Here is a 115343-nt window from a genome sequence, read left to right on the forward strand (position 1 = left end):
GCGATCAGCGAAGCCCTCTATCTTAGCACAGTTTTTAAGTAACTGGCAAAACTTTTTTTCTTTTCTACCTCAGCAGCATCACCATCTGGCAACCACCGCTTTCAGCAGAGCCTCGAATTATACACCGCTTTTTACAGCAACAAACTCAAAACCAGAAAACTTCTCAAACCACTCTCAACACCCACTCAACCAAGCACCCAGAGCCATCAGACCCCAGCCACCTCGCTAAGCACTGTTCTGTGCAGTCGAGCCCGCTAGTATACACAAAAAATCAGGCCCGAAACAAGAGCGGCTTCCCGAATGGGTCAATGCACTTTCTTGGGATGGTTCTCAATCCATTGCAAGACAGCATCCGCATAGAGTGAAGCCACGTCGCAACCTGTTTGATCTGCAATTTCCTGGAAGCAAGTTGGGCTTGTCACATTGATTTCGGTAACACAAGAGCCGATCACATCCACGCCGACCAACAGCAGGCCACGAGCCAAGAGAATCGGGCCGAGGAATTCAGCAATTTCCCGATCACGTGCCGACAGTGGGCGCGCGACCCCCTTGCCACCGGCGGCAAGATTACCCCGCACTTCACCGCCTTGGGGTATGCGCGCAAGGCAATAGGGGACAGGCTGCCCCCCAATGATGAGCACGCGTTTGTCGCCGTCCGCAATCTCGGGCAGATACCGCTGGACCATCACAGAAACAGCGCCATCTTGATTCAATGTCTCAATGATGCTGCCAAGGTTCAGCCCATCATGTCCAACTCTAAAGATCCCCATGCCGCCCATGCCATCCAAGGGCTTGAGGATCACATCGCCATGTTCGGCATGAAAGCGCCGAATCTCAGTGGCATCACGCGTGACAAGCGTTGGGCCGATCAACTGAGGAAACTCCATGATGGCCAGCTTCTCTGGGTGATCTCTCAACGCCGCCGGCTTGTTGAGAACACAGGCGCCCTCGCGCTCCGCCTGCTCCAACAAGTGAGTTGCATAGAAATACTCGGAATCAAACGGAGGATCCTTGCGCATCAACACAGCATCAAAGTCTCGCAGCGCATGATTTTCCGGTGGCTGGGCATTGAACCAGGCCTCGGACTGCCCGGTCAGCACGATCTGCCGGACCTTGGCAGTGACCACCCCACCACTGCGCCAGCTGATGTCGCCAGGCTCGCAAGCGGAGATCACATGCCCACGGCGCTGCAACTCCCGCATCATCACGAAAGTTGTGTCCTTGTAGATCTTGAAGCTCTCCAAGGGGTCTGCAACGAAAAGAATGTTCACTTTGGGTTCCTGAAATGCCGAGCGCAAGAAAGCCAGGGCTCGCGACGACGTCCATGACGACATGCCGGGAAAGAACATCCGTTTGATTCAATCCCGGCCACTTTGTCGGCGGCCCCCGTCGTCAAATCCAGAGAAGAACCTGCGCTGTGCGGCACGCCACCATTGCGTGGATTGTGGCAGTGCCGCAAAAATTCTGCAGGGTGCGCTGATGCGCGCGTCAGATTTCGATCTTGCTGCCCAACTCAACGACCGAGTTGTTGGGCAAATTGAGGAAGTCGGCCGCAGCGCTGGCGTTTCGGTGCATCTGTGCAAACAATTTCTCACGCCATGCCGCCATGCCACTGCCGATGGTTGGAATGACGGTGTCCCGCGACAGGAAATAGCTGGTCGCCATGGCTTCGAAAACACAGCCACGCGACCGGATCTGCGCCAACGCCTTGGGTACATCCGGGTCGTTCTTGAACCCGTAATTGATCACCACCTGCCAACAATCGTGTCCCAAGGGTTCGATCTCGACCCGCTTGTCCAGCCCGATCCATGGCACCTCGTGGTTGCGAACCGTGACAAAGAGGTTGTGTTGGTGCAAGACCTTGTTGTGCTTCAGGTTGTGCAGCAAGGCATTCGGCACAGTCCCGACATCCGACGTCAAAAACACGGCCGTACCTTCCACCCGCACGGGTGGGCTGACAAAGACAGACTCCAGAAAAGAACGCAGATCCAGAGAATCCGCCCGCAACGCAGCACTCATCAGTCGGCGGCCTTCCTTCCAAGTGGTCATCACGAGGTATAGAACCAACGCAAATGCCAGAGGGAACCAGCCACCTTGCAAAATCTTGAGTGAGTTTGAGGCCACGAAGCCGATGTCGACCGTGAAGAAGAAGCCCGTGGACGCGATGCAAAGCGGCAGCGGATAACCCCAGCCATAACGGATCACGTAGAAGGTCAGGATGGTCGTGATGCACATCACCAGACTGACAGAGATGCCATAGGCAGCCGCCAGAGCTGACGAGGATCCGAAGAGTGTCACGGCCAGAATCACCCCAGCCAGCAACATCCAGTTGATCGCAGGGATGTAAATCTGTCCGGTGTCCTTGATCGAGGTGTGAAGCACGGAGAGGCGAGGCAGAAAGCCCAGCTGAATGGTCTGCTTGGTGGCAGAAAACGCCCCCGAGATCAGGGCCTGAGACGCGATCACCGTGGCCATCGTGGCCAGGGCAACAATGGGCAGCAGGGCCCATTCAGGTGCCAGAAGGAAGAACGGATTCTCCGCGGCCGATGGATCCCGCAGGACCAGAGCACCCTGGCCAAAGTAGTTGAGCATCAACGACGGCATGACCAGACCAAACCAAGCAATCTGGATCGGCTTCTTGCCGAAGTGACCCATGTCGGCATACAAAGCCTCGGCACCAGTCGTACAAAGGAAAACCGCCCCCAGGGTGATGAACGCCAGCCCGTAATGCTCGATCGCAAAATGAATCGCGTAGCCGGGCCAGATGGCCTTGAGCACGGAGGGGTTTTGAACAATGGCTGGCACCCCCATGGCGGCAATCGAAAAGAACCAGACCACGGTGATCGGTCCGAAGAACTTGCCGATATCGCCCGTGCCACGCCGCTGGACCAGAAACAACAGCACCAAAACAGCGAGAGAAATGGGCACCACATAGGGCTTGGCAGCCGGCGTGAGAATCTCCAAGCCCTCGACAGCAGACAACACCGAGATGGCCGGCGTGATGATCCCGTCGCCAAAGAACAGGGCCACACCGAAGACGCCGGCCATCACCAAAAGATGCCTGGCTTTCGGACGATCCTTCACCGACAAAGAGGCCAGGGCCAGCAAGGCCATCAAGCCCCCCTCGCCGTGGTTGTCTGCCCGCATGATCAGCGCCACATACTTGATGGACACCACCACCGTCAGGGTCCAGAAAAACAGCGACAGCACGCCCAACACGTTATCTGGTGTGATGGGCACATGCCCACTGATAAACACCTCCTTGAACGCGTAAAGACAGCTGGTTCCGATATCGCCGTAAACGACACCAATAGCGCCAAGCGTGAGCGCCGCGAGAGAGGATTTAGAAGCTGACACAAAAAACGCCCCACCCACAAGGGGCGAGGCCTGTTGCCTGAGGGACCGCTATTGTGCTCTGCAGGCTCAATCGCGCAAGCGGGCAAGCCCCCCTAATCCGCAGGGCAGCAGCAGCTCTGTTGCAGCGCAACAACTTCCGACCAGCGCCAGTTGCGGCGGCACTGGAAATCAGGCATAGACCTCGGCATTCGGATCTGTGGCCTCCAGCTCATAGCTGCTGGCCAGCATGGCCAAACGGGCAACAACGCCATACATATAGAAGCGATTTGGGGCACTCGCACCCGGCTTCATACCGGGTTGCGGCAGGTGGGTACTGTGCTCGAATGCCAGGGGAACAAAACTGGCCCCGGGCGCATTGAGGTTCTCATCCACACCCCGGTCGGCATGAATGCGGTAGAAACCACCGACCACATAGCGATCCATCATGTAGACCACGGGTTCGGCTACGCTGTCGTTCACGCGTTCGTTGGTCAGCACACCTTCCTGAATGATCACTTCATTGACGGTCTGGCCGTCTTTGATCATGTTCATCTTGTTCTTGGTCTTGCGGTTCAGCGCATCCAGGTCTTTCACGTCACGCACGGTCATGATGCCCATGCCATAGGTACCGTTGTCCGCCTTGACCACCACAAAAGGCTTCTCGTTGATGCCGTATTCCTTGTACTTGCGCTTGACCTTGGACAGCAAGGCATCCACGTTGCTGCGCAGGCATTCGATGCCCTGATCAGCCGAGAAATCGACGTCGCCACACTTGGCAAACATCGGGTTGATCAACCAGGGGTCGATGCCCAGCATCTTTCCAAAGCGCTTGCTGATGTCTTCGTAACTCTGGAAATGATTGCTCTTGCGACGTACCGACCAGCCCGCGTGCAAAGGCGGCAACAGGTACTGCTCGTGCAGGTCCTCCAGGATGCCCGGAGCACCGGCCGACAAGTCGTTGTTCAGCAAAATGGTGCAGGGGTCGAAGTCCTTCAGGCCCAGACGATGCTGACTTCGGATCACCGGCTCCAAGGTGACCTGCTCCCCACCGGGCAAGTCGATCACCGTGGTGTCCTTGATCTCCGAACTGATCGAGCCGACACGGACGTTCAGCCCGGCCATGTGGAAGATGCGCTGAAGCTGCACCACATTGCTCAGGTAGAACGTGTTGCGGGTGTGGTTCTCCGGGATCACCAACAGGTTCTTGGCCTCGGGGCAGATCTTCTCGATCGCCGCCATGGCCGCCTGCACCGCCAGCGGCAACATCTCAGGAGTCAGGTTGTTCCAGCCCCCCGGGTACAGATTGGTATCCACCGGCGCCAGCTTGAAACCTGCGTTGCGGATGTCCACCGAGGTGTAGAACGGTGGCGTGTGCTCCATCCACTCCAGACGAAACCAGCGCTCAATGGCTGGCGTCGAGTCGAGGATGCGCTGCTCGAGTTCATTGATCGGGCCTGTCAGCGCCGTGATGAGATGCGGAACCATGCGGGCCCTTGTGCGGAGGTGTAGAAACTGAAGAAAGGCAGAACTGGAACGATATGGGGCTGTGTCAGGGCTTTGCAAGCCCCCATCCAGCCAAACAACAGCCGGACAAGCGAATCAGGTGCGGATCTCGCCTTCACCCAACACAATCCATTTCAGCGAGGTCAGGCCCTCGATGCCCACCGGGCCACGGGCATGGAACTTGTCCGTGCTGATGCCGATTTCGGCGCCGAGACCATATTCAAAGCCATCGGCAAAACGGGTGCTGGTATTGACCATCACACTGGCCGAATCCACCTCACGCAAAAACTGCTGGGCATGCACATGGTCACGCGTCAGGATGGCTTCGGTGTGGTGCGAGGAGTAACGATTGATGTGAGCAATGGCTTCATCCACGCCGGCCACCACCTTCACGCTGATGATGGGTGCCAGGTACTCCTCCGACCAATCCTGCTCAGAGGCCTCGACCAGGTGAGCGCCGGGCACAGCGGCCAGCATCGCCAGGGCTTCTGCATCGCAACGCATCTCGACCCCCTTCTGTGCAAACACGGCCCCGATGCGCGGCAGAAAAGCCGGCGCGATACTGCGGGCCACCAGCAGGCTTTCGCTCGCATTGCAAGGGCTGTACTTCTGGGTCTTGGCGTTGTCGGTCACCTTGATGGCCAGGTCAAGATCGCAAGGATCGTCCACATACGTGTGGCAATTGCCGTCCAGGTGCTTGATGACGGGCACCTTGGCCTCGCGGCTGATGCGCTCGATCAAGCCCTTGCCGCCACGTGGAATGATCACGTCCACGTACTCGGGCATGGCAATCAATTGCCCCACCGCCTCGCGGTCGGTGGTTTGCACCAGTTGCACGGCATGCGTGGGCAAGCCGGCCTCCGCCAGTGCCTGCTCTACCAGGCGCGCCAGCGCCTTGTTGGATTCGATGGCCTCAGAGCCTCCGCGCAAGATGCAGGCATTGCCACTCTTGATGGACAGGCTGGCAGCTTCGATGGTCACGTTGGGCCGGCTCTCGAAGATCATGCCAAACACACCGATCGGCACCCGCATTTGCCCCACACGGATGCCACTGGGCTGCTGCTTCATGCCCAGGACCTCACCAATGATGTCGGGCATGGCTGCCAACTGCTCGCAACCTTCGGCACAGGTGTCCAGCACCTTGGGGGTCAACTTCAGGCGGTCCACCATCGGAGCCGACAGGCCTGCGGCGGTGGCCCGCTCCAAGTCGCGTGCATTGTCGAGCGCCAGCGCGGCGGTGTTTTCACGCAGCAGTCGAGCCAGGGCCTTCAAGGCCTTGTTCTTGGTGGCAGACGAGGCACGCGCCATGCTGGCAGAGGCCACCTTGGCCTGCAAACCGAGGGTCTGGGTGTATTCGGCAACATTCAGGGCATTCATGACCCCATTTTGCCGCAAAGCACTGCGGCAGGCCGCGCCCGTCAAGGGCGGGTGTCAAGGACGACAGAGCGAGCAGACCATCATGGCCAGGCGCTGCAAGGCCTGCCAGTTGTCGGTAGGCCAGTCCGGGCGTTTCAAGCCTTTGACAATGCCATCCACCCGATGTGCGGCCTGCAACAGTTCGGCCAGCTCATGCGAGGCCAGACGCGGGATCACCCGTTCAAAGAGACGCTCGCGCGGGCCCCACACCCGTTGCTCCCGCAAGGCCATGGGCAACGGACGCCCGGCCACCACCGCGTCTTTGACCCGTTTGAGCGCCCGGATGTCCTCGGCCAGCGTGTAATGCACCAGCACCTCGGCCTCGCCTTCGGCACGCAGGCCGTCCAGCATCCGCTGCACCCGGCCGGCACGGCCAGACAGCACCGATTCGGACAACTTGAACACGTCATACCGCGCCACGTTCAACACGGCGCTCTCCACCTGACCTGCCGTCAACTCGCCTGCGGGATACAGCAAGGCCAACTTCTGGATCTCCTGGTGGGCCGCCAACAGATTGCCCTCCACCCTGTCGGCAAAGAACTGCAAGGTACGCTGACCTTCCTCGCCGGCGGCTACGCGCTGCCCCTGCTGCTGCAGGCGCTGGGCAATCCACGCCGGCAAGGCCTGGCGCTCGACGGGCTCCAGTGCGATGGTGACGCCTTGCTGCTCGAGCGCCGTGAACCATGCCCCCGTCCGTGTCGCCTTGTCCAGGCGCGGCAGGATGAAAATCGTGAGCGTGCTGTCGTTGCCTGCAGCCGCCTGCGCGAGTTGTTGGATCGCAGGGCTGCCCTCTTTGCCCGGCTTGCCGGAAGGGATGCGCACCTCCACGATCTGCCGCTCGGCAAACAGACTCAGCGAGCCGCCTGCCGCCAGGACCTCACTCCAGTCGAAGTGGGCCCCTGCCACGGTGTAGCTGCTGCGCTCGGTATAGCCCTGCGCACGTGCCGCAGCCCGGATCGCATCAGCCGCTTCCTGCTGCTGCAAGGGCTCGTCACCATGCAGGATGTAGAGCGAGCGAAGACCTTTGGCCAGGTGGTTCTGCAGTTGCGCGAAAGCCAGTTGCATGAAACCCTGCCTTCAAAGCTCGCGCACCGCCGCCAGGCGTCGCATGAGCTGCTGCACCACGTCGGTCTGCATGCTCTTGTAAAGCAAGGCTTCTTCGGTTTCCTTGGCCAGGGCCAGGGTTTCGCTGTAGTTGATGTCGCGTTGTTGCAGGATTTCGGTCGGGGCAATCAGCTCCTTGCCCTGCAAGGTGCGCAGCTTGAACCGCACTCGCACCCGCAGCTGAAACTGCCGCACCTGACCCGAGGCGTTCAAGGCCACCACCACTTTCTCGCGCTGGTCCGACAACAGGTCAATGATCACCTGCGCCGTCTCCATCTGCCGGGCATCCCGGATCACCTGAAGTTTGTCCAGCGACTCCAGGTTTCGGCGCAGCTCTTCAGACAGTGGTGAGTTGGGCTGGCCATTGATGAACACGCGCTCGAAGACGAAGTCGGGCGCCCGGCGCAGCTGAAAGCCGCAACCAGTCAGCAACAGGCCCACAGGCCAGATCAGGGCGGTGCGGCGCAGCACGTCAGACCACCAGGTTGACGAGACGACCTGGCACCACCACCACCTTCTTGGGGGCCGCGCCGTTGGCCAACTTGACAAACACCTCACTGGCCAAGGCGATGCCTTCGATGGCCGCCTTGTCTGCTGTGGCCGGCACGAGGATGGAGCCGCGCAGTTTGCCGTTGATCTGCAGCATCAGTTCGATTTCGTCTTGCTGCAGAGCCGCCTCATCCACCTGGGGCCAGGCAGCGTCGAGCAAATCACCCAGCGAGCCGGCATAACCCAGCTCGGTCCAGAGGCTGTGCGCCACATGGGGAGTGGCGGGGTAGATGCAACGCAGCAGGATGCCGAAGCCTTCGATCAGGGCCACCTGGGCACCCGGGCAGTCCATGGCCTTGAAATCTTCCAAGGCATTGAGCATCTTCATGGCGCCCGACACCACGGTGTTGTACTGCATGCGCTGGTAGTCGTAATCCACCTGCTTGAGCACGGTGTGCACCTCCAGGCGCAGCGCCTTGGCCTCTTTGCCGAACACCACCTCACCCAGCGAGCTGGCCTGGGCGGTGCTGGCATTGGCGGCCTCGACATTGATCGCCAGCAGCTTGCTGCCAAAATTCCAGACGCGGCGCAGGAAGCGGTAACTGCCCTCCACGGCAGCATCGTTCCACTCCAGGGTGGCTTCGGGCGGCGCCGTGAACATGGTGTACAGCCGTGCGGTGTCGGCGCCGTAGCGCTCAATCAGGTCCTGCGGATCCACACCGTTGTTCTTGCTCTTGCTCATGGTGCCCACCCCCTCGTAGTCGATGGAGGTGCCCACGGGCAGGTCGCCCACGGCATTCTTGAGTTTGGCGCCGACGATCTTGCCGCCTTCGTCGAGCACATGCTCGACATCGTGGGGCCAGAAATACTCCTTGCCGCCCTTTTCGGTGCGACGAGAGTAGATGTGGTTGAGCACCATGCCCTGCGTCAGCAGCTTGGTGAAGGGCTCGTCCACCTTCACCAGGCCCAGGTCGCGCATCACCTTGGTCCAGAAACGGGCGTACAGCAAGTGCAGGATGGCGTGCTCGATGCCGCCGATGTACTGGTCCATCGGCATCCAGTAATTGGCGCCTTCGGCCACCATGGCCTCGCTGTTCTTCGGATCGCAGTAGCGCATGAAGTACCACGACGAGTCCACAAAGGTGTCCATGGTGTCGGTTTCACGGCGCGCCGGCTGGCCGCAAACCGGGCAAGTCACACCGGCATGGAAGCCTTCATGCTTGTGCAGCGGATTGCCCGACCCATCGGGGATGCAGTCCTGCGGCAGCACCACGGGCAGGTCTTTTTCGGGCACCGGCACCGGGCCATGTGCGGGGCAGTGGATGATCGGGATCGGCGTGCCCCAGTAGCGTTGGCGGCTCACACCCCAATCGCGCAGGCGCCAGGTGGTCTTCTTCTCGCCCAGGCTCTTGTCGGCCAGGGCCGACGCCACGGCATTCACGCAATCGGCAAACTTCAGGCCGTCATACGGGCCCGAATTGATCATCATGCCGCGCTGCTTGTCACCATACCAGTCGTGCCATTGGGTGCTGTCGTACACCTCACCCTCAACCTGCACCACCTGACGGATCGGCAACTGGTACTTGAGAGCAAACGCAAAATCGCGCTCATCGTGGGCAGGCACCCCCATCACCGCGCCGTCGCCGTAGCTCATGAGCACATAGTTGCCGACCCAAACGGCCACCGATTCGCCGGTCAAGGGATGGATCACGCTCAGGCCCGTGGGCAAGCCCTTCTTTTCCTGTGTCGCCAACTCGGCTTCGGTGGTGCCACCCGACTTGCATTCTTCAATGAAGGCCTGCAGCGCCGCATCGCCACGCGCAGCATGCTGCGCCAAGGGGTGCTCGGGGGCCACGGCGCAAAAGGTCACGCCCATGATGGTGTCGGCCCGGGTGGTGAAGACATACAGCTTGCCGTCACCGATCAACTGGCCGTCATCACCGCGGATGTCATGCGGGAAGGCAAAACGAACCCCCTCGCTCTTGCCGATCCAGTTTTCCTGCATCAGACGCACACGTTCGGGCCAGCCCGGCAGGTGGTTCTGCACCTGGTCGAGCAACTCGGCAGCGTAGTCGGTGATCTTCAGGTAGTAGCCAGGGATTTCACGCTTTTCCACCAGGGCGCCGGTGCGCCAGCCACGGCCATCGATCACCTGCTCGTTGGCCAGCACGGTCTGGTCCACCGGGTCCCAGTTCACCGTCTGGGTCTTGCGATAGGCAATGCCCTTTTCGAGCATCTTCAGGAACAGCCACTGGTTCCACTTGTAGTAGCTCGGATCGCAGGTGGCCACCTCTCGGCTCCAGTCGATGGCCAAGCCCATCGCCTGCATCTGCTTCTTCATGTAGGCGATGTTGTCGTAGGTCCACTGCGCCGGCGGAACGCCGTTCTTCAAGGCGGCATTCTCGGCTGGCAGGCCGAAGGCATCCCAGCCCATGGGCATCAGCACGTTGTAGCCGTTCATGCGCAGGTAGCGCGTCAACATGTCGTTGATGGTGTAGTTGCGCACATGGCCCATGTGCAGTTTGCCGCTGGGGTAAGGCAGCATGGAGCAGGCATAGAACTTTTTCTTGCCGGCCTGTTCGGTCACGCGGTAGGCGTCGCGGGCAGTCCAATGGCCATGCGCAGCGCGCTCGACCTCAATGTGGTTGTACTTTTCTTGCATGGAATACTCTGTGGCGACCACGGTTGCCGCCGGTTGGAGGAGCAAGCCCAGCGGCTTGCGATGGGTGGATTTTAGGCGCTAGCGGGCCAGGCCCGGGCCGCCGGGCAACGCAGGCCCGCTCGGGGATGGTGGCCGCGGATCCGCCACAAAGCCAATGCGACTCAAGCCGGCGTTTTGGGCCAGGCCCAGCAGCTCGACCACCCGACCATACGGCACGCGGGCATCGGCCCGCAACTGCACCTCGATCTGCGGGTCTTCCTGGGCCAGCTCATGAAGCCGTTGTGCAGCAGCCAAATCGGTCAAGGGGGCCTCGTTGAGGTAGATCTGCCCGCCGGTATCCAAGGCCAGCGACACCGAGCGGTGGCTCTGCACCGGCTGGGCCGCCTCGGAGTGGGGCAGATCGAGGCGCAGGCTGCTGGCCAACAAGGGCGCTGTCAGGATCAGAATCACCACCAACACCAGCATCACATCCACCAGGGGGGTGACGTTGATGTCACTCAGGGGGCGAGAGGTCTCCACCCGCTCAAGGCGACCGAAGCTCACGGCAGCGCCTTCTCAAGCAACAATTCACGCAGATCGCGGGCAAAGCCTTCCAGATCGGCTTCGATGGCCGCAATCAGGCGGCCCATCACGTTGTAGGCCAGCAGCGCTGGTATCGCCACCCCCAGCCCGGCAGCCGTCATCACCAGGGCCTCGCCCACCGGGCCGGCGACCTGATCAAGGGTCAGGGTGCGAACGCCGGCCAACGCAGTCAAGGCATGGAAAATGCCCCACACGGTGCCCAGCAAACCCACAAAAGGCGCGGTGGACGCCACTGTGGCCAGCAGCACCTGCCCCCACTGCAAGCGACGCAGAACCCCATGCAAGGCATCACGAAGGTGGCGGGTGAGTTGCTGCTCACGCGAGCCTGCGCCCGCCAGCGAGCCCGCGGGGCTCAGGGAGGTCGCCGCCTCCACCAAGGGCAGCAAGGCGCGATCACGGTCCAGCGCCGCCAGATGGGCCAAGGCCTGGTCCATGCCTTGAGCCTGCCAGAACACAGCAGTGGCTCGGAGCACATCGCCCCGGGCGCGCCACAAGACCCAGGCCTTGCGGAGAATCACCACCCAGCTGGCCACCGACATCAGCAACAGCAGGACCGCCACGCCGCGCGTGAGCAGGTCGCCATCACCAAGCAATTGCAGGCTGCCCATGGGCGGGGCCGATCAGTTCAGGCCCAGCACATCGAACATGTCGAACAGGCCGGCCTGCTGGGACGCCAGGAAGCGCACCGCCCGCAAGCTGCCCTGGGCATAGGTCGAACGGCTGGACGACTTGTGCGTCACCTCGATGCGCTCTCCGATGCCGGCAAACAGCACCGTGTGGTCGCCGACGATGTCGCCACCACGCACGGTCGCAAACCCGATCGAGGACGGATCGCGCTCACCGGTCACGCCTTCACGGGCATAGACCGCGCAATCCTTGAGATCTCGGCCCAGGGCATCGGCGATCACTTCGCCCATCTTGAGGGCGGTGCCCGACGGGGCATCCACCTTGTGGCGATGGTGAGCCTCGATGATCTCGATGTCGTAGCCCGTCGACAGGGCCTTGGCGGCCATTTGCAGCAGCTTGAGCGTGACGTTCACGCCCACGCTCATGTTGGGGGCCATCATGATGGCGATGTCGCGGGAGATCTCTGCGATCTCGGCCTTCTGGGAATCAGAGAAGCCCGTGGTCCCGATGACGGCCTTGACCCCGAGTTCACGACAGACCTTCAGATGGGCCAGCGTGCCTTCAGGACGGGTGAAGTCGATCAGCACCTGCGCACCCTGCAAGCCCGCGCGCAAATCCGAGGTGATGTGGATGCCACTGCCCTGCCCCAGGTAAGCCGTCGCATCAGTGCCCAGAGCCGGGCTCGTCGGCACGTCCAGCGCGCCCGCCAGAACACAGTCATCGGCAGCCTGAACCGCCTCCAGCAACATGCGGCCCATGCGGCCCGAAGCGCCAGCAATGGCGATCTTGTGCAAAGCAGCACTCATCTTCTCAATATCCTGTCTGTCGAAAAAAAGAACCCCGGGCAGTGCCCGCGACCGCATCAGCGACGGGTAGGCTCGAGTGGCGGATAGCTGGCCGGCAAAGGTGAATCGTCCACCTGGGTGCTGGCGCTGACACTGCGTTTGGGCACGGGAAACTTGCTCAGTTGCTCGTCAGTGGCTTCCAGAGATGGAATCTTCTTGGATTTGGTACGCGAGTCCAGAGTGGCCACAAACTCGGCTTCGCTGGGCATTTCATCGCCTTCGAAGCGATCAAGCGCATCACCCTTGAAATAGACGCTGAGACGACGCGATTGCGGCTCCACCCCCTGGCGACGCAAGGTGAACACATAGTCCCAGCGATCAGAATGGAACACGCTGACGACCAGTGGGGTGCCCAGCACCTCCTTGACCTGCTGCCGGGTCATGCCCGGCTGCAAGGCGGCAACCTGCTCCTTGGACACGAAATTGCCCTGGACAATCTCGATCCGATAAGGCGTGACGGCCGTGGCGATGCGGCTGCCAGCGCCGTCGAACGAACCACAGGCCACGACACCGGCACACAGTGCCAGCGACAAACTCAGCCGGGCGCTTCGAGGGGAATAAGCAGACATGGGTCGGGAGGTAGCGATATGATCGGCCCATTGTAGCGGCTGGGCCTGTCAGAGCGGGTTGGTACGCTGGCGGAAGGACCCTTGCATGGCCAATATCGAAGAACTGAAAAATACCGGGCTCAAAGCCACGCTGCCCCGCCTCAAGATCCTGGAGCTGTTCCAGAAAGGGCGCCAACGTCACATGACGGCCGAGGACGTGTTTCGCGTTTTGTTGCAAGAGCAATCGGACATCGGGCTGGCCACCGTCTACCGGGTGCTCACCCAGTTTGAGCAGGCCGGCATTCTGAGCCGAAGTCATTTTGAAAGTGGCAAGGCGGTCTACGAACTCAACGAAGGTCAGCACCACGATCACCTGGTCTGCACCAGCTGTGGCAAGGTCGAGGAGTTCTATGACGCCGAGATCGAACGACGTCAGCAAATGGTGGCCAAAGCCAAACACTGGCTGTTGCAGGACCACGCCATGTCGCTGTACGGCCTTTGCGCCAGCTGCGCCAGCGACAAACGCTGAACGCCAGACCCGAATCCGGCCGAGACCCTAGCGGGCCTGAATTGGATCAGCCCTCTTGCTCCATGGCTCGGCGGTGCCGCTCGACAAACTCCTGATAGGTGTCGATGCCGCGCAACTGGAGAATCGTGTTGCGCACGGCGGCTTCCACCAAGACCGCGATGTTGCGACCGGCCACCACCTGGATCACCACTTTGCGCACCGGTACGCCCAGCACGTCCTGGGTCAGGGGCTCGTAGGGCAGGCGCTCGTAGTCGCGCTCCAGGGTTTCCTTGCGGACCAGGTGCACGATGAGCTTGAGCCGCATCTTGCGCCGCACTGCGGTCTCGCCAAAGATTCCGCGGATGTCGAGCAGGCCGATGCCCCGCACCTCCAGCAGGTTCTGCAGCAGTTCCGGACAACGCCCTTCGATGGTGGTCTGATTGATGCGATAGAGATCCACAGCATCATCGGCCACCAGACCGTTGCCCCGCGAGATCAGCTCCAAACCCAGCTCGCTCTTGCCCAGGCCGGACTCACCCGTGATCATCACCCCGAGCCCCAGGATGTCCATGAACACCCCGTGCATGGAGGTGCGATCTGCAAAATGCTTGGACAAATAGGCCCGCAGCACGTCGATCACAAATGCCGATGACTCCTGGGTGGCAAACATCGGGATCTGTGCACGCTCGCACATCGACAGCAAGGCATCGGGTGCAGACTGACCGTCGGCCAGCACCAGCACCGGCGGCTCCAGGGTCACGATACGGGAAATGCGGCGAGCACAATCCTCCGGGGTGGCATTGGTCAGGTAAGCGATCTCCCGCTCACCCAGAATCTGCACCCGGTAAGGATGGATGTAATTGAGGTAGCCCACGAGATCGGCACCCGATCGGGCGGCCCGGACCACCACCTCATCAAAGCGGCGCTCCGAAGCCCCCAGGCCGGCCACCCATTCCCATTTGAGAATGGAGCGGAATTCCTCGAAGAGGACATCCGCGCTGACGACATTGGGTTTCACGACAGAGACTGCCTCAAAGCCATCAGGCCGGCTGGGTGGATTGCCAAGTGGCAATCATCTGGTGCAGCTCGGTCGCATCGGTGCAGGCCTTGATCCGTTCACGCAAAGGGGCATCGCTGAGCAGCTCGGCAATCTCGGACAGGATTTCCAGGTGCTTCTGAGTCGCTGCCTCGGGCACCAGCAGGAAGATCAACAGGCCCACGGGCTGCTCATCGGGGGCATCAAAACCGATTGGGTTGGCCAACTGGAACACCGCGGCCATCGGGAACTTGAGCCCCTTGATGCGCCCATGCGGAATGGCCACGCCGTGCCCCAGCCCAGTGGAGCCCAGGCGTTCGCGTGCAAACAGGCTGTCGGTGATCAATGCACGGCTGAGGCCGTGAAGGCTCTCGAACAACAGGCCGGCTTCTTCAAATGCACGCTTCTTGCTGGTGGCGTCGACGCACACAAGCACTTGAGCAGCGGGGAGGATGGACGCGAGACGGTTCATGGTGAGTTAGGGCGGATTATGCACCGGTCGTCCAGCTTCGGCGAAAAACCGCGATCAGCCTGCAACTGACAAGAAAAAAGCCGCTGATTTGCAACAGCGGCTTCGGGGATCTTGTCAGCACTCAAAATGTCTGGCAAGCAGCCTCACATCAGGCGTTTGGCTGGGTCATGATGGTGGTCCTGCATCCGGTCCTTGTGACGAACAACCTGACGATCCAGCTTGTCCATCAACTCGTCTACCGCTGCGTACAGATCCTCATGGGAACTCTCGGCAAACATGTCGTTGCCCTTGACGTGGACATTGCACTCGGCGCGTTGGCGGCGCTGCTTTTCCTTTTGCTTTTCAACAGTGAGTAAAACCTTCACATCAACCACCTGATCAAAATGTCGGGTGATCCGGTCCAGCTTGGTCGTCACATAACTACGCAAGGCGGGTGTAACTTCGAGGTGATGACCGCTGATCGTCAAGTTCATGAGTAGCCTCCTGTGCACTCTGGGTTGAAAACGCCACCTTTCAGGGTGGATGGCGAACCTCAAATTCGGTGAACCTGAATTCACTATGCGCCCGCAAAACCCGAATTGCAATGGCTTTTCATCAAGCCGTCACGGGTTTTTGAGCCAACTCGGGAAAGCCCTCAGAAGCCCCTCCATGGCACACGGATGAGGCCTTGACGCGACCTCAGAAGGGCGGCAAATTCAGTCAGTTGACCCGCTCGAAAAACGGCTTTTCCGGGCGGGCGGGCGGGCCAGAATTCGGCCCACTGGCGTCAGAGACCCCGGGCCGGGGCCATGACTTCAGCTCAGAACGAACTGCGCCTTGCCAGCGGCCTTGGCCTGGTACATGGCGGCATCCGCCCGCGACAGCAACAGCTCGGCCGACAAAGCGACACCGCCCGAGTCCCCCCCGGTGACGGCGACGCCGATGCTCGCGGCCAGGGTCAGCTCTCGCCCACCCAGCACAACAGGCACGGCCAACTCGGCAAGCAGCTTGCGGGCGACCAAGGCAGCATGGGCTGCCGGATGCGCCAGCCCCTCGAGGATGACGGTGAACTCATCGCCGGCCAAACGCGCCACCGAATCGGTCTCGCGCACAGCCGACTGAACCGTGCGGGCGAAATGACGCAGCACGGCATCGCCGAAGTCGTGCCCGTAGGTGTCGTTGTAGAGCTTGAACCCATCAAGGTCGAGAAACATCAGCGCCAGGCCCGTGCCCTGACGCCGCACCCGGGCCAAGGCCTCCACCAGACGCTGCAGAAACGCGCGCCGGTTGGGCAAGCCTGTCAGGGCATCGTGGCTGGCTTCATGCTGCAGACGTTGTTGCAACTGATACTGGTCGGTCACATCCTGGGCCAGGATGTAGAAGCCGTAGGGCGGACGCGACATGGCGGTGTCCGGGATGAAGTTGGTGTGTACCCGGATCTCACCCCGCCGGGTGTTCAGTCTGGAATCAAAACTGACCATCTCACCCGCCTGCACTCGCTGCAAGGGTTCGAGCTGCGCCGCCAACACCGCACCATCCATGAACCCATCCAGAGACTGCCCCACGATCTGAGCCACCGGCACACCAAACCAATCTTGATACGCCTGGTTGTTGAACTGGTAAATGCGGTTGCCGTCCACATAGGCGATCAGCGCAGGCATGTTGTCGGCCAACAGGCGCAAACGGGTGCGACTTTCCAGCAACTCGCGCTCGACCGCCTTGCGAGCCGAGATATCGTGCAAAAACGCATGCATGCGCACCTGCCCGTGAAAGCGATTCACCCCCAACGAGACTTCAGAAGGGAACAAGCGACCGTCGCGATGCTGGGTCTGTACCTCAAGCCGCCCACCCCCCATGCGGTCAAGCCCCTCCGCCCGAAGGCGCTCAAAAGCCACCTGGTAGCGCGGCACCACCCCCTGCGGTACCAGCAGATCAAAGACGCTGCGCCCAATGGCCTCATCACGTCGCCAACCGAAGGTATCGGTGGCTGCCTCGTTCCAGGCAGTCACCCGGCCACATGGATCCACCTCGATGAAGGCATCGGTGGCATGGGCCAGGGTGGCCCTGAACAGCTCTTTTTCATGCTCCAGCGCCACCTGGGCCGCCTGGCGGCGGTCCACCTCGGTGCTGAGGCGCGCATTGGCCTCGCTGAGCTCCTGGGTCCGGAGCTCAACCCGATGTTCCAGCTCCAGCTGCAACACCGCCAACGCCTGTTCTGAGGCCTTGCGAGCAGTGATGTCGGTGGCCACCAGCACAAAACCGGCCTCGACATCCCGCTCTGCCGCCAGACGCGAAACACCCACCAGAGACCAGGCCAACGACCCATCGGGGCGCAGAAAGAGCAACTCCTGAGGCGACGCGCTCGCATCGGGGCGCAGCAGATCATGCAAATGGCGCAGCACCCGATCCTTGTCAGGCGGAAACAACACCGATTCCAGCGGCTCGCCAGCCAGGCTGTCGGCACTGCAGCCCAGCAGTTGAGCCATTTGCCCGTTCACACGCAACCAACGCCATTGCGGCGAAACCAAGGCCATGCCAACCGAGGCCTGGGCAAAGGTACGCTCAAACTGAGCTGCCGAGAGGTTGGCACGCCGATCCGCTTCCACCCCTCGGAAATACTGCTCCACCAGGGCGGCAAAATCCTGCAGATCCTGGGCCTCTGACGCACCGAAGGGCCGCGGCTGGCGATCGATCAGGCACAAGGCGCCCAAGGGGTGTCCAGCCAAGGACCGGATGGGGCAGCCCGCATAAAAGACCAGCCCAGGCGACCCTGCGACCAGGGGATTGGCCATGAACCGGGCATCCTCACGGGCATCGCTGATCACAAAAGGTTCGTCATGCAGGATGGTGTGGCCGCAGAAGGAATGCTCCCGGGGCAAAGTGCGAGGCGTCTCCCCATGGGCGGACTTGGTCCACTGCAGCTCTGCCGCTACCAGGTTGACCATGGCGATCGGCACCTGGAAATGCCGGGCCGCCAGGCGGGTGATGCGATCCAACTCGGGGACCGACGCCAGATCACAGACCGCCAGCGACTCCAGCACCTGCAGGCGCTGAACTTCATCGGCCGGTACGCCGTACACCCTCATTGCGCGAACCTCCGATGGGACTGCCATAAGCCGCTTCAATGTAACAAATCAGCTTTCACCCGACCAGCACCTGAACCCTGAATGGCGCGGTGGAAAGGGCACCCCGGTCCGCGCCCTGAACAAGGGCTCGAAATGAGCCGACCAGCGTTGTTGCGGTGCGATAATCCGCCCAATTCAATTTTGGAGAGACCGCCTTGGAAACCTACCCCAGTTGGTAGCTTTCAATTCCCGTGGCCGCATCGGGGGTTGAAAGCACCCCATTCCCGACCGATTGCAACCCTGACCCACGGAGCGCGCGATGCTCAATATCTTTACGCTGGCCAATGGCCGGCTGTTCCAGGAAGAAATCGAATCCCTGGAGGAACTGTCCAAGTTTCAGCCCATCTGGGTGGACCTGGAATCCCCCTCGGTTGAAGAAAAACGCTGGATCAAGCAGTACTACGGCCTCTCCATCCCGGAAGACGCGATGGACGAGGACATCGAGGAATCCGCCCGCTTCTACGAAGAAGACAACGGCGAACTCCACATCCGCAGTGACTTTCTGATCGCCGATGACGATGCGCCCCGCACCGTGCGTGTGGCCTTCATCCTGAACCAGCACAACACCGACCTGAAAAGCCGAGGGGTGCTGTTCTCGATCCACGACGAAGACGTGCCGGTGTTCCGCCTGCTGCGCATGCGCGCCCGCCGCGCCCCCGGCCTGATCGAAGACGCCAAGGAAGTGCTGCTCAAGCTGTTCGATGCCGATGCCGAATACTCGGCCGACACCCTGGAAGGCATTTACGACGAGCTGGAAAAGGCCGGCAAGCAGGTGCTTTCCGGCGATGTGACCGACGCCCTGGCTGGCGAAGTGCTGGGCGCCATTGCCCGCCACGAAGACTTGAACGGCCGCATCCGCCGCAACGTGATGGACACGCGGCGCGCCGTCAGCTTCATGATGCGCAGCCGCATGCTGAATGCCGAACAGTTTGAAGAAGCCCGACAGATCCTGCGCGACATCGAGTCGCTGGACAACCACACGGCCTTCCTGTTCGACAAAATCAACTTCCTGATGGACGCTACGGTCGGTTTCATCAACATCAACCAGAACAAGATCATCAAGATCTTCTCGGTGGCCAGCGTGGCCTTGCTGCCCCCCACCCTGATCGCCAGCATTTACGGGATGAACTTCAAGGCCATCCCGGAGCTGGACTGGTCGCTGGGCTACCCCTATGCGCTGGCGCTGATGGCCGCGTCTGCCGTGGTGCCCATGCTGTACTTCCGCCGGCGCGGCTGGCTGCAGTGAACCTGGCCACCGCGCGTCAGGACGGCTGCTGACTCAGGTGATCCAACAGGCCGCCCACGATCAAGGTGGTGCAACGGCCCGCCACCGCCTCCAAGAAAGCCGGAAAATCGACATGCGCCTGGTCATCGGCCCGGTCTGAGATGGTGCGCAGTGCCGCAAAGCGCACCCCGTAGTCGTGACAGACCTGGGCCACCGCGGCAGCCTCCATCTCCACCGCCAAAGCCTCGGGCAGGCGGGCCCGCAGGCCCAGTGCCTCGTCAGCGGCCGAGACAAACCGGTCCCCGCTGATCAACAACCCCTGGTGCACCTGCATGGCATCCAGCCCATACAAGCGCCGCACGGACGCGTCAAAATGGCTCCCGACCCGGGCCTGCAGCGCCTGGGCGGCCACCCTCAGGCCTTCTGCCAACAGGGGATCGCAGGCGAAATGCGACTGCCCATAAAGGGGCACTTCATAGCGCGGAAACAGCGGCGAGGCATCCATGTCGTGCTGCAGGCAATGGGTGGCGACCACCACGTCGCCCACCGTCACGCCCTCCCCCAGACCGCCAGCCACCCCGCTGAACACGATGTCCGTCACACCAAAGCGCTCGATCAAGGCGGTGGCGGTGGTGGCTGCGGCCACCTTGCCGACACGGGACAGCGCCAGCACCACAGGCCGGCCGCGCCACAGGCCCAGGCAGTACTCACGGCCGGCATGCTGCTCCACACGCGGTTGATCCAGCAGGGCGCGCAGACCCGTCTGCTCCTGCGACAGGGCACTGAGAATAGCGAGCGTCATCCATCCAACTCCTGAACAATCGAACAGCACCCCTTGGCACTGAGCATGAAAAAGCGGCCCGAAGGCCGCCCGCATTGTGCCGCGTCCCGACCCGCGCCCGGGTTCAGGCCTTGTCGCGCAACTCCCGGCGCAGGATCTTGCCCACCGGGGTCTTGGGCAGATCGGTGCGGAACTCGATGATGCGCGGCTGTTTGTAGCCCGTCAGGTTGGCGCGGCAGAACTCCTTCACCTGCACATCGGTCAGCTCAGGGTGCTTTTTCACGATCACCAGCTTCACCGCCTCGCCGGTCTTTTCATCAGGCACGCCGACGGCGGCACACTCCAGCACGCCCTCCAGGTCGGCCACCACCTCTTCCACCTCATTGGGATAGACGTTGAAGCCGCTGACCAGAATCATGTCTTTCTTGCGATCGACGATCTTGAAGAACCCCTTGGCATCCACCACACCAATGTCACCGGTCTTGAAGAACCCATCGGGTGTCATGACCTTGGCGGTTTCATCGGGGCGCTGCCAGTAGCCGGCCATGACCTGCGGACCCTTGATGGCGATCTCGCCCGGCTGGCCCAGAGGCACGTCCAGGCCATCGTCATCGAGCAGCTTGAGGAAAGTGCTGGGCAGGGGCACGCCGATGGTGCCGGTGTATTCGGTGGCCGTCACTGGATTGCAGCTGACGGTGGGCGACGTTTCCGACAGACCATAGCCCTCGCAGATCGGACAGCCCGTCTTCTCCAGCCAGAGCTTGGCCACCGCGCCCTGCACCGCCATGCCTCCACCCACCGACACCTTGAGGTTCTTCCAGTTCACGGTGCCGAAATCCGGATGGTTCGCCAGCCCGTTGAAGAGCGTGTTGACCGCGGGAAAACTGTGGAAGGTGTGCCGGCGCAGTTCCTTGAACACCGAGGGCAGATCGCGCGGATTGGGGATCAGGATCAGCTTGCCCCCGGTGCGCATGGACAGCATCATGCCCACAGTGAAGGCAAAGATGTGGTACAGAGGCAAGGCACACACGCTCGTGGGCTGCTCATGGGCCGGCACCTGGCCCATCACCGGCGAATTCCAGGCCTCGGACTGCAACACGTTGGCGATCACGTTGCGGTGCAGCAGCACCGCGCCCTTGGACACCCCGGTGGTGCCCCCGGTGTACTGCAGCAAGGCCACATCGTCGGCCTTGATGTCGGGGCGCTTGAACGAACGACGGGTGCCCTGACGCACCGCATCCTTGAACCGCACGGCGCCGGGCAGGTGGTACTCGGGCACCATCTTCTTGACATTGCGCACCACGTAGTTGACCAGGGCGCCCTTGAGCAGGCCCAGCTCATCACCCATCGCGCACAGCACCACATGCTTGACCGGCGTGTGGGCCAGGCACTGCTGCAAGGTGGTGGCAAAGTTTTCAATCAGGATGATGGCCTTGGCGCCCGAATCCTTGAGCTGGTGCTCCAGTTCGCGCGGCGTGTACAGCGGGTTCACATTGACCACCACCAGGCCCGCGCGCAACACCGCCGCCACGCACACCGGGTACTGGGGAATGTTGGGCATCATCAGGGCGACGCGGTCACCCTTGCTCAGGCCCAGCCCCTGCAGGTAGGCGGCCAGTGCCAAGCTTTGGCGGTGGGCCTGCGCATAGGTCACATCCCGACCCATGAAACTGTAGGCCACCCGGCTGGCATGCTTCTCGAAACTCTCCTCCATCAAGGCCACCAAGGAGGCGTAATGCGAAGGATCGATGTCGGCGGGCACCCCTTGGGGGTAACTGCCGAGCCATGGGCGGTCGGTCATTTCTTGTCTCTCCAGACTCTTGCTTGGGAATATGCGCAGTCCTTCGAGTCAAGTCAGGCCTGCGTCAGCACAACCTCCTATTTTGATTCGTTTTTTTACAAAACGACACTCAATCAAGAGCTCACACCGAGCGCAGCCCGACGCAAAAGTATGCAATCACACAATTGCGTGCGTCTGGAGCGGGATCACTCCACCGCCTTCACCATGTCTTCAACCACCTTCTTGGCGTCCCCGAAGACCATCATGGTCTTGTCCATGTAGAAGAGTTCGTTGTCCAGGCCCGCGTAGCCTGCGGCCATCGAGCGCTTGTTCACGATCACCGTCTTGGCCTTGTAGGCCTCCAGGATGGGCATGCCGTAGATCGGGCTGCCCTTCACGTGGGCGGCCGGGTTCACCACGTCATTGGCCCCCAGGATGATGGCCACATCGGCCTGACCGAACTCGCCATTGATGTCTTCCATCTCGAACACCTGGTCGTAAGGCACTTCGGCCTCGGCCAACAGCACGTTCATGTGGCCCGGCATGCGGCCCGCCACCGGGTGGATGGCGTACTTCACGATCACGCCGTGCTCGGTCAGCTTGGCGGCCAGTTCCTTCACGGCGTGCTGCGCCCGCGCCACGGCCAGACCATAACCCGGCACGATGACCACGGTCTCGGCGTTCGACAGCACAAAGGCCGCGTCGTCCGCGCTGCCGCTCTTGACGTTGCGCTGCACCTGATCACCGGCCGTTGCCGTGGCCGCTTCACCGCCAAAGCCGCCCAGAATCACGTTGAAGAACGAGCGGTTCATGGCCTTGCACATGATGTAGCTCAGGATGGCCCCCGAGCTGCCCACCAGAGAGCCAGCAATGATCAGCATGGCGTTGTTCAGGCTGAAGCCGATGCCGGCCGCGGCCCAGCCCGAGTAGCTGTTCAGCATCGACACCACCACCGGCATGTCGGCGCCACCGATCGGGATGATGATCAACACGCCCATCACAAAGGCCAGCGCCAGCATGGCAAAAAAGGCCGTCCAGTTCTCGGTGACCATGAAGGCCAGCCCCAGGCCCACGGTGGCCAGGCCCAGCACCAGGTTCAGCATGTGCTGACCCGCGAACTGCACCGGAGCGCCCTGGAACAAGCGGAACTTGTACTTGCCCGACAGCTTGCCGAAGGCAATCACCGAGCCACTGAAGGTGATGGCACCGATGGCCGCGCCCAGGAACAGCTCCAGCCGGTTGCCCGTCGGGATCAGGTCGCCCTTGGCGTGCACGATCTGGAAGGCATACGGCTCAGCGACCGCGGCCACGGCAATGAACACCGCCGCCAGACCGATCATGCTGTGCATGAAGGCCACCAGCTCCGGCATCTTGGTCATCTCGACGCGCTGCGCCATCACGGCGCCGGCGCCGCCGCCCACCACCAGGGCGGCCAGCACATAGCCCAGTCCACCCACGGTGGACAGGCCGGCCGTTTCAGACAGTTTGACGATCAGGGCCGCCGTGGTCAGCACGGCGATCGTCATGCCGATCATGCCGAACAGATTGCCCCGGATCGAGGTGGTGGGATGGGACAAGCCCTTGAGCGCCTGGATGAAACAGACGCTGGCCACCAGGTACAGCAGGGTGACGAGGTTCATGCTCATGCTTTGTCTCCGTGAGCCGCCGGGGCCTTCTTTTCTTTCTTGCGGAACATCTCCAGCATGCGCCGGGTGACGAGAAAACCACCGAACACGTTGACTGCGGCCAGCGCCACGGCCAACACGCCCATGGTCTTGCCCAGGGGCGTTTCGGTCAGGGCAGCCGCGAGCATGGCGCCCACGATCACGATGGCCGACACCGCATTGGTCACCGCCATCAGGGGCGTGTGCAAGGCGGGCGTCACGGTCCACACCACGTGGTAGCCCACGTAGATGGCCAGCACGAAGATGATCAGGTTGATCAGGGTTGGGGATACAACATCCACGACTGTCTCCTTTGTATTGAGGCCGCTAGCGACCTATTGCGGCAAAGCCATCGGGAAATCCGGCAGATTCAAGGCCCCATCGAGGGACGCCGCGCTCAGACGCGCCGCCTGGGCAACCTTGCGGGCCCATTCCTCAGCAGGCCGGCCGGCCATCAGAAAATCACCGTTGCTGCGCGTCACCGGCTCAGTCAGCCGGCGGTTGGCCAGCACCTGCACCAGCACGTAGCCTCCGCCCTCGGTGTTGTAGCGGAAGTCCAGCGCACCAAAGGGTTTGGTCGGCAGGCTCTGGTGGCTGCCCAGGTAGGCGTTGAGCTTGGGATAGCGCGACGCCAGCCAGTCATGACCATCGGCCCAGCGCTTGTAGCGCAGGCAGTCGGTCCGCGTGGGGCTGCCGGCGGTGACATCCTCGACGTAAACGCCGCGCTCCTGCGGGCACGCATTGGGCACGGCCTGGCGATCTGGCCACAAGCCGCTGCGGTTGGACTGCACCACCATCACGGCCAGCAGAGACTGATCAGCGCCGCGCAAACCCACCACCCGGGTGGGCAACGTTGGGGCCGGCCGGGTCGCGTCCAGGCTGTCCAGCGACTCTTCACCACCGCCCAGATCCACCCATTGCCCGCCCGCTTTTGCCGCCGGCAGGCTCACCTTGGCCCGACCGGCCGAGGGACTGCCTTCGGGGATGACGGAGCACGCCGTCAGGCCCAGCACGGCAGCCGCCATGGCCCACGCCCCCAGGCGCAGGTTCAAGGGCTCACTCTTCATCCTCATGCGCGCTTCACCGTTCCTTCGTGCGTCATCAGGCAGGCGGCCACGATGTCGTCTTCCAAATCCACATGCAACTGCCCCTCCTTGTTCAGCACCAGCTTCAGGAAGTCGAGCACGTTGCGGGCATACAGTGCCGAGGCGTCTGCGGCCACCAAGGCGGGCAGATTGGTTTCACCCACCAGCGTCACGCCGTGGCGCTGCACCGTCTTGTCGGCCTCGGTCAGCGGGCAGTTGCCCCCCGGGCCACCGTGCGGGCCTTGCGGACCCTTGCCCGCCGCCAGATCCACCAGCACCGAGCCGGGCTTCATGGCCTTGACCATGTCTTCGGTCACCAGCACCGGTGCGGCGCGGCCAGGAATCAGCGCGGTGGAGATCACCACGTCGGCCTGCGCCACGCGCTTGGCCACTTCAACCTTCTGCCGCTCCAGCCAGCTCGGCGGCATGGGACGCGCATAGCCGCCCACGCCCTGGGCCGCTTCTTTTTCCTCGGCGGTTTCATAGGGCACGTCGATGAACTTGCCCCCCAGGGATTCGACCTGTTCCTTCACCGACGGGCGCACATCCGACGCCTCGATCACCGCCCCCAGGCGCTTGGCCGTGGCGATCGCCTGCAGGCCCGCCACACCCACCCCGAGAATCACCACGCGGGCCGCCTTCACCGTGCCTGCGGCGGTCATCAGCATCGGAAAGAAGCGCTGGTACTTGTCGGCAGCGATCATCACGGCCTTGTAGCCGGCAATGTTGGCCTGCGAGGACAGCACGTCCATGCTCTGGGCCCGTGTGGTGCGCGGCGCCGCCTCCAGGGCGTAGGCCGTGAGTCCGGCCGCAGCCAGGCGCTGCAAGCCTTCGGCGTCAAAGGGGTTGAGCATGCCCACCACCGTGGCCCCAGGCTTGAACAGGGGCAACTCCGCGGCAGACGGCGCCCGCACCTTGAGCACCAGACCGGCGCCAAAGGCCCCGGCGACATCGGTGATGGTGGCGCCGGCAACCACATAGGCCTCGTCGGTCACGCTGGCCGCCACACCGGCACCCGACTGCACGGCAATCTCGTGCCCCTGGGCTTTCAGTTTCTTCACGGTTTCCGGGGTGACCGCCACCCGGGTCTCCCCCGCCGCTGTTTCAGCAGGAACGCCAATGAACATGAGACTCTCCTCGTGGATGAATGACCGGTATTTTTCGAATGACCGCGAGCTTACATGATGCCCGACGCGCGGTCGTGTCCAGGAGGAGACCGACGTTTGCGCGCCTCCGCGTCAGAGCGACGTCACATCGCCCGGGAATAATGGCGGGATGAAAATCCGTTGGAAACCCAGTGTCACGGTGGCCGCCCTGATGGAGCGCGACGGCAAATTCCTGCTGGTCGAAGAACACACCGACTCCGGCCTCAAGCTGAACAACCCGGCTGGCCACCTCGATCCCGGCGAATCGCCCGCCGATGGCTGCGCCCGCGAAGCCCTGGAAGAGACCGCTCACCACTTCAAACCGACCGCTCTGGTGGGCATCTACCTGTCACGCTTCCGCAAGAAATCCACGGGTGAAGACATCACTTACATGCGCTTTGCATTTTGTGGCACCGTCGGAGACGAAGTCCCCGGCATGGCGCTTGACGAGGGCATCGTGCGCGCCCTGTGGATGACGCCCGAAGAGATCCGCGCCAACCAGCACCGGCACCGCAGTCCGCTGCTTTTGCGCTGCCTGGACGACTACCTGGCCGGCAAGCGCTACCCGCTGGACATGGTCTACACCGACGAGACGGTGCTGCAGACGCCCCCGCCTTGACCCTGACGCGGACAGCCCATGGCCCCGGCGGGGATAATCCCGGGGCTATGAACAAACAACGCATCGTGGTGGGCCTGAGTGGCGGGGTGGACTCCGCCGTCACGGCGCACCTGCTCAAACAGCAAGGCCACGAGGTCATCGGCATCTTCATGAAGAACTGGGAAGATGACGACGACAGCGAGTTCTGCTCCAGCCGGCAGGATTTTCTCGACGCGGCCAGCGTGGCCGATGTGCTGGGCATCGAGATCGAACACGTCAACTTCGCCGCCGAATACAAGGACCGCGTCTTTGCCGAGTTCCTGACCGAGTACCAGGCCGGCCGCACCCCCAACCCCGACGTGCTGTGCAACGCCGAGATCAAATTCAAGGCCTTTCTCGACCACGCCATGCGTCTGGGGGCCGACCGCATCGCCACGGGCCATTACGCCCGCGCCCGCTTCAACCCGGCCACGAAAAAGCATGCGCTGCTCAAGGGCCTCGATCCGGCCAAGGACCAAAGCTACTTTCTGCACCGCCTGAACCAGGCCCAGATCAGCAAAACGCTGTTTCCGGTCGGCGAGCTGCGCAAGACCGAGGTGCGGCGCATCGCCGAAGAAATCGGTTTGCCCAATGCCAAGAAGAAGGACTCGACCGGCATCTGCTTCATCGGCGAGCGACCGTTCCGCGAGTTTCTGAACCGCTACATCTCCCGCGAGCCCGGCCCCATCAAGGACGAGCGTGGCCGCAAACTGGGCACCCATGTGGGCCTGTCGTTTTACACCCTGGGCCAGCGCCAGGGCCTGGGCATCGGCGGCGTGAAGGAAAAGGGTGCCCAGCGCGGCAGCGGCGACCATTCCCCCTGGTTCGTGGCCCGCAAGGACATCCCCAACAACACGCTGTGGGTGGTGCAAGGCCACGATCACCCCTGGCTGCAATACCGCAGCCTGCAGGCCGACAACGCCAGTTGGGTGGCCGGCGAGCCCCCGGCTCAAGCAGGGCTGGGCGCCAAGACGCGCTATCGGCAGGCCGATGCCGCCTGCACCTTCGAACCCGGCACGACGGCCGAGACCTTCGGCCTGAACTTCACCGAGCTGCAATGGGCCGTGACCCCTGGCCAGAGCGCCGTGCTGTACGACGGCGAAGTCTGTCTGGGCGGCGGGATCATCTCCGCAGCCCAGGCTTGACCGCCCGGCGAGTGCGCCTCGCCGGCACCACACCCACCACCTGAGCTGCCGAGCCGTTGAAACACGGAGCGGTCGCGACCACGCGCACCGCCGCGGTGCCGAGCGCCCCAACTTCAAACACCTGCGCCGCCTCGCGCTGAGGCTGCGGGTCTCGTGTCGCGCCGACATGGTGCAAACCCGCATCACAAACCTGGCACACCTGTTGCATCATGAAAAAAGCTGACCATTTGATCAGCTTTTGACGATCAAAACAGGAGTTGCCCCCGTGACCCAGACACCGACCACCGGCCCCGACATCCAGGCAGGGCGGCTCGCCCCAGCCGACTATGCCCAGCGCTTTGCGGACGCGGGCGATCCCTTCACGGCACAGCAGGCCGTGCTGGAGGCCGAGCGCTGCCTCTACTGCTACGACGCCCCCTGCGCCACCGCCTGCCCCACCAGCATCGATGTGCCCAGCTTCATTCACCGCATCAGCCAGGGCAATGTGCGGGGCGCCGCCCAGGCCATCCTGAGCGCCAACCCGCTGGGCGGCATGTGTGCCCGCGTCTGCCCCACCGAAGAGCTGTGCGAGGCCGTGTGCGTGCGCAACACCCAGCAGGGCGTGCCGGTGGCCATCGGCAAACTGCAGCGCCACGCGGTGGACGCCGTGATGCACCTGCCGCAGAGCGCCCTGTTCCAGCGCGCCCCGGCCACCGGCAAGAAGGTGGCCGTGGTGGGTGCCGGCCCGGCCGGCCTGGCCTGCGCCCACGGCCTGGCCCTGAAGGGCCACGACGTGACCGTGTTCGACGCCCACGCCAAGCCCGGCGGCCTCAATGAATACGGCCTGGCCACCTACAAGACCGCCGACAACTTTGCCCAACGCGAGATCGACTGGCTGCTGGGCATCGGCGGCATCACGATCCAGACCGCTTGGAAGCTCGAATCGGCAGCCCAGCTGGACACCCTGCGCGCCGACTTCGACGCGGTTTTCCTGGGCATCGGCCTGGGCGCCGTCAACCAGCCCGCGCTGCCCGGCAGCACGCTCGCCGGCATCCGTGATGCGGTCGACTTCATTGCCGAGCTGCGCCAGTGCACCGACCTCTCCACCCTGCCCGTGGGCCGCCGCGTGGTGGTGATCGGGGGCGGCATGACCGCGGTCGACGCCTCGGTGCAGTCGCGCCTGCTGGGCGCCAGCGAGGTGCACATGGTGTACCGCCGCGGCCCCGAGGCCATGGGTGCCTCGGAGGACGAACAGACCTGGGCCAAAACGAATGGCGTGGTGATCGAGCACTGGCTGGCCCCGGTGGCCTTCGAAGGCGAGCAAGGCGCCGTGCGGGCCGTGCGCTTCGAGCGCCAGCAACTGGTCGATGGCCGCCTGCAAGGCACGGGCGTCTTTGAAATCCGGGCTGCCGACACTGTGCTGCAGGCCGTCGGCCAGAAGCTGGCGACGGCTCCCTGGCTGCAAAACCTGCAGCTCGAAGCCGGCCGCATCGCCGTGAATGCCCAGGGCCGTACCAGCCTGGCCGGCGTCTGGGCCGGCGGCGACTGCGTGGGCGGCGGCCGCGACCTCACGGTCGAGGCGGTCGAAGACGGCAAACAGGCCGCCCTCGCCATCCACAGCACCCTTTCTTCTTCCAACGCCTGAGCCCCAAGGAAACCGACATGGCTGACCTGAGCATTGACTTCGCGGGCATCAAGAGCCCCAACCCCTTCTGGCTGGCTTCTGCGCCGCCCACCGACAAAGCCGTCAACGTGCTGCGCGCCTTCGAGGCCGGCTGGGGCGGCGTGGTCTGGAAAACCCTGGGCGAAGACCCACCGGTGGTGAACGTGCACGGCCCGCGCTACAGCGCCCTGCTGTCGCCCGACCGCAAGGTGCTGGGCTTCAACAACATCGAGCTGATCTCCGACCGCCCGCTGGCCACCAACCTGCGCGAGATCCGCGAGGTCAAACGCGCCTTCCCCGACCGGGCCATGGTGGTGTCGCTGATGGTGCCCTGCCAAGAGTCATCGTGGAAGGCGATCCTGCCCCAGGTGGAAGACACCGGGGCGGATGGCATTGAGCTGAACTTCGGCTGCCCGCACGGCATGAGCGAGCGCGGCATGGGCGCGGCCGTGGGTCAGGTGCCCGAGTACATCCAGATGGTGACCGAGTGGTGCAAGCACTATTCGAAGATGCCCGTGATCGTGAAGCTCACCCCCAACATCACCGACGTGCGCTACCCGGCGCGGGCCGCCAAGGCCGGCGGGGCCGATGCGGTGTCGCTGATCAACACCATCAACTCCATCATGGGCGTGGACCCGCGTACCCTGACCATGGTGCCCAGCACGGCGGGCAAGGGCTCGCACGGCGGCTACTGCGGCCCGGCGGTGCGCCCCATCGCCCTGAACATGGTGGCCGAGATCGCCCGCGACGCCGAGACCGCCGGCATCCCCATCTCGGGCATCGGCGGCATCGGCACCTGGCGCGACGCGCTTGACTTCCTGGCCCTGGGTGCCGGCAGCGTGCAGGTGTGCACCGCCGCCATGGTGTACGGCTTCAAGATCGTGCAGGACATGGCCAGCGGCCTGTCCAACTACATGGACGACATGGGGATCACCTCGGTGGCCGAGATCACCGGCCGCGCCGTGCCCACGGTCAGCGACTGGCGCTTCCTCAACCTCAACCACATCAGCAAAGCCGTCATCGACACCGACAAGTGCATTGAATGCGGGCGCTGCCATGTGGTCTGCGAAGACACCTCCCATCAGGCCATCACCGCCACCAAGGACGGCAAGCGCCACTTCGAGGTCAAGGAAGAGGAATGCGTGGGCTGCAACCTGTGCGTGTCGGTGTGCCCCGTGGACGACTGCATCACGCTCAAGGACCTGGCCCCCGGCGAAATCGACCTGCGCACGGGCAAGCCCGTGAGTGCCGAGCCCCTGAACTGGACCGCGCATCCGAACAACCCGATGCGCGTCACCGCCTGAGACCTATTCCAAAGACGCCCCCAAGCAGGTGGGGCAGGCTGGCCCGGGGTGGTGAGCGGCGCGCATGCTCACTGGCTCCAGCGGCTGGCCGCACCCACCTCATCCACCCCCACGAGGAGACAAGCGCATGACCCCGAGACAAGCCGACGCCCACCCGGGCGACCTGTGGAACGAAGACCTGGCCCCCACCCAGGCGCACCAGCGCACCTGGCGCTGGATGCACTTTGCCGCCCTGTGGGTGGGCATGGTGATGTGCATCCCGGCCTACACCCTGGCCGCCAGCCTGATCGAGGCCGGCATGTCCTGGTCCCAGGCGGTGGGCACGGTGTTCCTGGGCAACCTGATCGTGCTGCTGCCCATGCTGCTGATCGGCCATGCGGGCGCCAAGCATGGCATTCCGTACGCCGTGCTGGCACGGGCCTCCTTTGGCACGCGTGGCGCCAAGCTGCCGGCCCTGCTGCGCGCCCTGGTGGCCTGCGGCTGGTACGGCATCCAGACCTGGTTCGGCGGCATGATGATCTACACCCTGGCGGGCGTGCTGATCGGCCACCCGCTGGAGGGCGACAAGCTGCCCGGCCTGGGCATCAACCTGGGCCAACTGGTGTGCTTCCTGCTGTTCTGGGCCATCCAGTTCTATTTCGTGGTGCACGGCATCGAATCGATCCGCAAGCTGGAGACCTGGACGGCCCCAATCAAGATCGTGATCTGCGGCGTGCTGCTGGTCTGGGCCTACCAGAAGGCGGGCGGCTTCGGCCCCATCCTGGACCAACCCTCTCAATTTGAAGCGGGCGGCAAGAAGGCCGGTCAGTTTCAGGCCGTGTTCTGGCCCTCGCTGACCGCCATGGTGGGCTTCTGGGCCACGCTGGCGCTGAACATCCCCGACTTCACCCGCTTCGCGCGCACCCAGCGCGATCAGGTCATCGGCCAGGCCCTGGGCCTGCCCCTGCCCATGGGCCTGCTGGCCGCCATGGCGGTGTTCGTCACCTCGGCCACCGTGGTCATCTATGGCAAGGCGCTGTGGGACCCGGTCGACCTGGCCAGCCGCATGACCGGCGCGGCCGTGCTGATCGCCCTGCTGGTGCTGCTGATCGACACCGTCAGCGTGAACCTGGCGGCCAACCTGGTGGGCCCGGCCTACGACTTCTCGGCCCTGCACCCGGCCCGCATCAGCTACCGCACCGGCGGCTATATCACCGTGGGCATCGCCATCGTGATGATGCCCTGGAAGATCCTGGAGTCCACCCAGGGCTACATCTTCACCTGGCTGATCGGCTACTCGGCCCTGCTCGGGCCGGTGGCCGGCATCCTGATGGTCGACTACTACCTGCTGCGCCGCACCGAGCTGGCGGTGAGCGAGCTGTACGACGACAACGGCCGCTACCGCTACAGCGGCGGCTGGAACTGGATCGCCGTGCTGGCCTTTGCCGCCGGCGTGGCGCCCAATGTGCCCGGCTTTCTGAATGCGGCCTTCCCCAGCACCTTCCCCGATGTGGCCGAGGGCTTCAAACAACTGTATGCCTATGCCTGGTTTGCAGGCCTGGGAATTGCATCCGTGGTCTACCGACTTGGCATGGCAGGCAGAACCCAGTCCGTGGGTCTGGTGCGCCGCCGGGTCTGAGGCCCCTCTTGCCGGGGCCTGGTGCGGCCCCGGCCTGGCACGCCGCCAGCCCGTGCGGCATTTTTGATGGAGAGACTTGCTCATGAACACAGCCCAGACCTCAGCCTTGTTGATCCGAGGCGGTACCGTCGTCAACGCCGACCGCAGCTTTCGTGCCGATGTGTTGTGCCAGGACGGCCAGATCGTGGCTGTGGGTGAGGGCCTGCAGGCCCCCGCCGGCGCCACCGTGGTCGATGCCGGCGGCCAGTACGTGATGCCGGGCGGCATCGACCCGCACACCCACATGCAACTGCCCTTCATGGGCACGGTCACGCGCGACGACTTCTTCAGCGGCACCGCGGCCGCGCTGGCGGGCGGCACCACCAGCATCATCGACTTCGTGATCCCCGACCCGCAGCAGCCGCTGCTCGACGCCTACAAGACCTGGCGCGGCTGGGCCGAGAAATCCTGCGCCGACTATGGCTTTCACGTGGCCATCACCTGGTGGGGCGACAGCGTGCACGCCGACATGGGCACCCTGGTGCGCGACGAGGGCGTGAACAGCTTCAAGCACTTCATGGCCTACAAGAACGCCATCATGTGCGACGACGAAACCCTGGTGAACAGCTTCCGCCGCGCACTGGAGCTGGGCGCCATGCCCACCGTGCACGCCGAAAACGGCGAGCTGGTCTTCCTGCTGCAGCAGGAGATGAAGAACCAGGGCATCACCGGCCCCGAAGGCCACCCACTGTCACGCCCACCCGCCGTCGAGGCCGAGGCGGCCCAGCGCGCCATCGCCATCGCCGACGTGCTCAACGTGCCGATCTATGTGGTGCACGTGTCCTGCGCCGAATCGGCCGAGGCCATCGCCCGTGCCCGCGCCAAGGGCCAACGCGTGTACGGCGAGGTGCTGGCCGGCCACCTGGTGGTGGACGACAGCGTGTACCGCCACCCCAGCTACGACGTGGCCGCTGCCCATGTGATGAGCCCGCCCTTCCGTGAAAAAAGCCACCAACAGGCGCTGTGGCGCGGCCTGCAGGCCGGCCACCTGCACACCACCGCCACCGACCACTGCACCTTCTGCGCCGAGCAAAAAGCCATGGGCAAGGCCGATTTCAGCAAGATCCCGAACGGCACCGGGGGTGTCGAGGAACGCCTGGCCGTGCTGTGGGATGAGGGCGTGAACAGCGGCCGCCTGACCCCCAGCGAGTTTGTCGCCGTGACCTCGGCCAACGCGGCCAAGCTGTTCAACCTGTACCCCCGCAAAGGCTGCGTGGCCGCCGGCGCCGATGCCGACCTGGTGGTCTGGGACCCCGCCGCCACCAAGACCCTGTCGGTCAAGACCCAGCACTCACTGGGCGACTACAACATCTTCGAAGGCAAGACCGTGACCGGCGTGCCCAGCCACACCATCAGCCAGGGCCGCCTGGTCTATGTGCAAGGCGACTTGCGCGTGGAGCGCGGCAGCGGCCGCTACCTGAAGCGCCCGCCCTTCGGCCCCACTTTTGACGCCCTGGGCCGCAAGGCCGCCCTGGCCAAGCCCACCGCCGTGACCCGCTGAAAGGAGTACCCCCCATGAACCCGAAAGACCTTCTGCCCCCCACCGAGGCCCTGCGCATCAACGGCGAACGCCTGTGGGACAGCCTGATGACCCTGGCCCGCATCGGCGGCACCGACAAGGGCGGCGTGTGCCGCCTGGCCCTGACCGAGCTCGACCGCCAGGGCCGTGACCTGGTCGTGGGCTGGGCCCGCGAGGCCGGCCTGAGCATCACTGTCGACCAGATCGGCAACGTGTTCATGCGCCGCCCCGGCCGCAACAACAACCTGCCCCCCGTCATGACCGGCAGCCACATCGACACCCAGCCCACCGGCGGCAAGTTCGACGGCAATTACGGCGTGCTGGCCGGCCTGGAGGTGGTGCGCACCCTCAATGACCACGGCATCCAGACCGAGGCCCCGATCGAGGTCGCCTTCTGGACCAACGAAGAGGGCTCGCGCTTCGTGCCCGTGATGATGGGCTCGGGCGTGTTCGCCGGCGCCTTCACCCTGGAGCACGCCTACGCCGCCACCGACACCGAGGGCAAGAGCGTCAAGGACGAGTTGGCCCGCATCGGCTACATCGGGGACCAGGTGCCGGGCCAGCACCCCATCGGCGCCTACTTCGAGACCCACATCGAGCAGGGCCCGGTGCTGGAGGACCACGACAAGACCATCGGCGTGGTCAGCGCGGTGCTGGGCATCCGCTGGTACGACTGCACCGTGACCGGCATGGAAGCCCACGCCGGCCCCACCCCCATGGGCCTGCGCAAGGACGCGCTGCAGGTCGCTACCCGCGTGATGCAAGAGGTGGTGGCCATCGGCAACCGCTACGCCCCGCACGGGCGTGGCACCGTGGGCATGGTCAACGTGCACCCCAACAGCCGCAACGTGATCCCGGGCCGGGTCAAGTTCTCGATGGACCTGCGCAACAGCACCGACGCCCTGGTCGACCAGATGGACGCCGACATCCGCGCCTACGCGGCCCAGGTGGTCGCCGAGACCGGGCTGAAGATCGAGGTCGAACTGGTGTCGCACTACCCGGCCCAGCCCTTCCACGCCGACTGCGTGAATGCGGTGCAGCGCGCCGCCGAGCGCCTGGGCTACAGCCACATGCCCGCCGTGTCAGGCGCGGGCCACGATGCCGTCTACATGGCCAAGCTGGCGCCCACGGGCATGATCTTCATCCCCTGCAAAGATGGCATCAGCCACAACGAGATCGAGGACGCCAAGCCCGAGCACATCACCGCGGGCTGCAACGTGCTGCTGCAGGCCATGCTGGAGCGGGCGGGCTGAAGCGTCGCCCCCTCAGGGGGGCGTCAATCCACACCCTCGCAGCACCAGCCCCACCACATGTTCGGTGGCCTCGGCATAGTCCTTGGGCGTGAGGGCGCTGCGCCCCAGCACGGCAGCGATCTGCACATCAAAGTCGGCATAGGTCTGGGTGGCAGACCAGATGGTGAAGAACAGGTGCACGGTGCTGACCGGCGCCATGCGGCCCTGGGCCACCCAACCGTCGAGCACGGCGGCCTTTTCGAGCACCAGGTCGCGCAGTTCGGTCTCCAGCAGGGTCTGCAACACAGGCGCCCCATGCAGCAACTCGTTGGCGAACACCTTGGAGGCATGCGGGCGCTGCTGCGACAGGCGCATCTTGTCGCGGATGTAATCCCCCAGGGCCGTGGCGGGGTCGGCCTCGGGCGTGATGCCGTGCGTGGGCGCCAGCCAGTCGCTGAGGGTGCGCGCCAGCACGGCCCGGTACAGGTCTTGTTTGTTACCGAAGTAGTAATGCAGGTTGGCCTTGGGCAGGTCGGCCGCTTCGGCAATGGCGGCCATGGTGGCGCCGCTGAAGCCGGCACCGGCAAACACGCGCTCGGCAGCCTCCAGGATCAGGCTCTCGTTGGCCTGTCGGATCTGGCCTTTGGCGGCATCAGCAGCGGCCGCGGAGGCCGCCGGGGCAGACGGGAGCTTGGGGACGGAAGGCATGGGATCTCTTCAGAGGAAAAAAGCGGGCAGCGCCCCATCGGGCGCCTGTGCAAACACACAGGGGCGAAGGATACGCTGCCCGCGGGGCAGGCCTGCCGCTCATGCGCAGGCCGAGGAGGGGACCGAACCAGCCCGTCAATGCTGGGCGGCTTCCCACACCACATGGCTGTAGGCGGCCTTGCCCGGGTCTTTCTTGATGACCGGCGAGCTACCGCCGTTGAGCAGGACCTTGACCGTGCGCTCGTAGGCAGCCGGGTCCAGGTAGCCGATCTTGTCGGTGCCCGCCTTGCTGATCAGCTTGGCCACGTTCTCCATCTGGCGCTTCTGCACCGCCACGGTGGCGCTGCCCGAACTGTCTTGCGCCACCACGATCTTGGCGGCCTCCTCGGGGTTCTTGACGGCCTCGTTCCAACCCTTGAAGGTAGCCTTCAGGAACTTGCCCATCTTGGCCACAAAGGCCTTGTCCTTGAGGCTGGATTCGAGCACATACAAGCCGTCTTCCAGCGAGGCCACGCCCTGGTCCTCATAGAAAAAGGTCACCAGGTCGCTTTCCTTGACGCCGGCATCCACCACCTGCCAGTACTCGTTGTAGATCATGGTCGAGATGCAGGCGGCCTGGTTCTGCAGCAGCGGGTCGACGTTGAAGCCTTGCTTGAGGATCTTGATGTCGCTGTCGGTCTTGTAGCCCAGCTTGGCCATCCAATTCAGGAAGGGGTACTCATTGCCGCCGTACCAGACGCCCAGGGTCTTGCCCTTGAGGTCTTTCGGGCTGCTCACGCCGCTGGACTTCTTGCAGGTCAGCATCAGGCCCGAGCGGTCAAACACCTGGGCGATGTTGACCAGAGGCACGCCGGCCTCGCGCGCCGCCAGGGCGTCGGGCATCCAGTTGACGATGGCATCGGCCGACTTGCCCGCGATCACCTGCACCGGCGAGATGTCGGGGCCGCCGGGTTTGATGGTCACGTCCAGCCCGGCCTCTTTGTAGAAGCCCTTGGCCTGGGCCACGTAGTAGCCCGCAAACTGGGCCTGAGGCACCCACTTCAGCTGCACCGTGACCTTGTCGGCCGCGTGCGCGGCGGCACCGCCCAAGGCCAGCAGGGCTGCCAGCACGCCAGCGGACAAGCGAAAAGAACTCTTCATGGGACGCTCCTTGTGATGAAAAAAGACAGACAGGGGTGAAAGAACACAGAACAAGCGATGCACAGCAGGCCTTGCCGCCTCAGCCCCGCACCGAGGGATGCCAGAACGCCACCCGGCGTTCCAGACGCACGAGCAAGGCGTAGGCCAGCGAGCCGGTGACCGCCGCCACCGCGATCGCGCCCCACACCAGGGCCATGTTCATGCGCGCGGCCTCGGTGGAGATGCGAAAGCCCAACCCGGCCGTGGGCGAGCCGAAGAACTCGGCCACGATGGCGCCGATCAGGGCCAGCGTGGCATTCACCTTCAGCGCCCCCACCACAAAGGGCGATGCGGCGGGCAGGCGCAGGCTCCACAGCGTGCGGCCATAGCTGGCGGCGTAGCTGTGCATCAGTTCGCGCTCCAGGCGCCCCGCCGACTGCAGGCCTGCCAGCGTGGACACCAGCATCGGAAAGAAGGTCATCAGCACCACCACCGCCGCCTTGGACGGCCAGTCAAAGCCAAACCACATCACGGCAATCGGCGCCACCCCCACCAGAGGCACCGTGCTGGTCAACGAAGCGATCGGCAGCAGGCCACGCTGCAAAAAAGGCTGGCGGTCGATGGCCACTGCCACCGCAAAGCCCAGGCCCGAGCCCAGCAGCCAACCGACCACCACCGCCTTGAGCACGGTCTGCACAAAGTCGCCGCCCAAGGTGGCCGCGTGGGTCCACAAGGCCTCCAGCACCAAGGCTGGCGGGGGCAACAGCACCCTGGGCACCTCCAGCGCCACGGTCAGCAACTGCCAGGCATACAGCACCCACAGGCCGAACAGCAGCGGCGCCAGCGCCGCATCGAAACGCTGCCCTTCGAGTGCTGCACAGCGCTGGATGGTCAGCACCGCCAGCGCGCCCAGGCCCAAGGCCCCCAACCAAAACCCGGCCGCGGCCGAAGCGGCTGCCTGTGCCGGCGGCAGTTGCAACCAACCGATGGCGGCCAGACCGGCCATCGCGGTCAGGCCCAATGAGGCCGCACGGCCGCTGGGGCGCAGCCCCAGAACAGCAGCCAGCACGCCCAGCAGTGCCGCCAGCCAGGCCGCCGGCTGGGCCAGCAACGATGACATGGCGGGCGCGGCACCCTCGGCTTCCAACACCATCAGCGGCTGCAGCGCGCACAGCAGCCAAAAGGCCAGCGCGGCCACCGCGGTGAACTGCCCGGCCTGGCGCATGTTTGCGGTGCTTGTCATGAGCGCCTCCTGTTGCGCAAAACCCATTGCTCCAGGCCCGCCATCGCTCCTGACAAGGCCAGACCCAGCAGGGCCGACATCAGCAGGGCAGACCAGATCTGCACCGTGTTGCCGTAGTACGAGCCGGTCAGCAGCCGCGCGCCCAGGCCGGCCTGGGCTCCGGTGGGCAGCTCGGCCACCATGGCGCCCACCAGACCGGCGGCAATGGCCACCTTGAGCGACGGGAACACAAACGGCAAGGCGGCGGGCAGGCGCAGCAACCAAAGGGCCTGCCATCGGCTGGCCGCATAGGTGTGCATCAGTTCGGTCTCGATGCGCTGCGGCGAGCGAAGGCCCTGCACGGCCGCCACCGTGACCGGGAAAAAGCACAGGTACATGGCGATCACGGCCTTGGGCAACACGCCGCTGAAGCCCAGGCTGCCCAGGATCACCAGCACAATCGGCGCAATCGCCAGCACGGGAATGGTCTGCGAGGCCACCACCCAGGGCAGCAGGGCCCGGTCCAGCGTGCGTGAATGCACGATCAGCACCGCCAGCACGCCCCCGAGCACCGTGCCCATGACAAAGCCCAGCAGGGTGGATTGGCCGGTCACCCACACATGGAACATCAGGTTGCGCGGCGAATCCAGCGGCCAGTCCACCAGGCTGGACCAGAAATCCAGTGCGATCTGGTGCGGCGCGGGCAGCACCGGGCGCTGCAGGGCCCAGGTGGTCTGCACCAGATCGATCCAATCCCAGGCACCGCGCGGGTTCAACACCCGCTCGATGGCCCCGGGGGCATTCAGCCAGATGGCCAAGGCATACCAGAGCAGCACGATGGCCGCCACGATCACCGCCACCGGGCCAACCGAGCCGCCCCAACGGGTGTCAGTGGTGCCCATCGGCCAGCGCCTCCCGCACTTCGTGCGCCATCTGCATGAACTCGGGCGTGTCGCGCAGCCCCAGATGCCGCTCATCGGGCAGGCGCGACTCGATCACCTTCACGATGCGCCCGGGGCGCGGCGACATCACCACGATGCGGGTGGACAGGTACACCGCCTCGGAGATGGAGTGGGTGACAAACACCACCGTGCGCCGCTCGCGACACCACAGCTGCTGCAATTGTTCGTTGAGGCCGTCGCGGGTGATCTCGTCCAGGGCCCCGAAGGGCTCGTCCATCATCAGGATGCGTGGCTCGAACGCCATGGCGCGTGCAATCGACACCCGCTGCTGCATGCCACCCGACAGTTGCCAGGGGTATTTGTTCTCGAACTGGGCCAGGCCCACCCGCCCCAGTTGCTCACGCGCCACCGCCAAGGCTTCGTCCTTGGCCCGGCCCTGGATCTGCAAGGGCAGCATCACGTTGGCCAGCACGGTGCGCCATGGGAACAGGGCCGGCGCCTGGAACACATAACCGTAGGCCCTGGCCTGACGCGCCTCGCGCGGGCTCACGCCATTGACCAATACTTCGCCCCCCGAAATCGGCTCCAGGTCGGCGATCACACGCAGCAAGGTGGTCTTGCCGCAGCCCGAGGGGCCAATCAGAGAGACGAACTCCCCCTGGGCGATGGTGAGATCCACCTCTTGCAGGGCACGCACGGGCGCGTCGGCAGCCGGATAGATCACGCTGGCGGCGCGCACCTCCACAGCGCGGCGCGCCGTGGGCACCGCCATCGGGTGGGCGGGGGGTGTTTCATTCAGAAGAGACGACATGGGGCAATCCAAAACCTAACCAAATGGTCAATTTCAGAAAACCCAAAGCTAAATCCGTGCCAGAAAAAATGCACCAGAGCAGGCACAAAGCACTGCCGGCCCAGCCCCGACCGCACCAAAACCTGTCGCGGTGGTCTGACACCAGCCACCGACGGCACTGACTTGAGTCAGAGCGTCTCGCACCGAAGTGGCCGCGGGTCAAGCTGCCGCGGGTGAACTCTGGCCGTCACGCAACCCGATACAGACCGGCACAGGAACAGCCTCGACAAGACCCCATAAAAAGAGAAAATCAGCACCAATCAGTATCGAAAAATCATATATCACCCCAGTGAGCGCAAAAGCCCCGTGGACTGATGGCCAGAACGTGGCCAATTTCACACCGTGGCAACAGGATGTTTTGTTAACATTTAGCAACCATTTGAGGTAGGGGATCGACAAAGGCCCCGGTGCCGGATACACCTAATAACATTTGAGAACAGGGTTTTGCCATGAGCGATGTCAATTCGGGTCAACCGACAGACGTGTCCGAGCACTTGGCACGTCAGCAGTGCGCTCGCCAATGGCGGCATTTCCTGCACGCGCTGGCGGCTGAATTCACCGCCGCGCTCCCCCCCGCCGATCTGCGCGCACTGAGCCGACGCATCGGCCTGCGCTTTGCCACCGAACTGCCCCTGCCCCCGCAACCCACGCTGGCGGGAGTGCAAGCGGCCATGTCGCGCCAATGGCAAGACCTAGACTGGGGCTGGGTGAACCTGGTGCAACAAGCCGACCATGTGGAGATCGCCCACTTCTGCTCGCCATTGGCCTCTGCCTTTGGTGCCTCGGCCACGGACTGGGCCAGCGGTTTCCTCGAAGGGGTCTACCAGCAATGGTTTGAGCAGCAGGGCGCACCGGGCCTTGTCGTCAGCCAGACCCAGGCCACCGACGGCTGGGGCAGCGTCAGTTTCCGGCTTGGCCGCTGAGCCAGCCCTAGGCCCTGAAGCCTGTCAAAGAGTGCCCCAATGACCAAATCTGAAGACATCGTCAACCTGTTCCAACAGTTCGGCGGACAAGTTGACGACTACCAGGAATTGAGTCGACAACAATCAGCCGCGCAGGCCAAGAAGCGCTGGCCCCTGCTGTCCGCGCTGGAGTTGGGCCAGGCCACGGCCGCCACAGCGCCGGGCGTGGCCGCAGCCGAAGCCCCCGTGACCGCTGGCCCGATCGAGTTCCGTCCGGCCCCCATCGCCCCCCCTGTTCAAGTGCTGGCGCCGAGCGGCCAGCACCTGAGCTCAGCCGAACTGGCATTGGGCACGCCAACACCCGCACCCGCACCCGTGCCAGCACCCGCACCCGCACCCGCACCGGTCGCTGCCGCAGTACCTGCTCAGCCCCCAACACCTGCGCTGGCGACCTTCGCCCCCGCACCTGCGGCTGTGGTGGCAGCTGTGCCCACGCCAGCGCCGGCCGCGCCTCCTTCCGTTCAGGCCCCCACGTCGATGCATTGGCCCGCCCCCACGGCCACAGAGGCTGCAGCCAGCCCTGCGGTGTCCGCGGCTTGGGCGCCGGCGGTGCCTGCCGCACCGGTTCGCGCACCAGAGCTCCCCCTGCAGGCAGGGCCGGCCCCGGTGTTCTCGCAGCCAACGGTCCCTGCTGCAGTACAGGCGCCACTGCCAGCCCCCCGCGCGCTCACCAGCACGTCGCCGCTGGCCAGTCTGGCTCAAACGATCCAAGCGGCACCGACGCCTGCGGCCCCCGTCCCACCAAGCACAGAATTGCAAGGCATTTTTGACCGCCTGGCCGGTCGTGCCGAAGTGGCACCGCCACCACCGCCACCGTCAGGTCTGGCGGCCTTGTGGCAGAACCTGCGAGGTGGCGCATGAAGGTGCTGGCCGTTGTCTCCTCCAAGGGCGGGGTTGGAAAGACCACCGTCACGGCCAATCTGGCCTGTGCGCTGGCACGCCAGGGTCGCACCGTGGTGGTGCTGGATCTGGACCCTCAAAACGCCCTGGGGCTTCACTTCGGTGTCAGCCCGAGTGAGTTCCGAGGCATCTCGCGCGCCTCCTTGGCCCAGCAGAGCTGGAAAAGCGTGGTGTTCGAAAGCCGGACCGGCGTGTATGTGCTGCCCTACGGGGTCGTCAACGAAGACGATCGTGACCGTTTTGAGCACCTGATCGAGACTCGCCTGTTCTGGCTGCGCGATCAACTTCAGGCCTTGAATCTGCCGCCCGATGCCGTGGTGCTGCTGGACACCCCGCCGGGCCCATCGGTCTACCTCAAGCAAGCCTTGGCCGAAGCCCACCTGGCCCTGGTGGTAGTGCTGGCCGACGCGGCGTCCTACGCCGCCTTGCCGCTGATGCAGCGGCTGGTGCAGACCTACTGCACAGGCCAGCCGAACTTCTCTGAAGCGCTTTACGTGGTCAACCAGGCCAACAACAGCCGTCAACTCTCCAAGGACGTGTCCAACGTGATCCGTTCCAGCTTCGGCGATCGCGTGGTGGGCACCATCCATCAGGATCAGTCGGTCGGTGACGCCCTGGCCAATGATCTGTGCGTGCTCGACTACGAATCGGGCAGCCAGGCCGCCAACGACTTCCGGGCCTGCGCCGAGAAAATCGCCCAGCGCCTGTCCACCAGGACCGCCACCGCATGAGCACCTCCTCGCCCTCGAGACCGGCTGTGCCCGGCTCCAACGAAGACACCCAGGCCGACCCCAGCAAACGCTGGGGTCGTTTTCTGAACAGCGTCACGGAGTCGCCGATCTGGAACCACCCGGTGGCCCAGTACGCCACCGGGATCCTGGCCTTTTTGCTGTTCCTGCTGGTGATCAGCGTCCCGCTGGACCTGACCGAGCAGGTCATCTTTGCGAGCACCACGTTTGCGGTGGCCCTGCTGCTGCGCAAGACCAAGGGCCGGGTGACGACCCTGACCATGATGACGCTGTCGATCTCGGCCTCCACCCGCTACATCTGGTGGCGCCTGACCGACACCGTGGGGTTTGAAAACCCGCTGGATGCCTTCTTCGGCTTCGGCCTGGTGGCCGCTGAGCTGTATGCCTTCACCGTGCTGCTGATCGGCTATTTCCAGACCATCTGGCCTCTGGGTCGCAAGCCGGTGCCCCTGCCCGCCGATGCGTCAAGCTGGCCCAGCGTGGATGTTTTCATCCCCACCTACAACGAACCGCTGGACGTGGTGAAGCAGACCGTGTTCTCGGCCATGAGCCTGGATTGGCCAGCCGACCGCCTCAAGGTCTACGTGCTTGACGATGGCCGACGCAGCGACTTCCGCAAGTTCTGCGAGGACGTGGGGGTGGGCTACAAGATCCGTGGCAACAACCGCCACGCCAAGGCCGGCAACATCAATGCAGCCCTGGCGACCACCGACGGCGAGTATGTGGCCATCTTCGACTGTGACCACATCCCGACCCGCTCCTTCCTGCAGGTCTGCATGGGCTGGTTCCTCAAGGACGACAAGATGGCGATGCTGCAGACGCCACACGTGTTCTTCTCGCCCGACCCCTTCGAGAAAAACCTTGAGACCTTCCACCGCACCCCCAATGAGGGCGAGTTGTTCTACGGCGTGGTGCAGGACGGCAACGACCTCTGGAATGCCTCGTTCTTCTGTGGCTCCTGTGCCGTCATCAAGCGCGCACCGCTGATGGAAATCGGTGGCGTGGCCATCGAGACCGTGACCGAAGACGCCCACACCGCCCTGAAGCTGCACCGCAAGGGCTACAACACGGCGTACCTTGAAATCCCGCAGGCTGCTGGCCTGGCCACCGAAAGCCTGTCAGGCCATATCGGACAACGCATCCGCTGGGCACGGGGCATGGCGCAGATCGGGCGGGTCGACAACCCCCTGTTCGGCCCCGGCCTCAAGATCGGCCAGCGGCTGTGCTACCTGAATGCGCTGCTGCACTTCTTCTACGGCCTGCCACGCCTGATCTTTCTGACGGCACCGCTGGCCTACCTGCTGTTCGGGGCCCACGTGTTCCAGGCCACGGCCCTGATGATCTCGGCCTACGCCCTGCCTCACCTGGCCCACGCCAGCATCACCAACTCGCGCATCCAGGGCCGTTACCGCTACTCGTTCTGGAACGAGGTGTACGAATCCGTGCTGGCCTGGTACATCATGCGCCCGGTGCTGATGGCTTTCATCAACCCCAAATTGGGCAAGTTCAACGTGACGGCCAAAGGGGGCGTGATCGAAGAGGCCTACTTTGACTGGGGCATCGCCCGCCCCTACCTGGTGCTGCTGATCGCCAACCTGTTCGGCTTCGCCGTCGGTGTGTGGCAGATGGTGTTCCAGGACAACCCCGAGATCACCACCCTGTTCATCAACATGCTGTGGACGGCCTACAACATCGTGTTGTCCAGTGCCAGCCTGGCCGTGGCCAGTGAAAGCCGCCAGGTCCGCGTCACGCCACGGGTGGCGGCCGCACTGCCCGCAGCCATCCGCCTGGACAACGGCAAGGTGCTGACTTGCCAGACCGACGACTTCTCGCAGCAGGGCCTGGGGCTGACCGTGCCGGACGGGGTGCAGATCCCCACCGGCACCAAGCTGCAGGTGTCGCTGTTCCGCTCGGACGAAGAAGGGGTTTTCCCGGCGGTTGTCACCTTCGGCGGCAAAGGACGGCTGGGTGTGCGTTTCGACAACCTGAGCCTGGCCCAGCAGGCCGAATTGGCAGCCCTGACCTTCTCCCGCGCCGATGCCTGGGTCACCACCTGGGGCCAGCGCCAACAGGACAAACCCCTCAGCTCTCTCGGCGGCGTGCTCGCCATCGGCGTGCGCGGCATCAACGAATTGACAAGCAACATCGTCAAATCACTGCGCCTGCGCCGGACCTCCAACGCCAAGTGACCCTAGGCCCACAGACCATGAAGAACTCCACCTCTCAAGCCCTCTCTCAGCGCGCCGCCCACCGCGTGCCCCTGCAGCCGGTCATCCTGGCGATTGCGCTGCTGCTGGCGGCGCCCGGTCTGCAGCCCGCCGAGGCGGCCACCAAGGCCCGCGCCGCTGCAGCTGCCCGCGAAGCAGGCGGTTCGGGCCGCATGATCACCGAGACCGCGGCCGAAGCAGGCGAGACCCCGGGCGCACGGGTGGCCAATGCGCGCACGGCGACCTTCTCGCTCAAGCAGCTTGGGGCCCTGTTCCCGCTGCAACTGCGCGGCATCCGCGGCAACAGCGGCGTGACCTTCAGCATCCGGGCCGACCAGGTGGTGACTGGCGCCAAGCTCAAGATCAATTACGCCTATTCGCCCTCCCTGATCCCGCAGCTCTCGCACATCAATGTGATGGTCAACGAGCAGGTGGCCGCCACGATTCCGGTGCCCACCGAGCAGGCAGGGCAGAACCTGCAACGCGAAGTCATCATCCCGCCGCGCCTGATCACCGAGTTCAACCGACTCAACCTCGAACTGATCGGCCACTACACCCGCGATTGCGAAGACCCGACCCATTCGAGCCTGTGGGCCAATGTGGGCAACGACAGCGTGCTGGAGCTGACGCTCACGCCGATCGCCCAGGCCAACGACCTGGCCTTGCTGCCCCAGCCTTTCTTTGACCGCCGCGACGCGCTACCCCTGGCACTGCCCATGGTGTTTGCCGGCACGCCCGCAGCGTCCACCCTGGAGGCCGCCGGCGCGCTGTCGTCCTGGTTTGGCGCCCTGGCCGGTTACCGGGGGGCCCGCTTCCCGGCCATGCAGGACCAGATTCCGGCCCAGGGGAACGCCATTGTGTTCGCGGTCGGCAACCAGCAGATTCCGGGCGGCCTGAGCCTGCCGGCCCTGCAAGGTCCCACCGTGGCCATGGTGCCCAACCCCAACGACGCCACCGCCAAGCTGCTGCTGGTGATGGGGCGCGACGGCAAAGAGCTGAAGATCGCGGCCAACGCCGTGGCCGTGGGCTCGCCCGCCTTGTCGGGCCAGGTGGCCACCATCACCAGCCTGACCGAACTCAAGCCACGCAAGCCTTATGACGCGCCCAACTGGCTGGCCAGCGACCGCCCCGTCAAATTCGGCGAACTGGTCCAGGAGGAAAACCTCAACGTCTCGGGCTATTCACCTGACCTGATCCGCGTCAACTTCCATCTGCCCCCCGACCTGTTCAGCTGGCGCACCAAGGGCATTCCGGTCGACCTGAAGTACCGCTACACCCCTCGCCCGAACCTGGACAAGTCGACGCTGAACATCAACGTCAACCAGCAGTTCCTGCGTTCTTTGCCCTTGCTGGCCATCAGCCACGAAACCCCGGGCGCCGTGGAGCGCGTGGTGGACAGCGTGCTGCCGGCGGGCGAGTTGATCCCGGCCCGCGAGCAGTTTCACATCCCGCTGTTCAAGCTGCCGGCCCAGACGCAGCTGCAGTTCCACTACTTCCACGACATGGTCAAACAAGGTTCGTGCAAGGATGTGGTGCTGGACAACGTGCGGGGCACGGTCGAGCCCGACTCGACGGTGGACATCTCGGGTTTCTCTCACTTCCTGGCCATGCCCGATCTGGCCGCCTTCAGCAACAGCGGCTTTCCGTTCACCCGCCTGGCCGACCTGTCCGAAACCGCCGTGGTGCTGCCTGAAAAGCCCACCACCAGCGACTACAGCAGCTACCTGAGCCTGCTCGGCGTGTTTGGCCGATCCACCGGCTACCCAGCCACCGCCGTCAGCGTGGTCGCGCCCAAGCAGATCGAGGCCCTGGCCGGCAAGGATGTGGTCGTGATCGGCTCGGCCTCCAACCAGCCCCTGCTCACCCAGTGGGCGGATGCCAGCCCGGTCAACATCCAGACCGGCGCGCGCCGCTTCAAGATCTCAGATTTTGCCTACCGGGTCTTCAGCTGGTGGGATCCGAGCCAGCGCGACGGCGCCAAGCCCGGACGCAACCAGGTGGCCTTCAACAGCAACAGCAATGACGGCGTGATCGCCGGCTTCGAGTCGCCTGTCAGCGCTGGCCGCAGTGTGGTGCAGTTGTCCAGCAACAACCCCGAAGGCATGACCCAGATCGTCGACGCCCTGCTCGACGCCGATCTGGTCAAAGAGATCCAGGGCAGCACCTCAGTGATCCGTGGCAAGCAGGTGGACAGCCTGGTGGCCGAGCAAAGCTACTACGTCGGCCACCTGGACCCCTTGACCTGGATACAGTGGTTCCTCGCCGGCAACCCCTTGCTGCTGCTGGGCCTGGGCATTCTGGCCGCCCTGCTGATTGCGGTGCTGCTGTTCCTGTCGCTGCGGGCCCGTGCACGTGCCCGCCTCAAGAATCAGGGATGATCCTCAGGTCCATGCAGAACCTGCCCCGCGCCACGCCATCGAGCCCCACCCGAAAGCGCCCCACGCCTTCGGGTGCGGGGCTCCGACGAATGTTCCTGACCCAAGTCCTGGCGCCACTGACCGTGGCGCCTTTGGTCTTGCTGGGGGGCCATGCCATGGCCGCCCAGGCCAAGCCAGGGCAAAACCAGGCCCCCGCGGCCAGCTGCCGGGCCAGCACCGAGTGGCCGCTGTGGGACAGCTTCAATGAACGCTTCGCCCAGGAGGACGGACGCATCGTCGACTTCAATGTCGTCCAGATGCACTCCACCTCGGAAGGCCAGTCCTATGCCATGTTCTTCGCGCTGGTGGCCAACCAGCCCGAACGTTTCGAGCGCCTGTGGCGCTGGACCGTGGCCAATCTGGCCGGCGGCAACATCGCCGCCCGCCTGCCGGCCTGGCAGTGGGGCCAGCGCAAGGACGGCACCTGGGGCATCATCGACAACAACCCGGCATCGGACGCCGACCTCTGGCTGGCCTACGCCCTGCTTGAGGCGGCTCGCGTGTGGAAGAAACCTGGCTACGAAGCCGACGCCCGCACACTGCTGGCACGGGTGATCCAGGACGAACTCATCGACCTGCCCGGCTTCGGCAAGATGGTGCTGCCTGGCCCGGTCGGCTTCAGTTTCCCCGACCAGAAGCTGTGGCGCTTCAACCCCAGCTACCTGCCGCTGCCGCTGCTGCGGCGCTTTGCCCAATTCGACCCCAAGGGCCCCTGGAGCACGCTGGCCGGCAACACCGTGCGCCTGATCAGCGACACCGCCCCGCGGGGCTATTCGCCCGACTGGGTGGCCTGGCGGCTGGCCGACAACGGCCGCGGCGGCTTTGTGGCCGACCCGCAATCGGGTGACGTGGGCAGCTATGACGCCATCCGCACCTACCTGTGGGCGGGCATGACGGCGCCCGCCGACCCGGCCGCCACCCCGCTGCGCCGGGCCTTGGGCGGCATGGCCCAGGCCATCGAGCAGGCCGAGTTTCCACCCGAAAAGGTGCAGACCAGCACCGGTGCCGTGCAGGGCATGGGCCCCATCGGCTTTGCGGCGGCCCTGCTGCCCTACCTGCAGACAGACGGCCGCAACACCGCCTTGCTGCTGCAACAGAAGCGGGTACAGGCCCGTCTGTTTGACCCGGCCGCCCGCCTGCCCTATTACGATCACGTGCTCGGTTTGTTCGGCACAGGCTGGATCGAGAAACGCTATCAATTCCTGCCCACGGGCAGACTGCAATTACGCTGGGAGAAGGCATGTTCAACCGCCACCAAACGCTAGCCATGAGCCTGCTGGCCGCACTGAGTGTGCCGGCCGTATTCGCCCAGGAACCCGCTGTCAAGGCCCTGCTGGAGCAGGGCAAGTACTGGCAAGCGCGCGAGAACACCGAGCGCGCGGCCGAAGCCTGGCAGAAACTGCTCAAGATCAACCCCAGCCAGCCTGAAGCCCTGGGCGGCATGGCCGTGGTCGAAGCCAGCAACAAGCGCTTTGATGAGGCGGCCAAATACATCGCCCAACTCAAGAAAGCGGCCCCCAACTACCCTGGCCTGGCCAACATTGAGCAGTCGATCAACGTGATGCGCAACGGGCCGCAACTGCAGACGGCGCGCGACCTGGCCAAGGCCGGCAAGCCCGCCGAAGCGGTCAATACCTACCAAAACGCCCTGGGTGGCCAAGCCCCTCGCGGCCCGCTGGCCCTGGAGTACTACCAGACCCTGGGCGGCACCGCCCAAGGTTGGGAGTCGGCGCGCAAGGGCCTGGAGCAACTGGCCCAGGAACAGCCCGACGATGCCCGCATCGCGCTGGCACTGGCCCAGCACCTGACCTACCGCGACGCCACCCGACGCGAAGGCATTGTCCATCTGGCACGGCTGGCCAGCCACCCCGATGTCGGCAGCGCCGCCATCGAAAGCTGGCGCAAGGCCCTGGCCTGGACCGGCAGCCGCAGCGCCGACATTCCGCTTTACCAGCAGTTCCTGCGCGCCTTCCCGGGCGACGCCGCCGTGCAAGCCCGACTGAACGAGATCGAGCGCCAGCAAAAGCAGGCACGCAGCCCCGAAGGCCCGGGCGCCGACCCGCTGCGCAAGCGCACCCAGGAGGCCTTCCGCGCGCTGGACGATGGCGACCTGGAAGCCGCCGAGGCAGGTTTCCGCAGCGTGCTGGAAGCCCGTCCCACCGACGGCGACGCCCTGGGCGGCTTCGGTGTGCTGCGTCTGCGCCAGGAAAACTTCTCGCAGGCGCGCGACTACCTGGAACGCGCCACCCGCCAGGGCCAGGCCGGCCGCTGGAAGAGCGCGCTCGACAGCGCCACCTACTGGACGCTGGTCGCGCAATCCACCACAGCCCGTGAAAACGGCAACCTCGACGCTGCTCGTCAATACCTGCAGCAAGCCGTGCGTCTGGACCCCAAGGAGACCACCGCCGAAAACGACCTGGCCGATGTGCTGGTCGAGCAAGGCCAGTACGACGCCGCCGAGGCCACCTACCGTCGCGTGCTGGCCCGCCAGGCCGACAATCCCGACGCCGTTCGCGGCTTGGTCGGCGTGCTGGCCCAGAACAACAAGGCCGACGAAGCCCTGCGCATTGTCGAGCGCATGAGCCCCACCCAGCAAGAAAAGGTCGGCGCCCTGGGCCGGCTGCGTGCCACCCAGGCTTTGGGTCAGGCCAAGGCGGCGGCCGCGCGTGGCGACGACACCGGTGCCCGCGTGGCCCTGGAAAACGCCTTGCTGAATGACCCGGCCAACGCCTGGGTTCGCCTGGACCTGGCCCGGCTGTACATCAAGCTGGGTGCCAAGGCCGAAGCCCGCGGGATCATGGACGGTCTGCTGATCTCCAACCCCAACATGCCCGAGGCGCTGTACGCCCATGCCCTGCTGTCGGCCGAGACCCAGGACTGGGCCGGTTCCCTGGCCACACTGGAGCGCGTGCCTGAAGCCAACCGCACCCGTGACATCGCCGCCCTGTACAAGCGCGTGTGGGTGCATGTGCAGGCCGACGGCGCCTCGGCCCTGGCCCTGCAAGGGCGTCAGGCCGAAGCCCTGGCCAAGCTGGCTCAGGTCGAGCCTTTCACAGGTCAAGACCCTGAATTGCTGGGCGCTGTAGCACTGGCCTACACCGACGCCGGCGACGCCAACCGCGCCATGGCCACCATCCGCCAGTTGCTGGCGCGCTCGGCCCGTCCCGAACCCGGGCTGCGCCTGCAGTACGCGGCCATCCTGCTCAAGACCAAGCAAGACGTGGAGCTGGCCGGCATCCTGCGCCAGCTGCAAGGCACCCCCATGACGCTGCAGCAGCGCGCCGCCTTCGACGAATTGCGTGTGGGCTACACCTTGCGCCAGGCCGAGGCCCTGCGCGAGGCGGGTGATCTGGCCGCGGCCTATGACACCCTGGCCCCGGTGCTGGCCGAACGGCCGAACGACCCGCTGGTGATGGGCGCGCTGGCCCGCATGTACGCCGCCAACAACGACTACGTGCAGGCCATCACCCTGTACAACCGCCTGCTCGAAAAAGACCCCAACAACCTGCAGCTGTTGCTGCCTGCGGCCTCGCTGGCCATCTCCGCCAAGGAATACGCCTACGCCGACTCGGCGATCCAGATCGCCTTGGTACGAGCCCCCAACAACCCCGAGGTGCTGACCGCCGCGGCCCGTCTGTACCGGGCCCAGGGCAAGACCAGCAAGGCCACCGAATACTTCACCGCCGCCGTGGCGGCCGAGAACCAGCAGCGCAATGCCCAACTGGCCGCCAGCGGTGCGCTGGTGCAGGCCCGCTCGACCAACCCGTTTGCCAACCGCAACAACCAACCCCAACGCCAGCCCTTTGCGCCACTGACTCCGGGGGCCATGCCCACGGCCGTGCCGGTGGGCACCTCGTATGGCCCCAGTTCGATGGCCCCGGTGGCGGAACCCCTGCGCTTTGCCCCCGTGGCCGCGCTGGGGACGCCCCCGGCTGTTGTGGCCTCACCGCGCTCGGCCACCCTGATCCCCGAACCCGCAGGCGCTGCACGCAACGCGATCGGCACAGGCTCGGCCTACAGCCTGTCGACCTACCCGGCCACTGGCGCGGGCATGCCCCCCCTGCAGGTCGCCCAGGCTGCCGAGGTGCCCAACCCCAACAACTACCAGACCCAGACCTACCGGCCGGCCCCGCTCGGCACCGTGGTGCCCTCCGGCACCAGTGTGAACGAACGTGCGCAGCCCGCCAGCGCGGCCGTCACCCCGCGCAGCACGGCCAATAACGCAGACGCAACCCCGGCTGCCGCCAGCCGAAGCCGCAGCACGGGCAGTACCGGCAATGCCAACAGCCGCCAGGTCGCCGACCGGGTTGCCCCCCCGCAAGGCAGTTCGGCCTTGATCAGCCCGGCCGAGGCCGCCGCGGCCAGCACCCTACGCAGCCAGCCTGTGCCCGCCAGCGCACCCGTGGCGCCGATCTACGCCGCCCAACCCATTCCGGATCCTGCGGCAATTTACAGCGGCAGCGTGCCGCCAGCGCCCAGCAATGCCACGGCCTGGGCCCCAGCCTCGACCAGCAACACCTTCGCAGCACCCGGCCAGCAGATCGCCCAGACCAGCCGCCTGAGTGCCGCCAACAACGGCCGACCGCGCAGTGCTGCGCTGGACGAACTCAATGACATCCGGCAAGACCGCATCCCCGTGGTGTCGCTGGGCTTGGTCGCCCGAGTGCGCCAGGGTGAATCCGGCCTGAGCCAACTGACCGACATTGAAGCCCCGCTGCAACTCAAGTTCGATGCAGGTGACGGCAAGATGACCCTGGGCATCACCCCCACCTCGCTGAATGCGGGCACCCCCGATCTCGACTACGGCACCCTGAGCCGCTTCGGCGGTGGTCCGGTCAGTTCGCTGGCCCTGCCCGATCGATCCGCCGGTGGTCAAAGCGCCTCCGGGGTGGGTCTGAGCGTGGGTTACGAGTCGACCAACCTCAAGATGGACGTGGGCACCACACCGCTGGGCTTCAACAAATCGGATGTGACCGGGGGCGTCAAGTACCGCATCCCGCTCAATGACGAGTTGACCCTGGTGGTGGACGGCTCGCGCCGCCCGGTGACCGACAGCCTGCTGTCCTTCGCCGGCACCAAAGACCCACGCAGCGGCGACAACTGGGGGGGCGTGTCGTCCACCGGCGGTCGCCTCGACCTGAACTGGGAAAGCGGTGACTTCGGCCTGTACACCTATGGCTCGCTGTATGGCTTGACCGGCACCAACGTGGCGACCAACACCCGGGTGGAAGGTGGCGGTGGCCTTTACTGGCGACTGGACCGCAGCGCCAATTCGTCGCTGACCACCGGCCTGAATGTGACCGCGCTGAGCTACGACAAGAACCTGCGTTACTTCACGTACGGTCATGGTGGCTACTTCAGCCCACAACGCTTTCTGTCGCTCAGCGTGCCGCTGGAATGGGCACAGCGCAGCAACCGCTTCTCCTACCAGCTCAAGGGGTCCCTGGGCGTTCAGACCTTCCGCGAGGAAGCCGCCGCCTACTATCCGACCAGCTCGTCACGCCAGTCCGCGGCAGTGCAGGCGGCCAACGATGCCTTTGCCTTCGGCACAGCAGGCTCCACGGCCAATGGCGCCGTGTACCCGGGCCAGACCAAGACCGGCCTGGGCTACAACCTGGGCGCGGCCATGGAGTTCCAGATGCACCCGCAGTTGTTTGTGGGCGGCCAGTTGGCGTTGGACAACGCCCGCGACTACCGGCAATTCATCGGGGGCATTTACCTTCGCTACGCGCTGCAACCGTATTCCGGCCTGCAGGCCCTCCCCGTGAACACGGTGAAATCCCCTTACGGCAACTGAGCGGCAACTGAGCGCACAAGTCACGCGAAGCCGATTCAATCCAGCCCGCACCCCATCCAGGGTGCGGGCTTTTTTCATGCTGTCTTTGACGGCGCCATGCCCGGGCCTTGCCGCCCCTTGGCGGCACATGACCCCACGCCCTACCCACTTAGCCAACGGGCACCGCCCTGGTCACCGCATGGCTCACCCGGCGCAACACGCGCCGGGCAAGAAAAAAGGCCCCGAAGGGCCTTTTCAGGGGGGGTCGATCCGATCAGGACTTCGAACCGATGAACACCAGATTGGCCCGGGTGGCCGCACCGCTGTAGCCCGCTGCGCCGATGCGCAGGCCCACCACGTTGTTGGCGCCATCGAACACAGCAGAGGCCGCGCCCGACTGCACCGGCAGACCCGCCAGGGCACAGGTGCCGGCAAAGGTCAGGGTATCGACCCGGTACAGGTTCAGCGTGGTGTTGGTGCTGCTGTAGGCCGAGATGTTGCCGGTCAGCGTGCAGCCCGTGGTGGTGGTGCCGGTGATGACGCTCTTGGTGCCATCCGTGGTGTCGGCAGCGATCTTGAGGGTCAGGCCAGTGCCACCAAAACCGATGGTCGAGCTGGTGTAAGTGCCATACAGCGCCGACACCGTGGGCAGGATCGGCGAGGTGTACAGATTGGTGGTGTCGGGCACCATGCTGAAGGCCGTCTGGGCACTCGAAGCCGTCGGGTCGGTGTACGTGCCCGTGAGGCTGCTCTGGGTACGCACATCACCGCTGATGAGAATGCCGGCCGTGTACTGGGTCGAGGCCAGGTTCTGGTTGGCAAAGTACACCCCATCGGTCGAACTCAGGATGCTGGTGCCGGTGGCCACAACCAGATTGCCGTACAGCGCGTCGTACCCGCCCCCCACTCGCTTGTAGAAGAAGTAGGAGTTGTCCGGCAAGACCATGGCATACACATCGCCAGAACTGGTGCTGGTGGAGCTCTTCCAGAAGCCCGCTGCCACCTGCTGGGTGGTCGCCGGGGTGGAGGTGCTGCCCGCCACCAGCACACCATCGAGCACATACGTGTTCAAGGTGGTGGTACTGCTGCGCGTGAACATCCAGATGCCGGTCTTGTTGCCCAGCGTGTCGTACTTCAGGAAGGCGACACCGGATTGGGTGGTGCCCGTGGCTGCGCAGGTGGTGATGCCGCCCGACAGATTGAGCACCACGTTGTAGATCGCGGGCGATGTGGTGCTGTTGGCCGCCACCGTCTGGGGCGTGGCAGTGCCGGCCACGGTACAACCCGACACCGTGCCGGCAAGGTTGCCCACCGCGTCCGCCGTCAGCACCCAGCTGCCGCCAAACAGAGCACCACCGGTGTACTTGCCCTGCAGCTTGGCATAGGTGGCGCCATAGTTGTTCAGGGTGCTGTACGTCATCTTCAGCGAAGTGACCGCCCCGGTGGCCGCTGCCGTGTTCGCCGGATTGCTGTAATTGCCGCTGAAGGTGTCGGTGCGCGCCGCGCCCGTGCTGGTGCTGGCCGTGCCGGCCAGGCTCAGCCCGGTGGCGAACTTGCCATCCTGCACCGAGAAATACGTGACATTGGTGGCCGCCACCGAGGCCACATCGACCCGCAGCAGGCCATAGATGCTGTCGTAGCCGGAAGTACCGGCAGCGCCCTTGGCCAGGTAGAAATCGCCGCCCTTGCCATCACTGCCGCCACTGACGTAGCCCACCACATTGCGCTGGGCTGATCCGGTGCCCGTGGTGCCGGTCCAGATGCCATCCATGTATTGCTGCGTGCCCGTGACTGCCCCCACGTTGGAAGTATCCCCGGTGCTGCCGCCGCCGCAACCCGCCAGGGCCAGCAGGCCAAGGGCAGGAACCCAATGTTTTAGCTTCAGTAACTTCAATTGCGTGATCCTCGTGACAGCCGCAGCCCCCGACCTTGGCGCAGACACAGGCCGCCCCAAAGCAAACTTACGCGATGTTACAGGCTTTGGCCTTGTGCACCCGCGCGCGGTGGCCGGCTGAGACAACATTGTCACGAAAGCCCCCTCATAAAGAGCACCGTGCAGCGGTCGAACCACCGTCGCAACGGCGGCTGTCGCACCCGGGCTCATGCGAACAGCGCCAGCCATGCACCGAAGCGACGAGGACGGCTCTTGAATCTGGGTTGCCCGACATCCGCACGAAGGCGTCCATGGAACAGAGGTTGCGCATCCCCAGCCACGCGAGCCCCAAGACACGTTTCCAGCCTTGCTCGGACAAGCGTACGCCAAGACGCCGATTGCAAGCCTACGCCAAGGGATTTCGCCCAAAGTCAAATTCGATGGCCCCCTCGGCCCGAGGGCATCTTCAAGGCATCGATGGAATGAGAGTGGCACGAACTATCAGACAGGCAATATCGGCATTCAGGGCGCAGCCAATTCCACCAGGGCAAATGAGCAAGCTCACACGCCTGTGTCAGCTGACTCGATGAGACGGCCCCGCCCCACGAAAGGCCATCGGAGAGCGGTGCCGTGACACCTCGCCGGAAATGGCCTCATGCCATCCCATTCCCCTGTGTCATGCAGCCTTTGGGGAGCGACGCTCCATCCGGCTTGGAAAACGCGTTCATTTACTGCAGCCTGCTTTTCAAAGATCATTTGACAAGCCTTATTTTTACTTATAAATTATATAAACAAGCATGGTCTAAAGTCGTAAATATGCAATTTAAATCATTTAATAATGCTTATTTAATACATTTGATAGAAATATCGACGTGCTTGAGGGTTGTAAACAATAAATACCATGAGTTGGAGTTCCTATGCACGTCTTTGCCAAGACACCAACGCGCCATCATCCATTCACCCGGAAGGAGACCGAGGCCAGTAGCTGGAAGGGCGGCCGCGCCAAGGACCATTCCAAGCCATTTTTTGCCGATTCGGATTTCCACTGGCCCTCGTTCGAAGCCCCCTTGAAGCCGGGGTTCCGAAGTGCCATCCAATCCATCAACACCGCGTGGCGTTGGTTCAGAGCCCACCTGCGGATCCAGCCGCCCCCCAACGCCACAGCTTTCGTGGCCCCAGGGACCTCGTGGCTCAAACAACCGGGGCGGGTGCACGCACCTGAAGAGGTCGTCATCACGGCCCCACAGCCCAGTCAGGTACGACAGAGCAGCAAGACTCAAACCCCTGTTGCCGCCTGTGAACCGGCCCTGGATGCCTGGGTTTTGCTGGATACCAACGGCGAATGCACCCGCATCAACGACAGTTTCAGCACTCTTTTCGACTTGCACATCCAGGACCTGATGCACCTGCCTCCGGCAGAAATCCTCGCGGCCATCCAATTGAATTGCCAGCCGCTCAAGCCGTTTCCACAGTTCGGGTACCTGTTCGAGAAGATGCTGAATTCGTCTTTGAATACGCCCAACTACCATTGCATCATCGAGATCGACTGGCCCCGCAAGACGCTGGTTCAACTGTCACGCATGAACATCCGTTCGGAGTCCATCTCCGGGATCTTGTTTTTCCGCGACGTCACACAGGCCGTCATGGCGTCGGAAAAGCAAAAGAGAAGCCACATCAAGACCGACCAGGATTTGCGCCAGTATTTCAATGAGGTCTACGGTCTGGACGCCGCCGAGACCTGAGCACAACAGCATGCACCCCTGAAGTTCCGGCAGAGCTTCACGGAGGATTCAGAGCAAAGGAGAGGAAAATGAAAAATACAAACTCGACACCATCGGGCCATTCAAGGCTCAACCGCCCTCCACACAGGAGCAGGCGGTCGACAGCAGAACACCGCCAGCCCGATCCACGGCACCTGACACGGTCACCGACGGCCGGGCGATGACGCGCCACCTCGAATGGGCAAGAGAACACGGAGCCCAGTTCTGGCGTGCCGGGCTTGAACACCTCTGCATCTGTGCCGTCATCTTCATGCTGGCCTGCTTGCTTGACTACACCGTGGCCCACCTGTCATCAGGGCACGGCGACGCCGAACGGATGCTGAGCACGCTGAATCGGGGCATCGGCTTCATCCTCGTGATCGTTTTCTCGAAAAGTGGTGCACTGGCCATCGGCCTTGCGCAGGTCTATATGGAACCCGGCACGCACGAGGCCCTTCCCCTCATGAGTCAGCAACTGGCCCAGGCCCTGCTTGCGGTGACGCCGTTGCTGTGCCGGCTTGTGTCATTCAAACTACTCGAAATCGACCCGAACCTGATCCGCCTGAGCATCGGAAAATTCTCCAGTCTGGTCTTTTTTTATTCTTTGTTTCAATCGCTTCTATTGAGTATCACAAATAACATTGTCGGCGGGCCATTGTCCTACGGCGATTACTTTCGCAATGACCTGACAATCAACCTGATCGGAATAGGGCTGGCCGTCATTCAGCTTCGATTTCTGATATCCGCGCTCCGAATCGCACCTTTAAGATCAATTATTGAAGTAATAACCCAGCCTCTCAAAATAGGTCATCGACTTTTCAGACGGGACAATCAATTTCGAGCGGGTGTCACCTTCGATGGATTGGGCAACGACCAGATCGTTTTCCCGAAGCTTGGCCAGGCGCTTGTGCAGCGTGGCAGGCGAACCCAGTTCGCTCAGGCCGATGACTTGGCTGATCGTCAGGGGCTTGCCCTCGAACCAGCACAAAGTGATTGTCTCCAGAAGGGCCAATGAATTGACGTCCAGATGATTCGACAGTGTTTCAGACTGGATCACCCGTGCCACTTGAAGAAAACGGAAATACGCGGCAGACAGCGGTTTTTTGGGATTCTCATCCATACCAGTTGATGATTTGGTCGATGTGAACTCCGAGGACTGCCCGGTTTGGCTTATTAATACAGGCATCAGTGGATCATCACAGTTCGAGGGGTATATGGATTCCATGATTGGAGGGCTTTATGTATGACGCAGAACTGTCAAGAGCCAGCTTTTTCACGGTGTGCAGCGAATGCGGAACACAGCTGAACAAACAAGCGCAGCGGCGCTGGATGGCTTGCATTCCGACGGCATGCCATTTCGGGTGTTCGTACTGTTCGTCCGCCTATCTCGAAGTTCTTGGCGTCCTCATCCGACTGCCTACTTAGGGCTTCGCAGGCCCGAAGCGCTGGAACGCCTGGGATCTGAACGTCATCGTCAGCCAGCACACCGACAAGGGCCCACCAGGACGACCGAGCGGCTCCACCGGCCCTGGGCTCACATGGCAGGCGCTTCATCCTGAAGGCGCAGGCAGCGCCAGCATTCGTGCGGTGGCTCATAGTGGATCCGATGGTGAGGCTCTGGGTGACAGCCGCGGTTTGTTCAGGGTATGGGGCATTTTCGGGCCTTGCCAAGGGATCGACATTCCACTCAGACCCTTTGGACGACCGATGGTGTTCGCAAACTGACTCGAATTCTAGAAACGCAGGCGGACGCCGTCATGAGGCTAGGGATAAATGAGGTATCAATCTTTTCATATACGGTAATAGTTCACTGATTGGAGGGGGTGCCCACCTGGGAGCATGCCCGGCGCTGTCGCTGAAGACACCCAGCGTCGCAGGTCACCCTCAAGCCTCGGACAGGAAATACCCTCATAGGAAAGAGGCCGTGCCGCACGGAGCCCGCTCGCCAAGCCTCTCTTGCGTGCGCAGCGCCGAGACCCGAGTCCATCATCATGCGGACCTGAACGCCAGGCCGCACCAGACTCCGACAGTCACCATCGGTCGACCCCGTCGTCCCATTCAAATCAGTCATGGTTTCCAGCGGCAATCACCGCATCCTGTGCCATCGGGCCGTCAGCCGAGTCAGTCGATTGAGAGAAGAGGTCCACCGAGCAGGGTCCACCCCCTCACACCTGGCCAGAAACGCTCGCCTGCGGTCGAAGACAGCGGACTTTGGGCGCCCAGTGTCACTGCCACCAGCGAGATCACTTACAGAATGTAACAATTTGATTCCATCCTTGTCAAGAAGACCACTTACGGGCGATTCAGGCGCAGATTTTATACCTTTCGATCTTGAATCAATTTTTTTTCACATATTTATCAAATAAAGGCACCTCATCATTGCGAAAAATCAAACACAAAAAGCAAAGATTTTCCAATCCAGCCAGGAGCGAGCCAAGCCAATCACAAACAGAAACAGGGGTTTCATTGCGGTGTCGTATATGCACGCCCGGCTGGACGTAGGCCCGACGCTTGAAGACCCTTGCCCGGGGATCCGACGAGAGGGGCGTCGGGCCCAGCACACGCATTCAAGGGCCAGTCCATGCCCCTGGAGCAGCGCGGGCTCTTGTGCCAGAGAGGGGACACAGGCAGGTGGCCAGCCCAACAGATCGTCGGACAAGAAGATCCGCGACGAACTTGGCCAAGTGGCTTGAGCGCTTCGAACGCGCTGATCGACACCGGGCCCGCGTGAGGGCTTTGCACCCTCAGCGACCAGGTCGCCACCTCCTCGAAGGTCGGGGCCCGAGCATCGTGCATGGAAGCTGGAGGCGCCTGCATCGCCTGACAGTTTGGCAAGCACAAGGCGCCAAAGACCTCATGCCGATGCCGCGCCTCAGGACCGGGAGATCCACACCAGCCTCAGGCCCCCAACAAGCGGGGTTGCCAAACTCGCTCACGTTCAGCCCTGCACCGCAGCACGTCTGCGCTCAGACGCGTCAGTACCAAGCCCAAGGCCATGCGCCAGGGCAGCTCATCTGGCCCGACTTGGCGGAAATCTGACCGTGCCGGGCACGGCAGCAAACGACGTTTGAAAGGGGGATCAGAACGGAATGTCGTCGTCCATGTCGTCAAACCCCGACGACGGACGACTGGCCATGGGCGCGGGAGCCGGGGCCGGACGCGGGACCGGGGCGCGCGCGGCAGGAGCGGCTGCAGGGGCGCGGCGCGGCGCGCTTTCGTAACCGCCGCCTTGACCACCGCCTTGACCACCACCGTAGCCACCGCCATAACCACCTTCATCACCACCACCACCGCCCATGCCCTGGCGGCTGCCCAGCATCTGCATCTGGTCAGCCCGGATTTCGGTGCTGTATTTTTCGACGCCGGCCTGGTCGGTCCACTTGCGGGTGCGCAGCGAGCCTTCCACATAGACCTGCGAACCCTTGCGCAGGTATTGGCCTGCGATTTCAGCCAGGCGGCCGTTGAACACCACGCGGTGCCACTCCGTGGCTTCCTTCATCTCGCCCGACTGCTTGTCTTTCCAGCGGTCGGTGGTGGCGATGGTGACGTTGGCCACCTGGTCGCCGCTGGGGAAGGTGCGGATCTCGGGGTCGCGCCCCAGGTTACCGACGATGATGACTTTATTGACAGATGCCATGGCTCAATTCTCCGATTCAGGGCGAGATTATGGCGTCTGTGGGCGTGGCGACACGTCCTGGCGTGCTCATGGGCCAGGCCACCAGCAACCAAACGGCACAGGCCAGAGAGCTGACCAGGAACAAGCCATGCCCCCCCACCGAGCGGGCCAGCAGCCCCCCCATGGCGCCGCCGGCAAACAAGCCGAGGGATTGCAGGGTGTTGTAGATGCCCAGTGCCGTGCCGCGCAGACGCGCGGGCGCCAGGCGCGAGGCCAGGCTGGGCTGGCTGGCCTCCAGCACGTTGAAGCCGCAGAAGAAGATGAACAGCAGACCGCCCAGGGTGAGCAGGCCGGGCTGGTGATCCACCACCGCCCACAGGCCCAGTTGCACCAGACCGATCAGCACGATGGCGGCCAGAAACACCGGGCGCAGATGCCCCCGACGCTCCAACGGAAACAAAGTGCCGCCCATGACCACAAACGACGCCAGCACCGCCGGCAGGTACACCTGCCAGTGCAGGCTTTTCTCCAGGCCGGCCTGCACCAGCATCGAGGGCACGGCCACCCACATGGCCAGTTGCACCGCGTGCAACACGAACACGCCGAAGTCGAGCCGCAGCAGCGAACCCAGGGCCAATACCTCGCGCAGGCTGCCACGCGGCGCATCGGCCGGCAAGGGCGGCGCGGTGGGGACGCGCCACAGCACCACGGCCACGCCGCTCAGGGCCAGCACGGCAATCAGCACGAACAGGCCCGACAGCCCCAACCAAGCCGTCAGCACCGGCGCCAGCACCAGCGACAGCGCAAACATCAGCCCGATGCTGGCACCGATCAAGGCCATGGCCTTGGTGCGCACCTCGTCCCGGGTCTGGTCGGCCAGCAAGGCGGTGACCGCTGCCGAAATGGCCCCGGCGCCCTGCAAGGCACGCCCCAGCACCAGGCCATGCAAGGTCTCGGCGCCAGCCGACACCAAAGCACCCAGCGCAAACAACAGCAGGCCGACCACGATCACGGGCTTGCGCCCGAAGCGGTCGGAGGCGATGCCGAAAGGAATCTGCAACACCCCCTGGGTGAGCCCGTAGATGCCCATGGCCAGGCCCACCAGGGCCGGGTCATCGCCCCCCGGGTACTTGCGCGCCTCCAGGGCGAACACGGGCAACACCAGGAACAGGCCGAGCATGCGCAGGGCAAAGATGAACGCCAGCGACTGGGTGGAGCGGCGCTCCAGCGCTGTCATAGCGGTTGATACAGTCATGAGGTGTGAAAAGGGGGAGAGAAGCGAATGCGCGTGGCATTCACGCACAAAACCCATATTGTCGGCGAAGCCCACCCAGCCGGCCTGTGCCAAACGGTGACGTGATGTCTATCATGGTGGGTTTTTCCCAGCCCGGACCACCGTGAACCCCATTGCCCCCGACAGCGCATCTACCGACGGCCCCTACCTGGCCAGCCTCGTCAACGAGCAGCGGCAGCAGCGCATCAGCGTTCGCGGGGCGCGCACCCACAATCTGAAGAACATCGACCTCGACATCCCGCGCAACCAGCTGGTGGTGATCACCGGGCTGTCGGGCTCGGGCAAGTCCAGCCTGGCCTTCGACACCCTGTATGCCGAGGGGCAGCGCCGCTATGTGGAAAGCCTGTCGGCCTATGCACGGCAGTTTCTGCAGCTGATGGACAAGCCCGACGTGGACGTGATCGAGGGCCTGTCGCCCGCCATCTCGATCGAGCAGAAGGCCACCTCGCACAACCCGCGCTCCACCGTGGGCACGGTGACCGAGATCCACGACTACCTGCGCCTGCTGTTTGCCCGTGCCGGCACACCGCACTGCCCCACCCATGGCCTGCCGCTGCAGGCCCAGACCGTGAGCCAGATGGTGGACGCCGTGCTGGCCCTGCCCGAAGAGACCAAGGTGATGATCCTGGCCCCGGTCGCACGCGAGCGCAAGGGCGAATTCGTCGAGCTGTTTGCCAGCATGCAGGCCCAGGGCTATGTGCGCTTTCGGGTGGATGGCGTGGCACACGAGTTCGATCAGTTGCCCGCGCTCAAGAAGAACGAGAAGCACGACATCGACGTGGTGATCGACCGGCTGAAGGTGCGGCCCGACATGCAGCAACGCCTGGCCGAGAGCTTCGAAGCCGCGCTGCGCCTGGCCGATGGCCGTGCCATTGCCCTCGAAATGGACGCCGACCCGGCCGCACTGCGCCCGGCCGAGCACCTGTTCAACGCCCGCTTTGCCTGCCCGGTGTGCAGCTACTCGCTCAGCGAGCTGGAGCCGCGACTGTTCTCGTTCAACTCGCCGGTGGGCGCCTGCCCGGCCTGCGATGGCCTGGGCGCCACCGATGTGTTCGACCCGCAGCGCGTGGTGGGCTTCCCGACCCTGAGCCTGGCCAGCGGCGCCATCAAGGGCTGGGACCGGCGCAATGCGCACTACTTCTCGCTGCTCGAAAGCCTGGCCGAACACTATGGCTTCGACATCGAGAGCCCTTTCGAGACCCTGCCCGAGGCCACCCGGCAGGCCATTCTGTACGGCTCGGGCACGGACGAGATCCGCTTCAGCTACGAGCTTGAAGGCGCGGCCGGCAAGGCCCCGCGCAAGGTGGCCAAGAAGCACCCTTTCGAGGGCATCATCCCCAACCTGCAGCGGCGCTTTCGCGAAACCGACTCGCCCGTGGTGCGCGAAGAACTGGCCCGCCTGCGCAGCACCCAGCCCTGCCCCGACTGTGGCGGCGCCCGGCTGCGCACCGAAGCTCGCCATGTGCGCCTGGGCGAGGGGCCCGAGGCCCGTGCCATCTTCCAGGTCAGCCACCTGACGCTGCGCGAATGCCATGAGTATTTCCAGCAGTTGCACCTGCACGGCGCCAAGGCTGAGATCGCCGACAAGGTGGTGCGAGAGATCAGCTCGCGGCTGAAGTTTCTCAACGACGTGGGCCTGAGCTACCTGAGCCTGGACCGCAGCGCCGAAACCCTGTCCGGCGGCGAGGCCCAGCGCATCCGTCTGGCCAGCCAGATCGGCTCGGGCCTGACAGGCGTGATGTATGTGCTGGATGAGCCCAGCATCGGCCTGCACCAGCGAGACAACGACCGCCTGATCAGCACCCTGCAGCGCCTGCGCGACATCGGCAACAGCGTGCTGGTGGTCGAGCACGACGAGGACATGATGCGCGCCGCCAACCATGTGATCGACATGGGCCCAGGCGCCGGCGTGCACGGAGGGCGTGTGATGGCCCAGGGCACGTTTGACGACATCCGCGCCAACCCGCAGTCGCTCACCGGCCAGTACCTCAGCGGGGCGCGCCGCATCGAGGTGCCCACCCAGCGCCATGTGCAAAAAGACCCGGCCCAGGTGATCCGCATCAGCGGCGCACGCGGCAACAACCTGAAAAACGTGACGGTCGAGTTCCCGGTGGGTTTGATGACCTGCGTGACGGGCGTCTCGGGCTCTGGCAAGTCAACCCTGGTCAACGAAACCCTGTACACGGCGGCCGCCCACCAGATCCACCGCGCCCACGACGAACCCGCCGAGCACGACACCATCGAGGGGCTGGAACAGTTCGACAAGGTGATCAACGTCGACCAGTCGCCGATCGGCCGCACCCCCCGCAGCAACCCGGCCACGTACACCGGCCTGTTCACCCCCATCCGCGAGCTGATGGCCGAGGTGCCCACTGCGCGTGAGCGCGGCTACGGCCCGGGTCGCTTCAGCTTCAACGTGGCCGGCGGGCGCTGCGAAGCCTGTCAGGGCGACGGCGTGGTGAAGGTCGAGATGCACTTCCTGCCCGATGTCTACGTGCCCTGCGATGTGTGCCAGGGTCAGCGCTACAACCGAGAAACCCTGGAGGTTCAATACAAGGGCCGCAACATCGCCCAGGTGCTGGACATGACGGTCGAGACGGCGCACGAGTTCTTCAAGGCGGTGCCCGCCATCGCACGCAAGCTGCAGACCCTGCTGGAGGTGGGCCTGTCGTACATCAAGCTGGGGCAGTCGGCCACCACGCTGTCGGGCGGCGAGGCCCAGCGCATCAAGCTGGCGCTGGAGCTGTCCAAGCGTGATACCGGGCGCACCCTGTACATCCTGGACGAGCCCACCACCGGGCTGCACTTTGCCGACATCGATCTGCTGCTCAAGGTGATCCACCAGCTGCGTGACGCGGGCAACACCATCGTCGTGATCGAGCACAACCTGGACGTGATCAAGACCGCAGACTGGCTGATCGACATGGGCCCCGAAGGCGGCGCCGGGGGGGGCACCGTGGTGGGCGTGGGCACGCCCGAAGCCCTGGCCGCGCTGCCGGCCAGCCACACCGGGCGCTACCTGGCGCGGCTGCTGGCACCCGGCGCCTGAGGCCGGCAGCCGATCCAGGATTCAATCCAGCGCTCGATCCGTCGCTCAATCCGTCGCTCAGACCGGCAACACCAGCCTGGGCCGGCGGCAATAGGCCACAAACTCCTCGGGCGGCAAGGCGCGCGCGAACAGATAGCCCTGCCCCACGTCCACACCCAGATCACGCACCTGGGTGGCCACGGCGGTCGTCTCCACCCCCTCGGCCACCACCACCGCCCCGCAGCGGTGAGCCAGCTCGACGATGTGCTCCACCACCACCAACGACTTCAGCTCGCTCAGCGAGGTCACCAGGCTGCGATCGATCTTGACCTCGGAAAACGAAAAGCGGGTCAGCAGCAGCAGATTGGAATAGCCGGTGCCAAAATCGTCGATCGACAAGGGCACCCCCAGGGCGGTCAACAAGGCCAGATTGGCCTGCACCCGCGGGTCGTCCACCAGGTCAGACCACTCCACCAGCTCCAGGCGCAACAGGCCGGGCAGCACCTGGCACTGCACCAGCAAGGCCTGCACCCGCTGCGCAAACCCAGACAGGCACAAGGACTCGGCCGACACATTGACCGCCATCGACACGCCGGGCAGGCGGCTCGCCTGTTGTTGCAACAGGTGCACGGTGGCCGCCAAGGTGGCCCATTCGACCTCGGCCAGCCGGCCATCACGGCGCGCCACCGCAATCACCCGCATCGGCGAAACGGCCCGGCCTGCAGCATCGCTCAGCCGCAGCAAGGCCTCGGCCCCCTCCACCTGCCCGGTGGCCAGATGCAGCTTGGGCTGCAACCAGATCGGCACCGTGCCCGGGTCCGCCCACCGGTTCATCTGACTTTCAATGAAGGCATCCAGGGCCTGGTCCTGCTGCATCAAACCGTTGAAATACGCCACCCCGCGCGGCAGCGAATTCAAGGCCAGGGTGATCTCGCGATAAGGCAGGTGGGGCGTCGGGGTGTCGTTCACCGGCCCCAGGTCCACCACCGCACACCGGACCGCCGCCCGGTAACCCGGCCAGGCCTGACTGATGCCTGCCTCGCAGCGGCGCAAGGCGGGCTCCAGCTCACTGCGGTCCTCCAGATCTGACAGGGCCACGCCTTCCAGAAACAGCGCCAGCGAGAAGTCACTGTATTGAAATGGCGTGGGCCGATAGGCCCGCAAGGCCACCAGCACCTCACGCAGCAAGGTCCCCCCCTGTTCCAGCCCGCCGCTTTGCCACAGCCGCCAGGCCCGCTCCTGACCATGGCGAGACAGAAAATCGCTCAGGTTGCCCAGCTCCAACACCACCAGGCAGGCCGCACGGGGGTCGTCACGGTGCCAATGCGCCTGCACGCGTTCACTCAGGGCGCGCCGGTTGGGCAGGCCGCTGACCGGGTCGTGCCGCAGCAGCGCGTGCTCACGGGCCTGCTGCGCATCGATCTGGGCATCGGTGGCCAGCAGCAGCAAGGTGCAGTAGATGACCAGCAACGAGATGGGCATCATGGTGGCTCGGGCCTGCAACAGCTGCGTCAGGGTCTCCCAGGGCGTGTCGGACAACACCGTCCCCAACCAGGCCCCCACGGCGGTCGACAGCAGGCGCCCGACCCACACCCCCAGCACCGTGCTGGCATGCAGGGTCGGCAAGGCCCGCGGATCAATCAGCAGGCGCAGCATCCAGCCACTCATCACATGAACCAAGCCATCGGCCACGGCAGCCCCCAGGTGCAGAATGCCGCCGTACTGCCAGCGGGCCAGTTCCACCAGGGCAAAGCTCAGCAAGCCGCCGCGCCAGCCACCCAGGTAGGCCCCCAGGTACAGAAAATCGATCACCAGGGTGGGGCGCACCTCGCCCTCGCCGTAGTTGGCCACCAGCGCACCAATCACATAGCCCGCGCCCCCCACGGCCAAACCAAGGGCCAGGCTGCGCTGGCGTATCGGCAACCCGTGGCGCCGGCAAACCAGCAGCACGGCGGCCAGCAGACCCACCAGAGCAGCCCCCTGCAGGCACAACAACGGGATGTCGGGTGGCAACAGGTGCTCGAAGTCGGTCAGCGGTGGCAGTTCACTCAGGGCAATGGCCATGCGGGCTCCAGGTCAGATCAACAAAGACCGCACGCTTGTCCAAAGTGCCAACAGCGAGACAGCGCACACGCAGCCCTCAAAATCAAGACCAACGGCCTTCTTCAAAGGAACGCCGGATGATTCTTGACGGCACCCCTGGCTTTTCACACCGCTAACCGACCAGCGGGTCTGGCTGTGGTGCGCCTCACCACAAGCGCCCAGCAAGACAACCGCCGGTCGGGAATAATGCGACTTTCTGTCGACTTACTACCCCACCATGCATTCCATCGTCCTGCGCTTTCTCGCCGAACCCAGCACCGTCAATTTCGGCGGCAAGGTGCACGGAGGCACCGTGATGAAATGGATCGACGAGGCCGGCTATGCCTGCGCCACGAGTTGGTCCAAGCGCTACTGCGTGACGGTCTTCGTGGGCGGCATCCGCTTCCACCGTCCGATCATGATCGGCGACCTGGTCGAAGTCGAAGCCCGCCTGGCCTACACCGGCACCACCAGCATGAACATCTCGGTCGAGGTGCGCAGCGGTGACATGAAAAGCGGCCAGATGGCCAAGACCACCGAATGCCTGATCGTGTTCGTGGCCCTCGACTCGCATGGCCACACCATCCCGGTGGACACCTTCTCGCCCGAAACCCCGGGCGACATCGCCCTGGCGCAACGGGCCAAGGCCCACATCGAGGCCGCCAAGGCCAACCCTCAGGCCCCGCATTGACGGCAGCACCCGCCCCGCCCACCGCCCCTGGCCTGAGCCGCACCGACCTGCTCGCCGCACTGTGCGTGGTGGTGGTGTGGGGGCTCAACTTCGTGGCCATGAAGGTGGGGCTGCGAGATTTCACGCCCTTCCAGCTTGGGGCGGCGCGCTACCTCGTGGCCGCCTTTCCGCTGGTGCTGCTGGTGCGCCGCCCGCGTGTGGCCTGGCGCTGGCTGCTGCTCTATGGTCTGACCCAGGGCGTGGGCCAGTTCGGTTTTCTGTTCTGTGCCATGCAGGTCGGCATGAGCGCGGGCCTGGCCTCGGTGCTGCTGCAGACCCAGGTCTTCATCACCGCCGTGCTGGGCTTTGTGCTGCTGGGCGAGCGCGCCGGGCGGGCGCTGCAAATCGGCTTGTTGCTGGCCTGTGCCGGTCTGCTGTGCTTTGCGCTCAACTACCTGGCACCGGGCGCCGCTGCCGGGGCCACCACCTTCTGGGGCTTTGTGCTCAACCTGTGTGCCGCCGCCATGTGGGCCAGCTCCAACATCGTGATCCGCAAGGCGCGCGAACACAGCCCCGACATGGAGCCGCTGGGCTTTGTGGTGTGGAGTTGCCTGGTGCCGGTGCTGCCTTTTGCCGCCTTGTCCTGGTGGCAGGATCCGCCCGAGCTGCGCTGGCACTGGCTGCAGGCGCCGCTGCTGGCCTGGGCGGCCGTGGCCTACCTGGCCTGGATGGCCAGCGTGCTGGGCTATGCGCTGTGGACGCGCTTGCTGCAACGCCACCCGGCGAACCGCGTCGCCCCCTTCAGCCTGGGCGTGCCGGTGGTAGGGCTGAGCGCCGGCATGCTGCTGCTGGGAGAGGGCATCACGCCCTGGCAATGGGGCGGCATCACGCTGGTGGTACTGGCCTTGGCCTGTGTGCTGGGCGGCGATCGTCTGCTGCAACACCGCCGCTTGCGCTGATTCACCGCCTCACAAGGGGCTGCGGCGCGCGAAGCGCACCACGGTGACGCCGGCGCGGGCCTGGCGCACCGAGGGCATCACCAGCACGCAATCGTCGTAGGGTGTGGTGACGGGCTCGCCGTCGTTCCAGCCGATCACGGTGCCGGCTTGCTCGATCACCTCCAGGCCCTGGAAGGGTTCGACAAAGCGGAAAGCCGGGCTGCGGGCCACCACCGGGCCCGTGACTTCCAGGGCCCATTGGCGCGGCGCAGGCGCCTGCAACCAGCCCGGCAGGGCCGCCAGCAGCACCGCCTCGTCGACCGCCCCGGCCTCACGCAGAAAGCGCAGGCAGGCGTCCTGGGCCACGCTGCGGCTGGACAGATCGCCATGGAAGCCACACTCGATGAGCAGCGAATGGGTTCCGTTGTCGGCCAGCTCGTCAATCCGGCCGAAGCGGCCGAAGTCGCGCATGCGCACGCCATCCTTGTGCCCGGCGTCGACCACGATGTGCTCGGGCGCGCCCAGGGCCCGGGCCAGCACCCGATTGTGCGGCTGCACACCGGTCAGCAGCAGGGGTTGACCCCGCTCGTGCATGGAGTGCAGGTCCAGCAGCCAGTCGGCCTGCTCGACGAAGGGGCGCAACTGGGCCGCGCGCCGGCGCTCCTGGCTGCCACCGGCTTCGATGCGTTCGACCACCCATTGACGGTTCAGGTCTTCGTCGACAAAGCGCGAGGCGTCATGGTTCAAGGGGTCGAAACGGTCGAACGCGGCCAGATTGCAGAAGGCCAGGGTGAGCCGACCGCGCTGGGGCCGCAGCCCCGCCTGCAGCAGGCCCAGCAAAGCCCAGGCACCGCACAGCTCGTTGCCGTGCACCAGGGCACTGATCATCACGTGGCGCCCGGGCTCGGCGCCGTCGAACTGCCACACACCTTCGACACCGGTGTTGCCAGCGCGCCAGGGGCCCAGATCGGGACAGGGCAGCGCAAATTCAGGGGATGCGGTCACGGGGTCACTCCTCGATGCGGGCAAATTCAACAATGTGCTTGTACTTGGCGCTTTCTTCGACCATGAAGCGGGCCAGGTCGAGCTGCGGGTTGGCCACGGTGGAGCCCGTCTCTTCGAGCTTCTTGCGCACGTCGGGGGCCTGCAGCGTCTCGGCCAGCGCCTTCTTCAGGCGGGCCGTCACCGGCTCGGGCAGGCGGGCCGGCCCCAGCAAGGCAAACCAGGAGCTGATGTCGATGTTCTTCAGGGCCGGCGTCTCGGCCACGGCAGGCACATCGGGGGTGGCGGGCGAGCGCTTGCGCTCGGTGGTCCCCAGGGCCACCAGCTTGCCGCTCTTGATCAGGGGCAGGCCGCTGGACAGCACGAACACACCGTAATCCACATTGCTACCCAGCAAGTCGGTGGTCAACGGAGCCACGCCGCGGTAGGGGATGTGGGTCATGAACAGCCCGCCCTGGTCCTTGATCATCTCGCCAGCCAGGTGCAGCGCCGTGCCCACACCCGAGCTGCCGTAGGTGAACTTGCCCGGGTTGGCCTTGACCTGCTTCATGAAGTCGGCCACGGTCTTGACGCCGGTGCGCGGCGAGGCCACCAGCACCATGGGCTGCGAAGCGATCAAGCCCAGGGGGGTGAAGTCGCGCAGCTCGTACTTGACCGAGGCCGGGGCCACCAGGCGTTTGATGGCGATCTCGTTGTTGGCCCCCACCAGCAGGGTGTAGCCATCGGCCGGCGCGCTCGCCACCTTCTGGGCGCCAATGGCGCCCCCGGCGCCACCCAGGTTTTCGATCACCACCGGGGTGCCCAGGCGGCGCGACAGCTCAGGGCCGATGGTGCGGGCCATCAGATCGGTGCTGCCACCCGCCGGGTAGCCCACGACCAGCGTGACAGGCTTGTCAGGATAGCCCTCGGCCTGGGCCAGCAGCGGCAGGACGCTCAGAGCGCCCAGCAGTGGCCAGAGCGCACGACGGCGCTGAGACAAGGGAGGTTGAGTGTTCATGACAGGCTCCGGACAAGACAAAACGTGGCAGAAAAGGGGCAGTGATCAGAGCTGCAGCCATCGGGCACAACCCCCCGATCGCCTGCAGCCAGCCGATTGTCCGGCCTACAGACCCAGGCTTGGTGCCAAAACAGCACCGGGTGGTGCCATTTTCAGCATCCGGCCTCAGAGCAGGCTCTCGCTGCGATGCCAGACCTGCTCGGCCAGGGCCGACAGACGCCGCTTGGGGCGGTAGAGCCGCACCTCGAAGCGGACGGCCAGGCGCGGATCACCCACCCGGCACAGACGGCCTTCGTGCAGCGCCCCGGCCGCCAGAGAGACCGGGAGCCAGGCCACGCCCAGGCCCTTGAGCGCGTACTCCAGCAAGGCATCGGCCGAGTCGCACTCAATGACCCGGCGCAGGGCCGGGGCCTGGGGGTGATGCGCCAGGTGGTCCTGCACCAGACGGCCCAGGGCCAGGCTGTCGGCATAGGCCAGGTAGGCGGCGGCCGCCCCGGGTGCGAAGGCATGCAGCGGTGTCCCACCGGCATCGCATTGGCTGACCGGCACCAGTTCGTCGCGGGCCAGGGTCAGGTGGCTGTATTGCCGTGCCGGGATCTGCAGGGCCAGCAGCGGGTGGTGGTAGGTGAGCATGAAATCCACCTCGCCGCGCTCCAGCAGGCGGGTGGTGTCGGCCAGGGCCCGTGTGCGGATCAGCACCTCGGCCTGGCCCAGCTCGGGCTGCAACTGGCACAGCCAATCAGCCACCAGGGTGCGTGCCAGGGTGCGGCCGGTGGCCAGGCTCAGGGTCTGCTGTTCGCGCCCGGCCGCACCCCGCAGGGCGTCATGGGCCTGACCCAGGCCCTGCAACAGGTGGCGTGCGTCCTGCAGCAGGCTGTCGCCGGCGGCCGTGAGCGTCACTGGGCCGGGGCCGCGCTGCACCAGCGGGGTGCCGGCCCATTCCTCCAGGGCCCGGATGCGGCGCCCAAAGGCCGGATGGGTGACATGGCGCAGTTCGGCGGCGCGGGTGAAGCTGCGCGTCTGCGCCAGCACCACCAGGTCTTCGAGCCACTTGACCTGCATGGCGATGATGCCGGATGGGGGAAGGGCGCCGGGCCGGGGCTCAGCCGCGGGCGGCTTGCAACAGGTCGCGAGTGCGCAGGGCCTCGCGACGGGCCGCCTCCTGAAAATCGTCACCCGACGAGGCGTAAAGGATGGCGCGCGACGAGTTGACGACGATGGGGGCACCGGGTTTCCAGCCGGCTCGCACCGTGGCCACCGCGTCGCCCCCCTGGGCCCCCACGCCCGGGATCAACAGCGGCAGCGTGGGCGCCAGGGCCCGCACGCGTTCGATCTCGGCGGGGTAGGTGGCGCCCACCACCAGGCCCAGCTGCCCATTCAGGTTCCAGGGGCCCTGGGCCAGGCGTGCCACATGTTCGTACAGCAGGGGCTGGCCTTCGACCGAAGCCAAGCGCTGGTTCTGCAGATCGTCGCCGCCTGGGTTGGAGGTGCGGCACAGCAGGAAGGCGCCCTTGCCTTCGTACTTGAGATAGGGTTGCACCGAATCAAAGCCCATGAACGGCGACAGCGTGACCGCATCGGCGCCGTAGCGGTCGAAGGCTTCTTTGGCGTACTGCTCGGCGGTCGAGCCGATGTCGCCGCGCTTGGCGTCCAGGATGATGGGCACGTGGGGCGCGACTCGGCGCATGTGCTCCATCAGGCGCTCCAGCTGGCCCTCGGCCCGGTGCGCGGCAAAGTAGGCGATCTGAGGCTTGAAGGCGATCGACAGATCGGCCGTGGCATCGACGATGCGGGCGCAGAAGTCGTAGATCTTGTTGGCATCACCCTTGAGCTGGGCCGGGAAGCGGGCGGGCTCAGGGTCCAGGCCCACGCAGAGCATGGAGCCGTTTTGTTGCTCGGCGTTGCGGAGCATGTCGAGGAAGGTCATGAGCGCCATTTTAAAGAGGTGCCCGCGCGCAGCGCGATCAACGGACAGGTTGGGCCTGGCAAAAGGTGCCAGCAGGGGGCGTTCAACCCAGGGCCAGACACAGATCGGCCCAGGCCCGCGCCTTGTCGGCCTGGGCCCGCAGCAGGTAGGGCGCATCGTAGGTGACCACCGCCGGCACCCCGTGCAGATCGTGCACGCGCCCGCGCAACCGACCCAGCGGCTCATCGGTGCCCAGGGCTTCACGCGCCGCGGTGCGGCCCATCAACAGCACCCGATGCGGCTGCCGGGCCTGCAGCAGGTCGGCCCAGGCCAGGGGTTCGGCGCCCTCGTCGGCAGCCCGCCGGGCCAGGCCGGCCGCCCACACCTGGGGCGTCTTGTGCAAGCCCATGGCGCGCAGCATGTTGTCGAGCAGGCGGGCGGCCGGCCCCCCGTCTTCGGCCAGGGGGTCGTCGCCCGGCCAGATGGCCTCGGTGACCACCAGCCAGCCGCCCGGGGTGGCCGGGCTGGCATACAGGGCCTGTGCAGGCAGCAGGCGCCAGGCGCTGGCGGCGCCGGCCAGCACGCGCCCCGGGGCAGGGGCGGCGGGGCGGGCCACTGGCGCCTGGGAGGTGGCAGGGCTCGCAGGGCGGGCCGGGGCGACAGGGACGGCCGGGGCGGCGGCAGGCGCACTGCTCTGCTGGGGCATCACCGCAGCCGCCCGGACCGAGGGCGGAATCGGGGGCTGAACCGGGGTCTGAGCCGGGGCCAGGACGACAGCCTGGGACGGCGCCCCCACCCCCGACGCCCCCTCTACCGGGGCCTCGGGCCACCAGAAGGGGATGTGCATCTCGTCCAGCATGGCGCGCTGGCGCGGGTCGAGGTTCAGGCTCATAGTTTCAGGCTCATCACAATCGCGTCTTCACGCCCTTCAAAGGCTGGATAGTAGGCCTTGCGCACGCCCACCCGCTGGTAGCCATGGGCCAGGTACACCGAGTAGGCCCGGGCATTGGACACCCGCACCTCCAGCCACAGCCACTGGGCGCCCTGCCCGCGCGACCAGGTGGCCAGGGCATCGAGCATCACCCGCGACCAACCCTGACGCTGAAATGCCGGGGCCACGGTGATGTTGAGCAGGTGCACCTCATCCACACCTTTCATGGCCACAAAGTAGCCGATCAGGCGGTCCTCGCCGACCAGCACCTGGGCCTGGTAGCCCGAGCGGATCGAATCCAGAAAATTGCCCCGGCTCCAGGGGTGGGTGTAGGCCTGTTGCTCGATGGCCAGCACGGCGTCCATCCAGGCCTCGGTCATGGTCTCGAATCGGGCTTCGCTCACGGACATGGTGCACCTCAGGATTGCGACTGGCGGGCCGCCTTGTCGGCCTCACGTTCGGCGGTGGTCTGGGCCACCTTGTCGCGGATGTACAAGGGCAGGGCCTGTTCGGCGGGCACCGCCCGACCCGCCTGCCACAGCGCCGGTGCCAGGCGCAGCAAGGCGGTGGCGGTGGGCAACAGCGCCAGGCCCGGGGCGCCAGCCAGCCGCCCAGGATAGGCCGCGGCGGCGCTGCCGGCCAAGGTCCAGTCCGGGGGCACCACCACGCTTTCGGGCGCGCCCAGGGAGAAATCGGCGGGCACCTGCCACTGGCCGTCCAGCCATTCGCAAGGCGCGCTGTAGACCTCGTTCATGCGAGCGTCCAAAGCGGCCACCACCCGGGTGCAGCCGTGCTGGTGGCGCGCCTCTTCGGCCACGGCCAACAGCGTGCTGACAGGCAGCACCGGCAGGCCAGCCCCAAAGGCCAGCCCCTGAGCCACCGAGCAGGCGGTGCGCAGGCCGGTGAACGAGCCCGGGCCGCTGCCGAACACGATGGCATCGAGTTGATGCAGCGTGAGGCCGGCCTGGGCCAGCAGCGCCAGCAAGGCCGGGATCAAGGTGGCCGAAGACTGGGCGCCGCCGGCGCCCTCTTGCTGCCACACGGCCCCGCCCCGCCCCACAGCCAGCGAGAGGCGTTCGGTGCTGGTGTCAAAAGCAAGAAAATTCATATTCAGGGACCGCCATCAATGCAGGCTTTTGGCCGGCTTGGAAAAAAGAGAAAACAGCACGGCCGGACGCGAGGGCAGAACCCCCGCCGCAATGCCTGCCGTGACCAGGGCCAGGCCGAGCATCAGGTTCCAGTGCATGGGCTCGCCCAGCAGCCAGACAGCGCCCAACGCCGACAGGCCCGGCACCAGCGCCGTGATCATGGTCGATCGCACCGGGCCGAAGTATTGGATCATGCGCGTGAAGGTGATGCCCGAAATCACCACCGAGCCCAGTCCCTGGAACAGCAGTTGAAAGACGATTTCCCCCCAGGGCGCTGCCCCCAGGCGACTGGGCAGCAGGCCCGACTGCGTCAGCAACAGAAAGGCAGGCACAAAGCTCAGCAGCGCCAGCGCGGTGACGGCCATCGTGGCCCGCACCGCATCGGCCCCGGTGCGGCGCACCAGCACGCTGTAGGTGGCCCAGCAGCTGCTGGCCGCCATGAACAGCAGATCGCCCTTCCAGACCGTGCCCTGGCCCGACAAGGCGCCCAACAGGCTGGCGCCCCCCACCAACAGGTCGCCCAGCAGGATCAGGCCCAGGCCGAACACCCGCACCGCCGGCAAACGATCGCCCAGCAGCCAGATGCTGAGCAGCGAAGCCCACAACGGCAGGCTGCCGGGCATCAGGACCGAGCCGTGGGCGGCCGGGGCAAAAAAGAACCCGCTGTAGGCCAGCACGGCATAGGCCAGGCCACCGAACAGGCCCAGCACCAGCGTGGGCCGCAAGGGCAGTGGCGACAACCCGCCCAGCGAACCACTGAAGCCCGCCGGGCTGCGCCGCTCGCGGCGCGCGCGCCACAGCGCCCAGGGCATCAGCACGGACGAAGCCCCGACGATGCGCAAAAAGGCAATGTCAAAGGGGCTGAGGGTGCGCTGGGCCGAGGCTCGGGCGATCACGATGAAGGCGGTCCAGATCAGGACCGTGACGACGGCGGACGCCAGGCCCACCGCACGGGGAGAAAAACGCATGGGAGGATTATCCCGAAATGCGACTGGCCACGCCGCACCAAGGCTGGCGGCAGGCTGGGGGAGGCATGCGACACTTGGCCGGCCCTTGCAAGCAGCCACCACCATGCCCGACCCGACGACCCCACTGCACCGATCCATTTTGATGCGCGCCTGCTGGCTGAGCATGCTGCTTTGGGGCCTCGTGGGCCACCCATTGGCTCAAAACGACAAAAGCCGCCTCAGCCCCTTGTATCTGGTGCCCACCATCGAGGGACTTTACGCCTGTGAGGAGGGCGCAGCCCGTGCCGAAATTCGCAGCTACGCAGCCCTGAATGATTGGTGCATTGCACACCAGCTGGATGCCTCGCCGGCCATCACACAGGCCCTGAAGGCCCTGGAGCCCGGCGGCCCCGCCGGTCAGGTGCAGGTGGGGTTTCTGGCCAATCTTCAACTGTTGTCGCTCTACCGTCGCCAAGGCCAGGCTTGGGCGATCGACGACCGACGCGTGGACGCATTCCTGCGGGTGGTTTCACGAGTCCCCAGGCCGTTTGTGTTGTACCTGGCCGCTGACCATTTCGATACCCAGGGCCCGCTGACCGATGAACTTCTGAAAGACCCAGCCAGTCTGATGCAGCTCAGCGACGGCAAAACCCCGCTTTCGGGATACTTCGGTTATCGCATCGCTCCTTACACACTGTTGACGGATGAACACATCCTCGTCAACCGCTACCGGTTTGAAGCGCTGCGCCATGTCGCCCGAAAAATCCAGGCATTGCCTCAGGAAGTGCGAGGGCGCATGGTGGCCATCACTCTGGCCGGCGAACTGCACCAGATGTTCCCCGACTTCGAAAACGGCATGGGCTGATTTGCAGACGCCCGGGTGACCGACTACAGCCCAGCCTCAGTGCGACAGTTCCGCACCTGGTTGCTGAACCGACACGGCAGTCTATCCAGAATGAACCAAGTCCTGGGCATGCGTTTCAACAGCCTGGATGAGGTACCAGCGCCAGGCCAGTCAGGGCGGACTGGCGAAGCACCAGCACTGGCCGGACATTACGACGCCTGGGCCGATGGTCAAGTCACGGTGGCCGGTTGGTTGTGGGACCCACAACGGAGCGTCCAAGCACTTGATCTGTTTGTTGACGGTCGCCAAGCAGGGCCATTGGAGCGCGGCCTGAACCGCGTTGACGTCTACCGCGCCGTCGAAGCCGTGCTTGACCCGAACGTTGGTTATCGCATGCGCTACGACTACAGGGCTCTGGCCAATGGACTCCATCGGGCCCAGGTGGTGGCCCAGGTGCGAGGCAAGCGTTACCTGCTGGGAGAAGCCCGATTCAAGGTCGTCCGCCAAGGTGGCCCCGCGGCATCCTCCCAACTGCCCATGGGTTTGGCGGGCCTGCTGCCAGCCGAGGCATTGCCCGAGGTCAAGACCTGGCTCGATCTGCCCGGTGAGGCCCAAGTGCTGCGCTACAACCCGCTGGCCCGTGAATGGAATGCCTTCCGAGCCTGGCAGGTGAAAGCCTTTCTGACCCGCTTTCACGAGGTGGCTCGGCAAGCCGGCCTGCCTGCGGACAAGCTGTATTCCCACCAGATCGCGCCCGCCGTCAACTCAAGCTGGAACCCGGCCTTGTTTGCCGTGGAGGACACATGGCAGGCGGATCAGCCCTGGAAGACCGGGATCAACCTCTACGGCGGGGCTGTGAACAATGCGTGGCTGCAGCGCTTTCTGAAACAAAACCGGATCCACGACTATGGCGTGCCAGAGTTCAACCCTCAGCAATGGAAACGCCCGGGCGCCCATCTCGAAGCCCTTCAGGCACACCAACGCGCGGGCGCCCGCTTTGTCAGCCCCTACTACCTCGCGGTCATGCCCAAACGCCTGAGCGACACCAGCGAACATGGCGTGAACGCCATGGCACTCAGCCCCGACAATCCCCGCGATGGATCCGACCAGTTTTATGAAGCAATGCGAACCTTTGCGCGCCGCTGAATCCAGCACCCTCCAACACCTCCGCCATGTCATCGGCGCAGGGCGCACCCTGCTGACCGGAGGCCTGCTGCTGGTCACCGCGCTGGCGGCCTTTGCCGCGCCCCCCCTGCCCCCCGAGATCGAGGCCGCGCTGCAGCGCTCGCGCCTGCCACGCGATTCGGTGGCCCTGCTGGTCAGCGAGGTGCAGGGGCAGCGCCCGCCCCGCCTGGCGCTGAACCCGGGCACGCCCATGAACCCCGCCTCGGTGACCAAGCTGATCACGACCGAGGCGGCCCTGGAGCTGCTGGGGCCCGCCTTCAGCTGGCAAACCCCGGTGTACCTCGACGGCACGGTGCGAGAGGGCACGCTGCAAGGCAACCTGATCATCAAGGGCCAGGGCGACCCCAAGCTGGTGCTGGAGCGCCTGTGGCTGCTGCTGCGGCGGGTGCAGGGCCTGGGCATCCGCCAGATCAATGGCGACATCGTGCTGGACCACAGCGCTTTCGAGCTGCCCGCAGCCAACCCGGCCGACTTTGATGGCGAACCGCTGAAACCCTACAACGCAGCCGCCGACGCGCTGCTGATCAACTTCCGCTCGCTGGTGCTGACCTGGGTGCCCGACCCGGCTGCGGGCCTGGCCCGGGTGCAGCTGGACCCGCCGTTGGCCGGTGTGCAATTCAGCCCCACCGTGCCGCTGCTGGCTGGCGAATGCGGTGACTGGCGCAGCCAGCTCAAGGCCCAGCTGGCCGACCCGAACCGCCTGAGCTTTGTCGGCGGTTACCCGGCCAGTTGCGGCGAACGCAGCTGGCCCCTGGCCTATGCCGAACCCGCCAGCTACAACGCCCGTGCCCTGGAAGGCCTGTGGAAGGACATGGGGGGCCGCCTGGGGGGCCAGGTGCGCGACGGGCTGGTGCCGGCCGGCCTGCAACCCATCTTCAGCCTGGGCTCACCCCCTCTCGCTGAAGTGATCCGAGACATCAACAAGTACAGCAACAACGTGATGGCGCAGCAGCTGTTCCTGACGCTGAGCCTGCAGCAAAAAGGGGTGGGCACCCCATCAGGCTCGCGCGAGGTGCTCGGCCAGTGGTGGCGGCGGCGCTTCGGTGAAGCCGATCTGCCCAGCCTGGACAACGGCTCAGGCCTGAGCCGGGACACCCGCGTGAGTGCCCAGGCCCTGACGCGGCTGCTGCAGGCGACCTGGGCCGGCGGCACCATGCCCGAGCTGCTGTCATCCCTGCCGCTCAGCGGTGTGGACGGCACGCTGCGTCGCATGGGCAAGGACAACGCTGCCGTGCAGGGCGCGGCCCACCTGAAGACCGGCAGCCTGCGCGACGTCACCGCCGTGGCCGGTGTGGTGCATGGCGCCAGCGGCCGGCGCTACACCTTGGTGGCCATGGCAAACCACCCCAATGCCAACGCCCTGCGCCCGGTGATCGAGGCCTTGATCGCCTGGACCGCACGGGATCAGAACCAGCCCTGAACCGCCCCACCCCATGTCTCTCACCGACCTGACCGGCTACCTGGCCGCCTGCCTGACTACCTGCAGCTTTGTGCCCCAGGCCTGGCTGACCTTCAAGACCCGGGACGTGCGGGGCATTTCGCTGGGCATGTACAGCGTGTTCACCGTGGGCGTGGCGCTGTGGCTTCTGTACGGCCTGGCGCTGGGGGCCTGGCCCATCGTGGCGGCCAACGCAGTCACCCTGAGCCTGGCCGCCAGCATCCTGGTCATGAAGCTGCGCTACCGGCAGGCCGACTGACCCACCTGACCCGCCTGAAGGCCTTGACAGTGGCCCAAATGGCCTTGGTAGTTTCCCGCTGACGACCCAGGTATCGCCAGCGTTACGATGGAGCGACGCAAAAACGAACGGTCGTTCTATTTTTAACAGGAGACATCCATGCGCCATTTCATCGGCCTCGCGCCCATTGTTGCGGCCCTCTTGCTGGCAGGGTGCGGCGGGGGCGGTTCTGACACCGGAGGCAGCACCACCACCGACAACAGTGGCAGCCGCGGCTCGCTGCAATACAACCCGCCTCTGCGCGTCACCGGGCTGAGCGCCAGCGACTTCCAGGCCCAGCTGAGTGCCAGCAGCACCGGCAAAGGCCTGCTGGCCGTGGCAGGCACGCCGAAATGCGGGGTCAACTTCCATTACATCCAGTACGGCACCGTGGGCGGTGCAGGTGAAGCAACCAACGGCACTGGCGCCCTGATGGTGCCCACGGGCACCGACCCCGCCTGCAGCGGCGCCCGCCCCATCGTGCTGTATGCCCACGGCACCACCACCGCCAAGGCCTACAACATCGCCAACATCCTGGATTCGAGCAACGACGCCTATGGCGAGAGCGCCCTGGTGGCCGCCGCCTTTGCGGCGCAAGGCTTCATCGTGGTGGCGCCCAATTACGCCGGCTACGATGCCTCCAAGCTCAGCTACCACCCCTACCTGAACGCCGATCAAGAGTCCAAGGACATGATCGACGCCCTGACCGCGGCTCGCACGGCCCTGCCCAACGTGGGCGGCACCGATTCGGGCAAGCTGTTCATCACCGGCTACTCGCAGGGTGGCCACGTGGCCATGGCCACGCACCGGGCGCTGCAGGCCCTGGGCAAGAGCGTGACGGCCTCGGCCCCACTGTCGGGCCCCTACGCCCTGGCGGCGCTGGTGGACGCGGTGTATTACGGCAACGTGAACCTGGGCTCGACCATCTTCACCCCGATGCTGAGCACCAGCTACCAGAAGGCCTACGGCAACATTTACAACAGCACGACCGACCTCTACAGCAGCAACTTTGCCACCGGCATCGACACCTTGCTGCCATCGACGACGTCGCTCAACACCTTGCTGACGCAAGGCAAGCTGCCACAGACGGCCCTGTTCAACAGCACGCCGCCCACCGCGCCCCTGGGCTCGCCGCCTGCATTGCAGGCCACCCTGAACGCGATCACGCCGCCGACCACCCCGGCCGCGCTGGCACCGCTGTTCGCACTGGGCTTCGGCAGCAACCCGCTGGTGACCAACAACGCGCGCCTGGCCTTCCTGCTGGACGCGATGGCCAACCCCGATGGAGCCGTGCCCGCCACCACAACCGGCCTGCCCGCCAGTGCGCCGACCAACACCATGCGTCAGGCGTTCAAGGCCAATGACCTGCGCAACTGGACGCCCACACGCCCGGTATTGATGTGTGGCGGCAATGCGGATCCCACCGTGTTCTACAGCGTCAACACCCAGTTGATGGCCAAGCTGTGGAGCGCCCCCTCGCCCATGGCCATGGGCACCGGCCTGCTCAATGTGCTCGACGTGGATTCGGCCGTGACCAGTGCCAGCGACCCGTTCGCGGCAGCCAAGGTCGGCTTTGCCACGTTGAAGGCCTCGACCGCCGCCGCGGCCGTGTCCGCAGGGGCCACCGACGGGGGCGCCAGCGCCGTGGTGCAGGCCTACCACGGCAGCCTGGTGCCGCCGTTCTGCACGGTCGCCGCGCGCGGCTACTTCCAGCAGGTGCTGGCCGCCGGCCTTTGAGCCCCACCCACGACGCAGGAGACAAACATGACATTCCGGCTGAACCCTCTCGCCCTGGCCCTCGCCCCCCTCTTGCTGGGTGGCACAACGGCCTGGGCCCAGGACAACATCTTCCGCGTGGGTTACACCCAGGTGCAACCCAACTCATCGGCCAGCGACGCCACGGGCCCCTTTCTGTTGCAACCGAACTCGGGCGTGAGCCTGACGGTGAAAGACCAGAGCACGCTGTTCTTCTCTTATGCCCGCAAGCTGGATGACCGGCTGGAGGTGGAACTGGCCATGGGCGTTCCGCCCACCCACGACGTCGCTGCCAAGCTGAACCCGGCCATCGTGCCGGGCTACATCGTGTCGGCCTATCAAGGGCAGACCATTGCCAAGATCAGGCAATTTGCGCCCACGGTGTTCCTGAACTACAGCTTTGGCGACAGCAGCAGCGCGCTTCGCCCCTTTGTCGGCGTGGGGGTCAACTACACCAAGTTCGACAAGCGCAGTTCCACCAACATCGGCAACTCGCTCAATGGCGGCCCCACCGACATCCAGCTCAGCGACTCCTGGGGGCTGGCGGCCCAGGTGGGCCTGGAATACCGCATCAACGACAAGTGGTCGTTGCATGGCTCGCTGGCCACCGCCCGCGTCAAGACCACCCTGACCGCCACCACCGCCGGCGCGGCCCGGGTGATGGACATCACCTTCCATCCCGTGGTGCTCACGATGACGGCCGGTTACCGGTTCTGAGGCAAAACGCCCACGCGCTGAAGGCCCCGCACGCGGGGCCTTTTTCATGGGGCTTTGAGTGGCACCGCGCCTTGAGCGGAGCGGCCATGAAAAAAGGGGGCTTGAGCCCCCTTGGTTGTCGGTGCCGGCACCGCGGCCAAAGCCGCGTCCGCGTACCGTGTGCCTGCGCCGGCTTACCAGCGCGCCTTCATGCGACCGTAGGCGTAGGTGCCATACAGCACCTGCGCAGCGGGCGTGAAATACAGCTTGTCGGCAAAGGTGTACTTGGTGTAATCGATGCCACTGGCCAGAGTGCTGGTGGTGCACAGGCTGGAGTTGACCTGGCCGCTGCCAATGCCGATGCCCGCGCCGCTGTCGGTCGAAGTGCAGGCGATGTTGGTCGAATCGGTCAGGCTGTAGCTGCTGGGCGACGAAATCACCAGGTTGTAGTAGTAGGCCGCGTCGATGTAGAGCACGTTGGCGCCCAGGTCGTTGATCGACAGCAGCAGGGCGCTGTTGTACTTGAGCACCCCGTTGCTGATCATGCTGGCCTGGCCGGTGCCCACGCCCCAGGGCGACTTGCTGACGTCGTACAGGCCCGACACCACCACGTACTTGGCACCCGCCGTGACCAGGCGGCGCACCTGGGTGCCCATGTCCGTGCCGGCCTGGGTCATGGCGGCCGCGAAGCTGGCCGAATTGCTGCTGTTGGCGTTGTAGCTGACCAGCAGATCGCTCAGGCCACCATTGAGCAGCACCACATCGTTGGCGCCAAACTTGTCTGCGGCAAGGAACTTGTCGACCTGCTGCGAAACGGTCAGCGTGCTGCCACTGACATCGTCGGGCGTGCCCACAATGCGGGCATGACCCCGGGCATAGCTGGTGCCGCCTGAGGCCTGGGTGACCAGGGTGCCGCCATAGCTGGTGGCCACCTGCTGCGTCCAGACATTGACCGTGCCGTCGTTGACGGTGTAGCGTGAGCCGGATTGCCCCAGATCACTGAGGCCATCGCCGAAAGCGATGAAACGCGAGGGCGCCAGGGCCGACTCGATGGTGCTGGAGCCGCAGGCCGAGAGCACGGCGGCCGATGCACAAGCCGCCAGCAACACAGCGCGGCGCAACCATTTTCCAGTCATTGAAATCTCCAAAAGATAGCCGGTAGTTTAACGAGGGCCAGTATCACGCTGCGGCAGCGCGTTGCAAGCGATCGAGCACCCCTTCCCAGGCCGGGGTCGCGGGCGGGGTTTCGATCCAGATCAGTTTCACGCCAGCCTGGTCAAAGCCACGCAGGGCTGCAAACAGCTCGCGGGCGGCGTCTTCGGCCTGCTCGGGCATGCGCCGCAGCAGCACGCCCGGCGCAGGGGTGCGCAAGGGGCTGCGGGCATAGACCGCCACCGCACTGGCCTGAGGGCCCAGCACATCCAGGGCGGTCTGCAGGGCCTGGGCCGTCATCAGGCGCACCTTGGCCTGGGGGGCGTAGTGGGCCTCCAGGGTGCCCGAGGCCCGCGGATCGGGGCTGGCCAGCTCCTCACGCGTGCGCAGGGGCTGGCCGCAGGCGGCCTCGATCTGCTCACGCGTGACACCGCCGGGGCGCAACAGCACCGGGGCGCCCCGGGTGCAATCGACGATGGTGGACTCGATGCCCACCTCGCAGGCGCCCCCCTCAAGCACCAGCAAATCATCGCCGAACTCGCCCTGCACGTGAGCCGCCGTGGTGGGGCTGACCCGGCCAAACAAATTGGCGCTGGGCGCCGCCAGCCCGTGCACGCCCAGGGCTTCGCAGGCCTGGAGCAGCGCATGGGCCACGGGGTGCGAGGGGCAGCGCAGGCCCACCGAGTCCTGGCCAGCCGCCGCAGCAGAGCCGGCTTCCGGGCGGCGCGGCAGGATCAGCGTCAAGGGGCCGGGCCAGAAGGCCTGGATCAAGCGCTGGGCGAACGCAGGCACCTCGCGGGCAAAGGCGCTCACGCCCTCCACCCCGGCCACATGCACGATCAGGGGGTGGTCACTGGGCCGCCCCTTGGCCGAAAAAATACGCGCCACAGCCGGGTCACTGCCGGCATCGGCCGCCAGGCCGTAAACCGTCTCGGTGGGCAGGCCCACCAGTTCGCCGCGCGCCAACGCCTGGGCGGCACTCAGCACCGCGGCGGGGTCTTGCCCATCAAGAATCATGGTGTCGGACTCCGGCCAGCTCAAAAAGGCGCCATGCCGAGGATGGCTGCGGCCTGCAAGGCCTGCGCGCGCACCGCCTCGGGGCTGGGGCCGGTGAAGTTCAGGTGCCCCATCTTGCGGCCCCGCTTGGCATCGAGCTTGCCGTACAGATGCAGGTGCGCACCGGGCAAGGCCAGGATGCGGTCCCAGGCCGGGGTGCGTTGCTGATCGCTGCCGGGCTCGAACCACAAATCGCCGAGCAGGTTGAGCATGATGGTGGGGCTGTGCAGGCGCGGCTGCACCAGGGGCAGGCCGACCATGGCACGCACCTGCAGGTCGAACTGCGACAGGTCGCAGGCATCGATGGTGTAGTGGCCACTGTTGTGCGGGCGGGGGGCGATCTCATTGACCACCAGCGAACCGTCCTGCAGCACAAAGAACTCGACGCACAGCACGCCCACGTAGTCCAGCCCCTGCGCTACCGAACGGGCGGCCGCCACGGCCTGTGCCGCCACCTCGGCGCTCACATTGCCCTCGAACACCTCGGTGACGGCCAGGATGCCGTCGCGGTGCAGGTTGCGCTGCACCGGAAAGTTGACTTGCTGGCCGGTCGCGTCACGCGCCACGATGACCGAGCACTCGACCGCCAGGGGCAGCATTTTTTCGAGCACGCAGGGCACCTGCTTCAGGTCTTGCCAGGCGGCCGCCAGCTCGGCGCGGGTCTTGACCCGCACCTGGCCTTTGCCGTCGTACCCCATGCGGGCGGTCTTGAGGATGCCGGGCAGCAGCGCGGCTTCGTCCAGCGCGGCCAGTTGGGCTTCAGTCTCGATCACGGCATAGGGCGCACAGGGCACGCCACAACTCACGAAGTGGGCCTTCTCGCGGGCCCGGTCCTGGGCGATGGAGACGGCCGAGGCGGCGGGCGCCACCGGCCGCTGTTCGGCCAGGGTGGCCAGCGCCTGCGCCGGCACGTTTTCGAACTCGGTGGTCACCGCGCTGCACAAGCGGCTCAATTCGGCCAGTCCCTGGGGATCGAGGTAATCAGTCTGGATGTGGTGGTGGCTGACACGGCCGGCCGGGCTGGTCGGGTCCGGGTCGAGCACGGCGGTGAAATACCCCATCTGCTGGGCCGCGTGCACAAACATGCGACCCAGTTGGCCGCCGCCGAGCACGCCCAGGGTGGTTTCGCCCTGGGAAGCAGGCAAGAGGGGTTGGCGTGGTGTGTTCGTCATCGTCGTCATGCTGCGGGCGGCAGTGTCATGGCGCGGGCCACTTCGGTTTGTTCGGCACGGAAGGCCTCCAGGCGCTGGCGCAGCGCCGGGTCTTCACCCGCCAGCAGGGCCACCGCAAACAAGGCGGCATTGGCGGCACCTGCCGCACCGATGGCAAAGGTGGCCACCGGGATGCCCTTGGGCATCTGCACGATGCTGTGCAGCGAATCCACGCCCTGCAGGTGGCGGCTGGCCACTGGCACGCCCAGCACGGGCACCGTGGTCTTGGCGGCAATCATGCCGGGCAGGTGGGCGGCGCCCCCGGCCCCGGCGATGATCGCTTTCAGGCCCCGGCCGACGGCGGCTTCGGCGTAGGCGAACATGTCGTCCGGCATCCGGTGCGCCGAAACCACCCGGGCTTCGTGGGCGATGCCGAATTGCTGGAGAATCTGGACTGCATGCTGCATGGTGTCCCAGTCACTGCTGGAACCCATGACCACGCCGATTTGAATGCTGCTGCTTGTCATAGGCTGTAAGGTTCGGTGCGGGCCAGCAGGTCCGTTTGGGCCCGCCACAGCCGGGGACACCGGGTTGCAACCCTGAATTTTACTTTTAGGCCCAGAAGGCTACGAAATGATTGACGTCACGATCCAAAACTTTGAAACCGAAGTCATTGCCGCTTCGATGAGCACACCCGTGCTGGTGGACTTCTGGGCCGACTGGTGCGGCCCCTGCAAACAACTGGGTCCACTGCTGGAAAAGCTCGAAGAAGACTACGCAGGCCGCTTCAAACTGGTCAAGATCAACGCCGATGAGGAACAGCAGCTGGCGGGGGCTTTCGGCATCCGAAGCCTGCCCACCTGCATTTTGCTGATGGGTGGCAAGCCGGTGGATGGCTTCATGGGGGCGATTCCCCCTGCAGAATTGCGGGCCTTTCTGGACAAGCATGTGCCTTCCGAAGAAGCGCTGCTGGCCGAAAGCGAGACCGAAGAGGCTGAGGCCCTGCTGGAGTCCGGCGACACCGAAGCGGCCATGGCGAAGCTGGCCGACGCCGTGGCCGCCGACCCGGGCAATGACGATGCGCGCTTCGACTACGCCCGACTGCTGATCGCCGAGGGTGGCTTCGAGGAGGCCCGTGCCCTGCTGACCGAGCCGCTGAGCCGCATCCCCAAGCCGCTGCGTTTTGAGGCCCTGCTGCACTGGATGGAAGCCCTGGCATTCGTGAGCACCGATGAACGCGGCCAGTGGGCACTGACCGATTTCGATGCCCGCATCGCCGAGAACAAGCGCGACTTCGAGACCCGCTTTGCCAAGAGCCGCATGCTGATCGCGCTGGGCGACTGGACCGGCGCCATGGATGAGTTGCTGGAAATCATCATGCGCGACAAGACCTGGAACCAGGAAGCGGCGCGCAAGACCTTTGTGGCCATCCTGGAATTGCTGACCCCGCCCAAGCCCAAGGCCAACGCCGCAGAGGCCGCCGGCAAGAGCGCGGGCGGCATCGAACTGGCCGGCAAGTCGGTGGCCGAGCTGGATCCACAGGCCGAGCTGGTGTCAAAGTACCGGCGCAGGCTGAGCATGGCGTTGAACTGAGGCCCCCACGCTCCCTCACTTCGTGTGGTCGCTGCCCCCCGGGGGGGCCGCAGGCCGCCTTGGGGCGGCCCGGCGCCGGCCTGACCTCTTCGTTGCTGGCCTGCTGAATGAATACCGGGGCCTGACTGCCCCCACGCTCGTGCACTTCGTGTCACTCCCACGTGCGGCCGCGAGACGCGCACGCTCTTCGCCCTGTCCAGCCCTGCGCAGGCAGGCCTGGAGCCGCAGGGCTCAGCCCCCCGAGGGGGCCGCAGGCCGCCTTGGGGCGGCCCGGCGCCGGCCTGTTCACTTCGTTGCAGGCCTGCTGGATGAAGACAGAGGCCTGAAGGCCCCTGCGCTCGCTCACTGCGTCCCCCCCCGAGGCGGCCACGGGCCGCCTGGTGGTCGTCAAGCCGCGTGCCGAGTCGGGTGAGGGGTGGGGCGGTGGTGTTCTGTCGCGAGCACCCGCTCCGGGTTGAGGCTGCGGATGGGGATGCTGGTGTCCTGGGGGATGCCGCCGCTGAGTTGCAGGGCCATGTAGCGGCCGCAGCAGACGCGCAGGAAGGACGCAAAGTTTTCGACGCTGCCGCGTTCGGCCTGCAGTTCGTCATGAAGCCTGGCGCACAGTTGGGGCACGCTCATGCCGTCGCGTGCGGCGATTTCTTCGAGCACCTGCCAGAACAGGTTTTCCAGCCGGATGCTGGTCGCCACGCCGTGCAGGCGCACGGAGCGGGCGCGGTTATCGTACAGGCGCGGGTCGGCGCTGATGAACACCTGGCACATGGGGTTGTCTCCTGGGCAGGCTCGCATCTTCGCGGCCGGCCGGGCGGGCCGTCAAGTCACATGACGGCCTTTTCTCGGGCCTCAGTGGGTAATACGGGTGCCCAGCACGTGCAAGAACTGGGCGATCCAGTCCGGATGGGCCGGCCAGGCGGGGGCGGAGACGAGCTTGCCGTCGGTGTGGGCCTTGTCGACGGCGATGTCGGCGTAGCGGCCCCCAGCCAGTTCAACCTCGGCGCGACAGGCCGGGTAGGCGGAGCAGGTGCGGTCTTTCAGCACGCCGGCGCCCGCCAGCAACTGAGCGCCATGGCAGATGGCGGCCACGGGCTTGTCGGCGTCAAAGAAATGACGCACCGCCGCCACCACGGCAGGGTAGGTGCGCAGGTACTCGGGGCCGCGGCCGCCGGGCACGACCAGGGCGTCGTACTGGTCGGGGCGCACCTCGGCGAAGGTGGCGTTGAGCACAAAGTTGTGCCCGGGCTTTTCGCTGTAGGTCTGGGCGCCTTCGAAATCATGGATGGCCGTCTTGATGGCGTCACCCGCCTTCTTGTCGGGGCACACCGCATGCACGGTGTGACCCACCGCCAGCAGCGCCTGGAAAGGCACCATCACTTCGTAGTCTTCGCAGTAATCCCCGCAGATCATCAAAATCTTCTTGCCAGCCATGTCAGTCTCCTTTGGGTTTGAGGCGACTTGATTGTTCTGGCTGCCCGCGACGTGCGGGTGTTATCGGGTTACTACAAAGCACATCGGGGTCGCAGGTCCTGCCACCCCTGCGCTGGATCAGGCGGTGAGGCGGTCCAGGGCTTCGCGGTACTTGGCGGCCGTCTTCTCGATCACTTCACGCGGCAAACGAGGTGCAGGTGCGGTCTTGTTCCAAGGAGCGCCATTGACACGGACGGCTTCGAGCCAGTCGCGCACGAACTGCTTGTCGTAGCTGGGCGGGTTTTCGCCGGCCGCAAAAGCGGCGTCATAGCCTTCCACCGGCCAGTAGCGCGAGCTGTCGGGGGTGAGCACCTCGTCCATCAGCACCAGCGTGCCGTCGGTGTCCAGGCCGAATTCGAACTTGGTGTCGGCAATGATCATGCCCTTGGTCAGCGCGATCTCGGCTGCGGCCTTGTAGATGGCGATGCTGATGTCGCGGATGCGGGTAGCCAGGTCCAGGCCGATCATCTCGACCGTGCGCTCGAAGGTGATGTTCTCGTCGTGCTCGCCCATCTCGGCTTTGGCCGCAGGCGTGTAGATGGGCTCGGGCAGGCGCGAGGCGTTCTTCAGGCCTTCGGGCAGGGGCACGCCACAGACCGAGCGGCTTTCCTGGTACTCCTTCCAGCCGCTGCCAGCCAGGTAGCCGCGCACCACGGCCTCGACCGGAATGGGCTTGAGGCGCTTGACGAGCATCGAACGGCCCGCGACCTGGGCCACTTCGTCAGCGGCCACCACGCTCTCGGGGGCGTCGCCAGTCAGGTGGTTGGGGCACAGGTGGCCCAGCTTGTCGAACCAGAACAGCGCCATCTGGGTCAGCAGTTCGCCCTTGCCGGGGATGGGCTCGCCCATGATGACGTCAAAGGCAGAGAGCCGGTCGCTGGCCACCATCAGGATGCGGTCGGTGCCCACGGCATAGTTGTCGCGCACCTTGCCACGGGCCAGCAGGGAGAGGGAATGGAGGGCAGAGGTGTGCAAGGCGGTGGACATGGTTTTGACTTCAGAGAAAACGGCGGAAACCCAGAAATGAAAAAGCCCGCTGAACAGTCAACGGGCCCGCGCTATTCAGCGTGATTATCGCAAGAGTCGACCGGCCACGCCATGAGGCGGCCCGGCAGATGACGCCAGAGGCAAGGCCCGGCCATGAAAAAAGGCCCCGCAGGGGCCTTCGAGCCCCTGTCTTCTTTCAGCAGCCCTGCGACGAAGTGAACAGGCCGGCGCCGGGCCGCCCGAAGGCGGCCTGCGGCCCCCTGGGGCAAACACGAAGTGAGGGAGCGTGGGGGCAGTACAGCCCGCCGCCCGGCCGCCCGAAGGCGAGCTGGGCCCCCTTGGGGGGCAGCGACCACACGAAGTGAGGAAGCGTGGGGGCCTCAGTACAGCCCGCCGCCCGGCCGCCCGAAGGCGGGCTGGGCCCCCTTGGGGGGCAGCGACCACACGAAGTGAGGAAGCGTGGGGGCCTCAGTTCACCACCTGGGCCAACTCGCCGGCGGCGTAGCGTGCGGCCATGATCTGCAGGGTCGCGCCCTTGATCTTGGCACCCTGGCCTTCGCAACCGAATTCGAGGTAGCGCTGCTTGCACACCGCCTTGGCGGCTTCGCGGGCCGGCTTGAGCCACTCGCGGGCATCGAACTTGTCGGGGTTCTCGGCCAGGAACTTGCGCACCGCGCCGGTCATGGCCAGGCGGATGTCGGTGTCGATGTTGATCTTGCGCACGCCGAACTTGATGGCTTCCTGGATTTCGGCCACGGGCACGCCGTAGGTTTCCTTCATCTTGCCGCCGTACTGGTTGATCAGGGCCAGCAGTTCCTGGGGCACCGACGACGAACCATGCATCACCAGGTGGGTGTTGGGGATGCGGGCGTGGATTTCCTTGACGCGGCTGATGGCCAGCACATCGCCGGTGGGCGGACGGCTGAATTTGTAGGCGCCGTGGCTGGTGCCGATGGCAATGGCCAGGGCATCGAGCTGGGTTTCCTGGACGAAGCGGGCCGCCTCTTCGGGGTCGGTCAGCATCTGGCTGTGGTCGAGCTTGCCGACGGCACCGATGCCATCTTCTTCGCCCGCCTCGCCGGTTTCCAGCGAGCCCAGGCAGCCGAGTTCGCCTTCCACGGTGACGCCAACCTTGTGGGCCATGGCAACCACCTGACGGGTGACGTCCACGTTGTAGGCGAAGTCGGCCGGGGTCTTGCCGTCTTCACGCAGCGAACCGTCCATCATCACCGAGCCGAAGCCCAGGTCGACGGCGCCAGCACAGATCTTGGGGCTGGTGCCGTGGTCCTGGTGCATCACCAGCGGAATGTGGGGATAGGCTTCGGTGGCGGCCTGGATCAGGTGCTTGATGAAGGGCTCACCGGCGTACTTGCGGGCACCGGCGCTGGCCTGCAGGATGACCGGAGCGCCCACTTCGTCGGCCGCAGCCATCACGGCCTGAACCTGCTCCAGGTTGTTGACGTTGAAGGCTGGAATGCCGTAGCCGTTGGCGGCGGCGTGGTCCAGCAGTTCGCGCATGGAAACGAGAGACATGGTGTAGATCCCTGGGAGGTATTGATGAATCGGTGAACGCGGGCAAGCCCCGGCTTGGTAACCCCGCTGTAACTGCGGAGATTTTAGCCGTATGTCGCCACGCCACGCCATGCCCAGACGGGCTCCCAGGGCCGCTCCCTGGCGCCCTTCCGGGTGCCAGAGGAAGGGGCGCGCTCAGCTGACGCGGCAGATCTTCAGCATGTTGGTGCCGCCGGGTGCCCCCATGGGCTCGCCACAGGTGATGGCGTACACATCGCCGCTGCCCACGATGCCGCGCTTCTTGAGGTGGGCTTCGGCCTGAACCAAGGCGGTATCGCGGTCGCCACTGGTGTCCATGAGCAGGGGGCGCACATTGCGGAACAAGGCCATGCGGCGCTGCGTGGCCACCTTGGTGGTGAGGGCGTAGATGGGCACGTGGATGCGGTGACGGCTCATCCACAGGGCGGTCGAGCCACTGTCCGTCATGGCCACGATGGCCTTGGCGCCCAGGTGGTGAGCCGTGAACAGCGCGCCCATGGCGATCGATTGGTCGATGCGATTGAACGATTTGCCCATGAAGTCGGCTTCCAGTTCAACTTCCTCGGCGGCCTCGGCAGCGCTGCAGATCTTGGCCATCTCCTCGACCGTCTCAAGCGGAAATTTGCCGGCGGCGGTCTCGGCCGAAAGCATCACGGCATCGGTGCCGTCGAGCACGGCGTTGGCCACGTCACTGACCTCGGCGCGGGTGGGCACGGGGTTGGTGATCATGCTTTCCATCATCTGGGTGGCGGTGATCACGACCTTGTCGTTGTCGCGGGCCAGGCGGATCATGCGCTTTTGCAGCGCCGGCACCACCGCGTTGCCCACTTCGACAGCCAGGTCGCCGCGCGCCACCATGATGCCGTCGCTGGCGGCCAGGATTTCCTCCAGGCGCGGGATGGCCTCGGCCCGTTCGATCTTGGCGATCAGGCCCGGCTTGTGGCGGTATTCGGCCGCGGCCACGTTGCACAGCTGGCGAGCCATTTCCATGTCGGTGGCGTTCTTGGGAAAGCTCACCGCCACGTAGTCGGCCTGGAAGCTCATCGCGGTGCGGATGTCTTCCATGTCTTTGGCGGTCAGCGCCGGGGCGGTCAGGCCGCCCCCCTGTTTGTTGATGCCCTTGTTGTTGGACAGCTCACCACCGAGCTTGACCACGGTGTGCACCTGCTCGCCGCGCACGGCGGTGACGGTCAGCACGATCAGGCCGTCGTTGAGCAGCAGCACGTCGCCCGCCTTGACGTCGCGCGGCAGCTCCTTGTAGTCCAGCCCAACGCCCTGCAGGTCACCCGGCTCAGCGCGTGAGGCATCCAGCACGAACGGCATGCCCGGCTCAAGCATCACCTTGCCTTCGGCGAACTTGCCGACGCGGATCTTCGGCCCCTGCAGGTCAGCCATGATGGCCACTTCGCGCCCGGCGCGCTGGGCAGCAGCACGCACCAGGGTGGCGCGGTCGATGTGGTCCTGGGCCTTGCCATGGCTGAAATTCAGCCGCACGACATTGACGCCCGCACGGATCATTTTTTCCAGCAGATCGGGATCGCTGGAGGCGGGGCCAAGGGTGGCGACGATTTTGGTGGCGCGGCGGGTGCTCATGCAGTGTCTCCTGTAACTTAGTTTCTATTTTCACACGGATCGAGTTACCAACGCGGTACATGCCATCCGCAATGCCCGCCTAGCGGACACGGACATTCGATCCGGCTTGCATTGTGCGCGGCCCCGGGCTTGGTCTGCGTCAGAACCACGCCCGCCGGGTGCGCGCCAGGGTGCTGCGCGAGCCGTGCGCGCCCGCGGTGTGGCGCACCAGCGCTGCCGGCTGCGCGGATGATTGAAAATCCTGGTTTTGAAGCATTTAGACCGACGGCGATCCCAGGCAGACCAAGGGGGCTTTGCCACAGGGCAAATGCATCAGCTTTGAGGCGCGTCAACGGCCTGTCTTGACAAAGCCCTACCATCCGCACCTGCCGCTAAATTCGCAGAATCCTTTAGGCGACCATGAACGTCACTCAGAACTCCCCTCAACCGCTGCCCGCACCGCTGGCTCCGGACCTCCCCCTGCCCCACCGCAAGATCATCCGCTCGTGGCTGATTCCCCTGTCCGAGCGCACCACGCTGTGGGCCATTGTGTTGCTGGCTTTCGATTACGCCGTGCTGGGCGCCTTCCTCAGTGGCGTGGTGCTACTGGGTTCGGTCTGGCTCAAGCTGCTGTGCGGCCTGGCCGCCGGCTTCATGCTGGGCCGCCTGTTCATCATTGGCCACGACGCCTGTCACCAGAGCCTGACACCGCACCGCCGCCTGAACAAATGGCTGGGCCGCATCGCCTTTTTGCCCTCGATCACGCCCTACAGCCTGTGGGACGTGGGCCACAACGTGGTGCACCATGGCTTCACCAACCTGAAGGGTGTGGATTTCGTCTGGGAACCCAAGACCCAGGCCGAGTTCGAGGCCATGACCCCGGGTCGCCGCTTCATGGAACGCCTGTACCGCAGCGGCTGGGCCCCCGGCCTGTACTACATGATCGAAATCTGGTGGAAGAAGATGTTCTTTCCAGCCAAGTCGAGCATGGGCACCCGTCGCCCGCTGTTCTTGTGGGATTGCGTGGGCGTGTCGGCCTACGGTGTGGTCTGGATCGGCGCCCTGGTGGCCTCGGCCCTGGGCACCGGCCAGTCCATCGCCACCCTGCTGCTGCTGGGCTTTGTGGTGCCGATGATGTTCTGGTTCGCCATGATCGGTTTCGTGGTGTACGTGCACCACACCCATGTGAAGGTGTCCTGGCATGACAACAAGGCTGCCTGGACCCGTGCCCAGCCTTTTGTGTCGACCACCGTGCACCTGACCTTCCCGCTGCAGATCGGCGCCGTGCTGCACCACATCATGGAGCACACCGCCCACCACGTGGACATGAGCATTCCGCTGTACCGCCTGAAGGACGCCCAGAAGATGCTGGAAGACCTGCTGCCAGGCCGCATCATCATCCAGCCTTTCTCGTGGAGCTGGTACTTCAAGACCGCCCGCGCCTGCAAGCTGTATGACTTCACGCGCCGCTGCTGGACCGACTTCAAGGGTCAGGCCACCAGCGTGCCGCAACCGATGCCGGCCTGATCACCGCCGACCCGCCCAACAAAAAGCCCCGTCATTGACGGGGCTTTTTTGCATCCGGCCCAGGCCCCTGAGGGGCACAGAATCGGGCCGGGGAATCACTGCTCGCTGGCGCGGCGCGACAGGATCTCGAAGGCCGGCAGGGTCTTGCCTTCCAGCACTTCGAGGAAAGCGCCACCGCCGGTGGAGATGTAGCCCACCTGCTTTTCGATGCCGTACTTGGCAATCGCCGCCAGGGTGTCGCCACCGCCGGCGATGCTGAAAGCACTCGATTCAGCGATGGCCTGGGCGATCACCTTGGTGCCGTTCTCGAAGGCAGGGAACTCGAACACACCCACCGGACCATTCCAGACGATGGTGCCGGCCGCCTTGAGCTGGGTGGCCAGGCGGGCCGCGGTCTCGGGGCCGATGTCCAGGATCAGGTCGTCGTCCTCCACCTCGGTGGCCTTCTTGACGGTGGCCGGGGCGTCGATGGCGAAGGTCTTGGCCACCACCACGTCGGTGGGGATCGGTACCTCGGCGCCGCGCGCCTTCATGGCTGCAATCACGGCCGTGGCTTCGCCCAGCAGGTCTGGCTCGGCCAGACTCTTGCCGATCTTCAGGCCGGCCGCCAGCATGAAGGTGTTGGCAATGCCACCGCCCACGATCAACTGATCAACGTTCTTGGCCAGACTTTGCAGAATGGTCAGCTTGGTGCTGACCTTGCTGCCAGCCACGATGGCGGCCAGCGGGCGCTTGGGATTGGCCAGGGCCTTGGAGATGGCGTCGATCTCGGCCGCCAGCAGCGGACCGGCACAGGCCACGGGGGCAAACTGGGCGATGCCGTAGGTGGTGCCCTCGGCACGGTGTGCGGTGCCAAAGGCGTCGTGCACAAAGATGTCGCATAGGGCAGCCAGTTTGCGGGCCAGCTCTTCCTTGTTCTTTTTCTCGCCCACGTTCAGGCGGCAGTTTTCAAGCAGGACCACCTGGCCAGGGGCCACGCTCACGCCGTCGACCCAGTTGGAGACCAAAGGCACCTCGCGCCCCAGCAGCTCGCCCAGGCGCTTGGCCACGGGGGCCAGCGAGTCCTCGGGCTTGAACTCACCCTCGGTCGGGCGGCCCAGGTGCGAGGTGACCATCACGGCAGCACCGGCCTGCAGCGCCATCTGGATGCAGGGAACGCTGGCACGGATGCGGGTGTCTTCGGTGATGTGGCCTGCGTCGTCCTGGGGCACGTTCAGGTCGGCTCGGATGAAGACGCGCTTGTCGCGGGCTTGGCCGCTGGCGCACAGGTCGGAAAATCGGATGACGTTCATGGCTTGGCTTTGGTTCTGGACAAAACCCATCCATTCTAGAAGCATGGGCTTCGTCAAACTGACACAACCCAGGCCCAGGGCCGGCCCCGACGCCTCACCAGCCCAGGCCGATGTGCAGCGGCAGGTACACCGCCATGCCCAGCACAATGGTCAGCAGCACGTCCTTCTTCCAGTAATAGGCCGCAGCACCGGCCAGGGCAGCATACAGTCGGGCGTCCTGCAACGAAGGGGTGAGATGGCCCTGCACCATCACCACCTCGGGCACCACCACCGCCGCCAGGGCCGCGATGGGTGCGTACTGCAAACCTCGCTGGGCCCAGTGGGGCAGGCTCCAGGGCTTGCTCGACATGAAAAAGAAGCTGCGTGCGATCACGGTCACGCAGGCCAGGCCGATGATGACGGCAACGGTCCAGAGGTCGGTAGTCCCCATCAGGTGCTTTCCATCAGGTGTTTTCAGGCGATGCGATTCAGTGCGGGGCGCCTGCCGCGCGCCGAGGTTCAAAGCGCTCCAGGCTCAGACACAGCAGCACGGCCACCGCAATGGCGGCCACGATGTTGAGCTTGAGTGGCAAGGCATAGGCCAGCACGGCGGCCACACCGGCCACCGCCACCGCCACCGCGCGCAGCCGCGTGCTGGCCAGCGAACACAGGATGCCGATCAGGCACAGGATGCCGGCGAAACCCAGCCCCCATTGCGTGGGGATGAAATTGGCGGCCACCACACCCACCAGGCTGGCCGAGATCCAGCTACCCCAGTTGACCACGCAGTTGCCCGCCAGATAAGCGGTTTGGGCCAGGCGCTCTTCGGCGTTTACCCCGGGCTTGGGGTAATGCCGTGTGAACAGCACATAGGTCAGGTCGGCCGTGAGGTAGCCATGCATCAGGCGCTCCCACAGCGGCAGATGCATCAGGTAGGGGCGCAAATGCAGGCTGAACACCACAAAACGCAGGTTGACGCAAAAGCCCGTGGCCAGGATCACCCAGGCCGGGGCCCCGGCCACCAGCAAGGGAATGGCCGCCAGTTGCGAGCTGCCGGCAAACACCAGCAAGGTCATGAGCACGGACTCGAACACGCTCATGCCCGACTTGACCATGGCCACGCCCGTCATCAGTCCCCAGGCGGCAATGCCCGGGGCCTGGGGCCACATCTGGCTCATGCCGGCGGCGAAGGCTGAGTGGCGGTAATGGGCAGGGCGCAGAAACATCGCGTGCGTCCGGCCTCAGGCCACGGTGCCGAGCACGGCATCCACCTGCAAGGGAAAGCCGCGCAGAAAATCAGCCACCGGCAGGCGCTTGCCGCCAGCACGCTGCAACACACTCAGGCGCAGCCGGCCTTGCCCGCACTGCACCAGCACGCCGCCCTCGTCCACCGCCAGGATGCGTCCTGGGGTGTCGCCCGCACCGGGCTCAGGGGTGGCCGCCCAGACCTTGATCGTCTCGGCCCCCAACACCGTCTGGGCACCCGGAAAAGGATCGAAGGCGCGCACCCGGCGGCCAATGACTTCGGCCGACAACGCCCAATCCATCGCAGCCTCGGCCTTTTCGATCTTGTGCGCGTAGTTCACGCCTTCGGCCGGTTGTGGCACAGGGCGCAGGCCACCACAGGCGGCCAGTTCCAGGGCTTCGACGATCATCCGCCCGCCCAGAGTGGCCAGGCGATCGTGCAAGGTGGCGGTGGTCTCGGTGCCTGAAATGGGCAAGCGCTCCACCAGCAACATGTCGCCCGTGTCCAGCCCGGCATCCATCTGCATGATGGTGACGCCGGTTTCAGAGTCCCCCGCCTCGATGGCACGGTGGATGGGCGCCGCACCGCGCCAGCGCGGCAGCAGCGAGGCGTGGATGTTCAGGCAGCCCAGGCGGGGCGTGTCCAGCACCCACTGCGGCAGGATCAACCCGTAGGCAGCCACCACCATCACGTCGGCCTGTGCCGCCAGGATGGCCTCGCGCGCCGCGGCGGCCTCATCGGGGTACTTGCCATCGAGCCGCAGGCTGCGCGGTTGTGCCACGGCCACACCTTGCGCCACGGCCCATTGCTTGACCGGGGAAGGCTGCAGCTTGAGGCCGCGGCCGGCAGGCCGGTCGGGCTGGGTGAGCACCAGCGGGACCTCAAAACCGGCCGCATGCAGCCGTTCCAGCGCCACGCGGGCAAACTCCGGCGTACCGGCAAAAATCACTCTCATGCGTTCAGCCCCGCCAGACGGCAGGTGTCATCCATGGTGGTGCCCATTGGGCGGATTGCGAACCTGCTGGTAGATCACGCGGCGCAGCACGCCTTGGGGGTCCAGGTGCAGGTAGGCATAGAAAGGTTCGTTGAGATCGAGAAATTGATAGACCCAGACCGAGCCCTCGAAGCGGGCCACCTGATCGATGCGCAGCGGCTGGCCATACAGCAGACGAATGTCCTCGGCCCGGGTCTGGTCGATCACCATGTCAGCGTCGATGCGGCTTTTCAGCAGGGGCTGATCCACACGCCGCAGCCGGCCCTCGGCATCCAGGTCCAGGTTGTAGACCGTCACCCCGGCCGGTAGGAACGAATACTGCAGCCGCTCGCCCTGAGGCAGGGCGTAGCGGGCGGTGGGCTCACCCAACCGGGCCAGCACCTCGGCCCGGGTCGAGCCCAAAGGCTGCGACATCGGAAAGCGCGGCCCCACCCAACCCGCACAGCCTGCCAGGCCCAGCGCCAGCAGGCACGAAGCCAGCCCGTGCCGAGCCCGGAGCCCACTCATTCGCGGGCCTCGCGTTGCAGCTTGAGCATCTTGGTCTTGATGCGATTGCGCTTGAGCGGAGACAGGTACTCGACAAACACCTTGCCCAGCAAGTGGTCCATCTCGTGCTGGATGCAGACGGCCAGCAGGCCCTCGGCACTGATTTCGCGCGACTGGCCCTGAGCGTCCAGCGCCTTCACCCGCACTGCGGCAGCGCGTTCAACGCCGTCATAGATGCCCGGCACCGACAGGCAACCTTCGTCACCCACGTGGTGCTCTTCGCTGGCCCAGGTGATTTCGGGGTTGATCAGCACCAGCGGCTGATCCCGGTCCTCGGAGACATCGATCACGATCAGACGCTCGTGGAAATCCACCTGGGTGGCCGCCAGGCCGATGCCCTTGGCGTCGTACATGGTCTCGAACATATCGGCCACACGTTGTTGCAGGCGCTCGTCAAACGAGGTGACGGGCTTGGCCACCTTGTGCAGGCGGGGATCGGGGTAACAGAGAATGGGTAGAAGAGCCATGGCGTTTCGCAGCAGTTGTCGCTATTTTCGCCACTTTTGGCTTGCCCCTCCCGGGCTGGGTTCATTTTTCATTGCCCAATCAAGGGCTTGGGCGCAAAATCTGACCCGTTTTGTGACGTTCCGCCGGGTTGAAGCCGACCTTTGACGGCGGACCCCGGGAGCTGCAGGAATGCCAAAAGACCACCACCATCAGCCCGTGCGCAGCGATCGACGGCTGATCACGTTTTCCGCCCTCTCGATGCTGGGCCTTGCCGCTGTGCCCGCCTGGGCACAGCGCTACCCCGTCACCAGCGAACAGAAAGCCAGTGCCCAGCAGGCCGCCCAGAATGGTGTGCCTGAAGGCGAACTGTCCGCCAGCGCCCCCAACACCTACACGGTCAAAGGCGGCGACACCCTGTGGGGCATTTCAGGCGTGTTCCTGAAAAAGCCCTGGCGCTGGCCGGCGCTGTGGGGCATGAACTTCGAACAGGTCAGCAACCCCCACCTGATCTACCCTGGGCAGACGCTCTACCTGATCCGCCAGAACGGGATGGCCCGCCTGAGCCTCAGCCCGGCCGACGGCTCGGCCGACATCCCCACCGTGCGGGTGTCGCCGCGCTCGCGCTACGAGTCGCTGGCAGACAACGCCCTGCCCACCCTGCGCAGCCACCTGATCGAGCCCTTCCTCGCAGAGCCCGTGGTGGTCGACGAAAACACCTTGCTGCAAGCGCCCCACATCGTGGCCGCACAGGACGACCGCGTGCTGATGAGCCGCGGCGACCGGGCCTACGCGCGCGGCGAAGCCAGCACCCCGCTGCTGATGGGCCCGGGCCTGCCGCGCGACTTCCGGGTGTTCCGCAGCGCGACCCCGATCAAGGACCCGAACGACGGCAAGATCCTTGGGTATGAGGCCCAGTACCTCGGGCGTGCCCGCTTGATTCGCGCCGAAGGCGCACAGGACGAGCCCGACGACACCCCGGTGGTGCGCCCCTTCCCGGCCAGCAACGTCAGCGAAGGCGGCTACCCGGCCACCAAGAAGCCACCGCCGCCCACCGAGATCATCCCGGCCTCGATCGACATCACCTCGATCAAGGAAGAGATCCGCGCTGGCGACCGCCTGTTGCCCGAGCCCCCCCGCCAGTTGATGAACTACGTGCCCCGGGCCCCTCAGGTACCCACCGAGCGCGGCCGCGTGGCCTCGATCTACGGCAGCGCGGTGGCCAACGCGGCACAAAACCAGATCGTGGCGATCAACCTGGGCACACGCGACGGCATCGAACCCGGGCATGTGCTGGCCATCCTCAGCGAAGGGGCCCGTCTTCTGGACACCAGTGACGGCTCGCGCGCCCGCATGAAATTGCCCGACGAACGCAACGGCCTCCTGATGGTGTTCCGCTGCTTCGACCGCATCTCGTACGCGCTGATCCTGGAGATCAAGCAGGCCGTGCGTGTGGGCGACCGCCTGGTCAACCCCCTCTGATCGCGGCGCTCCACCCCCGGGGCCCGGCATGGCGTTGCAACGAGAAGAACTCCAGGCCTGGCTGCGCCTGACACTGAGTCCGGGCGTGGGCAACCAGAGTGCCCGGCGCCTGCTCGCGGCCCTGGGCTCGGCCGAGGCGGTGTTCGAAGCCCCCAGGGACCAACTCGGTACCCTGGCCACGCCCGCGCAGACCCAGGCCCTGTGCCAGCCTCCCGCGGGCCTGCAGACCCTGCTGGAGCGCACCTGGGACTGGCTGCAGAACCCGACCGAAGGCCTGTGTCACCAGGTGCTGACACTGGGCGACCCGGCCTATCCCGCCGATCTGCTGCAACTGGCCGATCCGCCCTTGATGCTGTATGCCCTGAGTGGCCGCCCCTTGCCCCCCAGCGACGCACCGCTGCAGGCCATGGCCGTGGTTGGCAGCCGCAACCCCAGCGCCCAAGGCCTGGAGAATGCACACGCCTTCGCCCACAGCCTGGTCGGCCATGGCTTCTGCGTGGTGTCCGGATTGGCCCTGGGCATTGACGGCGCTGCGCACGAAGGGGCCCTGAGCGCCGCGGCAGGCAGGCCCGACACCGCCCACGGGCCCACGTGGGCGGTGGTGGGCACCGGCCTGGACCGGGTGTACCCGCGCCAACACCGCGCGCTGGCCCACCGCGTGGCACTGCAAGGGGTGATGCTGAGCGAATACCCGCTGGGCACCCCGCCCCTGGCCGCCAACTTTCCCAAGCGCAACCGACTGATCGCGGCCCTGGCGCGCGGCACCCTGGTGGTGGAGGCGGCCCTGGCCTCGGGCTCGCTGGTCACGGCCCGCCTGGCGGCCGAGCAGGGCAAAGAGGTGTTCGCCATCCCGGGCTCGATCCATGCCCCGCAATCCAGGGGCTGCCACGCGCTGATCCGCCAGGGCGCCAAGCTGGTGGAAACCGTGCAGGACATCCTGGAGGAGCTGCCGTCGTCCCATTCACCCGATTCACCCCGTTCACCCGGTGTGCCCCAGCCCGAGCTGCCCGGCCTGGCAAGCCGCCATGAGGCGGCGGCCGAGGGCGCCCCCGTCACGGGCGACGAGGTGCTGGACGCGCTGGGTCAGGACCCCTGCACACTGGACACCCTGCAGGCCCGCTGCGGCTGGTCCACCCCGACGCTGCAGGCACGCTTGCTGACACTTGAGCTCAACGGCCAGATCAGCCGCCTGCCGGGTGGGCGCTTTCAGCGCATCGGCATGGCTTGAGTCCCGACCACGGCGCAGGCAAAGCGGGGCCAAAAGGGGGGCCCGGCGAACTCGGCTATATTGCCCGGATGATGGATGTTCTGGTCTTTGTGTACGAAAACTATGGTCGCAGCGACGCCTGCCCCGAACTGACTCAGCTGGGCCACAAGCTGACAGCGGTCGGGTTCGAGTCGGAGGAGATCGAGCAAGCGCTCGACTGGCTGGAGGATCTGCAGCAGACCGCCGCAGGCATGCGCGCCGTGCTGCCCCGCCCTGGCGGCAGTGGCACGAGCCCACTCAACCGTCCCCGTGTACAGGCGGCCCGTCAGGACAGCCTTCGAGCCTACCTGCCCCGCGAGATCGAGCACCTGGGCTCGGAGGGCTTGGGCTTTCTGCTGTTCCTGCAGGCCGCCAAGGCCCTGCCGACCGAACTGCATGAGGTGGTGATGGACCGGGCCACCGCCGCGCACGACCGTCCGCTGACGCTGGAAGAGCTGAAAATCATCATCCGCATGGTGTTCTGGCAGTTCGACCACGAGCCCAGTGCCTTGGTGCTGGACGAGCTGTGCCACGACCGCAGCACGCAGACGCTGCACTGATCCCAGGCCAACGCCGCCAAGGCCGGCCGGACCTCAGTTGAGCAGGCGTTCGGGGTTGGCGTCGAGCTTGGCCAGGGCGTCTCGGGTGGCCCGCAGGGTGAGGGTCTCTTCCTCCTGGGGCACCATCAACCCCGCCTGCAGATAGGCCGCCAGGCGGCGCAGCTGAATCAGGTAACTGCTGCCATCCATGGCCGCGAACAGGTGCAACTGGCGCCGGTCGCTGCGCCAGGCGTACTGCACCTGCTTGACCGAGCCGTTGTGGTCGAGTGAAAACCAGAGCCCGGTCTGCAATTCGAGCGCCCAGGCCAGCATGTCCTCGCTGGGCTGGGTGCCTCCGCCGGCCACCACGGTGAGCGCAGCACCATCCACCCCCAGCATCACCTCCAGGCTTTCTGCATCCAGTGGCAGTTCGTCCAGGCCCTCTTCGGTGACGTAGTCCTCAAGGTGGGTGAGGCGCTTGGCCATCGCGTCGATGGTGGCCTGCGGGATGGCTTCGGTCTTGGACAAAAAGGCATCCGCCAGCGTCTCGCTGAGGATCTTGATGTGGGCCTCTTGCGGGGCCCCGGTCACGCCCAGCATGGCCAGGCCCTTGCGCAAGTGCTGCAGCAGCATGGGCAGGTCATGGATCACACGGGCACGGTCAGAGCGATTGGGCTTGGCACTGGCGGCCCACACCAGATCGGCCGCGGCCTTCTTGAGCGCCACCGTGCTCTCGTGCTGCGGCCCGCTGCGAACGGCCGACAGGGCCAGCACCTCGGACCACACCTTGAACAGGAAATCCCGGATCTCGTCGCGCACCGGCATGTCCTTGAGCATGTTGCGCATCTCGATCGTGTACTGGATGGCCAGCGCCTCTTTCTGCTCCACCTGCTGGGCGACGGTCACCAGGCGCGCCGTCTTGCCTTTCTCGGTCAGGAAGCGGTTGAGGAACTTCTGGAACTCATCGTGCACCAGCTGGAACACACGACGCCCGGTTTCGGGGTACTGCTCGATCACCTGCACCACGCGACGGATCTCGGCCTCCAGGGCAGAGTCAGCGATGGTGTTGTCATCAAACCCCAGCACGCACGAGCCCATGCGGTCGATCAGCAGGCGGGCCGGGTGGCTGAGGTTGTCAAAGAACTCGGGCTCGGCCAAGGCCACCCGCAGCACGGGCACCTGCAGCCTGGCAAACCAGACCCGGATCGCCGGCGGCAGACGTTCCTCAGACAGAATGCTCTGGAACATCAAGGCCACGATTTCGATGGTGGCCTTTTCAGCGGGGTTGGCCGTCTTCTTCTTGAGCTCGGCCGATTTGTCGCGCAAGGCGCCGGCCGCGGCTGCCACCCCGGCTGGGGTGCCCTCCATCATGAACAGGTTCTGCACCGAAGCCATGCGCTGGCCCACGCCCCCCATGCTGGCCCCCGTGGTCAACATGGGCATGAGGGCTTGAGCCAAAGCCTCACTGGCCGGTGCGCCACCACGGGCCACCATCAGCCCCTGCGCCAAACCCGCACCACCCACGGCCCCCACAGCGCCCGAGATCGAGCCCTGGGACGACAGGGCGGCGGCCACGGCGGGCACATCGCCCACCGAGCGCACCAGCAAGCGCTGCAGCTGGCCGATCAGGCCATGGGCCCGGGCCCGAGCGCGCATCAGCGGCGAACTGCCCGACAGGATCTGGGTCTCATCACCCCCGGTGCGGGCGGTGTGCAGGCGCCCAGGGCCATCACCGGACACGCCCGGACGCCCGCTGAGCTCTGCCGCGGACGACAGTGGCGCCGTGCCCGAGACGCCAGTCTCCATGACACCGGGCGAGGCCGGTGCCCGTTTGACCCTGCTGCGCAGGTCATCCGAAGCCACCACACCACGCTGTTGCAACCACTGGTTGGCCTGGCGGTAGGCCTCCTGGATCTGGGGCGCCAGAATTTCTTTGATGCGCTCGGACAACAGCAGCAACACGTCGCGGTTCAGGCCACTGGCCACCCATTGCTCGATCAGGTGCTGGCACAGGGTTTCCTGCCGCAGCACGTCATCGGCGCCCAGATCCCCCCCGCGAGGCAACTCCTGCAGCTTGCCGCGCAACTCCTGAAAGCCCGCGCCCACACGCTCGGACAAGGCCTGGGCCATGCGCGAGGCGGTGATCTGGTTGTCGAGCACATCGTCGCCCACCAGTTGCAGGTTCATCACGTCGAGCTGTGCGGTGCGCGGCGCTGAGGGCCCGGGCGGATGCAAGGCCTTCAGCCAGGCTGACTGCAAGCCTTCGACAAAAGCCTTGCGGTGCTGTTGCCAGCTCAGCCAGGCATCGCGGTGCAACTGCATGTCACGCGCCGTGCCTGTCTGGCTGGCCAGCGCCAGCAGCTGGGTTTCACAGGCCTCTGCCAATGCAGGCAGGCCCTGGACCAACACATCCACAAAGCGGCGGCGCACCTGGGCGCCCAGCTCTGGGGGTGGAGGAGAAGGGCTGAAGACCATCGCGGGGCGGTGAGAAACTCAGAGCCAGGAACTCAGACCGTGGCACCCGCGTTTGGATCGTCAGGGTCACCTTCCTTGCGCACCGGACCTTTGATCAGATCCTCGCGCTTGATGCCCAGCCACATGGCAATCGCCGCGGCCACGAACACCGAGGAGTAGATGCCGAACAAAATGCCAATGGTCAGCGCCATTGCAAAGTAATGCAGCGTCTGGCCGCCGAACAGCAGCATCGACAGCACCATGATCTGGGTCGATCCGTGGGTGATGATGGTGCGGCTGATGGTGGAAGTGATCGCGTTGTCGATGATCTGCACCGTGTTCATCTTGCGAAAGCGCCGGAAGTTCTCACGGATCCGGTCGAAGATCACCACTGACTCGTTCACGGAATACCCCAACACGGCCAAGATCGCGGCCAGCACCGCGAGCGAGAACTCCCACTGGAAGAAGGCAAAGAAGCCCAGGATGATCACCACGTCGTGCAGGTTGGCAATGATGGCCGCCACCGCGAACTTCCACTCGAAGCGGAAGGCCAGGTAGACCATGATGCCCAGCACCACCATGCCCAGGGCCTTGAGCCCATCGTGCGCCAGCTCTTCGCCCACCTGCGGACCGACGAACTCGGTGCGGCGCAGGCTGGCTTCGCCGTCCAGCGCCTTCAGGGCCACCATGACCTTGTCACTTTGCTGCGCCGAACTCACGCCCTTCTGGGCCGGCAGACGGATCATCACATCCTTGGAGCTGCCGAAGTTCTGCACCAGCACATCGTCAAAGCCCAGGCCGGTGACGGTGCTGCGCACCTTCTCGAGTTCGGGCGCCTGCACATAGGCCACGTGCATCACGGTGCCGCCGGTGAACTCCACCGACAGGTGCAAGCCCCGGGTCAGCAGGAAGAACACCGCCGCGGCGAAGGTGAGAAAGGAAATCACATTGAACACCAGCGCGTTCTTCATGAACGGGATGTCTTTGCGGATCTTGAAAAATTCCATCGCTTTGTCCTTGCTGGGCCAGTCCCCGACAGCGGGGCTGGCCGATCATCAGTCTTGCGGGCTCAATCGGCCTTGGCCACGGCCGTGCCGTCGCCATCAGGGCGCCACACCGTGCCAATGGCCACGGACTTGAGCTTCTTCTTGCGGCCATACCAGAGGTTGACCAGGCCACGTGAGAAGAACACGGCCGAGAACATCGAGGTCAGGATGCCGATGCAATGCACCACGGCAAAGCCCCGCACCGGGCCCGAGCCAAAAGCCAGCAAGGCCAGGCCCACGATCAGCGTGGAGATGTTGGAGTCCAGGATGGTGGCCCAGGCACGGTCGTAACCAGCATGGATGGCCGCCTGCGGCGAGGCGCCGCTGCGCAGCTCCTCACGCACACGCTCGTTGATGAGCACGTTGGAGTCGATCGCCATGCCCAGCGCCAAGGCCATGGCCGCAATGCCTGGCAGGGTCAGGGTGGCCTGCATCATCGACAGCACCGCCACCAGCAGCAGCAGGTTCAGACCCAGGGCCAGGCAGGAGAAGACGCCGAACACCATGTAATACACACACATGAATGCCACGATGACCAGGAAACCCCAGGTCACACTGTGGAAGCCCTTGGCGATGTTCTCAGCCCCCAGCGTGGGGCCGATGGTCAGTTCTTCAATGATTTCCATCGGCGCCGCCAGCGAGCCGGCGCGCAGCAGCAGCGAGGTGTCAGTGGCCTCCATGGCGGTCATGCGGCCCGAGATCTGCACCCGGCCACCGCCGATTTCGGAGCGGATCACCGGTGCGGTCACGATTTCACCCTTGCCCTTCTCGAACAGGATGATGGCCATGCGCTTGCCCACGTTCTCACGGGTGACATCCTTGAAGATGCGCGAGCCCTTGGCGTCCAGCGTCAGGTTGACGGTGGGCTCCTGGGTCTGGCTTTCGAAGCCGGGTTGAGCGTCGGTGAGGTTCTCACCGGTCAGGATCACCTGCTTCTTGACCACCAGGGCCTGGCCGTTGCGGTCGGGGTAGCGCTCGCTGCCAAACGGCACCGGGCCGCGGCCGATGGCGGCAGCACCGGCATCCGAGCTTTCGTCGACCATGCGCACTTCCAGGGTGGCGGTGCGGCCCAGAATATCCTTGGCCTTGGCCGTGTCCTGCACGCCGGGCAACTGCACCACGATGCGGTCCTGGCCCTGTTGCTGAATCACCGGCTCGGACACACCCAGTTCATTGATCCGGTTGTGCAAAGTGGTGATGTTCTGCTTGAGCGCCATCTCCTGCACCTTGCGGGCCGCCTCGGGCTTGAGGGTGGCGGTCAGCTTGAAATCGCTGCCATCGGGCGACTCGACCATCTGCAGCTCGGGCAGTTGATCGGCGATCACAGCGCGGGCAGCCTGCAAGGTCTGGGTGTCACGGGCACGCACCTCGACGGCCTGGCCGTTGCGCGAAATGCCGCCGTGACGCACATTCTTTTCGCGCAACAGCGTGCGGATGTCACCCGACAGGGATTCGGCCTTCTTGGTCAGCGCCGCCTCCATGTCGACCTGGAGCATGAAGTGGACGCCGCCGCGCAGGTCCAGGCCCAGGTACATCGGGGCCGCACGCACGGCACGCAGCCATTCGGGGGTGCTCGACAACAGGTTCAGCGCCACCACATAAGAGGGGTCGCTGGCATCGGGCACCAGGGCGTGCTGCAGTGCATCCTTGGCCTTGAGCTGGTCGTCGGTGGTGTTGAAGCGGGCCTTGACGGAATTGCCGTCGAAGCTGGTGGCCTCGGCCTTCAGGCCGGCCGTGCCAAGCACCTCATCCACCCGCTTGAGCATCGAAGCATCCAGCTTGAGGGTGGCCTTGCCCGAAGACACCTGCACCGCGGGCGACTCGCCAAAGAAATTGGGCAGGGTGTAGAGCACCCCAAAGAGCGACACGATCAAGATGATCGCGTACTTCCAGACCGGATAACGGTTCATGATCGCGCAGGTACCTGACTAATGAAAAGACGCAGTGGCCACCCACCGGGGGTTGGCCACCGCTGGAATCGCACGGTGTGGCTTACTTCACCGAGCCCTTGGGCAAGACCTGCACCACGGCGCTGCGCTGGATCTGCACTTCGACGCCAGCAGCCACTTCCAGGCTCAGATGGGTTTCACCCATCTTGGTGACCTTGCCCAGCAGGCCACCCGAGGTCACCACCTCATCGCCCTTGGCCAGCGCTTCGATCATGGTGCGGTGTTCCTTCTGGCGCTTCATCTGGGGGCGGATCATCACGAAGTACAGCACCACGAACATCAGCACCAGCGGCAGCATGCTGGTCAGCGACGACATGATGTCGCCACCGCCGGCGGCAGCAGCGGGGGCAGTCTGGGCAAAAGCAGAAGAAATGAACACTGAGAACTCCACAGGGGGTAACAAATGAGAAAGCCCGCAGGCTGACCGCAGCGAGGCGGGCAGGCGGGTGCTGGCAAGATTGTATGTCGGGCCGCTGCGGCGGCAATCGGGGGGCCAATGCCCCCACAGCAAGGCCGGCCCGGGCCACGCCCACCGGCGGGTCCGGGACAAATCCGAGCCCGGCAGAGGGCCTTTGGAGCGTCCATGGACGCACTGAGGGCAGGGCCGGGCGGGGCCGGCAACCCCGCCACACCCAGGGGCATCAGGCCGCCTTGCGGGCAGCGCCACCCTGGCGCCACTCAGCCAGCAATTGGCTCCAACGCTGGCGGGCCGCCACGAGATTGCGCTCCTTGACGTGGCCATAGCCCTTGATCCGCTCGGGCACCTGGGCCAGATCGAGCGCCAGGGCATGGCGCTCGGCACTCAGGCCCGCGCACAGCTCCTCAACCAGGGCCTGGTACTCGGTGATCAGGGCGCGCTCGGTGCGGCGCTCCTCGGTTCGGCCGAACACATCAAAGGCCGTGCCACGCAAGCCCTTGAGCCGGGACAGCAGTCGGAAGCCCGTGAGCATGGCCGGACCGAAGGTCTGCTTGACCAGGTGGCCCTTGGCGTCCTTCTTGGCCAGCAACGGCGGCGCCAGATGGTAGTTGAGCTTGTAGTCGCCCTCGAACTGCGCCGCGATGCGGGCCAGGAAGGCCGGGTCGCTGTGCAGGCGGGCCACCTCGTACTCGTCCTTGTAGGCCATCAGCTTGAAGGCCTGGCGGGCCACGGTCTCGCTCAGCGCGGTTTTGCCCAGGGCGGCCTCGGCCTGCTGCACCCGGCCGACCAGGGCCCGGTAGCGCTCGGCATAGGCGGGGTTCTGGTAGGCCGTCAGGAACTCGACCCGGCGCGCCACCAGCGACTCGACCGTTTCGCGCGGCTTGAACTGCACCACCTGGCTGGGGGCCAGCACCTGGCGCACCAGCGCCGGGTCATGTGCGGCCAGACGCCCCCAATGGAAGGCGGTCTTGTTGGCCTCGACCGCCACCGCATTGAGCTCCATGGCCCGGGTCAGGGCCGCCAGGCCCAGCGGAATCCAGCCACGTTGCCAGGCATAGCCCAGGATCATGGGGTTCACATACAGGCTGTCGCCCATCATGCGGGTGGCCAGGGTTTCGGCATCGAAGGCGCCCAGGCCTTCACCCACCGCCCGCGCGATCTGGGCGGCACAGGCCTCGGCCGGGTTCTGCCAGTCGGTGTTGCGCACGAAGGCGGCGGTGGGCGTGCTGTGCGAGTTGAGCGCCACATGGGTGCGGCCCTCGCGCATGCGCATCAGGGTCTCCTTGCCTGCGGCCACGAGGGGATCGCAGCCCAGGATCAGGTCCGCCGCGGCCATGCCCACCCGGGTGGTGCGGATGTCGTCCTGGCGTTCGCCGATCAGCACATGGCTCCAGGTGGCGCCCCCCTTCTGGGCCAGACCGGCCGCATCCTGGGTGACGATGCCCTTGCCCTCCAGGTGGGCGGCCACGCCCAGCAGTTGCCCGATGGTGATGACGCCGGTGCCGCCCACACCGGCCACCACGATGCCCCACACCCCGCCATGCTCAGGCGTCAGGGTGGGCAGCGTGGGTTGAGGCAGTTGGGCCAGTTCGAATGGCGACGGGGCCTGACCCTTGGCCTTTTTCTTGAGTTGGCCACCCTCCACCGTGATCAGGCTGGGGCAGAAGCCCTTGAGGCAGGAGGTGTCCTTGTTGCAGCTGCTCTGGTTGATGGTGCGCTTGCGGCCGAATTCGGTCTCCAGCGGCTCCACGCTCAGGCAGTTGGACTGCACGCCACAGTCGCCACAGCCTTCACAGACCAGCTCGTTGATGACCACCCGCTTGGCCGGGTCGACCAGGCTGCCGCGCTTGCGGCGGCGGCGCTTTTCGGTGGCGCAAGTCTGGTCGTAGATGATGACGGTGGTGCCACTGAGTTCGCGGAACTCGCGCTGCACGGCATCCAGGGTGTCGCGATGCTGGATGGCGATGCCCGCGGGCAGGCCCTGAACGCCCGCGTACTTCTCGGGCTCGTCGGTGACGATGGTGATCTTCTGAGCCCCTTCGGCACGCATGCTCTGGGCAATCTGGATCACCGAGTGCCCTTCGGGGCGCTCGCCGACCTGCTGGCCGCCGGTCATGGCCACCGCATCGTTGTAGAGGATCTTGTAGGTGATGTTGACGCCGGCCGCGATGCTCTGGCGCACCGCCAGCAGACCACTGTGGAAATAGGTGCCGTCGCCCAGGTTGGCGAACACATGCTTTTCGGTGCTGAAGGGCTGCTGGCCCGTCCAGGGCACGCCCTCACCGCCCATCTGCGTGAAACCGACGGTGGCGCGGTCCATCCAGGTGGCCATGAAGTGGCAGCCGATGCCAGCCATGGCGCGCGAGCCTTCGGGCACCACGGTGCTGGTGTTGTGCGGGCAGCCCGAGCAGAACCAGGGCTGGCGGTCGGCGCCCTTGACGCCCGCCACCTCGATCACGTTCAAGGCGCTCTGCTTGGCCTCCAGAATGGCCAGTTGGGCGTCGATGCGGGCCGTCAGGTCGGCCCCGGCGGGCAGCAGCCCCAGGCGACGCAGGCGCTTGGCGATGGCGCGCGCGATCAGGGCGGGGGTCAGGTCGGCATTGGCCCGCAGCAAGGTGTTGGCCGTGGGATTGGGGCGGGCCCACTCACCGCCACTGAAGTCACCCTCGCCTTCATCGAACTTGCCCACCACATTGGGGCGCACATCGGGCCGCCAGTTGTACAGCTCTTCTTTCAGCTGGTATTCAATGACCTGCCGCTTTTCCTCGACCACCAGGATCTCCTGCAGGCCGGTGGCGAACTCACGGGTGAGCTGGGCCTCGAGGGGCCACACCACGCCCACCTTGTGCAGCCGGATGCCCAGGGCCCGGCAGGCGTTGTCGTCCAGCCCCAGGTCCAGCAGGGCCTGGCGGGTGTCGTTCCAGGCCTTGCCGCTGGCCATGATGCCCAGGCGGTCGTGGGACCCCTGCACGGCGGTGTAGTTGAGGCGGTTGGCACGGATGTAGGCCAGGGCGGCGTACCACTTGGTGTCGAACAGCCGCGCCTCCTGGTCCAGCGCATGGTCGGGCCAGCGGATGTGCACGCCGCCCGGGGGCATCTCGAAATCGGTGGGGATCTGGATCTGCACCCGGTCCGGGTCGATCATGGCGGTGGCACTCGACTCGACGATCTCCTGGATGGTCTTCAGGCCCGACCAGACGCCGGCGTAACGGCTCAGGGCAAAGGCATGCAGGCCCAGGTCCAGGATCTCCTGCACCGTGGACGGGAAGAACACCGGAAAGCCGCAGGCCTTGAAGATGTGGTCGCTCTGGTGGGCGGCGGTGGAGCTTTTCGAGATGTGGTCGTCACCGGCCACCGCGATCACGCCCCCCCAGGGCGTGGTGCCCGCCATGTTGGCATGCTTGAACACATCGGAGCAACGATCCACGCCCGGGCCCTTGCCGTACCAGATGCCGAAGACGCCGTCGAATTTCTGCGTGCCGGGCGGCGCAAAACCCAGTTGCTGGGTACCCCACAGCGCGGTGGCGGCCAACTCTTCGTTGACCCCAGGCTGGAACACGATGTTTTGCGCCTTCAGGTAGGCACTGGCCTTCCACAAAGCCTGGTCATAGCCCCCCAGTGGGGAGCCCCGGTAGCCACTGATGAAGCCCGCCGTGTTCTTGCCCACCTGCGCGTCACGCAGGCGCTGCAGCATGGGCAGCTTGACCAGGGCCTGCACCCCGCTCATGAAGGCCCGACCGTAGTCCAGGCTGTACTTGTCATCCAGCGTCACGGTTTCCAACGCGCGGCGGATGTGTTCGGGCAAAGGGGCATTCATGGCTTGTCTCCTGGTGGGCCGACTCGGGCGGCCCTGGGCGGGATTTTTCAGAAGTGGACGGGTGGTAACAAACGCCACCACCGGCTCGGGAAAGTGTATGCGGCCTGCTCTGATAAGTCTTTGCTAATAGTGCCCGTGAAAGGCGATGAAAATTCAATATCTTTCTCAAATCGACATACAAAGAAAGATTCATTCCAGATTGGAAAAAAATCAGCAATTTCCAAAATCACGACCCAGCACCCGGAAAGGCCAAATACCAATAGCAACCCTGGGGCTGTCACAGCACTTTCATGAAGAAGTTACAAATTTAAAGACTTTGTAAAGACCCCTTGCGGAGTAACTCATGAAATCCTGGTTGATCGCGTCCACCCTGGCGGTGGCCACCCTGACGGCCTGCGGCGGCAGCAGCAGCACCCCGCCCAAGAACGTGCTGTTCTTTCTGGGCGACGGCATGGGCCTGACGACCCTGACCGCCGCCCGCATCTACGCGGCCGGTGAAGACGGCAGCCTGACCATCGACACCCTGCCCGAAAGCGCCTTCGTCAAGACCTACTCGGCCGACGCCCAGGTCACCGACAGCGCGCCCTCGATGTCGGCCTACATGACCGGTGTGAAGATGAACAACGAAGTCATCTCGATGAGCCCGGACACCTCGGCCTACAACAAGACCAGCTTTGCCGACTACGTGTCGGGCGCCGACAGCACCTGCCCCACCAGTGGCAATGGCAACAGTGTGCCCACCTTGCTGGAGATCGCCAAGGCCAAGGGCCTGGCCACCGGCGTGGTGACCACCACCCGCATCACCCATGCCACCCCGGCCGCCACCTACTCGCACATCTGCCACCGCGACGGTGAAAACAGCATCGCCGCCCAGATGGTGCCCGGTGGCAGCGGCTACAACAGCGCCCTGGGCGATGGCGTGGACGTGGTCTTCGGTGGCGGCCTGCGCCACTTCCAGCCCAAGGGCAGCACCGGCAGCAGCCGCAGCGACAGCCGCGACCTGGTGGCTGAGATGAAGAAGGCCGGCTACAGCTTTGCAGGCTCGCGCACCGACTTCGACGCCCTGCCTGCCAGCGGCAAGCTGTTGGGCCTGTTCACGTCCAGCCACATGTCCTACGACCTGGACCGCGACAGCAGCAAGGAACCCAGCCTGGCCGAGATGACCACCCGCGCCATCGACCAGCTCAAGGGCAACCAGGCCGGCATGTTCCTGATGGTGGAAGGTGGCCGCATCGACCATGCGCTGCACGAAACCACCGCCCGCAAGGCCTTGCAGGACACCGTGGCTTTCGACAACGCCATCAAGGCCGCCATCGACAAGATGCAGGCCCTGGATCCGGGCCTGAAGAACACCCTGATCGTCGTCACCGCCGACCATGACCACACCCTGGTGCTCAATGGCTACGCTGCCCGCACCGGCAAGACCTCGGACAGCAACCCCGGCGTGCTGGGCCTGCTGCGCAGCTATGTGGACGGCCTGCTGTCCAAGGACACGGGTGGCAATCCCTTCACCATCATCGGCTTCGGCAACGGCGAAAACCGCCAGGCCACCCGCACCGCACTGACCGATGCCCAGGTGTTCGACAAGACCTACCACCAGGAAGCCACCATCCCCGTGGCCGCAGGCAGCGAAACCCACGGCGGCGCCGATGTGTTCCTGGGCGCCATCGGCAAGGGCGCCGACAGCTTCACCGGCGTGATCGAGAACACCGCCGTGTTCGGCCTGATCCGCAATGCCATGGGCCTCTGATGAGCGCCGCCACACACCCCCGATCTGGAAACACCGCCATGAACCCCTTGAACCTCTCCCTGCCCCGTGGCCCGCGCTTTGCCCAGCGACTGCTGGCCCTCACCCTGGGCGCGCTGTGCGCTGGCCAGGCCTTCGCCGCTGGCGAAGCCAAGAACGTGATCTTCTTCCTCGGTGACGGCATGGGCCCGGTCACCGTCACCGCCAGCCGCATCTACAAGTACGGCGAGTCGGGTCAGTTGACCATGGAGACCTTGCCGCGCACGGCCCGCATCAAGACCTATTCGCTGGACGCCCAGACCACCGACAGCGCTCCGTCGATGGCCGCCTACATGACCGGCGTGAAGATGCGCAACGAAGTGCTGTCCATGGACGGCAACACCCTGGCCATCAAGCCCGGAGCCGACACCAGCGTGACCCCCAGCGTGAGCAACGCCATCAACAACTGCCCGGCCACCGGCAACGGGGCCAGCGTGCCCACCCTGCTGGAGCAGGCCATTGCCGCCGGCAAGGCCACCGGCGTGGTGACCACCGCCCGCCTGACCCACGCCACCCCGGCCGCCACCTACTCGCACATCTGCCACCGCGATGCCGAGTACCACATCTCACGTCAGGCGGTGCCCGGCGGCGCCGGCTTCAACACCGCGCTGGGCAAGGGCGTGGACGTGATGCTGGGCGGCATCAGCTACTTCTGGCGCCCGTTCAACGCCACCACCACCCCCAAAGGCCGCCCCGACGGGCGCGATCTGGTGGCCGAGATGCAGGGCCAGGGTTACACCTTCGTGAGCGACCTCACCAGCCTCAACGCCGCACCCAACGGCCGCCTGCTGGGCTTGTTTGACCAGGCGCTGTCGCAAGGCCACATGTCCTACGAGCTGGACCGCGATCCGGCCAAGGAGCCCAGCCTGGCCCAGATGGCCACCAAGGCGGTGGACGTGCTGTCGAAAAACGGCAACGGCTACTTCCTGATGGTCGAGGGCGGCCGCATCGACCACGCCCTGCACGGCACCAACGCCAAGCGCGCGCTGGCCGACACCATCGCCTTCGACGACGCCGTCAAAGCCGTGCTGGCCAAGGTCGACCTGAGCAACACCCTGGTGGTGGTGACGGCCGACCACGACCACACCATGGCGTTCAACGGCTACTCGCACAAGGGCAACGACATCCTGGGCAAGAGCACCAACAACCGCACCAAGCAGACCGCCCTGGCGGCCGACGGCAAGCCTTACACCACCCTGGTGTTCGGCAACGGGGGCGGGCCGCGCAAATCGGTGCGTGACGACCTGAGCAATGTCGACACCTCGGGCAACAAGGACTACCTGCAGGAAGTCGGCGTGCAGCTGGGCAGCGCCGGCTCGGAAACCCACGGCGGCGGCGACGTGATGCTGTTCGCCACCGGCGCCGGCAAGGCCCCGTTCAAGGGCACGCTGGACAACACCCGCGTGAACACCCTGGTGCGCCAGGCCTTCGGCTTCTGATGCGCGCGGCGTCCACAAAGCCCCGCTCGTCACGCCGCCACCTGCTGCAGGCCGCGCTGGCCTGCGGTCTGGCAGCCACCGCACCCTGGGCCGGCGCCCAAGGCGTGGTCCAAGGCGTGGGCACGGGCCCCAGCCTGGACCTGCAGGTGCGCCACACCAGCATTTCGCTGGGTGCCGATGGCGTGAAGCGCACGGCAGAGTTCAGCGAACGGGTACACCGGCGCCCGCAGATGGTGTGGATCGAACGCGTGATCCCGCCGCATGCGCACTCCGAGGAAGAGCACGCCAAGGGCCACCAGGCCCACAAGCACCTGGACGTGGCGGCCGCCGCTCGCTGGGTCACCCGCGACGAGCGCGGCGAGCCGCGCCTGCGGTTGGTCTCGGCCGAAGACAAGGTGGTGATCGACATTGCCCGCACCGACTATGGCAACGTGGGTTTTGACGGCTCCTGGCCCGCCGCCTGGCACCTGATCGACCCCACCGTGCTGCAGCAGCTCAAGGCGGCCGCGCCAGTGGGCGACACCACCACCTACACGCGCCAGGACGCCCACGGCCGCCTGACCGTGGTCTGGAACCACAAGCTGATGGTGCCGGTGAGCGTGGAGTCGAGCGGGCCCCAGGGCTCGCGCAAGACCGTGGTGCAGACCATCGCCGCCCCCGCCACCCCACCCTGGACCCGGCTGGACGGCTACGGCAAGAAGGACTACTCCGACTACCTCGACTGAGTCCACCGAGGCTTGCCCCCCAGGCCGGCGCCCAGCGCCGGCCTTTCTTTTTCTGTTTGTCGGCTATGCTGCGGCCCTCGTCCCTTCCATTCGACCCTTCCTTTCGCACTTTTCGCCGTCTCACCCCGTGGACTCCCTCGATAAATTCGACATCGCCATCCTGAGCGAACTGCAGGCTGATGCCCGGCTCACCAATGCCGAGCTCTCGCAGCGCGTGGGCCTGTCGGCCGCGCCCTGCTGGCGCCGCGTGCGGGCGCTCGAAGAGGCGGGCTACATCAAGGGATATCGGGCCGAGATTGACCGGCACAAGATCGGCCTGGGCGTGCTGGCCTTTGTGCGGCTGGACGCCGAGCGCAACACCGGCGACGCCACCAAGCGGCTGGAGGACGCGATCCGCCAGCTGCCCGAGGTGATCAGCTGCCACTACATCAGCGGCACCGGCACCTTCGAGCTGCAGGTGGTGGCGCAGGACCTGGACAGCTTTTCGCGCTTTGCGCTGAAAAGCCTGATCAACCTGCCCAATGTGAAAGACCTGCACACCAGCTTCTCGCTGGGCGAGGTCAAGGCCAGCAGCGCGCTGCCGCTGGGACACCTGACGCCGGCCGGGGGCAGGGTCAACACCCCCCGCTGACCCGACCGGC

Annotated in this window: 94 protein-coding genes; 36 read left to right on the plus strand and 58 right to left on the minus strand. The window is 65.2% G+C overall.

The annotated features are described in order from the left end of the window. Nucleotides 1–305: 305 nt before the first annotated feature. From gshB to AC07PT_RS02665, 11 genes are all read right to left on the minus strand, one after another. Nucleotides 306–1271, minus strand: coding sequence for a glutathione synthase (gene gshB / locus AC07PT_RS02615; protein ID WP_494655688.1), 966 nt, complete (start codon nucleotides 1269–1271; stop codon nucleotides 306–308). A 217-nt stretch (nucleotides 1272–1488) separates the two neighbouring features. Beyond that, nucleotides 1489–3357, minus strand: a complete 1869-nt coding sequence (locus AC07PT_RS02620) for a potassium transporter Kup (RefSeq protein WP_494655689.1) — start codon at nucleotides 3355–3357, stop codon at nucleotides 1489–1491. A 168-nt stretch (nucleotides 3358–3525) separates the two neighbouring features. Then, the gene (gene gshA, locus AC07PT_RS02625) at nucleotides 3526–4821 is read right to left on the minus strand and encodes a glutamate--cysteine ligase (RefSeq protein WP_494655690.1); all 1296 of its coding nucleotides are present in this window, start codon (nucleotides 4819–4821) and stop codon (nucleotides 3526–3528) included. 114 nt (nucleotides 4822–4935) lie between these two features. Next, nucleotides 4936–6216: a glutamate-5-semialdehyde dehydrogenase gene (locus tag AC07PT_RS02630; RefSeq protein WP_492350666.1), complete on the minus strand. Its 1281-nt coding sequence runs from the start codon at nucleotides 6214–6216 to the stop codon at nucleotides 4936–4938. 54 nt (nucleotides 6217–6270) lie between these two features. Further along, complete coding sequence (gene holA / locus AC07PT_RS02635; RefSeq protein WP_494655691.1) at nucleotides 6271–7320, minus strand: DNA polymerase III subunit delta; 1050 nt, start codon at nucleotides 7318–7320, stop codon at nucleotides 6271–6273. Between the two features lie 12 nt (nucleotides 7321–7332). Continuing rightward, the gene (locus AC07PT_RS02640) at nucleotides 7333–7830 is read right to left on the minus strand and encodes an LPS-assembly lipoprotein LptE (RefSeq protein WP_019576987.1); all 498 of its coding nucleotides are present in this window, start codon (nucleotides 7828–7830) and stop codon (nucleotides 7333–7335) included. 1 nt (nucleotide 7831) lies between these two features. Next, a complete protein-coding gene (gene leuS / locus AC07PT_RS02645) occupies nucleotides 7832–10510 on the minus strand; it encodes a leucine--tRNA ligase (RefSeq protein WP_494655692.1) in 2679 nt (892 codons plus the stop codon). A 78-nt stretch (nucleotides 10511–10588) separates the two neighbouring features. Further along, the gene (locus tag AC07PT_RS02650; protein WP_494655693.1) at nucleotides 10589–11053 is read right to left on the minus strand and encodes an ExbD/TolR family protein; all 465 of its coding nucleotides are present in this window, start codon (nucleotides 11051–11053) and stop codon (nucleotides 10589–10591) included. Continuing rightward, nucleotides 11050–11700 (minus strand): MotA/TolQ/ExbB proton channel family protein, encoded by a 651-nt coding sequence (locus tag AC07PT_RS02655; protein ID WP_494655694.1) that lies wholly within the window; start codon nucleotides 11698–11700, stop codon nucleotides 11050–11052. Before AC07PT_RS02655 ends, AC07PT_RS02650 begins: the two co-directional genes overlap by 4 nt. 12 nt (nucleotides 11701–11712) lie before the next feature. Beyond that, complete coding sequence (gene dapB / locus AC07PT_RS02660) at nucleotides 11713–12525, minus strand: 4-hydroxy-tetrahydrodipicolinate reductase (RefSeq protein WP_494655695.1); 813 nt, start codon at nucleotides 12523–12525, stop codon at nucleotides 11713–11715. 56 nt (nucleotides 12526–12581) lie between these two features. Beyond that, a complete protein-coding gene (locus tag AC07PT_RS02665) occupies nucleotides 12582–13133 on the minus strand; it encodes an outer membrane protein assembly factor BamE (RefSeq protein ID WP_494655696.1) in 552 nt (183 codons plus the stop codon). Nucleotides 13134–13218: 85 nt separating this feature from the next. Here AC07PT_RS02665 and fur point away from each other — a divergent pair, with 85 nt between their 5' ends. Next, complete coding sequence (gene fur, locus AC07PT_RS02670; RefSeq protein WP_494655697.1) at nucleotides 13219–13641, plus strand: ferric iron uptake transcriptional regulator; 423 nt, start codon at nucleotides 13219–13221, stop codon at nucleotides 13639–13641. Nucleotides 13642–13687: 46 nt separating this feature from the next. Here the strand turns inward: fur and hprK are convergent, their stop codons facing one another. From hprK to AC07PT_RS02690, 4 genes are all read right to left on the minus strand, one after another. Beyond that, entirely contained in the window at nucleotides 13688–14638 is a 951-nt protein-coding gene (gene hprK / locus AC07PT_RS02675; RefSeq protein WP_492350659.1) for an HPr(Ser) kinase/phosphatase, read from the minus strand. A gap of 22 nt (nucleotides 14639–14660) precedes the next feature. After that, on the minus strand, nucleotides 14661–15128 hold the full coding sequence (locus tag AC07PT_RS02680) for a PTS sugar transporter subunit IIA (RefSeq protein ID WP_492350658.1): 468 nt from the start codon (nucleotides 15126–15128) through the stop codon (nucleotides 14661–14663). Between the two features lie 143 nt (nucleotides 15129–15271). After that, nucleotides 15272–15601 carry a ribosome hibernation-promoting factor, HPF/YfiA family gene (gene hpf / locus AC07PT_RS02685; protein ID WP_492350657.1) on the minus strand — a complete coding sequence of 110 codons (330 nt, stop codon included), beginning with the start codon at nucleotides 15599–15601 and terminating at the stop codon, nucleotides 15272–15274. Nucleotides 15602–15922: 321 nt separating this feature from the next. After that, nucleotides 15923–18193 carry a sensor domain-containing diguanylate cyclase gene (locus AC07PT_RS02690; RefSeq protein WP_494655698.1) on the minus strand — a complete coding sequence of 757 codons (2271 nt, stop codon included), beginning with the start codon at nucleotides 18191–18193 and terminating at the stop codon, nucleotides 15923–15925. A 298-nt stretch (nucleotides 18194–18491) separates the two neighbouring features. On the opposite strand from AC07PT_RS02690, the gene corA reads away from it, so the two are divergent. Beyond that, nucleotides 18492–19478, plus strand: a complete 987-nt coding sequence (gene corA, locus AC07PT_RS02695; protein ID WP_019576976.1) for a magnesium/cobalt transporter CorA — start codon at nucleotides 18492–18494, stop codon at nucleotides 19476–19478. A gap of 16 nt (nucleotides 19479–19494) precedes the next feature. On the opposite strand, the gene AC07PT_RS02700 is transcribed toward corA, so the two are convergent. The 6 genes from AC07PT_RS02700 to AC07PT_RS02725 all read right to left on the minus strand — a co-directional run bounded on the left by AC07PT_RS02700 (nucleotide 19495) and on the right by AC07PT_RS02725 (nucleotide 25894). Further along, entirely contained in the window at nucleotides 19495–20259 is a 765-nt protein-coding gene (locus AC07PT_RS02700) for a 5'-methylthioadenosine/adenosylhomocysteine nucleosidase (RefSeq protein WP_492350655.1), read from the minus strand. Nucleotides 20260–20362: 103 nt separating this feature from the next. Next, nucleotides 20363–22039, minus strand: a complete 1677-nt coding sequence (locus AC07PT_RS02705) for a long-chain-fatty-acid--CoA ligase (RefSeq protein ID WP_492350654.1) — start codon at nucleotides 22037–22039, stop codon at nucleotides 20363–20365. 185 nt (nucleotides 22040–22224) lie between these two features. Beyond that, nucleotides 22225–23664, minus strand: a complete 1440-nt coding sequence (locus tag AC07PT_RS02710) for an NAD(P)(+) transhydrogenase (Re/Si-specific) subunit beta (protein ID WP_494655699.1) — start codon at nucleotides 23662–23664, stop codon at nucleotides 22225–22227. Further along, entirely contained in the window at nucleotides 23661–23984 is a 324-nt protein-coding gene (locus AC07PT_RS02715) for an NAD(P) transhydrogenase subunit alpha part 2 (protein ID WP_019576972.1), read from the minus strand. The genes AC07PT_RS02710 and AC07PT_RS02715 overlap by 4 nt, the downstream gene beginning before the upstream one ends. 33 nt (nucleotides 23985–24017) lie before the next feature. Then, nucleotides 24018–24755 (minus strand): hypothetical protein, encoded by a 738-nt coding sequence (locus AC07PT_RS02720; RefSeq protein WP_494655700.1) that lies wholly within the window; start codon nucleotides 24753–24755, stop codon nucleotides 24018–24020. After that, entirely contained in the window at nucleotides 24752–25894 is a 1143-nt protein-coding gene (locus AC07PT_RS02725; protein WP_494655701.1) for a Re/Si-specific NAD(P)(+) transhydrogenase subunit alpha, read from the minus strand. Before AC07PT_RS02725 ends, AC07PT_RS02720 begins: the two co-directional genes overlap by 4 nt. 148 nt (nucleotides 25895–26042) lie before the next feature. On the opposite strand from AC07PT_RS02725, the gene AC07PT_RS02730 reads away from it, so the two are divergent. The 7 genes from AC07PT_RS02730 (at nucleotide 26043) to AC07PT_RS02760 (ending at nucleotide 35069) form a co-directional block, all read left to right on the plus strand. Further along, the gene (locus AC07PT_RS02730) at nucleotides 26043–26531 is read left to right on the plus strand and encodes an NUDIX hydrolase (RefSeq protein ID WP_492350649.1); all 489 of its coding nucleotides are present in this window, start codon (nucleotides 26043–26045) and stop codon (nucleotides 26529–26531) included. A 47-nt stretch (nucleotides 26532–26578) separates the two neighbouring features. Then, the gene (gene mnmA / locus AC07PT_RS02735) at nucleotides 26579–27694 is read left to right on the plus strand and encodes a tRNA 2-thiouridine(34) synthase MnmA (protein ID WP_494655702.1); all 1116 of its coding nucleotides are present in this window, start codon (nucleotides 26579–26581) and stop codon (nucleotides 27692–27694) included. 265 nt (nucleotides 27695–27959) lie between these two features. After that, nucleotides 27960–29318 (plus strand): NAD(P)-dependent oxidoreductase, encoded by a 1359-nt coding sequence (locus AC07PT_RS02740; RefSeq protein ID WP_494655703.1) that lies wholly within the window; start codon nucleotides 27960–27962, stop codon nucleotides 29316–29318. Between the two features lie 17 nt (nucleotides 29319–29335). Beyond that, nucleotides 29336–30640, plus strand: a complete 1305-nt coding sequence (preA, locus tag AC07PT_RS02745; protein WP_492350646.1) for an NAD-dependent dihydropyrimidine dehydrogenase subunit PreA — start codon at nucleotides 29336–29338, stop codon at nucleotides 30638–30640. 127 nt (nucleotides 30641–30767) lie between these two features. Beyond that, complete coding sequence (locus AC07PT_RS02750) at nucleotides 30768–32258, plus strand: NCS1 family nucleobase:cation symporter-1 (protein WP_492350645.1); 1491 nt, start codon at nucleotides 30768–30770, stop codon at nucleotides 32256–32258. 82 nt (nucleotides 32259–32340) lie between these two features. Beyond that, nucleotides 32341–33798, plus strand: coding sequence for a dihydropyrimidinase (gene hydA, locus AC07PT_RS02755; protein ID WP_492350644.1), 1458 nt, complete (start codon nucleotides 32341–32343; stop codon nucleotides 33796–33798). A gap of 14 nt (nucleotides 33799–33812) precedes the next feature. Next, entirely contained in the window at nucleotides 33813–35069 is a 1257-nt protein-coding gene (locus AC07PT_RS02760; RefSeq protein ID WP_494655704.1) for a Zn-dependent hydrolase, read from the plus strand. 12 nt (nucleotides 35070–35081) lie between these two features. Here AC07PT_RS02760 and AC07PT_RS02765 read toward each other — a convergent pair whose 3' ends face one another. The 5 genes from AC07PT_RS02765 to AC07PT_RS02785 all read right to left on the minus strand — a co-directional run bounded on the left by AC07PT_RS02765 (nucleotide 35082) and on the right by AC07PT_RS02785 (nucleotide 39810). Beyond that, entirely contained in the window at nucleotides 35082–35756 is a 675-nt protein-coding gene (locus AC07PT_RS02765) for a TetR/AcrR family transcriptional regulator (RefSeq protein WP_494655705.1), read from the minus strand. A gap of 135 nt (nucleotides 35757–35891) precedes the next feature. After that, nucleotides 35892–36896 (minus strand): ABC transporter substrate-binding protein, encoded by a 1005-nt coding sequence (locus AC07PT_RS02770; protein WP_492349967.1) that lies wholly within the window; start codon nucleotides 36894–36896, stop codon nucleotides 35892–35894. A gap of 79 nt (nucleotides 36897–36975) precedes the next feature. Continuing rightward, nucleotides 36976–38118: an ABC transporter permease gene (locus AC07PT_RS02775; RefSeq protein WP_494655706.1), complete on the minus strand. Its 1143-nt coding sequence runs from the start codon at nucleotides 38116–38118 to the stop codon at nucleotides 36976–36978. After that, entirely contained in the window at nucleotides 38115–38999 is an 885-nt protein-coding gene (locus AC07PT_RS02780; RefSeq protein WP_492349965.1) for an ABC transporter permease, read from the minus strand. Before AC07PT_RS02780 ends, AC07PT_RS02775 begins: the two co-directional genes overlap by 4 nt. Continuing rightward, complete coding sequence (locus AC07PT_RS02785) at nucleotides 38986–39810, minus strand: ABC transporter ATP-binding protein (RefSeq protein ID WP_492349964.1); 825 nt, start codon at nucleotides 39808–39810, stop codon at nucleotides 38986–38988. The genes AC07PT_RS02780 and AC07PT_RS02785 overlap by 14 nt, the downstream gene beginning before the upstream one ends. Before the next feature lie 488 nt (nucleotides 39811–40298). On the opposite strand from AC07PT_RS02785, the gene bcsD reads away from it, so the two are divergent. From bcsD to AC07PT_RS02820, 7 genes are all read left to right on the plus strand, one after another. Then, nucleotides 40299–40772 (plus strand): cellulose biosynthesis protein BcsD, encoded by a 474-nt coding sequence (gene bcsD / locus AC07PT_RS02790; protein ID WP_492349963.1) that lies wholly within the window; start codon nucleotides 40299–40301, stop codon nucleotides 40770–40772. A gap of 39 nt (nucleotides 40773–40811) precedes the next feature. Further along, a complete protein-coding gene (bcsP, locus tag AC07PT_RS02795; protein WP_494655707.1) occupies nucleotides 40812–41672 on the plus strand; it encodes a cellulose biosynthesis protein BcsP in 861 nt (286 codons plus the stop codon). Further along, the gene (gene bcsQ, locus AC07PT_RS02800) at nucleotides 41669–42442 is read left to right on the plus strand and encodes a cellulose biosynthesis protein BcsQ (RefSeq protein ID WP_492349961.1); all 774 of its coding nucleotides are present in this window, start codon (nucleotides 41669–41671) and stop codon (nucleotides 42440–42442) included. The genes bcsP and bcsQ overlap by 4 nt, the downstream gene beginning before the upstream one ends. Next, nucleotides 42439–44649, plus strand: coding sequence for a UDP-forming cellulose synthase catalytic subunit (gene bcsA, locus AC07PT_RS02805; protein WP_492349960.1), 2211 nt, complete (start codon nucleotides 42439–42441; stop codon nucleotides 44647–44649). The genes bcsQ and bcsA overlap by 4 nt, the downstream gene beginning before the upstream one ends. A gap of 17 nt (nucleotides 44650–44666) precedes the next feature. Next, a complete protein-coding gene (gene bcsB / locus AC07PT_RS02810; RefSeq protein ID WP_494655708.1) occupies nucleotides 44667–47045 on the plus strand; it encodes a cellulose biosynthesis cyclic di-GMP-binding regulatory protein BcsB in 2379 nt (792 codons plus the stop codon). An 89-nt stretch (nucleotides 47046–47134) separates the two neighbouring features. Beyond that, the gene (gene bcsZ, locus AC07PT_RS02815) at nucleotides 47135–48349 is read left to right on the plus strand and encodes a cellulose synthase complex periplasmic endoglucanase BcsZ (protein WP_494655709.1); all 1215 of its coding nucleotides are present in this window, start codon (nucleotides 47135–47137) and stop codon (nucleotides 48347–48349) included. Further along, on the plus strand, nucleotides 48325–52881 hold the full coding sequence (locus AC07PT_RS02820; RefSeq protein WP_494655710.1) for a cellulose synthase subunit BcsC-related outer membrane protein: 4557 nt from the start codon (nucleotides 48325–48327) through the stop codon (nucleotides 52879–52881). The genes bcsZ and AC07PT_RS02820 overlap by 25 nt, the downstream gene beginning before the upstream one ends. Nucleotides 52882–53134: 253 nt before the next feature. Here the strand turns inward: AC07PT_RS02820 and AC07PT_RS02825 are convergent, their stop codons facing one another. Then, nucleotides 53135–54754 (minus strand): hypothetical protein, encoded by a 1620-nt coding sequence (locus AC07PT_RS02825; RefSeq protein ID WP_492349955.1) that lies wholly within the window; start codon nucleotides 54752–54754, stop codon nucleotides 53135–53137. 896 nt (nucleotides 54755–55650) lie between these two features. On the opposite strand from AC07PT_RS02825, the gene AC07PT_RS02830 reads away from it, so the two are divergent. Continuing rightward, on the plus strand, nucleotides 55651–56475 hold the full coding sequence (locus AC07PT_RS02830; RefSeq protein ID WP_494655711.1) for a hypothetical protein: 825 nt from the start codon (nucleotides 55651–55653) through the stop codon (nucleotides 56473–56475). A gap of 199 nt (nucleotides 56476–56674) precedes the next feature. Continuing rightward, a complete protein-coding gene (locus AC07PT_RS02835; RefSeq protein ID WP_492349953.1) occupies nucleotides 56675–57508 on the plus strand; it encodes a hypothetical protein in 834 nt (277 codons plus the stop codon). 2064 nt (nucleotides 57509–59572) lie between these two features. On the opposite strand, the gene ssb is transcribed toward AC07PT_RS02835, so the two are convergent. Both ssb and AC07PT_RS02845 read right to left on the minus strand, forming a co-directional pair. Beyond that, nucleotides 59573–60130: a single-stranded DNA-binding protein gene (gene ssb, locus AC07PT_RS02840; protein WP_494655712.1), complete on the minus strand. Its 558-nt coding sequence runs from the start codon at nucleotides 60128–60130 to the stop codon at nucleotides 59573–59575. A 16-nt stretch (nucleotides 60131–60146) separates the two neighbouring features. Beyond that, nucleotides 60147–61346 (minus strand): MFS transporter, encoded by a 1200-nt coding sequence (locus AC07PT_RS02845; RefSeq protein WP_492349970.1) that lies wholly within the window; start codon nucleotides 61344–61346, stop codon nucleotides 60147–60149. 160 nt (nucleotides 61347–61506) lie between these two features. Here AC07PT_RS02845 and uvrA point away from each other — a divergent pair, with 160 nt between their 5' ends. Continuing rightward, a complete protein-coding gene (uvrA, locus tag AC07PT_RS02850; RefSeq protein WP_494655713.1) occupies nucleotides 61507–64452 on the plus strand; it encodes an excinuclease ABC subunit UvrA in 2946 nt (981 codons plus the stop codon). Between the two features lie 57 nt (nucleotides 64453–64509). Here uvrA and AC07PT_RS02855 read toward each other — a convergent pair whose 3' ends face one another. Beyond that, on the minus strand, nucleotides 64510–66495 hold the full coding sequence (locus AC07PT_RS02855) for an EAL domain-containing protein (protein ID WP_494655714.1): 1986 nt from the start codon (nucleotides 66493–66495) through the stop codon (nucleotides 64510–64512). A 256-nt stretch (nucleotides 66496–66751) separates the two neighbouring features. Here AC07PT_RS02855 and AC07PT_RS02860 point away from each other — a divergent pair, with 256 nt between their 5' ends. Both AC07PT_RS02860 and AC07PT_RS02865 read left to right on the plus strand, forming a co-directional pair. Next, nucleotides 66752–67204 (plus strand): acyl-CoA thioesterase, encoded by a 453-nt coding sequence (locus AC07PT_RS02860; RefSeq protein ID WP_027477279.1) that lies wholly within the window; start codon nucleotides 66752–66754, stop codon nucleotides 67202–67204. Next, nucleotides 67201–68142 carry an EamA family transporter gene (locus AC07PT_RS02865; protein ID WP_494655715.1) on the plus strand — a complete coding sequence of 314 codons (942 nt, stop codon included), beginning with the start codon at nucleotides 67201–67203 and terminating at the stop codon, nucleotides 68140–68142. The genes AC07PT_RS02860 and AC07PT_RS02865 overlap by 4 nt, the downstream gene beginning before the upstream one ends. 9 nt (nucleotides 68143–68151) lie before the next feature. On the opposite strand, the gene AC07PT_RS02870 is transcribed toward AC07PT_RS02865, so the two are convergent. The 8 genes from AC07PT_RS02870 to AC07PT_RS02905 all read right to left on the minus strand — a co-directional run bounded on the left by AC07PT_RS02870 (nucleotide 68152) and on the right by AC07PT_RS02905 (nucleotide 75073). Continuing rightward, nucleotides 68152–69126 (minus strand): M14 family metallopeptidase, encoded by a 975-nt coding sequence (locus tag AC07PT_RS02870; RefSeq protein WP_494655716.1) that lies wholly within the window; start codon nucleotides 69124–69126, stop codon nucleotides 68152–68154. A 4-nt stretch (nucleotides 69127–69130) separates the two neighbouring features. Next, nucleotides 69131–70120 carry a Bug family tripartite tricarboxylate transporter substrate binding protein gene (locus AC07PT_RS02875; RefSeq protein ID WP_492349947.1) on the minus strand — a complete coding sequence of 330 codons (990 nt, stop codon included), beginning with the start codon at nucleotides 70118–70120 and terminating at the stop codon, nucleotides 69131–69133. A 165-nt stretch (nucleotides 70121–70285) separates the two neighbouring features. Beyond that, nucleotides 70286–71182, minus strand: a complete 897-nt coding sequence (locus AC07PT_RS02880; RefSeq protein ID WP_494655717.1) for a LysR family transcriptional regulator — start codon at nucleotides 71180–71182, stop codon at nucleotides 70286–70288. A 40-nt stretch (nucleotides 71183–71222) separates the two neighbouring features. After that, nucleotides 71223–72047, minus strand: a complete 825-nt coding sequence (gene pyrF, locus AC07PT_RS02885; RefSeq protein ID WP_492349945.1) for an orotidine-5'-phosphate decarboxylase — start codon at nucleotides 72045–72047, stop codon at nucleotides 71223–71225. An 82-nt stretch (nucleotides 72048–72129) separates the two neighbouring features. Further along, the gene (locus AC07PT_RS02890) at nucleotides 72130–72918 is read right to left on the minus strand and encodes a uracil-DNA glycosylase family protein (protein ID WP_494655718.1); all 789 of its coding nucleotides are present in this window, start codon (nucleotides 72916–72918) and stop codon (nucleotides 72130–72132) included. After that, complete coding sequence (gene rimI, locus AC07PT_RS02895) at nucleotides 72915–73367, minus strand: ribosomal protein S18-alanine N-acetyltransferase (protein WP_492349943.1); 453 nt, start codon at nucleotides 73365–73367, stop codon at nucleotides 72915–72917. The genes AC07PT_RS02890 and rimI overlap by 4 nt, the downstream gene beginning before the upstream one ends. An 8-nt stretch (nucleotides 73368–73375) precedes the next feature. Continuing rightward, the gene (gene tsaB, locus AC07PT_RS02900) at nucleotides 73376–74065 is read right to left on the minus strand and encodes a tRNA (adenosine(37)-N6)-threonylcarbamoyltransferase complex dimerization subunit type 1 TsaB (RefSeq protein ID WP_492349942.1); all 690 of its coding nucleotides are present in this window, start codon (nucleotides 74063–74065) and stop codon (nucleotides 73376–73378) included. 15 nt (nucleotides 74066–74080) lie between these two features. Further along, nucleotides 74081–75073, minus strand: coding sequence for a DMT family transporter (locus tag AC07PT_RS02905; protein ID WP_494655719.1), 993 nt, complete (start codon nucleotides 75071–75073; stop codon nucleotides 74081–74083). A 103-nt stretch (nucleotides 75074–75176) separates the two neighbouring features. On the opposite strand from AC07PT_RS02905, the gene AC07PT_RS02910 reads away from it, so the two are divergent. The 6 genes from AC07PT_RS02910 (at nucleotide 75177) to AC07PT_RS02935 (ending at nucleotide 81268) form a co-directional block, all read left to right on the plus strand. After that, nucleotides 75177–75917 (plus strand): hypothetical protein, encoded by a 741-nt coding sequence (locus tag AC07PT_RS02910; RefSeq protein ID WP_494655720.1) that lies wholly within the window; start codon nucleotides 75177–75179, stop codon nucleotides 75915–75917. 90 nt (nucleotides 75918–76007) lie between these two features. Continuing rightward, the gene (locus AC07PT_RS02915) at nucleotides 76008–77042 is read left to right on the plus strand and encodes a hypothetical protein (protein WP_494655721.1); all 1035 of its coding nucleotides are present in this window, start codon (nucleotides 76008–76010) and stop codon (nucleotides 77040–77042) included. Further along, a complete protein-coding gene (dacB, locus tag AC07PT_RS02920) occupies nucleotides 77011–78501 on the plus strand; it encodes a D-alanyl-D-alanine carboxypeptidase/D-alanyl-D-alanine endopeptidase (RefSeq protein ID WP_494655722.1) in 1491 nt (496 codons plus the stop codon). The genes AC07PT_RS02915 and dacB overlap by 32 nt, the downstream gene beginning before the upstream one ends. 13 nt (nucleotides 78502–78514) lie before the next feature. Next, entirely contained in the window at nucleotides 78515–78778 is a 264-nt protein-coding gene (locus tag AC07PT_RS02925) for a SemiSWEET transporter (protein ID WP_492349939.1), read from the plus strand. A 138-nt stretch (nucleotides 78779–78916) separates the two neighbouring features. Continuing rightward, the gene (locus tag AC07PT_RS02930) at nucleotides 78917–80533 is read left to right on the plus strand and encodes an alpha/beta hydrolase family protein (protein ID WP_494655723.1); all 1617 of its coding nucleotides are present in this window, start codon (nucleotides 78917–78919) and stop codon (nucleotides 80531–80533) included. Nucleotides 80534–80560: 27 nt separating this feature from the next. Continuing rightward, nucleotides 80561–81268, plus strand: coding sequence for an OmpW/AlkL family protein (locus AC07PT_RS02935; RefSeq protein ID WP_492349937.1), 708 nt, complete (start codon nucleotides 80561–80563; stop codon nucleotides 81266–81268). A 173-nt stretch (nucleotides 81269–81441) separates the two neighbouring features. On the opposite strand, the gene AC07PT_RS02940 is transcribed toward AC07PT_RS02935, so the two are convergent. The 4 genes from AC07PT_RS02940 to purE are packed head-to-tail and all read right to left on the minus strand — an operon-like array spanning nucleotide 81442 to nucleotide 85133. Then, entirely contained in the window at nucleotides 81442–82383 is a 942-nt protein-coding gene (locus AC07PT_RS02940; protein WP_494655724.1) for an SGNH/GDSL hydrolase family protein, read from the minus strand. 43 nt (nucleotides 82384–82426) lie between these two features. Then, nucleotides 82427–83416, minus strand: a complete 990-nt coding sequence (locus AC07PT_RS02945; protein ID WP_492349935.1) for an L-threonylcarbamoyladenylate synthase — start codon at nucleotides 83414–83416, stop codon at nucleotides 82427–82429. Nucleotides 83417–83436: 20 nt separating this feature from the next. Beyond that, entirely contained in the window at nucleotides 83437–84636 is a 1200-nt protein-coding gene (locus tag AC07PT_RS02950; RefSeq protein WP_494655725.1) for a 5-(carboxyamino)imidazole ribonucleotide synthase, read from the minus strand. After that, nucleotides 84633–85133 carry a 5-(carboxyamino)imidazole ribonucleotide mutase gene (gene purE, locus AC07PT_RS02955; RefSeq protein ID WP_492349933.1) on the minus strand — a complete coding sequence of 167 codons (501 nt, stop codon included), beginning with the start codon at nucleotides 85131–85133 and terminating at the stop codon, nucleotides 84633–84635. The genes AC07PT_RS02950 and purE overlap by 4 nt, the downstream gene beginning before the upstream one ends. 106 nt (nucleotides 85134–85239) lie before the next feature. Between purE and trxA the strand changes: the two genes are divergently transcribed. After that, nucleotides 85240–86199 (plus strand): thioredoxin, encoded by a 960-nt coding sequence (trxA, locus tag AC07PT_RS02960; protein ID WP_492349932.1) that lies wholly within the window; start codon nucleotides 85240–85242, stop codon nucleotides 86197–86199. Between the two features lie 387 nt (nucleotides 86200–86586). On the opposite strand, the gene AC07PT_RS02965 is transcribed toward trxA, so the two are convergent. The 5 genes from AC07PT_RS02965 to pyk form a co-directional block, all read right to left on the minus strand. Beyond that, nucleotides 86587–86961, minus strand: a complete 375-nt coding sequence (locus AC07PT_RS02965) for a ribbon-helix-helix domain-containing protein (protein WP_492349931.1) — start codon at nucleotides 86959–86961, stop codon at nucleotides 86587–86589. 81 nt (nucleotides 86962–87042) lie between these two features. Continuing rightward, nucleotides 87043–87624, minus strand: a complete 582-nt coding sequence (locus tag AC07PT_RS02970; RefSeq protein WP_492349930.1) for a DJ-1/PfpI family protein — start codon at nucleotides 87622–87624, stop codon at nucleotides 87043–87045. A 117-nt stretch (nucleotides 87625–87741) separates the two neighbouring features. Beyond that, nucleotides 87742–88650 (minus strand): phosphoribosylaminoimidazolesuccinocarboxamide synthase, encoded by a 909-nt coding sequence (locus AC07PT_RS02975; protein WP_494655726.1) that lies wholly within the window; start codon nucleotides 88648–88650, stop codon nucleotides 87742–87744. A gap of 468 nt (nucleotides 88651–89118) precedes the next feature. Continuing rightward, a complete protein-coding gene (gene fba, locus AC07PT_RS02980; protein WP_492349928.1) occupies nucleotides 89119–90183 on the minus strand; it encodes a class II fructose-bisphosphate aldolase in 1065 nt (354 codons plus the stop codon). 174 nt (nucleotides 90184–90357) lie between these two features. Further along, the gene (gene pyk, locus AC07PT_RS02985; RefSeq protein ID WP_492349927.1) at nucleotides 90358–91794 is read right to left on the minus strand and encodes a pyruvate kinase; all 1437 of its coding nucleotides are present in this window, start codon (nucleotides 91792–91794) and stop codon (nucleotides 90358–90360) included. A gap of 399 nt (nucleotides 91795–92193) precedes the next feature. Between pyk and AC07PT_RS02990 the strand changes: the two genes are divergently transcribed. Next, entirely contained in the window at nucleotides 92194–93300 is a 1107-nt protein-coding gene (locus tag AC07PT_RS02990; protein ID WP_494655727.1) for a fatty acid desaturase, read from the plus strand. A gap of 95 nt (nucleotides 93301–93395) precedes the next feature. Here the strand turns inward: AC07PT_RS02990 and AC07PT_RS02995 are convergent, their stop codons facing one another. The 6 genes from AC07PT_RS02995 to def all read right to left on the minus strand — a co-directional run bounded on the left by AC07PT_RS02995 (nucleotide 93396) and on the right by def (nucleotide 97824). Further along, entirely contained in the window at nucleotides 93396–94592 is a 1197-nt protein-coding gene (locus AC07PT_RS02995; RefSeq protein ID WP_492349925.1) for a phosphoglycerate kinase, read from the minus strand. Nucleotides 94593–94686: 94 nt separating this feature from the next. Beyond that, nucleotides 94687–95022 carry an AzlD domain-containing protein gene (locus AC07PT_RS03000; RefSeq protein ID WP_494655728.1) on the minus strand — a complete coding sequence of 112 codons (336 nt, stop codon included), beginning with the start codon at nucleotides 95020–95022 and terminating at the stop codon, nucleotides 94687–94689. 37 nt (nucleotides 95023–95059) lie between these two features. After that, nucleotides 95060–95797 (minus strand): AzlC family ABC transporter permease, encoded by a 738-nt coding sequence (locus AC07PT_RS03005; RefSeq protein WP_492349923.1) that lies wholly within the window; start codon nucleotides 95795–95797, stop codon nucleotides 95060–95062. A gap of 15 nt (nucleotides 95798–95812) precedes the next feature. Further along, the gene (gene fmt, locus AC07PT_RS03010) at nucleotides 95813–96772 is read right to left on the minus strand and encodes a methionyl-tRNA formyltransferase (RefSeq protein ID WP_492349922.1); all 960 of its coding nucleotides are present in this window, start codon (nucleotides 96770–96772) and stop codon (nucleotides 95813–95815) included. A gap of 27 nt (nucleotides 96773–96799) precedes the next feature. Then, complete coding sequence (locus AC07PT_RS03015) at nucleotides 96800–97318, minus strand: hypothetical protein (RefSeq protein WP_494655729.1); 519 nt, start codon at nucleotides 97316–97318, stop codon at nucleotides 96800–96802. Then, nucleotides 97315–97824: a peptide deformylase gene (gene def, locus AC07PT_RS03020; protein ID WP_492349920.1), complete on the minus strand. Its 510-nt coding sequence runs from the start codon at nucleotides 97822–97824 to the stop codon at nucleotides 97315–97317. Before def ends, AC07PT_RS03015 begins: the two co-directional genes overlap by 4 nt. Nucleotides 97825–97993: 169 nt before the next feature. On the opposite strand from def, the gene AC07PT_RS03025 reads away from it, so the two are divergent. The 3 genes from AC07PT_RS03025 (at nucleotide 97994) to AC07PT_RS03035 (ending at nucleotide 101089) form a co-directional block, all read left to right on the plus strand. Then, complete coding sequence (locus tag AC07PT_RS03025; protein WP_492349919.1) at nucleotides 97994–99283, plus strand: LysM peptidoglycan-binding domain-containing protein; 1290 nt, start codon at nucleotides 97994–97996, stop codon at nucleotides 99281–99283. Between the two features lie 34 nt (nucleotides 99284–99317). Further along, nucleotides 99318–100511: a DNA-processing protein DprA gene (gene dprA, locus AC07PT_RS03030; protein ID WP_494655960.1), complete on the plus strand. Its 1194-nt coding sequence runs from the start codon at nucleotides 99318–99320 to the stop codon at nucleotides 100509–100511. Nucleotides 100512–100579: 68 nt separating this feature from the next. Beyond that, a complete protein-coding gene (locus tag AC07PT_RS03035; RefSeq protein WP_494655730.1) occupies nucleotides 100580–101089 on the plus strand; it encodes a Smg family protein in 510 nt (169 codons plus the stop codon). A 33-nt stretch (nucleotides 101090–101122) separates the two neighbouring features. Here the strand turns inward: AC07PT_RS03035 and AC07PT_RS03040 are convergent, their stop codons facing one another. The 5 genes from AC07PT_RS03040 to AC07PT_RS03060 all read right to left on the minus strand — a co-directional run bounded on the left by AC07PT_RS03040 (nucleotide 101123) and on the right by AC07PT_RS03060 (nucleotide 110752). After that, entirely contained in the window at nucleotides 101123–103543 is a 2421-nt protein-coding gene (locus AC07PT_RS03040) for a DUF1631 family protein (protein ID WP_494655731.1), read from the minus strand. Between the two features lie 32 nt (nucleotides 103544–103575). Further along, entirely contained in the window at nucleotides 103576–104529 is a 954-nt protein-coding gene (secF, locus tag AC07PT_RS03045) for a protein translocase subunit SecF (RefSeq protein WP_494655732.1), read from the minus strand. Between the two features lie 62 nt (nucleotides 104530–104591). Further along, nucleotides 104592–106478: a protein translocase subunit SecD gene (secD, locus tag AC07PT_RS03050; protein WP_494655733.1), complete on the minus strand. Its 1887-nt coding sequence runs from the start codon at nucleotides 106476–106478 to the stop codon at nucleotides 104592–104594. An 82-nt stretch (nucleotides 106479–106560) separates the two neighbouring features. Next, nucleotides 106561–106896 (minus strand): preprotein translocase subunit YajC, encoded by a 336-nt coding sequence (gene yajC / locus AC07PT_RS03055; RefSeq protein ID WP_492349914.1) that lies wholly within the window; start codon nucleotides 106894–106896, stop codon nucleotides 106561–106563. A 262-nt stretch (nucleotides 106897–107158) separates the two neighbouring features. Further along, complete coding sequence (locus tag AC07PT_RS03060) at nucleotides 107159–110752, minus strand: indolepyruvate ferredoxin oxidoreductase family protein (protein ID WP_494655734.1); 3594 nt, start codon at nucleotides 110750–110752, stop codon at nucleotides 107159–107161. A gap of 343 nt (nucleotides 110753–111095) precedes the next feature. Here AC07PT_RS03060 and AC07PT_RS03065 point away from each other — a divergent pair, with 343 nt between their 5' ends. From AC07PT_RS03065 to AC07PT_RS03080, 4 genes are all read left to right on the plus strand, one after another. Next, nucleotides 111096–112502: an alkaline phosphatase gene (locus AC07PT_RS03065; RefSeq protein ID WP_494655735.1), complete on the plus strand. Its 1407-nt coding sequence runs from the start codon at nucleotides 111096–111098 to the stop codon at nucleotides 112500–112502. A 38-nt stretch (nucleotides 112503–112540) separates the two neighbouring features. Then, nucleotides 112541–113977 (plus strand): alkaline phosphatase, encoded by a 1437-nt coding sequence (locus AC07PT_RS03070; RefSeq protein WP_494655736.1) that lies wholly within the window; start codon nucleotides 112541–112543, stop codon nucleotides 113975–113977. Then, entirely contained in the window at nucleotides 113977–114702 is a 726-nt protein-coding gene (locus tag AC07PT_RS03075) for a hypothetical protein (protein WP_494655737.1), read from the plus strand. Before AC07PT_RS03070 ends, AC07PT_RS03075 begins: the two co-directional genes overlap by 1 nt. 127 nt (nucleotides 114703–114829) lie before the next feature. After that, nucleotides 114830–115333: an Lrp/AsnC family transcriptional regulator gene (locus tag AC07PT_RS03080; protein ID WP_492349909.1), complete on the plus strand. Its 504-nt coding sequence runs from the start codon at nucleotides 114830–114832 to the stop codon at nucleotides 115331–115333. The last annotated feature ends 10 nt before the right edge of the window (nucleotides 115334–115343 follow it).

The sequence above is a fragment of the Curvibacter sp. GW821-FHT09D12 genome (genome assembly GCF_059416245.1).

Bases quoted from the DNA above. Each gene is read 5' to 3' on its own strand.
- gshA (WP_494655690.1), bottom strand. From the start codon at position 4,821: ATGGTTCCGCATCTCATCACGGCGCTGACAGGCCCGATCAATGAACTC.
- AC07PT_RS02630 (WP_492350666.1), bottom strand. From the start codon at position 6,216: ATGAATGCCCTGAATGTTGCCGAATACACCCAGACCCTCGGTTTGCAG.
- holA (WP_494655691.1), bottom strand. From the start codon at position 7,320: ATGCAACTGGCTTTCGCGCAACTGCAGAACCACCTGGCCAAAGGTCTT.
- leuS (WP_494655692.1), bottom strand. From the start codon at position 10,510: ATGCAAGAAAAGTACAACCACATTGAGGTCGAGCGCGCTGCGCATGGC.
- AC07PT_RS02655 (WP_494655694.1), bottom strand. From the start codon at position 11,700: ATGGGCAGCCTGCAATTGCTTGGTGATGGCGACCTGCTCACGCGCGGC.
- dapB (WP_494655695.1), bottom strand. From the start codon at position 12,525: ATGAGTGCTGCTTTGCACAAGATCGCCATTGCTGGCGCTTCGGGCCGC.
- AC07PT_RS02665 (WP_494655696.1), bottom strand. From the start codon at position 13,133: ATGTCTGCTTATTCCCCTCGAAGCGCCCGGCTGAGTTTGTCGCTGGCA.
- fur (WP_494655697.1), top strand. From the start codon at position 13,219: ATGGCCAATATCGAAGAACTGAAAAATACCGGGCTCAAAGCCACGCTG.
- AC07PT_RS02680 (WP_492350658.1), bottom strand. From the start codon at position 15,128: ATGAACCGTCTCGCGTCCATCCTCCCCGCTGCTCAAGTGCTTGTGTGC.
- hpf (WP_492350657.1), bottom strand. From the start codon at position 15,601: ATGAACTTGACGATCAGCGGTCATCACCTCGAAGTTACACCCGCCTTG.
- AC07PT_RS02690 (WP_494655698.1), bottom strand. From the start codon at position 18,193: ATGAGGGTGTACGGCGTACCGGCCGATGAAGTTCAGCGCCTGCAGGTG.
- corA (WP_019576976.1), top strand. From the start codon at position 18,492: ATGCTCAATATCTTTACGCTGGCCAATGGCCGGCTGTTCCAGGAAGAA.
- AC07PT_RS02700 (WP_492350655.1), bottom strand. From the start codon at position 20,259: ATGACGCTCGCTATTCTCAGTGCCCTGTCGCAGGAGCAGACGGGTCTG.
- AC07PT_RS02705 (WP_492350654.1), bottom strand. From the start codon at position 22,039: ATGACCGACCGCCCATGGCTCGGCAGTTACCCCCAAGGGGTGCCCGCC.
- AC07PT_RS02710 (WP_494655699.1), bottom strand. From the start codon at position 23,664: ATGAGCATGAACCTCGTCACCCTGCTGTACCTGGTGGCCAGCGTCTGT.
- AC07PT_RS02720 (WP_494655700.1), bottom strand. From the start codon at position 24,755: ATGAGGATGAAGAGTGAGCCCTTGAACCTGCGCCTGGGGGCGTGGGCC.
- AC07PT_RS02725 (WP_494655701.1), bottom strand. From the start codon at position 25,894: ATGTTCATTGGCGTTCCTGCTGAAACAGCGGCGGGGGAGACCCGGGTG.
- AC07PT_RS02730 (WP_492350649.1), top strand. From the start codon at position 26,043: ATGAAAATCCGTTGGAAACCCAGTGTCACGGTGGCCGCCCTGATGGAG.
- mnmA (WP_494655702.1), top strand. From the start codon at position 26,579: ATGAACAAACAACGCATCGTGGTGGGCCTGAGTGGCGGGGTGGACTCC.
- preA (WP_492350646.1), top strand. From the start codon at position 29,336: ATGGCTGACCTGAGCATTGACTTCGCGGGCATCAAGAGCCCCAACCCC.
- AC07PT_RS02750 (WP_492350645.1), top strand. From the start codon at position 30,768: ATGACCCCGAGACAAGCCGACGCCCACCCGGGCGACCTGTGGAACGAA.
- hydA (WP_492350644.1), top strand. From the start codon at position 32,341: ATGAACACAGCCCAGACCTCAGCCTTGTTGATCCGAGGCGGTACCGTC.
- AC07PT_RS02760 (WP_494655704.1), top strand. From the start codon at position 33,813: ATGAACCCGAAAGACCTTCTGCCCCCCACCGAGGCCCTGCGCATCAAC.
- AC07PT_RS02765 (WP_494655705.1), bottom strand. From the start codon at position 35,756: ATGCCTTCCGTCCCCAAGCTCCCGTCTGCCCCGGCGGCCTCCGCGGCC.
- AC07PT_RS02770 (WP_492349967.1), bottom strand. From the start codon at position 36,896: ATGAAGAGTTCTTTTCGCTTGTCCGCTGGCGTGCTGGCAGCCCTGCTG.
- AC07PT_RS02775 (WP_494655706.1), bottom strand. From the start codon at position 38,118: ATGACAAGCACCGCAAACATGCGCCAGGCCGGGCAGTTCACCGCGGTG.
- AC07PT_RS02780 (WP_492349965.1), bottom strand. From the start codon at position 38,999: ATGGGCACCACTGACACCCGTTGGGGCGGCTCGGTTGGCCCGGTGGCG.
- AC07PT_RS02785 (WP_492349964.1), bottom strand. From the start codon at position 39,810: ATGTCGTCTCTTCTGAATGAAACACCCCCCGCCCACCCGATGGCGGTG.
- bcsD (WP_492349963.1), top strand. From the start codon at position 40,299: ATGAGCGATGTCAATTCGGGTCAACCGACAGACGTGTCCGAGCACTTG.
- bcsP (WP_494655707.1), top strand. From the start codon at position 40,812: ATGACCAAATCTGAAGACATCGTCAACCTGTTCCAACAGTTCGGCGGA.
- bcsQ (WP_492349961.1), top strand. From the start codon at position 41,669: ATGAAGGTGCTGGCCGTTGTCTCCTCCAAGGGCGGGGTTGGAAAGACC.
- bcsA (WP_492349960.1), top strand. From the start codon at position 42,439: ATGAGCACCTCCTCGCCCTCGAGACCGGCTGTGCCCGGCTCCAACGAA.
- bcsB (WP_494655708.1), top strand. From the start codon at position 44,667: ATGAAGAACTCCACCTCTCAAGCCCTCTCTCAGCGCGCCGCCCACCGC.
- bcsZ (WP_494655709.1), top strand. From the start codon at position 47,135: ATGTTCCTGACCCAAGTCCTGGCGCCACTGACCGTGGCGCCTTTGGTC.
- AC07PT_RS02820 (WP_494655710.1), top strand. From the start codon at position 48,325: ATGTTCAACCGCCACCAAACGCTAGCCATGAGCCTGCTGGCCGCACTG.
- AC07PT_RS02830 (WP_494655711.1), top strand. From the start codon at position 55,651: ATGCACGTCTTTGCCAAGACACCAACGCGCCATCATCCATTCACCCGG.
- AC07PT_RS02835 (WP_492349953.1), top strand. From the start codon at position 56,675: ATGACGCGCCACCTCGAATGGGCAAGAGAACACGGAGCCCAGTTCTGG.
- ssb (WP_494655712.1), bottom strand. From the start codon at position 60,130: ATGGCATCTGTCAATAAAGTCATCATCGTCGGTAACCTGGGGCGCGAC.
- AC07PT_RS02845 (WP_492349970.1), bottom strand. From the start codon at position 61,346: ATGACAGCGCTGGAGCGCCGCTCCACCCAGTCGCTGGCGTTCATCTTT.
- AC07PT_RS02855 (WP_494655714.1), bottom strand. From the start codon at position 66,495: ATGGCCATTGCCCTGAGTGAACTGCCACCGCTGACCGACTTCGAGCAC.
- AC07PT_RS02860 (WP_027477279.1), top strand. From the start codon at position 66,752: ATGCATTCCATCGTCCTGCGCTTTCTCGCCGAACCCAGCACCGTCAAT.
- AC07PT_RS02875 (WP_492349947.1), bottom strand. From the start codon at position 70,120: ATGAACACTCAACCTCCCTTGTCTCAGCGCCGTCGTGCGCTCTGGCCA.
- AC07PT_RS02880 (WP_494655717.1), bottom strand. From the start codon at position 71,182: ATGCAGGTCAAGTGGCTCGAAGACCTGGTGGTGCTGGCGCAGACGCGC.
- pyrF (WP_492349945.1), bottom strand. From the start codon at position 72,047: ATGACCTTCCTCGACATGCTCCGCAACGCCGAGCAACAAAACGGCTCC.
- AC07PT_RS02890 (WP_494655718.1), bottom strand. From the start codon at position 72,918: ATGAGCCTGAACCTCGACCCGCGCCAGCGCGCCATGCTGGACGAGATG.
- rimI (WP_492349943.1), bottom strand. From the start codon at position 73,367: ATGTCCGTGAGCGAAGCCCGATTCGAGACCATGACCGAGGCCTGGATG.
- tsaB (WP_492349942.1), bottom strand. From the start codon at position 74,065: ATGAATTTTCTTGCTTTTGACACCAGCACCGAACGCCTCTCGCTGGCT.
- AC07PT_RS02905 (WP_494655719.1), bottom strand. From the start codon at position 75,073: ATGCGTTTTTCTCCCCGTGCGGTGGGCCTGGCGTCCGCCGTCGTCACG.
- AC07PT_RS02910 (WP_494655720.1), top strand. From the start codon at position 75,177: ATGCCCGACCCGACGACCCCACTGCACCGATCCATTTTGATGCGCGCC.
- AC07PT_RS02915 (WP_494655721.1), top strand. From the start codon at position 76,008: ATGAACCAAGTCCTGGGCATGCGTTTCAACAGCCTGGATGAGGTACCA.
- dacB (WP_494655722.1), top strand. From the start codon at position 77,011: ATGAAGCAATGCGAACCTTTGCGCGCCGCTGAATCCAGCACCCTCCAA.
- AC07PT_RS02925 (WP_492349939.1), top strand. From the start codon at position 78,515: ATGTCTCTCACCGACCTGACCGGCTACCTGGCCGCCTGCCTGACTACC.
- AC07PT_RS02930 (WP_494655723.1), top strand. From the start codon at position 78,917: ATGCGCCATTTCATCGGCCTCGCGCCCATTGTTGCGGCCCTCTTGCTG.
- AC07PT_RS02935 (WP_492349937.1), top strand. From the start codon at position 80,561: ATGACATTCCGGCTGAACCCTCTCGCCCTGGCCCTCGCCCCCCTCTTG.
- AC07PT_RS02940 (WP_494655724.1), bottom strand. From the start codon at position 82,383: ATGACTGGAAAATGGTTGCGCCGCGCTGTGTTGCTGGCGGCTTGTGCA.
- AC07PT_RS02945 (WP_492349935.1), bottom strand. From the start codon at position 83,416: ATGATTCTTGATGGGCAAGACCCCGCCGCGGTGCTGAGTGCCGCCCAG.
- AC07PT_RS02950 (WP_494655725.1), bottom strand. From the start codon at position 84,636: ATGACGACGATGACGAACACACCACGCCAACCCCTCTTGCCTGCTTCC.
- purE (WP_492349933.1), bottom strand. From the start codon at position 85,133: ATGACAAGCAGCAGCATTCAAATCGGCGTGGTCATGGGTTCCAGCAGT.
- trxA (WP_492349932.1), top strand. From the start codon at position 85,240: ATGATTGACGTCACGATCCAAAACTTTGAAACCGAAGTCATTGCCGCT.
- AC07PT_RS02965 (WP_492349931.1), bottom strand. From the start codon at position 86,961: ATGTGCCAGGTGTTCATCAGCGCCGACCCGCGCCTGTACGATAACCGC.
- AC07PT_RS02970 (WP_492349930.1), bottom strand. From the start codon at position 87,624: ATGGCTGGCAAGAAGATTTTGATGATCTGCGGGGATTACTGCGAAGAC.
- AC07PT_RS02975 (WP_494655726.1), bottom strand. From the start codon at position 88,650: ATGTCCACCGCCTTGCACACCTCTGCCCTCCATTCCCTCTCCCTGCTG.
- fba (WP_492349928.1), bottom strand. From the start codon at position 90,183: ATGTCTCTCGTTTCCATGCGCGAACTGCTGGACCACGCCGCCGCCAAC.
- pyk (WP_492349927.1), bottom strand. From the start codon at position 91,794: ATGAGCACCCGCCGCGCCACCAAAATCGTCGCCACCCTTGGCCCCGCC.
- AC07PT_RS02990 (WP_494655727.1), top strand. From the start codon at position 92,194: ATGAACGTCACTCAGAACTCCCCTCAACCGCTGCCCGCACCGCTGGCT.
- AC07PT_RS02995 (WP_492349925.1), bottom strand. From the start codon at position 94,592: ATGAACGTCATCCGATTTTCCGACCTGTGCGCCAGCGGCCAAGCCCGC.
- AC07PT_RS03000 (WP_494655728.1), bottom strand. From the start codon at position 95,022: ATGGGGACTACCGACCTCTGGACCGTTGCCGTCATCATCGGCCTGGCC.
- AC07PT_RS03005 (WP_492349923.1), bottom strand. From the start codon at position 95,797: ATGTTTCTGCGCCCTGCCCATTACCGCCACTCAGCCTTCGCCGCCGGC.
- fmt (WP_492349922.1), bottom strand. From the start codon at position 96,772: ATGAGAGTGATTTTTGCCGGTACGCCGGAGTTTGCCCGCGTGGCGCTG.
- AC07PT_RS03015 (WP_494655729.1), bottom strand. From the start codon at position 97,318: ATGAGTGGGCTCCGGGCTCGGCACGGGCTGGCTTCGTGCCTGCTGGCG.
- def (WP_492349920.1), bottom strand. From the start codon at position 97,824: ATGGCTCTTCTACCCATTCTCTGTTACCCCGATCCCCGCCTGCACAAG.
- AC07PT_RS03025 (WP_492349919.1), top strand. From the start codon at position 97,994: ATGCCAAAAGACCACCACCATCAGCCCGTGCGCAGCGATCGACGGCTG.
- AC07PT_RS03035 (WP_494655730.1), top strand. From the start codon at position 100,580: ATGATGGATGTTCTGGTCTTTGTGTACGAAAACTATGGTCGCAGCGAC.
- AC07PT_RS03040 (WP_494655731.1), bottom strand. From the start codon at position 103,543: ATGGTCTTCAGCCCTTCTCCTCCACCCCCAGAGCTGGGCGCCCAGGTG.
- secF (WP_494655732.1), bottom strand. From the start codon at position 104,529: ATGGAATTTTTCAAGATCCGCAAAGACATCCCGTTCATGAAGAACGCG.
- secD (WP_494655733.1), bottom strand. From the start codon at position 106,478: ATGAACCGTTATCCGGTCTGGAAGTACGCGATCATCTTGATCGTGTCG.
- AC07PT_RS03060 (WP_494655734.1), bottom strand. From the start codon at position 110,752: ATGAATGCCCCTTTGCCCGAACACATCCGCCGCGCGTTGGAAACCGTG.
- AC07PT_RS03065 (WP_494655735.1), top strand. From the start codon at position 111,096: ATGAAATCCTGGTTGATCGCGTCCACCCTGGCGGTGGCCACCCTGACG.
- AC07PT_RS03070 (WP_494655736.1), top strand. From the start codon at position 112,541: ATGAACCCCTTGAACCTCTCCCTGCCCCGTGGCCCGCGCTTTGCCCAG.
- AC07PT_RS03075 (WP_494655737.1), top strand. From the start codon at position 113,977: ATGCGCGCGGCGTCCACAAAGCCCCGCTCGTCACGCCGCCACCTGCTG.